A 115,343-nucleotide genomic window follows, 5' to 3' on the forward strand; every position below is an offset into this window, starting at 1 on the left:
CGCCCCGCGCCATGGATGGCGCGTGGCGGCGGCCCACGGATTCAAGCCTGCGTTCGGGCACACCGAGCCTGGGCGAGGTGCCGAGTGGTGGGGCGAGGACCTTTTGGTTACTTTTGGGTCCGTTCAAAAGTGACCCGCTGTAAGAGCGGAACCGCCAGCCGCCGTTACCGCAGGAATGGATATGTACTCGATCTGCCCCAGCATCCTGGTCGGCCCAGAGGTCGCCATCGGGAGCAAGCCCCCTCCCACATTATGACCGAGGAGGCCGGAAGGCCGTCACCGGAGCAGGTCCCTTTCCCCAACATCAGCGCGGCGGATAATTGGCGAGGATCTTCGCCACGGTGCTGCGGATGGCATTGCTGCGGTCCTGCGGGTTCGGCGAACTGGCCATGATCTGCTCATCACTGCCACGCCACACCAACTTGCCGTCCCTGCCATCGAGCAAATCAATCTGCAGCGTCGCCACCTTGTAAGAGATGCTGCGCGTTTCGTTGTACATCGGCGCGCCCCAGTAGCCATTCCACGGCCCGCCCCAGGCGCCGCCGTAATTGGTGGTGACCTGTTGCTGGCGGTCCTCGACGATCAGATAGGCCTGCACAGAAAGGTCGGCCTTACTGCCGGGCCCGGCGGGGCGCAGACCGCGCTGGTCAAGCTGCTCGCCCACAGCCTGACGAATGCGCTGCTCGGTGAGGTCGCTCTTGATACGCGGGTCATCCGGGCGGTATTGCAGCGCCGGCTCTTTCCAGGCCCAGTTACGGTAGGCGCCAAAGTCGCGGCTGGCGTCAAAGTCATGGTTGACCTGATTACTCTGGCAACCGCCCAGCAGCAGGACAACGGCAAGCGTAGCGATACGACGAAACATGAGGGTTCTCCGATGATCGGTCCGGCTTCAGTTGAGAATAGCGGTTAACGCGGAGGATACGCCGTCATTGCCTTCTGCACCGCCTGGCGCAACGCATCGGCGCGCTCGCTGAGGCTGCCCTGGCTGCCCGTTTCGGCACTGGCGCTCCACACCGGCTGGCCGCTGCGGGCGTCGAACAGATTGACTCGCACCACCACGACCTGCACTTCATAGGTACGCACCACCGGCACCGAGTTGTACATGCCGTAGCCATTGCCATAGCGGTTGTAGCCGCCATAACCGTAGCCATAATCGTCCTGGACCTGGCGCAGGCGCTTCTCCAGGCGCACGTCGGCGCTGACCAGCAGGTCCGGCGCACGCGTGTCATGCACGGGGCGCAGGCCACGCTGGTCCAGCGCCCCGCTCACGGCTTCGGCGACCTGGGCCGAATCCGCCCAGGCGGTCCCCGCCGGCAGCTGGCCATTGCGCCAGGCCCAATTGCGGTAGGCGCCATAGTCGCGCACCGGCGCCGGGTAAGCGCTGGCATCAAAGGTACTGGCCGCCTGGGCCGGGGCCGGCGGCATCGGCGCCGACGCGGCCACGTAAGGGTTAGGGCTGGAGCAAGCACTCAGCCCAAGAGACAACAGGATCAAACAGAGACGACGCATTTCGACCTCCGCAGACTGGGCCGCTTAGACCGGACGGCAAACCCAGTGCAAATAACGCCCAAGTCCGGCAAAGCTTGGGTGACGACGGTGAGCGAGCTCCATCTCCAACAGATCCTGCAGCTCGGCGCGCGCCTGGAATTCCACCGGCATATAGTCGTGGAACACGCGCACGCCACTTTGGCTTTCGACCTGCCACAGCCCTTCGAGTTGCGCCGCCAATTCCCGAGGGTCCAGCGGCTGTTGCGGCGTGAGGCTCTGTTTTTCGCCGGCCATATCGTTCTTGCGCATCTTGCGAAAGTGGCCCTTGAGCAGGTTGCGATAGATCAGCGCATCGCGGTTATAGAACGCCAGGGACAACCAACCGCCGGGCAGCGTCAATTGATGCAGTACCGGCAGGATCGCATGGGGTTCGGCCAGCCATTCCAGCACAGCGTGGCACAGCACCAGGTCGTAGGGCTCGGTGAGCTGGCCAAGCAAGTCTTGCCAGGGCGCATGGATGAACGTGGCGCTCTGCCCGGCGTCGGCGAACCGCTGGCGCGCGCCTTCGAGCATGGGCGCGGCGGGCTCGGCCAGGGTCACCTGATGGCCGCGTTCGGCCAGCCACAACGCCATATGCCCCAACCCCGCGCCGATATCCAGCACGCGCAACGGGCGATCCGGCAACGCCTCGGTGAGATCGGCCTGCAACACCGCCAGGCGAATCGCGCCCTTGGCGCCGCCGTAGATTTTCTCGGCGAAGCGCGTGGCCAACTGATCGAAATGCCGGTCACTCATGGGCAAACCGCCGTTCGCTGTCGGCCAGTTTGGCGCGCACCACCTCGTTCATGTCCAGGCCCAGCTCACTGCACAGCAATAGCAGGTACAGCACGATATCGCCGACTTCCTGGCCGGCATGCGCGAGTTTATCGGCCGGCAATTGGCGCGACTGGTCTTCGGTCAGCCATTGGAAAATCTCGACCAGTTCGGCCATTTCCACACTGGCGGCCATGGCCAGGTTTTTCGGGCTGTGGAACGGCTTCCAGTCGTTGGCATCGCGGATGCGGTGCAGGCGTTCGGTGAGGTGTTCGAGGTTCATTGGGGGCTCCTGAGTGTGTATAGCTTCAGGGGGATGGGGAGTGAAGGCAAGTGAATAGCGGTGTGGATCTTGAGGGCCTCATCGGGGGCAAGCCCCCTCCCACAATTTTGAGCTGTGAACACTGTTCAAATGTGGGAGGGGGCTTGCCCCCGATAAGGCCCTAATCAACGACGCTGAACTCAAGCCTGGCAGTCTGCCCGGCCTCATCCAACACACTGAGCTGATAGCGCCCCAAGCGCTCAAAGCTGGCATTGATGCTGTCCTGATTGGCGCTATCGCCCAACGGCGCACCATTGAGGAACCACCACCGCCGCCCGCTACCGCCCAGCGCGGAGATTTTCAGGCGCAGCGCTTGTTGGCTGGCAGCCGGCAAACGCAATTGGTCGCCCTCGCGCACCCCCACTATGGACAACGGCGAAGCGGCGGCCAGTGCCGGTGGCGGACAATCCGGGTCGGCGGCCGGGATGCGTGCTTCACGGCGCTCCACCCTGGGCAGCCAGGGCTCCAGCGGCGCCGGCCACAGGGCGATAGGCTTCGGTTCGGCGCCAGGGCAATGGGCGTCCACGCGCAAGCCCTTGGCGTTGATCCAGAGGTTTTCCATCAACCCCACGCTCAACGGCTGATCCAATGCCTGCAAAGTCGGCGGTGTGGTGTTGTCCAGTGTCCAGGCAAAACGCTGGCGACGACAATTGGGATCGCTGCGATTCATCGGCTGGCCCAGCGGCCAACAGATTGCCGCCACGCCCACATTGGCCGGCACGGCCTTGACGGGCGCGCTGATGCCGCGCTGGCTGTCGCGGTTGGTCAACACGTCATGCACCTGCAACATCAACGGCGCGGCCGACGCCAGGCCAAACTGCCCCGGCACCGGCGTGCCGTCCGGCCGGCCGATCCAGACGCCGATCAGATAACGCGGACCGACGCCAATCGCCCAGGCATCACGAAAGCCATAGCTGGTGCCGGTCTTCCAGGCCAGCGTCGGGCGTTGCACCAGCTCGGCCCGTGGGTCGCGATCGGGGCGCGCCTGGCCACTGAGGATGCGTCGCACGATCCAGGCTGCCCCTGGCGACAGTAATGGGCGCTCGCGCAGCGCGTCATCCGGCTGCAGGCGCAGGGTGGCACTCTTGCCGTCGCGGGCGAATGCACTGTAGCCGCTGACCAGCTCTTCCAGGCGGCTGCCCGCACCGCCCAGGATCAACGCCAGGTTCGGCTCGGCCAACGCCGGCAAGGCCAGCGGCATGCCGCCGATGCGCATCTGCGCGGCAAAGCGTTTCGGCCCGTAGGCTTCCAACAATTGCACCGCCGGCAGGTTCAGCGAGCTGGACAGCGCCGTACTCGCCGGCACCGCCCCGGTAAACCCCATGGAGAAATTGCCCGGCCGGTAATCGCCATAGCGTCGCGGCACGTCCTGCAGCAGGGACTCGGAATGAATCAGGCCGTCATCCAGGGCCATGCCATAGAGGAAGGGTTTCAAGGTGGACCCGGGCGAGCGCAGCGCGTTGATCATGTCCACATGGCCGAAGCGCTTGGCGTCATTGATATCCACAGAGCCTAGGTAGGCGCGTACGGCCATGGTTTCCTCCTCCACCACCAGGATCGCCGCCGAGGTGTGCTCAGGCAAACGCGCACGCCATCCCAGCAGCAGGTCTTCAAGGCGGCGTTGCAGGGTGGCGTCCACCGTGGTGCGGATCAATGGCGGGCTGTCCGGCCGGTTCAGGCGGCGCGCGAGCAAGGGGGCAAGGCTCGGTTCCAGGCGCGGCGCGAGCAGCAGCGGTTCTTCCAGGGCCTCATCGACCGCCGATTGCGGCCATACCTGGAACTCGGCAAGGCGCCGTAGCACTTTGTCCCGGGCCTGCTGGGCGCGTTGCGGGTGACGGTCCGGGCGCAAGCGACTCGGTGCCTGGGGCAGTACTGCGAGCAGCGCGGCTTCGGCGTGGGTCAGCTGCGCCGGGGATTTGCCCAGATAAGCCCAACTGGCCGCCGCCACGCCCTGCAACGTACCGCCGAATGGCGCACGGTTGAGGTACAGGTTGAGGATTTCGTCCTTGGACAGGTGCCACTCCAATTGCGCGGTACGCCAGAGTTGGCGCAACTTGCCATGCAGGGTGCGTGAATGCGGGTCGAGCAATCGCGCCACCTGCATCGACAAGGTGCTGCCGCCCGACACCACCCGTGCGCCGCTCAGGTTCTGCCACGTCGCCCGCACCAGCGCCAACGGATTTACCCCGGGGTGCCGATAGAACCAACGATCTTCGTAGGTCAGCAACGCGTCCAGGTAATACGGCGAGACCTCACTGGTGTGCACCGGATAGCGCCACACGCCGTTGGCATCGGCAAAGCGCCACAATGGCGTGCCATCCTCGGCCAGCACTACCCGGGCCAGGTCGTCCTGGGGCAGGGGCAACGGCCAGATACGGTCGGCCAGCCATAGCAGGGCGATGACCAACAACAGGCTCACCAGTGTCCAGCGGGCAACAAAACGCAAATTCAACCGGGCAAACCTCTATGCTTGTAGGGAACTCGCCCGTCGCAACAACGACCAAAGGCACAGTTACGCCCACCTTCTTATCAGGACACGCACATGCAGGTAGAAAGCTTTTTCGAGTGGTTGGGCCAGGCGCTCGGCTCCGTCATCCGCTTTATCGTCGACGGTCTGAGCGGCTTGTTCGGAGCCTTGACCCATGCTGGCGGCAACTTTATCGATGGCTTGTCGCGCACCCTGGGCATGGACACCTCGATCATCAGCATCATCACCCTGATCGTCGGGTTGCTCCTGCTGTACTCGGCGGTACGCGCCTTTATGCGGGCCTCGGTCATTATCGGGATCATCTGGCTGGTGCTGGGGCTGTGGTTGTTGAGCTGGGTCGTGCACTGATCCCACACACACCGCACAATCCCTGTGGGAGGGGGCAAGCCCCCTCCCACATTGATCCCCATTTCAACTTCAGCGATCAGCGGCCCTTGATCACCATATCCGCCGGAGTGTCACCCACCGCCTGCCAGTTCGGCCGATACATCGACTCCACCTGCGGCGGCGGCACGCGGTAGGTGCCCGGTGTCACGGCCCGTGCCAGGTACAGCAAGTGCGTCGTGCCGCCGTAACCGTCCAGGTTCATCGCCGCCACGTAGCGGTCATCACGAAACTCCTGATGCTTGAGCGACGCGTTCTGCATCGACTCGCGCCACTCCTTCACCTGGCTGCTGGCGTTCTCCAGGCTGGCCGCGCTTTGGGCCAGGTTCTGGTTTTCCAGTTCCAGGCCGGCGGGCAGCAGGTCGACCACCAGGGCATCCGGCACGCGTTGTTTGGCGCTGACCGCCAAATGCACCAGCACCAGATCCCCGCTGTTGAGGCTACGCAGGTTCAGCGGTTGGCCGTTCATGCCCAGGTACTCACGACGGATGCTCAGGTTCTCACCGCCCGCTGCCGGTGGCACTTGTGGATAACCGGAAATCGTCAGTTGCTGGTACACCGGCGTTTGCCCCTGATTGCTCAGGCTCAAGTCGCTGGTCAGCAGCTTGTCATCCAGTTGCAGCGTCGATTGCTGGTTGTTCAGTTCACGCACACCGCCACTGCCGGTCAGCGACACCTGCCAGTTCGCCTCTGGCTGGGCGAGCCCGAGCCGCCCGGCGAGGAACAGCGAATTACGCTCCTGGGTCGACAGATACGGGCTGGCCGCCAACTGGTCCGAGAGTGTGAACAGGCGTTCCTCGCGCTTGCCCTTGGCCAAGTCATTTTCTTCCAGCAACGCCAGGATCATCGCCTGATCGCGCAACGGGCTGCCGTAGTCGGCCAGCCATTCCTTGGCGCTGCGCTGCGCGGCCAGGCCGGCGAGCAACGCCTGGTCCGCACGCGGCTGGTCGCCCATTTTCTGCAGGGCGATGGCCAACTGCACCAAGGGCAAGCCGGAACGCGCATCGCTGCGTCGCTCGAAAATACTGCGCAAGGCCCCCAGCGGCGCCTGCTGACTGCGCGCCAGGACCATGCCGGCGTAGGCCTGCACGGCAAAACGGGTGTGTTCGGCGTTGTCGCTGTAGTCGACTTCGATCAGGTTGCGCTCCTGCACATAGCGCAGCAGACGCTCACTGGCTTTCTTCAGCGCCTCGGCCGGTACCGCAAAACCCTGGTCGCGGGCGCGCAGCAGGAAATCGGTGACATAGGCGGTCAGCCAATATTCTTCCTCGCCGTCGGCGCCCCACAAACCGAAGCTGCCGTTGTAGCGCTGCATGCCCAGCAGGCGTTCGATACCCAGCTCGATCTTGCGTTTACGCTCGGCATCCGGCTCGCCCTTGATGCTCAGGCGTTTAAGCAACGCGTCATCGGCATACAGCGATGGGTACAGGCCGCTGGCGGTTTGCTCAAGGCAGCCGTAGGGATAAGCCTTGAGCGCACTGATCTGCGCGCCGAGGTTCAACGGCGGTCGGCTGGACAGGCTCAACAACGCCTCGCTGCCAGCGCTGTCGAACTGCTCCAGCGTGCCCGCAGGCAAGCTCCACGGCTGGTCCTTGAGCACGGCGCGGTAATGCTTGAGCAACGCAGGGTAGGCAGGGCGCACACCCAGGGTCCATTCACGGCTGAACGGCGGCAGGTTTTCACCGGGTAGATCCAGGCCGTTGACCGTCACCTTGACCTTGCCGTTGCCCAGGCCGCCCCAGGCTTTTACCGGGATGCGCAGCGTGGTGCGCTGGCCTTGTTTCAACTCGACGCTGTGTGCGCCGCCGTTGACCAGCTCCAACTGCCCTTCGGCGCTCAGTTGCACCTCCAGCTTCTGCGCCTTGCCCGAGAGATTGGACAGGTCCAGCGCCAACGTCGTCTCGTCACCACCGGCCAGGAAGCGCGGTGCCGACAGCTCGGCAATCAGCGGCGCGGCGATCACTGTCTTGGCTTCGGCCATGCCGTAGCGGTCATCGCTCCAGGCCTGGGCCATCAGGCGCAGCTCGCCGTTGAAGTCCGGAATATTGACGCTGACTTCGCCCTCGCCCTGCTCGTTGAGCGTGACCGGCGCGCTTTGCAGGGCGACGATGGTCACGCTGGTGTCCGGGCGCTTGCCGCCCTTGGCCAGTGCCGCATCGCCCCCGAACGCCAGGCTGGCCAGACGGCCCTGTCCGGCTTCGATCAACTGGCCATAGATGTCGAACTGGTCCACGCCGTAGGCCTTGCGGCCGAACAGGCTGGAGTACGGATCGGGTGTCGGGTATTCGGTGATATTGAGAATGCCCACGTCCACCGCGGCCACCAGCACATGCACCTGTTTGGGCACGCTGCCGTCGGCGTTTTTGGCGGCGATTTTCACCGTCAACGGCTGTTTGGGGCGCATTTTTTCCGGCGCCGTCAGCGTCAGGCCGAGCTTGCGCTGGGTACGGTCCAGCGGCAGATGCAGCAGGCCCACCGCACGTTTGGGGGTGATATTGGCTTTGCGCTCGCCGGGACGGATCACCAGCGCACTCACGTACAGGTCATGCCGCGACCATTTCGGGTCAAGCTTCACGGCAAAGCTTTTGCCCTCGGCCGGCACGTCGATTTCCTGCCACCACAGCGGGCCCTCGGCGGACTCCACCAGCAGGTAGCCTTTACCGGCCGCCGGCGGCGTGACGGTGACGTTGGCGGTGTCGCCATCGGCATAGGCGGGTTTATCCAAGGCCAGCTTGACCTGATCGGGGCGCACGGCGCCGCCTTCGGTGTTGTCCTGGGCCTGGTAGCCGGCCCAGAAGCGCAGGCTGCTGATCAAACCGGTCTGCGGGTCTTCGACCTCGACGCGGTAAGGGCCCCACTCCACCTGGAAGCTGACCTTGGCGGTGTCGCCGGCCTTGATGTCGAGGGTTTGTTCGTCGAGGTTGAGGAATTTCTCGTTGTAGTGATAGCTCCAGCCATCATTGTCCGAGTAGTTCCAGTAATAGTCGCGGCGCTCACGCACCAGACGCACCTTGAGGTTCTGCGCGGCAAGTTTCTGACCGTCCTGGTTGGCCACCAGCACTTCGAATTCCGCCGGGCCGTCGCCGTTGGTTTCAGTGCCATCAAACAGCCCGCGCAGGCCCGGCAATTGCTCGGCCGGCCAGATCGGCTGTACCAGGCGCCGGGTGATCGGCCGCCCACCCGACTCTTGCAGGCTGGCTTGCACGATCAGTTGCAGCGGCGACTTGGCCTCGGCCCATTTGCTTTCCAGGGTCAGCGCTTCCTGGCCCTTGGCGTCCAGCGTGCTCTCGTCCAGTTCGAAATCCTGGCTCAGCTCTTCTTCGGTGACCGAGCCGAACTGGTAGCCCGGCAAGTTTTTTACCGCCTCGCGCAGCGGGCGCACATAGACCTGCCCGCTGACCCGATTGCCCGAGGCCGGCGCGCCGTACAGATAACGGCCATTGACCTGGATAACCGCGTCATCCGCCGGGCTCAGTGGCGTGTCACTGCCCTTGAGCTCCAGCGCCAGGCGCTCGGGCAGGAAGTCTTCGACGAGGAACTCATACAGCTGCGGCTTGCCGTCGCCCAGGTCGAATACCAGCTGCCAGCGCCCGGTCGGTGCTTCGCCGGCCAGTTGCAGCGGGTATTGATAGAGACCGGAGGCGTCGGCCTCCCACACGAATTTGCGGCTGACCTGTTCATCGGGGCGCCGTACTTCGACGCTGACCGGCTGCGGCTTGACGGCGTTGCCATCCTTGTCGCGCAACAGGGCATTGAGCAGCACGGTTTCACCGGGGCGATACAGGTCACGCGGGCCGAATACAAAGAATTGCAACGGATGGGACGGCTGGCCACCGATATCGAACTCGGCCAGATCCAGCGCGGCACTGTCCAGGCGCAACAAACTGGTTTGTTCACCCTGCTTGGCGAGCAACACCTGGGCTTTTTTCGGCAGCGGCAACTCGGCGTGGCCACCGTCTTCGGTCTTGCCCTGGCCGAGCACACGGCCTTCGGCATCGAGGATTTCCAGTTCGACGCCATTCAACGCCTTGCCGCCCTCCAGCGCCTGGGTAAACACATCCAGGCGATTGGCGTAGCGGTGCACCGACAGGCCGATATCACTCAAGGTAAACAGGGTGGCCGGTTGCGAATAGTTGTAGGTACCCGAAGCACGCATCACCGCCAAATATACGCCGGGCTGCTGCAGTTGCTTGAGGCCGGCGATCGGCAGCAACAGGGTTTCCCGGGTGTTGCGCGCCGGGTTCAGGTCGAAACGCCCGCCGTAGACCAGATCGGCCATGGGCAGCAATTCGCGGGATTCGTAACTCTGCAGACTGGTATTGCGCCCCCACTGCGCCAGGAATGCCGGCAGGGACTCGGCCTTGATGCGGAAGAACTCGACGTCGATCTTGTCGACGTTCAGCGCGATCACCGGCAGGCCCTCGGCCAGGCGCGTCGGCAACAGCGTGCCGCGGCTGGCAAAACCGACGGTGGCTTGCAGGTCGCGGGTTTCCAGGCGAGCGGTGTATTCGGCGGCGAGCGTGTTGGCGTTGACTGCCTTGACCCCGGCGTCCACCGTCAGCACCAACTTGCGCTGCGGCTCCAGGTGGCGCAGGCGCAACTCCATCAGGTTATCCGAGAGCTCCCAGGCGCCGTCGACCTTGCCCGACTTGCTGTCGACCAAATGGACTTTGTCGGCGAACTTCTGCTCCGGGTCCAGGGGAATGGAAAAACTCACCGACAAGGTGCTGGCCCCATCCAACTGCACCTCGGACACATCCACCACGCTTAACTCACGCCCGGCGTAACGCTGCTTCAACGCCGTCACATCCACCGCCGCCTTGGCCGGCTTGGGCGCCACGCTCGCCGCCGGGGCAGATGGCGCGGACGGTTTATCGGAAGAATCGCAGGCGCTCAGCAGGGCCAGCGCACAGGCCAGGAACAATCCTTTGTTAAGCATGGGGCACTCATAGTCAGAGGAAACCGAGGGTGAACTATATATCAGCGCCGACCAACCCGCTGTGGCGCCGATCACATTGACCGACGGAGGGTGGATTGGTTCTTGGAGGGACTCAAGCTCCAGCTAAATCCCACAGCCGCTGGAGACCAGAATGTGGGAGGGGGCTTGCCCCCGATAGCGGTACATCAGCAACAAATCAGTTGCCTGACGTATCTACCCAACTCTGTAGCACCACCGTAACCACGATGCGAAGCGAGCCGCTCTTGATCTTGATCTGCTTTTGATCTTGATCTCAGGCGCCCCGTTAAACCACGCTGGCCGAACGCAGGCTTGAATCCGTGGGTAACCCGGCAGGACGCCGGGTTAGCCGCACTGGGCCAGGGATGGCCCATTGCGGCGGCCCACGGATTCAAGCCCACATTTGGACCGGGATCGACACAACATCCTGGTCGGCCCAGAGGCCGCCATCAGGGGCAAGCCCCCTCCCACATTGGATCTGCGGTGTGGTTAATGGACGGTTACAATACCGCTCCACCAAGGAGCCTTCATGTCCACCCTGCTCGCCGACTGGCGCCACCGCCCCACCCATCGCCGTGTCTGGGCCCTGGCCGCGCCGATGATCCTGTCGAATATTTCCGTGCCGCTGGTGGCCCTGGTCGACAGCATGGTCATCGGTCATCTGCCCCACGCCCACCAACTGGGTGCCGTGGCCGTCGGCGCCAGCCTGTATACCTTCCTCGCCTGGGCCATGGGCTTCTTGCGCATGGGCTCCACCGGCTTTGCCGCCCAGGCTGCCGGGCGCAATGACGGCGCGGCTTTGCGCCAGGTGCTGTTGCAAGGGCTGCTGCTGGCGTTGGGGCTGGCGATGTTGCTGGGCACCGTGGGTATTCCGCTCAGCCATCTGGCGCTGGAGTGGATGCAGCCCTCGGCCGAACTGAACCAACTGACCCGGGAATTCTTCCATACGCGTCTGTTCGGACTGCCTGCCGCGCTTGCCAGCTACGCGCTGGTCGGCTGGTTCCTCGGCACCCAGAACGCCCGTGCGCCGTTGGCCATCCTGCTGACCACCAACCTGGTCAATATCGCGCTGAACCTGTGGTTCGTTCTGGGCCTGGATTGGGGCGTGGTCGGTTCGGCCCGCGCCTCGGTGATCGCGGAGTGGACCGGCGCCCTGCTCGGCCTGGCCCTTACGCAAAAAGCCCTGCGCGCCTATCCCGGGCATATCGCCTGGGCCGCACTGAAGCAATGGCAAAGCTGGCGCCCGCTGCTGGCGGTGAATCGCGATATCTTTATCCGCAGCCTGGCGTTGCAGTCGGTGTTTTTCATGATCACCGTACAAGGCGCGCGCCTGGGGGACGCCACAGTTGCAGCCAATGCCCTGTTACTCAATGGCCTGTTACTGACGGCACATGCCCTGGATGGCCTGGCCCACGCCGTCGAGGCCCTGTGCGGCCACGCCATTGGCGCACGTGACCGCCAGGCGTTAAGGCGATCATTGGTGGTTGCCTGTGGATGGTCGCTGATCGCCAGCGTCGGGTTCGCCCTGCTGTTCACCTTCGGCGGCCATCTGTTTATCGCCATGCAAACAGACATTCCCAGCGTGCGCGAAACCGCCGACATCTACCTGCCCTACCTCGCGGTATTGCCGTTGATCGCAGTGTGGAGTTATTTGCTCGATGGGCTGTTTATCGGCGCCACGCGGGCGCGGGAAATGCGCAATGGGATGTTGCTGACGGTGCTGCTGATGCTGCCAATTGCGTGGGCATTGCAGGGGTTGGGCAACCACGGGTTGTGGATCACCTTTCTGTTGTTCATGGCGGTGCGCAGTTTGACCCTGTGGGCAATTGCCTGGCGGCTGAATCGGCAAGGGCTGTGGCTGGGCGCCAACTGAACAAAGGCAATCCAAATGTGGGAGGGGGCAAGCCCCCTCCCACATGTTTTATGAGGACAGGTAGGAAGAACGGGTCAGGCCCAGGCGCAACGCGTCCAGGAACTGGGTGCGTTCCGACGCGGAGATCTTCGCGCTGGCACACTTGTCGCGGTAATGCGTCATCAATTCCTCCGGCGACAAGTGCACATAGCGCAGCATGTCTTCGATGGTGTCGTGAGTCTCGATCCCGGCGCTGTACACCGAACCGTCTTCACGCTGGTAGATGTTCACCGAATCGGTGTCGCCGAACAGGTTGTGCATATCGCCGAGGATTTCCTGATACGCGCCGACCAGGAAGATGCCCAGCAGGTAGTCTTCGCCCTCGTTCAAGGCATGGACCGGCAGGCTGGTCTCGATGCTCTGCTCGTCGACGTACTGCTTGATCTTGCCGTCGGAGTCACAGGTCAGGTCTTGCAGCACGGCGCGGCGCAGCGGCTCTTCGTCGAGGCGATGCAGCGGCAGAATAGGCAGTACCTGGCCGATGGCCCAGGTGTCCGGCAGGCTCTGGAACACCGAGAAGTTGCAGATGTACTTGTCGGCCAGCTTGTCGTTGAGTTCGTCCAGCACCTGGCGGTGCGAGCGCTGGCGGGCCTTGAGCGAGTTGTGCAGGCGACGGCACACCGCGAAGTAGCACTGCTCGGCCAGGGCTTTCTCGGCCAGGGTCAGCTTGCCGTCGGCATACTGGGTGGCCACGTCGCTCATGTAGTGAGTGGCGCGCCAGTAGGTTTCGGTGACCATCTCGATATCGGTCGGGCCGAGCAGGTCCACCAGCCACTGCACGGTTTCCGGCAGGCTTTCCTTGTTTTCGATGGTCGGGATTTCGTCGTTGTGTTTCTCGACGTCGGTCACCTGCACCACCAGCATGGCGTGGTGGGCCGTCAGGGAACGGCCACTCTCGGAGAAGATGTGCGGGTGCGGCAGGCTCTGCGCGTCGCAGAACTCCTTGAGCATGCCCACCACCACGCCGGCGTAGTCGTCCATGTCGTAGTTGATCGAGCTGGCGTTGCGCGAGTGGGTACCGTCGTAGTCCACGCCCAGGCCGCCGCCCACATCGATGTGGTCCACCGGCAGGCCGAGGTTGCGCAGTTCGCCGTAGTAACGAATGGCTTCCTTGAACCCGTGCTGGTAGTCGGCCAGGTTGGCGATCTGCGAGCCCATATGGAAGTGCAGCAGGCGGATGCCCTGGTCCAGGCCGGCCGCGCGAAAACGCTCGACCACCGACAGCAGCTGCGCCGCCGACAAACCGAACTTGGACTTCTCGCCACCGGTGTCCGCCCACTTGCTCGAGGCCAGGGACGACAGGCGCACACGCAAGCCCACCTGCGGCTTGACCTTGAGGCTGGCGGCCTCTTCGATCACCAGTTCAACTTCGGATTCTTTCTCGATCACGATGAACACGTTGTGGCCGAGCTTCTGGCCCATCAGCGCCAGGCGGATGAATTCACGGTCTTTGTAGCCGTTGCAGACAATGGTGCCGCCCTTCGGTGCCAGGGCCAGCACGGCCAGCAGCTCCGGCTTGGAGCCGGCTTCCAGGCCGATGGAGACGTTCTGGGTGGCGATGATGTTCTCGATCACCGCTTCCTGCTGGTTCACCTTGATCGGGTACAGCGCGGTGTACTGGCTCTGGTATTCCAGGCGCTCGATGTTCGAATCGAAGGCACCGGTGAGCTGGCGCACACGGTCTTGCAGGATATCGGGGAAGCGCACCAGCAGCGGCAACGACAGGCCGCTTTTGCGCAGCTCGTCGACTTGCTCGTACAGATCGACAGGCGTGCTGTTCGGACCGTTCGGACGGACTTCTACGCGACCGGCTTCATTGATCGCGAAATAACCGGCCCCCCAATGGCGAATCCCGTAAACACTGCGGCTGTCCGCAACTGTCCATTGGCTGCCATCGTCTTTGCGTGTGCGTCGTACGGACATCGAAGTCCCCTATAAATGAAGGCGAAGGCACCACCTCAAGCGGAGGCTGGCGCAGTCTAAAGAATGAAAATGACGATTTGCCTGTTAAGGGAGGTAGACCTCGCTCGCAGGACAGAGTTTAGACACAGGTTGGGAAGAGGCTTTCAGCCGCCGGACTTCTTGGCCTTGTAACCGAGCTTGATCAGCTCGGCCAACAGCAGTTCGACATGCTCGCCCTGGATCTCGATGACCCCGTCTTTCAACGCGCCACCGGTGCCGCAGCGCTTTTTCAGCGTGGTGGCAAGTTCCTTGAGCGCCTCTTCGGCCAGCGGCACGCCGGTGATGGTGGTCACCGTCTTGCCGCCACGGCCTTTGCTCTCGCGGCGTACGCGGGCAATGCCGTCGCCTTCGGGAATCAGGGTTTGTTTGCAGGTGCACGAATCCACGGGCTGACGGCAGTCCGGGCAGTGTCGACCTGCATCGGTGGAAAATACCAGGCCACCCAAGGCGGCGAAGGATGCGGCTTTCTTGGCCACCGGCAATCCTCTAGGGGATGAAAAGTGGCGCAGTGTAACGGCAAAAAGCCAAGTTGCTAAGGGCCAAATGGCGCCATTTCATGCAACTTTAGCGACGCAACGCCAGATAGCGCCGCAGGCCTTCTTGCGCGTCCGGGCAGTAAGGCTTGTGTTTGGCCTCGCTCAACACCGTTTCAATCGGCAGGAAGCGCGCTTCCATGACTTCTTCGGGCTGCAGGCACAGGGGCCCATCCCATACCGCCGAGTAGGAGGTGCACCAAAGCCTGCTGTCGCCGTCTTCGAAATAGAAATGGTCATGTTCGATCAATTCCACGCCGCTGACGCCAAGCTCTTCTGCAAGTTCACGGGCCGCCGAATCGGCATAGGTTTCCCCTGCCGCGACCATCCCGCCCGCTGCCGTGTCCCAGAAACCGGGATACAACGCTTTGCTCAGGGTGCGCCGATGCACACACAGCTCGCCCCTGGAGTTGAACAGGAAGATAAAGGTGCAACGGCCAATCAGCCCGCGCTGGCGCAGGTCGGACCTTACGAGGGTACCGAGCGGGTTGTCGTGTTCGTCAACCCACTGGATCAGTTCAGCATCGGAGGCTACCCGGTGGGCGGCCTCCTTTTGAGTAGCGTCCATCATCAACCCTGGTTGAGGAGCTGACGCAAATCGATCACTGCAGCGTTGGCCCGGGAAATGTAGTTGGCCATCACCAGCGAGTGGTTCGCCAGTACGCCGAAGCCACTGCCATTGAGAATCATGGGGCTCCACACCGGCTCCTGCGAGGCCTCCAGCTCACGAATGATCTGGCGCACGCTGACCGTGGCGTTTTTCTTGGCCAGCACGTCGGCAAAGTCGACCTCGATGGCGCGCAGCAGATGGGACAGCGCCCACGCCTGGCCACGGGCCTCATAGAACACGTTGTCGATCTGCATCCATGGGGTCTCGACCACTTCTTCATCGACCTGGGGCACTTCACCCGGCGCCAGCGCTTCGGTTTTCAGCGCGGTGTTCAGCTTGACCCGGCCCACGCTGGCCGACAGACGCTGCGACAGCGAACCCAGACGGGTGGCGACATCGCCCAGCCAGTTGTTCAGGTTGTCGGCGCGGGCATAGAACAGCGCCCCCTTCTGATTCGGGTCGGACAGGCGTGCTTCGTAGCGACTCAGGGAATTGATGCCTTCCTGGTATTCCGACTCGCTGGACGGCAGCACCCAGCTCTTGTTGTCAAAGTTGAAACGCGGCTCGGCCTTCGCCAGGTCAGCGTCTTCAGCCGACTGCGACTGGGAACGGGCGAAATCCTTGCGCAGGGCGCGGGTCAGGTCGCGTACCTGCACCAGCACGCCGTACTCCCAGCTCGGCATGTTGTCCATCCACAGGCCTGGCGGGAAGCGATCATTGGAAATGTAGCCACCGGGCTTGTCCAGCAAGGTACCCACTACGTTTTTCAGGGTTTCGACCGTGGTGTAGCCGATCACCATCTGCTTGCCTTCCTTCTCGGCGGCAAGCTGGGCGTTTTGCTGGACCGGAAACAACGCCGGCTCCTGGCTCCAATACCAACCCAGGCCACCGGTGACCAGAAGGTACAAGCAGATCACGCTGAGCAAGGCGCGGCTCATCAGCAGGTTGCGAACGTAGCTGCGGTTGGCCGACTTGGGCTCAGGGGCGGGGCCTTTGGCACTGCCTTCACGGTTTTTCCAGTCCAGCATGGCGATATCCTTTCAATCACTTGAGTTCATGCACATCAATTGTCCGGGTGCGGTCAAACACTCCGACCACAACCCTACCCCATCGTGCCCATCGGTGCGGCGCTTTTAAACCAAACTGGCGCATACCCGAGGGTGGACTATAAAGGATGCACGCCTTTTACACAGCGCGACCACAAGGTCAAAAAATGAATACCGCAGACGCGTACTTAATTGACGTATGACACTCATGCAATAGAAAAAGAGATGCTAGCATAGGGCCACTAGTCGACCTCAGCATGCACCTTCACAGTAGTCAGGATATGACCGAGTCAGAAGACCCCAGCCGCGAGCGTCTCAAGCAGCATTTTGCCCAGCGGGTAATTCATCAGGCACGTCAAATTCTTGAGATCTGGCAGCGCCTGCAGCGCAGCGAATGGTCGAACGCCGACTTCTCCGAGCTCAGCGAAGCCACTCTGCGCCTGCTGCGCTTTGCCGAGCGTTTCGAACAGCCCGAGCACCGCCAACTGGCCCAGCACATTGGCGAGTCCCTCAAGGCCGTGGACGAAAACCGTGGCCGCCTGAGCAGTCACCTGATCACCGAGCTCAACCGTTTGATGCAGCGCCTGTCGCGCACCGGGCTGCGTCAGGGCGATCAGCTTGAGCAAACCCAGCTGCCGCCGATGCGCAAGCCGATCTACGTGATGCTGGCCGACCACGACCGCGCCGAACGCCTGGCCAAGCAGCTGGAATTTTTTGGCATGAGCGCGCAGTCCCTGGACAGCGTCGCAGCGTTTCGCGCCTCCATGGCCGAGCGCCTGCCGTCGGCCATCGTGATGGACGTCGACTTCTGCGGCACCGGGCTGGGGCTAAAACTGGCCGCCGAAGCCCAGCAGGGCCTGGAGCAAAAGCTGCCGCTGCTGTTTTTCAGCCTGCATGAGACCGACACGCCGACGCGTCTGGCCGCCGTGCGCGCCGGTGGCGAAGAATTCCTCACTGGCACGCTGGAAGCCTCGAGCCTGCTGGAAAAGATCGAAGTGCTGACCTGCGTCGCTCAATATGAGCCGTATAAGGTGCTGATCATTGACGACTCCCGCGCCCAGGCGTTGCACACCGAGCGCCTGCTCAACAGCGCCGGCATCGTCACCCGCACCTTGATCGAGCCGATCCAGGCCATGGCCGAGCTGGCGGACTTCCAGCCCGACCTGATCATCCTCGACATGTACATGCCCGCCTGCACCGGCACCGAGCTGGCCAAGGTGATTCGCCACAACGACCGCTATGTCAGCGTGCCGATCATCTACCTGTCGGCCGAAGATGACCTGGACAAACAGCTTGATGCGATGAGCGAAGGCGGTGACGACTTCCTGACCAAGCCGATCAAGCCGCGCCATCTGATCACCACCGTGCGCAACCGCGCGGCGCGCGCGCGCAATTTGAAGGCGCGGATGGTGCGCGACAGCCTGACCGGGCTGTACAACCACACGCATATCCTGCAATTGCTCGAAGACTGCAGCTTCCGCGCCCGTCGCGAAAACAAGCCGCTGAGCTTCGCCATGCTGGATATCGATCACTTCAAGCGGGTCAATGACAGCCACGGTCACCCCATGGGCGATCGCGTCATCAAGAGCCTGGCCTTGTTCCTCAAGCAGCGCCTGCGCAAGACCGATTACATCGGCCGCTATGGCGGTGAGGAATTTGCCATCGTGATGCCCGACACCGACCTCGAATCGGCCTGCAAAGTACTGGACGACATTCGTGGGCGCTTTGCGGAAATCCACTACCCGGCCCAGCCACAGGACTTATGGTGCACCTTCAGTGCCGGGCTGGTGGAACTGTGCGACGGCTCCGACAGCCTGATGATGGCCGCCCAGGCCGACGAGGCGCTGTACCGTGCCAAGCATGCGGGACGCAACCGCGTGCAGGCGGCTCGCCCATCAAAGCAAAGTGCCATCTTTTCACCGGAATTCACTGATTCGGTCATAACGTTGTAATGGAAACGCAATAACTTCAGGCACCTATCTTTTGCTGTCGGTTGAAACCACGCATGCGCCTGAAGCTGCTGACCAATCTCAATACCCTTCTGCTGGTTGCCGTGTGCCTGGCACTTGGCGCGACGCTATGGTGGTCGCAACGGGCGCTGGAGCGCCCGTACCTGTTGATGGAGCGCTATCTGGGGCTGTCCCAGGTCTTTGAGAACCAGGCCGCACGCAATATCGACGACTACCTGGCCAGCGGCGATGCCCTGCGGTTGAGCAGCGCCGGCCAGAGCCTGGAAAGCCTGTTGCAGCAGCTCGACTCACTGCCGCCCGAGTTGGCGCAAAGCCTGCGCCCCAGCCTCGCGGACCTGGATGCCTTCAGCAAAACCGACCTGCTCGCCGCCGGTAAGCTGGCCGGGGACCCGCAAGCGCTGCTGCTGCAAGCCGAACGCGAACTGGGGGCGAACCTGGAGCAACTGAGCCAGTACGCCGGCACGGTCGATTCTGCGGAGGCAGCGCGCTACCTGCCGCCGCTGCTGGCCGCCTCGCAACACCTGGGCAAACTGTCACTGGCGCGCGACAAACTGGTCAGCAGCGGGCGCGCCGAGCTGGCCGATGACGTCGAGCGTGAAATCGCCAACATCCGCAGCCAGGCCGACCTGTTGGCCCAGCTGCCTTTACTGGGCGTAAAGGCCAGCGCCGAATCCAGCACCGACGATTTTTCCGCCTTGATGGGGCTGCAAAACACTGAAAAAACCGAAGCGCTGGACACCGGCGTTGACCTCAAGCGTGAACTCAACGGCCTGTTGACCCGCTACCCCGCCGAACTCAAGCGCACCCGCGAACAGATCCAACAACGCGCCGACCTTGCCACCGCCACACACACCAAGATCACCGGTGTGCGCCAGGCCATCGCCGGCCTGGAGCCGGTGGTGCGCGCGCAACACGCCAGGATCCAGGGCGAAGTGCGCCTGATACAAGGGCTGATGATTGGCCTGATCCTGCTGATCGCCCTGTTGATCGACACCTTGCAGCGTCGCCTGGCGCGGGTGCTGACCGCCCTTGCTCCGGCGCTGTCCACCTGGGCCGAAGGCAACTTCAGCCAGCCGATCGCCTTGGGCAGGACCAACCGCGAACTGCACGATATCCAAGCCTCGCTCAACCGCCTGCGCGCTTATCTGGTGGACCTCGTCGGCACGATTCGCGGCAACGCCGAAGAAGTCGCCGGCAGCAGCCGCGCCCTTGCCGAACTGAGCAACGGCCTGCACCACGGCGCCGAACGCCAGGCCGGGGATACGGCGCAGATCCGTGACTCCCTCGGCGAACTGGAAGCGACCATCCAGCAAGTGGCGGGCGATGCCAGCCAGGCCGCTGGCGCCAGTCGCAGTGCAGGCATCGCCGTGGAACAAGGCCAGCGGGTCATCGGCCTGAGCCTGACCGGGTTGCACGCCCTGGTGGGTGAAGTGCAGCAAAACGCGCAAATGATCGAGAAACTTGCCGAAGAGTCCGCCACCATCGGCGGCGTACTCACGGTGATCCGCTCGATCGCCGAGCAGACCAACCTGCTGGCGCTCAATGCAGCCATCGAAGCCGCCCGCGCCGGTGAGGCCGGCCGAGGGTTTGCCGTGGTCGCCGATGAAGTGCGCACCCTGGCCCAACGCACAGCCGGCGCCACTGCCGAAATCCAGGGTTTGATCAGCAGCCTGCAAACCGCCGCCCACCAATCGGTGCAAGGCATGCGTGCACAAGTCGAACACGCCGAAGCCACCGCCGAGCAAGCCCAGGCCGCCGATGGCGCGCTGGACGAAATCGTCGGGGCGATCCAGACCATTTCCCAAACGGCGGTGCGCATCGCTGATGTGACGGCGCAGCAAAGCGGGGCCGTCAGTGAAATTCGCGATAACAGCGAACGCATTCACCAGCTGGGTGAGGATAACCTGCTGCGTATCGGCCAAGGGCGCAGCCAGAGCGAACACCTGCTGGTGCTGGGTGGGCAGCTCAACACGGCGGTGCAAGCCTTCCGCGTCTGACCTCCCATCCGGTGAAGATCAAAAGGTGGGAGGGGGCTTGCCCCCCTCCCACATGGGATCTCCCGCGATTTCATGACTGTATTGCCCATGACCGGATCCCAAGTCACAGTCACAAATTTTGCGCTATCCTCGCTAATCGTGCTGGCTACTGCATAGAACTGGACAGTCACAAAGGCTTTGCGGCATAGTCGCCGGGTTCTGCAGCACCTCAATCAATAACAAGGAACAGCCGATGGCGACCTTACTGGTTCTTCACGGACCCAACCTGAACCTGCTCGGCACCCGTGAACCGGGCGTGTACGGGGCAGTGACGCTGGATCAGATCAACCTCGATCTGGAACAGAGGGCCCGTGTTGCCGGCCACCATTTGCTCTACCTGCAAAGCAATGCCGAGTATGAATTGATTGATCGCATCCATGCCGCGCGCGGCGAAGGCGTGGACTTTATTCTGATCAATCCCGCCGCTTTCACGCATACAAGCGTTGCATTACGTGACGCGCTGCTGGCGGTGAGCATCCCATTCATCGAAGTGCATTTATCGAACGTGCACAAACGCGAAGCTTTCCGCCATCACTCTTACTTCTCCGATGTAGCGGTAGGAGTGATCTGCGGCCTTGGCGCCAGCGGTTACCGACTGGCCCTGGAGGCCGCCCTGGAACACGTTGAAGAACAGGCTAAACGCCCCTGACCGACCCTTGGGAGTTGATGATTCATGGATATCCGTAAAGTTAAGAAACTGATCGAACTGCTGGAAGAATCCGGTATCGACGAGCTGGAAATCAAGGAAGGCGAAGAGTCCGTACGGATCAGCCGTCACAGCAAGACCCCGGCCCAACAGTTCTACGCACCCCAGATGCAAGCACCGGCGCCAGCCGCTGCCGCCCCTGCCGCCGCCGCTCCAGCCGCAGCGCCTGCGGCCCCGGCAGCCCCGGAGCTGAACGGTTTCGTGGTCAAGTCGCCAATGGTCGGTACCTTCTACCGCACCCCGGCACCGACCTCGCCGGCCTTTGTTGAAGTGGGCAAGACCGTGAAAGTGGGCGACACCATCTGCATCGTTGAAGCGATGAAGATGATGAACCACATCACCGCCGAAAAAGCCGGCGTCATTGAATCCATCCTGGTAGAAAACGGTCAGCCGGTTGAGTACGACCAGCCGCTGTTCACCATCGTTTGAACCGCGGAGCACCTTCGATGTTGAAACCTGCGAAGAAACTGCAAAAAGTCCTGATCGCCAACCGCGGCGAAATCGCGCTGCGGATCCTGCGCGCCTGTAAGGAAGAGGGCATCAAGACCGTCGCTGTTTACTCGACGGCCGATACCGAATTGATGCACGTGAAACTGGCGGACGAAAGCATCTGCATCGGCCCGCCACTGGCCACCAACTCTTACCTGAAAGTCTCGAACATCATCGCAGCCGCTGAAGTGACTGGCGCTGATGGCATCCACCCGGGCTACGGCTTCCTCGCGGAAAACGCCGACTTCGCCGAACAGGTGGAGAAATCCGGGTTTGCCTTCATCGGCCCGAAAGCCGAAACCATTCGCCTGATGGGCGACAAGGTCTCGGCCAAGGAAGCCATGATCGCAGCCGGCGTGCCTACCGTTCCCGGCTCCGACGGCCCACTGCCGGAAGACGAGGAGACCGCGCTGCGCATTGGTCGCGAAGTCGGCTACCCGGTGATCATCAAGGCCGCCGGTGGCGGTGGTGGTCGCGGCATGCGCGTGGTGCACAAGGAAGAAGACCTGATCGAGGCCGCCAAGCAGACCCGTTCCGAAGCGGGCGCCTGGTTCGGTAACCCGATGGTCTACCTGGAGAAGTACCTGACCAACCCACGTCACGTGGAAGTGCAGGTACTGTCCGACGGCCAGGGCCACGCGATCCACCTGGGTGACCGCGATTGCTCGCTGCAACGTCGCCACCAGAAGGTACTCGAAGAAGCGCCGGCACCGGGTCTGGACGAAAAGGCCCGCCAGGAAGTCCTGGCTCGCTGCGTCAAGGCGTGCATCGACATCAACTACCGTGGCGCCGGCACCTTCGAGTTCCTCTACGAGAACGGCCGCTTCTACTTCATCGAGATGAACACTCGCGTGCAGGTAGAACACCCGGTATCGGAAATGGTCACCGGTATCGACATCGTCAAGGAGATGCTCAGCATCGCCGCCGGCAACGTGCTGTCCTTCACCCAGGACGACGTGAAGATGCACGGCCACTCCCTGGAGTGCCGGATCAACGCCGAAGACCCGAAAACCTTTATCCCAAGCCCTGGCCTGGTCAAGCATTTCCACGCGCCCGGCGGCAACGGCGTACGTGTGGATTCGCACCTGTACAGCGGCTACAAGGTTCCGTCCAACTACGACTCGCTGATCGGCAAGCTGATCACCTGGGGCGCGACCCGCGACGAGGCCATGGCCCGCATGCGCAACGCCCTGGACGAAATCGTGGTCGACGGCATCAAGACCAACATCCCGCTGCATCGGGACCTGGTTCGCGATGAAGGCTTCTGCGAAGGTGGTGTGAACATTCACTACCTGGAACACAAGCTGGCCAACCAGTAAGTGCTCCACCCACCAAAGCCGCCTTCGGGCGGTTTTGTTGTTTCTGGGCCCGTATTTTTTTGAATGTACACAGTCCAACTGTGGGAGGGGGCTTGCCCCCGATCGCGGTATGTCAGTCTCAATATCCGTAACTGATCCACCGCCATCGGGGGCAAGCCCCCTCCCACCTGGTCCTGTGTACATTCTGAGCACTGCAACTCGTCAGTACTGTCGTCTTCTGCCGTTCGCTCGCGTAAACTTGCGCGCTTTCGCGGCCTACTCGCTGCACACTCATTTTTTTCAAAGGTGCCCGCCATGCCTTGGCTGCAAGTCCGTCTCGCCATCAGCCCGGAACAAGCCGAAACCTACGAAGACGCCTTCCTTGAAGTCGGCGCCGTGTCGGTGACCTTCATGGACGCTGAAGACCAGCCGATCTTCGAACCGGAACTCAACACCACCCCGCTGTGGTCCCACACCCATCTGCTGGCCCTGTTCGAAGACGGTACCGAGGCCGCCAGCGTCCTGGCCCACCTGGAACTGCTGACCGGCGGCCCGCTGCCCGAGCATCACAGCGAAGTGATCGAAGACCAGGATTGGGAGCGCAGCTGGATGGATAACTTCCAGCCCATGCGCTTCGGCCAGCGCCTGTGGATCGTGCCGAGCTGGCACGCCGCCCCCGAGCCCGATGCCGTCAATCTGCTGCTGGACCCGGGCCTGGCGTTCGGCACCGGCACTCACCCCACCACCGCGCTGTGCCTGGAATGGCTGGACGGCCAGGACCTGACCGACTGCAACGTGCTCGATTTCGGCTGCGGCTCGGGGATCCTCGCCATTGCCGCCCTGCTGCTGGGCGCCAGGGAAGCCGTGGGCACCGATATCGATGTGCAAGCGCTGGAAGCGTCTCGCGATAACGCCGGGCGCAACCACATTCCTGAAGCCAAGTTCCCACTCTATCTGCCTGAAGACCTGCCCCAGGTGCAGGCCGATGTGCTGGTTGCCAATATTCTCGCCGGGCCGCTGGTTTCACTGGCGCCGCAGTTGTCGGGCCTGGTCCGGCCGGGCGGGCGCCTGGCGCTGTCGGGCATCCTCGCCGAGCAGGGCGAAGAGGTCGCTGCCGCCTACGCCAGGGATTTCGAGCTGGACCCCATCGCCAACCGTGACGGTTGGGTACGCATCAGTGGGCGTCGGCGCTAGAATGAGCGCTTGTCTGAATCGGATGGCCGCATGACCGACAGTTTCGTCACCCAGTGCCCGCATTGCCAGTCGCGCTTTCGCGTCAACCACGCTCAGTTGAGCGTGGCCCGCGGCGTGGTGCGCTGCGGCTCGTGCCTGCAAGTGTTCAACGCCGCTCGCCAGTTGCTGGAGCAACGGGCGCAAACGCAACCTGACCACGCCCCTGCACTTGAGCCTGCCACCGAGGCACCCCGCGCCATCAGCCAAAAGCAGTGGAGCGCCGAAGAACTGGACCTGGACAACCTGGACCTGGACGAAGAACTGGCCAAACTCGAGCGCCGCGAGATTCAGCACACCCAGCCCGTCGGCGCCGAACGCCGCCAGCCGGGGGCCGACCGTCGACACAAGGACGACGCCCTCAGCGCCAGCCGCGATACGGTCAAGGCCGAGGAAGAAAAATGGGCCGCCAGTTTATTCAGTGAGCCGCTGCAAGCGCGCGACCCGTCCGCTGAAGCAGAACCGAGCGCCCGCACCGAACCGTCCATGTCCTTTCACCCGGACGATATCGACGACGAGCCGCCACTGCGCGAGGCCCCGCACGAGGACGATGATTCAGACCCACCGTTCACGCCCCTGACCCCATCGGCAGACGCAACCGATGACCGTGCGCAATCGCGGCGCAAGCGAGCCCGCGCCGAGTCCGGCGCCCACGACGACCTGTTCCAGGACCTGGAAGACGACCCGCTGCACCTGTATGCGCAGAAGCGCCCTTCCGGCTGGGGCCGCCGCCTGATCTGGATCGTGCTGGTGGTGCTCGCTGCCGCCGGCCTGGCAGGCCAGTACATCGCCTACCAATTCGACGAACTGGCCCGCCAGGACGCCTACCGCCCGTGGTTCCAGCAACTGTGCCCGACCCTGGGCTGCACCGTGCCATCGCGGGTCGACATCGCCCATATCAAGAGCAGCAACCTGGTGGTGCGCAGCCACCCGGAGTTCGCCGGGGCCCTGGTGGTGGATGCGATCATCTACAATCGCGCAACCTTCTCCCAGCCCTTCCCGCTGCTGGAACTGCGCTTTGCCGACCTGAACGGCGGCCTGATCGCCAGTCGACGCTTCAAGCCCGCCGAATACCTCAGCGGCGAATTGGCCGGCGTCAGCGAAATGCCGTCGCAGGTACCGATCCACATCTCCCTGGACATCCTCGACCCAGGCAACAAAGCCGTGAATTACAGCCTGAGCTTCCATTCGCCCGAATGAAGCCACGCCGCAGCCGTGGTTTGAAGGCGGATTATTGACTGCACCGACGTCAACCAAACCGATGGCGATAAAAAAATAACTGTTCAGATTTTATCCAATTCAGCCTTTATCCAGTCATCGAGAGCGGGTATCATGCCAACCCTTTTTCGAACTCTAATGATCCGGCCCCACAACAGGGAAGTCCTATGTCGGCGGTACGCATCGGCCCATATACATTGCACAACGGCTTGATCCTCGCCCCGATGGCGGGGGTCACTGACCAGCCCTTTCGTCAGCTCTGCAAACGTTTGGGCGCGGGTCTAGTAGTCTCTGAAATGGTCACCAGCGACATGAGTTTGTGGAACACCCGCAAGTCGCGGTTGCGCATGATCCACGAAGGTGATCCCGAGCCACGCTCGGTGCAGATCGCCGGGGGTGATGCGCAGATGCTGGCGGATGCGGCCAGGGCCAATGTGGAGCTGGGCGCGCAGATCATTGATATCAACATGGGCTGCCCGGCCAAGAAAGTTTGCAACAAGGCCGCGGGTTCCGCCTTGTTGAAAGATGAGCAGTTGGTTGCCGAGATCCTGCAGGCCGTTGTCGCCGCAGTCGATGTGCCGGTGACCCTGAAGATTCGTACCGGTTGGGACCGGGACAACAAGAATGGCCTGACGGTGGCGAAGATCGCCGAACAGGCGGGTATTGCAGCGCTGGCGGTGCATGGCCGCACCCGCGCCGACCTTTATACCGGGGAAGCCGAGTACGACACTGTTGCCGCGATCAAGCAGGCGGTGTCGATGCCGGTGTTTGCCAATGGCGATATCGATTCAGCCGAGAAAGCCCGGCGCGTGCTGCACGCAACCGGTGCCGATGGCTTGTTGATCGGCCGGGCCGCCCAGGGGCGGCCATGGATTTTCCGTGAAATCGAGCATTTCCTGCGTACCGGCGACGTGTTGCCGGCACCGGGACTGACCGAGGTGGAACATATTCTGCTGGAGCATCTGGCCGCCCTGCACGCCTTCTATGGGGATGTGATGGGCGTACGTATTGCTCGCAAGCATGTCGGCTGGTACCTCGCCACCTTGCCGGGCGCCAAGGAATTGCGCGCTCAGTTCAATCGTTTGGATGAAACGCAGGCACAGGTCGCCACCGTTCGTGAATTCTTCGCCGAACGTGACAAGAGCCTGGAAACAGGGGATGGAGAGGGGGTGGCCGCATGACCATGATGACCGAGACTTTAGTGAGTGGAACAGCACCCGTGAGCGACAACGTCAATTTGAAACAGCACCTCAACACGCCGAGCGAAGAAGGCCAGACCCTTCGCGGGAGTGTCGAGAAGGCGCTGCACAATTATTTCGCCCACCTCGAGGGTGCTTCCGTCACGGACGTGTACAACCTGGTGCTCTCCGAAGTCGAGGCGCCCTTGCTCGAAAGCGTGATGAACTACGTCAAGGGCAACCAGACCAAAGCCAGTGAGCTGCTGGGCCTCAATCGTGGCACCTTGCGCAAAAAGCTCAAGCAGTACGATTTGCTGTAAGCATTCAATCAAACCAGAAAGGCGCCCGCGTAAAACCGGTCGCCTTTTTTGCTGACTCCTTTGCTTTTGATGGAAATTGAGATGACCGACCAGACTACCCGCCTGCCGATCCGCCGCGCCTTGATCAGTGTTTCCGACAAGACCGGGATCCTCGAATTTGCCCGGGAGCTGGAAGCCCTGGGCGTGGAAATCCTCTCCACGGGCGGGACCTTCAAACTGCTGCAGGACAACGGCGTGGCCGCAGTAGAAGTCGCGGACTACACCGGTTTCGCGGAAATGATGGACGGTCGGGTCAAAACCCTGCACCCGAAAATTCACGGCGGCATTCTCGGCCGTCGCGGCATCGACGACGCCATCATGACCGAGCACGGCATCAAGCCGATCGACCTGGTGGCCGTCAACCTCTACCCGTTCGAAGCCACCATCAACAAGCCGGGCTGCGACCTGCCGACCGCTATCGAAAACATCGATATCGGCGGCCCGACCATGGTGCGCTCGGCGGCCAAGAACCACAAAGACGTGGCCATCGTGGTGAACGCCAGCGATTACGCCAACGTGCTCGAAAGCCTGAAAGCCGGTGGCCTGACCTACGCCCAGCGTTTCGACCTGATGCTCAAGGCGTTCGAACACACCGCCGCCTACGACGGCATGATCGCCAACTACATGGGCACCGTGAACCAAGCGGCCCAAACCTTGAGCACAGAAGGCCGCAGCCAGTTCCCGCGCACCTTCAACAGCCAGTTCATCAAGGCCCAGGAAATGCGCTACGGCGAGAACCCGCACCAGAGCGCGGCGTTCTACGTGGAGGCAAACCCGGCCGAAGTCGGCATTGCCACCGCGACCCAGCTGCAAGGCAAAGAGCTGTCCTACAACAACGTGGCCGACACCGACGCCGCGCTGGAATGCGTGAAGAGCTTCGTCAAACCGGCCTGCGTCATCGTCAAGCACGCCAACCCGTGCGGCGTGGCCGTGAGCCCGGACGCTGAAGGCGGGATCCGCCAGGCCTACGAACTGGCCTACGCCACCGACACCGAATCGGCGTTCGGCGGCATCATTGCCTTCAACCGTGAATTGGATGCCGAGACCGCCAAGGCGATTGTCGAGCGCCAGTTCGTCGAAGTGATCATCGCGCCAAGCGTCAGCGAAGAGGCACGCGCCATCGTCGCGGCCAAAGCCAACGTGCGCCTGCTGGCCTGCGGTGAATGGTCGGCTGACCGCGCCGCTGCCTGGGACTACAAGCGCGTCAATGGCGGCCTGCTGGTACAGAGCCGTGACATCGGCATGATCGGCAGCCAGGACCTGAAAGTCGTGACCAAGCGCGCACCGACCGAGCAAGAGATCAACGACCTGATCTTCGCCTGGAAAGTGGCCAAGTACGTCAAATCCAACGCCATCGTCTACGCCAAGAACCGCCAGACCATCGGTGTCGGCGCCGGCCAGATGAGCCGTGTGAACTCGGCGCGTATCGCCGCGATCAAGGCTGAACACGCCGGCTTGCAGGTGGTGGGTTCGGTGATGGCTTCCGATGCGTTCTTCCCGTTCCGTGATGGCCTGGACAATGCCGCGAAAGCCGGCGTGACCGCCGTGATCCAACCGGGTGGTTCGATGCGTGATGCTGAAGTCATCGCCGCCGCTGATGAAGCCGGTATTGCGATGGTGTTCACCGGCATGCGCCACTTCCGCCACTGATCCAAATGTGGGAGGGGGCTTGCCCCCGATGACAGTGTGTCAGGCAACTGATCCTTAGCTGACACACCGCAATCGGGGGCAAGCCCCCTCCCACATAAAGCGTTCCTGCGACGCCTACAGAATTTGAGGTTTTTGAAATGAATGTTTTGATCATTGGCAGCGGTGGCCGCGAACACGCCCTGGCCTGGAAAGTTGCCCAGGACCCACGTGTCCAGAAAGTCTTCGTTGCGCCCGGCAACGCCGGTACCGCCACTGAAGCCAAGTGCGAAAACGTCGCCATCGACGTGCTGGCGCTCGAGCAACTGGCGGACTTTGCCGAAAAGAACGTCTCCCTGACCATCGTCGGCCCGGAAGTGCCGCTGGTGGCTGGCGTCGTCGACCTGTTCCGCAGCCGTGGCCTGGATTGCTTTGGCCCGACCGCCGGCGCCGCTCAACTGGAAGGCTCGAAAGCCTTCACAAAGGACTTCCTGGCGCGCCACAAGATCCCGACCGCCGACTACCAGAACTTCACCGAGATCGAGCCGGCCCTGGCTTACCTGCGTGAAAAAGGTGCGCCGATCGTGATCAAGGCCGACGGCCTGGCTGCCGGTAAAGGCGTGATCGTCGCCATGACCCTGCAGGAAGCCGAGGACGCCGTGCGCGACATGCTCGCCGGCAACGCCTTTGGGGATGCCGGTTCGCGCGTGGTCATCGAGGAATTCCTCGACGGCGAAGAAGCCAGCTTCATCGTGATGGTCGACGGCAAGAACGTACTGCCGATGGCCACCAGTCAGGACCACAAGCGCGTCGGCAACGGCGACAGCGGCCCGAACACCGGCGGCATGGGCGCTTACTCCCCGGCGCCGGTGGTCACCCCCGAGGTGCACCAGCGCGTCATGGACCTGGTGATCTGGCCGACCGTGCGTGGCATGGCCGACGAAGGCAACGTCTACACCGGCTTCCTCTATGCCGGCCTGATGATCGACAAAGCCGGCAACCCGAAAGTCATCGAGTTCAACTGCCGCTTTGGCGACCCGGAAACCCAACCGGTGATGCTGCGCCTGCAATCAAGCCTGGTGCTGCTGGTGGAGGCCGCGCTGGCCCAGGCCCTGGACAAGGTCGAAGCACAGTGGGACCCACGCCCGAGCGTCGGCATCGTGCTCGCGGCCGGCGGTTACCCGGCCGATTACGCCAAGGGCGATGTGATTGAGGGCCTGGACGCGGCCGCTGCGCTGGAAGGCAAGGTGTTTCATGCTGGCACTGCGTTGAAGGACGGCAAGGTCGTCACCGCCGGCGGCCGCGTACTGTGCGCCACCGCGATGGGCGCCAGCGTCGACGCCGCGCAGCAGCAAGCGTACACGCTGGCTGCGAAAATCGACTGGAAAGGCTGCTTCTACCGCACCGATATCGGTTACCGCGCCATTGCCCGTGAACGCGGCGAGAACAACTGAGTAGCTATCCGTTCGGGTAGGTAAGGGCCTCTGGCCCTTGCCGTACTCATGCCGCCCCGCGCATAGTTAACCCGTGCATTCACCTACGAAGGGACTTCGCCGTGCGCTGGCTCAGGATCGCCTTAGCTTTTACAGTCAGTCTGCTGACCCTGCTCTGCCTGGTCCCGGCTCAAGCCGCGGCGCAAGGCAGTGGTTGGGCAGTATTGCTCGATGATCAGGCCGACCTGCAACTGAGCGACATCCGCTCCTCACGCTATACCAATCAATTCAGCCCCATCGAACTCGACCGGATTACCGCCGCGCAGCCGGACGGTGCGTTGTGGGTGCGCTTCAAGCTGCAACCGGGCAAGCATGAACAGGTGCTGCGGGTGTTCGCCCCGGACTTGTCGAGTCTGAGCCTGTATGTGCTGGACGGCGACACCCTGGTGGAACAGCAAACCACCGGCACGCGCCAACCCCAGGCCGAGCGCCCGCTGCCCAGCAGTGACTTCATGCTGCCGATGCCACAGAGCCAGCGCCCGCTCGAGGTTTACCTGCGCCTGGTGTCGGAGCACGAGCTACGCCCCTATATCACCCTGGAGCCCGCCGTACTCGCCGCCGCCAACCAGAACCAGACGCTGGTCTACGGCTTGCTGTTCGGCGTCCTGCTGATGCTGATCCTGCATAACCTCACGCGGTTCGCCTACCACCGCTCGCGCAGCAGCCTGTGGCTGGCCGCGTGTGAATGCCTGCTGATGCTCAGCCTGGCGCTGTTGCTCAACGTGGTGGGGCCATGGCTGCCCAACTGGCACGCGATCCAGACCCCCGGCGCCTACCTCGCCCTGCTGCTGACCGCGCCGTGCGGGCTGATGTTTGCCTATCGCTTCTTCATGCCCCTGGGCCCGCACCCGCTGAACAAACTGTTGATGGCCGACATACTGTTGATTGTGCTGTGTGGCCTGCTGCTGTTGTTCGTCAACACCCTGCCGCTGAACATCATCACTTATGCCCTGGTGGCGCTGGCCGGCCTGAGCATGCTGTTTGTCTCGGCCTATCACTGGCAACAGGGCTATCGTCCGGCGCGCCTGTTCGTGGCGGGGATGGTGGTGTTCAACATCGGCACGCTGATCATTCTTCCCGCCCTGCTCGGCCTCACGCTGGTGGCACCGCAAGGCCTGATCATCACCCTGCTGAGTTTCATTTGCATCAGCGGGCTGCTGATGAGCCTGGCCCTCGGCGAACGCCAGCGCGCCATTGTTGAAACCCGCTTCAGCCTCAGCCGCGACCTGGCCGCGAGCAACGCCGAAATCGCGGCCAAGGCCGAGTTCCTGGCGAAGATCAGCCACGAAATCCGCACGCCCATGAACGGCGTGCTGGGCATGACCGAGTTGCTGCTGGGCACGCCGTTGTCGGTGAAACAACGCGACTACGTGCAGACCATCCACAGCGCCGGCAACGAGTTGCTCACCCTGATCAACGAAATCCTCGACATCTCCAAGCTCGAATCGGGGCAGATCGAACTCGATGATGTGCAGTTCGACCTCAACGCGCTGATCGACGACTGCTTGAGCATCTTCCGCGCCAAGGCCGAGCAGCAGAATGTCGAGCTGATCAGCTTTATCCAGCCCCAGGTGCCGCGCGTGATCAGCGGTGACCCGACACGCCTGCGCCAGGCGCTGCTGAGCCTGCTGGAAAACGCCCTGCATAAGACCGACGAGGGCGAAGTGCTGATCGTCGTTGCCCTCGACGAGCGCAGCAGCAAGCCGCGCCTGCGCATTGCAGTGCAAGACAGCGGCGTGCCCATGGAAGCCGCCGAGCGCGACGCCCTGTTGCACAGCGAACTGCACAGCAAGAACTTCCTCTCGGCGACACGCTTGAGCGGCCACCTGGGCCTGGTGATCGCACGCCAGCTGGTCCTGTTGATGAACGGCGAATTCGGCGTCAAGAGCGGCAGTCACCAGGGCAGCACCCTGTGGCTGACACTGCCCCTTGACCCGGAACGCCTCGAGCACCCGACCTCCGATCTCGACGGCCCGCTCAAGGACGCGCGCGTACTGGTGGTGGACGACAACGACACCTGCCGCAAGGTGCTGCTGCAGCAATGCTCGGCCTGGGGCCTGAACGTCAGCGCCGTGGCTTCGGGCAAAGAGGCCCTGGCCCTGCTGCGCACCAAGGCGCACCTGCGCGATTACTTCGACGTGGTGTTGCTGGACCAGAACATGCCCGGCATGACCGGCATGCAACTGGCGGCCAAGATCAAGGAAGACCCGAGCCTGAACCACGATATCCTGCTGATCATGCTCACCGGCATCAGCAACGCGCCGAGCAAGATCATCGCGCGTAACTGCGGGATCAAGCGCATCCTCGCCAAACCGGTGGCCGGTTATACGCTCAAGACCACCCTGGCCGACGAACTGACCCAGCGCAGCAAAGGCGCAGCCCTCCCTCGCCCCGCTCCCGCCGCGCCGGCAGCCATTACCGTGCCCAGCGACTTCCGCATCCTGGTGGCCGAGGACAACAGTATTTCCACCAAAGTGATACGCGGCATGCTCGGCAAGCTCAACCTCAACCCGGATACCGCCAGCAACGGCGAAGAAGCGTTGGAGGCAATGAAAGCCCAGCGCTATGACCTGGTGCTGATGGACTGTGAAATGCCGATCCTCGACGGGTTCTCCGCCACCCAGCAGCTACGCGCGTGGGAAGTCAGCCACCAGCGTGTCCGCACGCCGGTGGTTGCGCTCACGGCGCATATTCTCTCGGAACATAAAGAACGCGCGCGCCAGGCCGGGATGGACGGGCATATGGCCAAGCCGGTGGAGCTGTCACAGTTGCGCGAGCTGGTGGACTATTGGGTTGTACAGCGCCAGCAACGCCCGGAACACGCTCCGTCCTAATTGCAATGCACTCAAATGTGGGAGGGGGCGAGCCCCCGATTGCGGTGTGTCAGTTACAAATAAGCTGACTGTCACACTGCTATCGGGGGCAAGCCCCCTCCCACATTTGATTCGCGTCGCCTGATAGACTCACTGCACTTCCACCGCCCGCGAGTCCCCCCATGCTCCACGTGTTATTCAGCGTTTACCTGAAGATGCTGGTGCTCTACAGCCCGTTCTTCGTCCTGTCCTGCTTTATCAGCCTGACTCGCGGCTATTCCAGCAAGGAGCGGCGGCGCCTGGCGTGGAAAGTCGCGTTGGCGACGCTGGTGTCGAGCGTGCTGCTGTACCTGTTCGGCCGGGTTATTTTCAGTGTGTTCGGCATCACCGTGGACGCGTTCCGCATCGGCGCCGGCAGCGTGCTGTTTATCTCCGCCCTGGGCATGGCCCAGGGCAAATCGGCGGTGCAAACCGATAACGTGCAGCAGGACGTGACCATCGTACCGCTGACCATCCCGCTCACGGTCGGCCCCGGCACCATCGGTGCGTTGCTGGTAATGGGGGTGAGCCAGCCCCATTGGGACGACAAGCTCACCGCCATCCTCAGCATCGCCCTGGCCAGTCTCACGGTGGGTGTGGTGCTGTACCTGTCCAATCGGATCGAACGCATTCTTGGCGACCAGGGCTTGCAGATTGTCAGTCGGTTGATGGGCTTGTTCGTGTGCGCCCTGGCCGCGCAAATTATCTTTACCGGGGTCCGTGGCTATCTGGTGACCTAGATCCGGTATTTGGCAATGGCCGACTGCACGTTGTCACCGGCACTGTCGCGCATCAGCTGGATAGTCTTTTCGTTGACCACCGAGGTATTGAGCACCAGGCAGGTCTGCCCGCTGAAGGCCTCGAACGATGAGCTGTCCCATTCAAGGAACGGCAACCCCACCTGTTTGCTCACGCCGTGGCTGCTGTAGGTCACCAATACCATCATCACTTGGCCATTGGTTTCAGCACAGGACGCCACGCCGAAGTCACCGCCTTCGTGCACGCTGCTGTTGCGCTTGAACAAATCGAAAGAGGCCGACTGTTGCTTCATGGCCTCCAGCGCATCGGCGGCCAGTTTCGGCAGCAGGCTGAGCAGCGGCCCCGACAGCGACATCGAGGCGAGCATCGCGCCGATGATATTCAGCGCCGCCAGTTGCACCGTCAGTCCTTTGCCGGCGCGTGAAACGCGCTCGAAGCTTCTGCGCAACGGCAGCCAGCCGAGGCTGACCATGACGTTGATAAATTCGTCGTACCACGCCTCAGTGCCGCGCTGCACCTTCAATACATCGCTCACGTAACGGCTGGCCAGCAGGTAGCTTTTACGGATGTACTCGCGGTTAAGCCCGGACAGCCCCTCGGCAAAAGAAATCACCCCGTTGTTGACCACCGCCGCATTGCAGTCATCTTCGGTGTCCAGCGGTAAAGTCGCGGGCGTGCCCGGCGCACCCGGCAATTTGTAAGCGGCAATCAGCTTGCGCCGTTTTGTACTGTTGATCCTTCTGTGGTGTCGCTCCATTTCCAATTCTCCACGTACACCCCGACTCGGGGCTTGTAACCACACTAGTCCAGTCACCGACAGGCTTTCCAGGCGACAAACATCCCTTGGCGCGGCCCGGCAAAACGCGCCGGCCAGCTATAACGCGGCATGAAGGATGAGCCTCGTTGTTTCGTCGTGAAAAAAAGAAAAAGCCCCGAACGACAACAGGAAAATCCCTGTGTCATTCGGAGCTTTCGGGCCGCCGCCGAGCTGTTTTCAGCAGGCGGGTTTATCGCCGTACCAGCGCGGGGTGTACACCCACTCGCCGCCACCGGCACGCGCAAAGGTGCAGGTGGTGGACGAGCCGATCAGCACCATGGTGCGCATGTCCACCTGGTCCGGGGCCAGTTGACCCAACGTGGTGACGCGCAGCGTCTGGCCCGGGCGACCGATGTCACGGCCCAGCACCACCGGCGTTTCAGGGGTGCGGTGCTGTGCGACGATCTCCAGCGCACGCCCCAATTGCCACGGCCGCGCACGGGAAATCGGGTTGTAGAATGCCAGGGCCAGGTCAGCCTGGGACGCGAGGTCCAGACGCTTTTCGATGATCGACCACGGCTTGAGGTTATCCGACAGCGACATCACACAGAAGTCATGCCCCAGCGGCGCCCCGGCCTGGGCAGCGGTGGCCAGGGAAGCTGAGACGCCCGGCAGGATTTGCAGGTCGACCTGGTGCCAGGCCGGGTCGCTGGACTCATGCAACGCCTCGATCACCGCAGCGGCCATGGCGAACACACCCGGGTCGCCGGACGACACCACCACCACCGAGCGTCCTTGGGCGGCCAGTTCGAAGGCGTGACGGGCGCGCTGCATTTCTTCACGGTTGTCCGTGCAGTGCTGCACCTGATCATCACGGAACGGCCCGGCCATGCGCACGTACGTTTCGTAGCCCAGCACATCGGTGCAGCGCGCCAACTCGGTCTTGACGGCCGGCACCATCAATTCAGCGGCCCCGGGGCCAAGCCCGATCACGGCAAGGCGCCCGCGTGGGCGGCCGACCTGTGACACGTCCAACGGCTGTTCGGCCACGCTGAGGCTGATGTCCGCCTGCGGCTCGACCTTGGCAAACCGCAGCGGTACGCCCAGTTCCAACGCGGCCTCATGCAGCGACGCTTCGGCCATCTGCAGATCGCTGGCGAGCAGGCACGCCAGCGATTGCACGGCAACGCCTGCCTCATGCAAGGCCGTGCGCACACGTGCGGCCAGGTGCACGCCTGGCTTGCAGGTGGCGCAGACGGTTTTCGGATAAATCACCAATTCGTTGGCGGCGGGCACGCGCTCGGCACTGCCCACATGGATCGCCAGGCGCGCCTGCGGGGACTGCGGCAAGTTGGCCTGCGCAAGCCAGGGCGCCGCGCCTTCAATGCGCACGCTTTCACCAGCGAGCAGGTCGGAGACAAAGCGCTTGCCCAGTTCCAGGTCCGCCAACTCATAGCCCTTGGGCGGGTTGAGCAGGCAGGTGCCGAACCGCAACTCGCCGCTGGTGGTGATCGCCGCCGTCACTCCCAACGCGGCGGCGATCTCCCGCGCCATCACATTTACACCGCCCAGCCCCCCCAGCAGTGGCACCACGGCGCTGCCGTCTTCGGCAACGGCCAGCACGGCGGGCTCCTCACCTTTTTCAAGCAGCAGCGGCGCGAGGGTACGGATGACGATGCCGGCGGCGCACAGCGCAATCAGCGGCGTCCCCTGCTGGTAGAGCTGGCGCAGTGTGGCGCCGAATTCAGGGTAGCTCTGGTCCGCGCCGTCGACCCGGCCGGTCAGGCCGTGGATCAATGCCGTCGGGTAACGCTGCTGGATCTTGCGCGCAGTCGCCAGGCTACCCTGGCCCAGAATGACAATCGCCGGGCTCATCAACCTTGCCACCGTTCACCGGGCACGATGATCAACGAAAAATACGGTGACGACATCGGCTCCACCTGGTCCAGCGGCACGATTTTCTGATTGGCCATGGTGGCGCGCTCCACGTACAGCGCGCGCCCGGCCAGACCGAGTTCTTCCAGTACCTGGCGCACCTTGTGGAAGTTGCGCCCCAACTTCATGATCACCGCCGCGTCGGCATCCGCCAGCCGGCGCTTGAGGTCGTCGTGCGGCAACACGCCCGACAGCACCGACAGGCTCTGGTTGCGATACACCAGCGGCGCGCCCAATACCGAAGCACCGCCCAGCATCGAACACACGCCCGGGATGACGTGCGCTTCATAGCGCTCGGCGAGGCGGTCATGCAGGTACATATAAGAGCCGTAGAAGAACGGGTCGCCTTCACAGATCACTGCCACATCGCGGCCCGCATCCAGGTGCGCGGCCACGTCGACGCTGGCGGTATCGTAGAAGTCGCTGATCACTTGCTCATAGGACAGCTGCGCCGGCAGCGCCTCGGTGGTCACCGGGTACACCAGGGGCATCAGGGTTTGTTGCGGCACCAGATGGTCCTCGATGATGCCGAACGCGTTGCCCTTCTTGCCCTTGGCCACGAAGTACGCCACCACGGGCGACTCGCGCAGCAGGCGCAGGGCCTTGAGGGTGATCAGCTCCGGGTCGCCGGGCCCTACGCCCAGGCCGATCAGACGTCCGCGTGGCTGCATTATTCGACCTCCGTGGCGAGCGCATTGACGGCGGCGGCGGCCATGGCACTGCCGCCCAGGCGGCCCTGCATAATCACGAACGGCACGCCACGGCTGTCGGCGGCGAGCATCGCCTTGGATTCGGCGGCACCGACAAAGCCCACCGGGAAACCGAGGATCAACGCCGGTTTCGGCGCACCGGCGTCGAGCATTTCCAGCAGGTAGAACAAGGCGGTCGGCGCGTTGCCGATCACCACCACGCTGCCTGCCAGGTGCGGGCGCCACAATTCCAGCGCAGCGGCGGAGCGGGTGTTGCCCAACTCCCGCGCCAGCTCGGGCACGCTGTCGTCACGCAGGGTGCAGATCACCGCGTTATTGGCCGGCAGGCGCGTACGGGTCACGCCTTCGGAGACCATCCGCGCATCGCATAAAATCGGAGCACCCGCCGCGAGCGCATCACGCCCGGCCTTGCCCGCGCCTTCGGAGAATTGCAGGCCGTCGATCGCCTCGACCATGCCGCAGGCATGAATCACCCGCACCGCGAGTTTTTCCAGATCGGCCGGGATGCGGTCCAGGTTGGCTTCCGCGCGAATAATGGCGAAGGAGTTGCGATAGATCTCCTGACCGTCGCGGATGTAATCAATCATCGGTGTTGCTCCGTGGGCGAGCGCGTAACAGGGCGCCCGCCGCTTCAATGGAAAGAGTGCGCGCGTGCAGCCGGCCAAAACCTGAATGGGCGGCGTCGCGAAAATAGAGGTCGTAGTGGCCGGGGCTCACCGCCAGCAAGGTGACCGGCGCGGTGTGCGCGGCGGCGCAGGAGCGCGGGCAACCGGACAGGTGCACCTCGACACCGGGCTGCAAGGCGGCCAGTTGCACCGCATCGGCCTTGGTATCGGCCAGGCCCTTGCCGCAACCGCTGGAACCGGTGCAGGCGATCATGCGGGCCAAGGGCTGGTCGATTGAACAGAGAAAGCCCAGTTGCCCCAAGCGTTCGGTGACGGCGCCAGGGCGCTCAATGTTAGGCAGCAGCACACCCTGCCAGGGCGTGAAGCGCAACGTGCCATCGCCGTACTCGCTGGCCAGCTGCGCGGCGCCCTGAAGCATCAGCGGATCCAGGCGACCCAGTGGCGCGACTGCCGCAACGTAGAACTGATTCTTCTGGGGCTGGGGATAACTTCCGATGTGCAGCAACGCACCACCGGCCGGGCGTTTGAAGCCCCGGGCCGACAGCAGCGGCAGGCTCAGGCGGCTCAATAACTTATCCACAGCCAGATGACGCATGCGCGTTTGCTCGGGCGTCGCCAGGTCGAGAAAAGCCTCCAGCACCGCCACCACCAGTGCATGGCCCTGGTTCAATGGCACGGCCGCCACGGGCGCATTCAGGCCGGGGCAGCCGGCCAGGCCGAACGCCAGCAGCGTCTGCCCCTCGCGCACAAACGCCGACAGCCACAGGTCATGATGATGCTCGAGCATCGCCAGGGCTTCACCGCCGTCCAGCTGCACGGCGAACTTGGCCGACAATTGTTGAAAGCGCGGATGGTTTTCCAACGTGGCGAGGATCTGCGCGGCCATCGGGCGGGTGTCGAACAGCATCTGTGAATCGATGCCGGCGCTGGGGCTGAGCATCAGGTTGCGCACGTCATCACCGGCCGCATTGCTCGGGCCGAGGCCGGCCGCCAGCAGCGTTGCGATCAAGGCGTCCTGCTCGGCGCCGATCCCGCGAATCTGCAGGTTGGCCCGATTGGTCGCTTCGATCACCCCGCCCGCGTAAGCCTGGGCGGCGTCCGCCACGGCGTTGGCCTGGGCCGCGGTAATCGAACCACCGGCCAGTTTGACCCGGCAAATGCCACCGTCCAACGCCTGGACAATACGCAGCAACCCCGGACAAGCCGAGGGGCGCAAGGTATTCACAGTGGGCGTTGAGTTCACGGGGCTACCGGTTGACGGGTAAAGGCGCGGTATTATGCCTGCTTTGTCCGACGGCATGAAAAGCCTGCCCGTCGGATGTCGTTCAAGGAATTGCTATGTCGCCCTGGCTGACGGTTGTAGGCATCGGTGAAGACGGCTTCAAGGGCCTGGGCAGAAATGCCCGGCACGCCCTGTTGCACGCCACGCGGATTATAGGCGGCCAACGCCAGTTGGACCTGTTGCCGGTGTGTATTCGCGGCGAGCGCCAGCTGTGGCCGAGTCCGTTTTCCCTGGAGCCGGTGCTGGCACAGCGCGGCGAACCGGTGTGTGTGCTGGCCAGCGGAGATCCGATGTTTTATGGCGTGGGCGCCAGTTTGGCGCGCCAGATTGCGGCGGATGAGTTGCTGATTTTACCGGCGCCGTCGTCGGTGTCCCTGGCAGCGGCGCGGTTGGGCTGGCCGTTGCAGGACGTGGTGACGGTATCCGTGGTGGCCCGCCCCTTCGCGGCAATCAACGCGCACCTGGCCAGCGGTGTGCGCTTGTTAGTACTGAGCAATGATGGTGGCAGCCCGGCGTTGATTGCTGCGTTATTGACGGAGGCCGGGTTTGGGCCCAGCCAATTGACGGTGTTTGAACACTTGGGCGGCGCGAACGAGCGGCGCGTCGACGGCCTGGCCGCAGACTGGCAACACCCCAGTACTGCCGATCTGAACCTGGTCGCCATCGATTGCCTGGCCTCCAGCGACACGCCACCTCTGTCGCGCCTGGCAGGCCTGCCGGACTCGGCGTTCCAGCACGACGGCCAACTGACCAAACGCGATGTGCGCGCCATGACCCTCGCCCGCCTCGCGCCGATGCCCGGCGAACTGCTGTGGGATGTGGGTGCGGGCAGCGGTTCCATCGGCATCGAATGGATGCGTACGCATCCCAGCTGCCGTGCGCTGGCGATTGAGGCCGACACTGGCCGCCAAGGCCTGATCGAACACAATCGCGACGCCCTCGGCGTGCCCGGCCTGCACCTGATTCGCGGCAAAGCCCCGGACGCGTTGCACGGCCTGCCGGTACCCGACGCCATCTTCATCGGCGGCGGCCTCACCCGCGACGGCGTGCTCGATACCTGCTGGCAACAATTGCGGCCCGGTGGCCGGTTGGTCGCCAATGCGGTGACCCTGCAAAGTGAAATGACCTTGATGAACTGGCGCGCCGAGCATGGCGGCGAACTGACCCGCATCCACGTGGCCCAGGCGCAGCCATTGGGCGAGTTCGATACCTGGCGCCAGGCGTTGCCGATCACGCTGCTGGAAGTGATCAAGCCGCTATGAAAAGGATTCTGCTGCTGGGCGGCGTGACGGAAGCGCTGGCCATTGCTCGCACCTTGGGGCCGGCGCATATCTACAGCCTGGCCGGTGTGGGCCGTGTGCCGACCGACCTGACCTGCCAGGTTCGCGTCGGGGGCTATGGAGGCGCTGAGGGGCTGGCGCAGTTTGTTCGTGATGAACGTATCAGCCTGATCCTCGATGCCACCCATCCGTATGCGGCGCAGATCAGCCACAATGCGGCCCGGGCTGCACAGTTGTGCGCTGTGCCGTGCTGGGCATTGCGACGTCCGGCGTGGCAACCGCAGGCGGGGGATGATTGGCGCGAGGTGTCTGACTGGGCTGAGCTGATCGAAGCGTTGAAGCCCTTCAAGCGCCCGCTGTTCACCTTGGGCCGCGAACCGTTGCAGCATCTCGACGAAATCCCTGCCGACCAGTTCTGGACGCTGCGAGCGCTGGATGTGTACCCGGGCAATGAGCGGTGTGAAGTGATCGGCGCGCGCGGGCCGTTTCTCATCGAGGATGAGCGGGCGTTATTCGAACGACGCCGAATTGACGTGCTGATCAGCAAGAACAGCGGCAGCACCGCCACCGAGCCGAAGCTGGAAGTGGCGCGGGAGCGCGGGGTGCCGGTGTTGGTGTTGAAGCGGCCGGTGTTGGCGGCGGTGGATCAAGAGTTCACCACCGTAACGGCGGTGCTACAGGCCATACACCCCCGCTAAGCAACACCGACCTGATGTGGGAGGGGGCTTGCCCCCTCCCACACTTGACCTGCGCAGCCTTGAAGTTCGGCACCCACTCAATTCCCCGTCTATCCTCAAACCCGGCACTGCGACACCAAACCACACCACGCGTTTTTACTTATCCCCCCCGATCAGGCTAAATACCCGCCTGATCGTTTAACCCTACGGATTATCCGCCATGGCCCGTCAACGCTTTGCAATTGCCTGGATCGCCTGCCTTGCAGTGCTGTTCAATGCGTTTGCCATGCCGCTGGCCAGTGCGATGCAGCAGACCGATGACCCGGTCAAGCGCCTGATGTGGGGCGGGTTCTGTTCATCCAATGGCGCCAGCCTGCAGGCCGTTGCCCTGGGCAAGCTGGAACTCCCGGCACCGGCGGACGATCACTCCGCCATGCAGCATTGCTGGTGTTGCTCGGGCTCGGCGCCGTGGGTGGCGCTGCCGGGGCATGGGCCGCAGGTGTATGTGACGCGGTTCGATACGGTCCACAGCCTGGCGCCGCGATCCTTGCAAACTCCCACCCCGCGCCAGCAATGGCCGAGCCTCAACCCCCGCGCCTCTCCAACGGTCTGATCGTCTTCGCAAGTGAACTGCGTTTAGAACCGTTCCGGAGAACTGCCATGCTTAAATCTTCCCTGCTTCTGGCGGCCTTGCTGCTGCCGGTGTTCAGTGCTGCCAATGCCGAGGATTACAAGGCCGGTGACCTGTTGGTCAGCGACCCCTGGTCCCAGGAGTTGCCACCGAATGCGCCCACCGTCGCGGCGTACTTTGTGATTCATAACACCGGGGCTACCCCGGATCGCCTGCTCAGCGTTGAAACCAGCGTCGCCGAGAAAGCCGAACTGCACGAGCATGTGATGCAAGGCGACCTGATGAAGATGCAGCAAGTACCCAGCGTTGCCGTACCGGCCAAGGGTGAACTGACTTTCGCGCCGATGGCCTATCACGTGATGCTGCTGGGCCTCAAGGACCGCAGCCTGTTGGCCGATGGCAAGCAGTTCCCACTGACCCTGACCTTCGAAAAAGCCGGCAAGGTCCAAGTGCAAGTGTCGGTGCAGAAAGCGCCGCCGATGGCCGGCCATGGGCCTGTGCACGCCCAGTAAGCCCATCCGATGGGCGCCCGCAGCGCCAGGTTATCTCCACACCGCCGCCTGATGCGCGGCAGTTGGATCAGCCTGTTCGCCATGCTGATGATTTTTATCGGTCCGCTGATTTCCCAAGCGATGCCGATGGATCATCACGCCGGTATGTCCATGGACATGCCCGCGTGCCACGGCGAGCCCAAGCCGAGCAAAGCCCCCGACGAACATCATGTTCTCTGGGAAAAATGCGGCTATTGCAGCTTGCTGTTCAGTTGCCCGGCCCTGCCCGGCAGCGTCTCCTACGTCACGCTCGGCACCCCGCCGCCAGCCAACGCGCTGATTCCCACGCCGCGCCTGGGCCATGCCGGGCAGAGCATCTTCCCCGGCGCCCGCAGTCGTGCGCCGCCCATCGCGTCGTAAGCCCTTCACCGCGCTACTTCACCCCGGCCGACTTCAAACAGACAGCCGCAGGCTGCTGGCCGTGTTGTTTACGATTGATTGATGGAATTTGTCATGTCCAGGTTTTCTGCTGACACCCGTTTGGGCGCTGCCCCGGTTTTCGCCGCTCTGTGCGGCGCACTGCTTGCGCCCTACGCCCATGCTGACGAACACGAGCTGAGCCCCACGGTCATCACCGCGATCGCCCCCAGCTCGCCACTCACCGTTGTCACCAACCCCAAGGACCCGCGCCAACCGGTGCCCGCCAGCGACGGCGGCGATTACCTCAAGACCATCCCGGGCTTTGCCCTGGTGCGTAACGGCGGCACCAATGGTGACCCGGTACTGCGCGGCATGTTCGGCTCGCGCCTGAATATCCTCACCAACGGCGGCATGATGCTCGGCGCCTGTCCGGGCCGCATGGATGCGCCCACCTCGTACATCTCGCCGGAAACCTACGACAGGCTGACCGTGATCAAAGGCCCGCAAACCGTGCTCTGGGGCCCCGGCGCGTCAGCCGGCACCATTCTGTTCGACCGCGAGCCGGAGCAGTTCGGCGAGCTGGGCACGCGGGTCAATGCCAGTGTGCTGGCCGGATCCAACGGGCGCTTCGACAAGGTCGTCGACGCCGCTGCCGGTGGGCCATTGGGCTACGTACGGGTGATCGGCAACCAGGCCCATGCCGACGACTACAAGGACGGCAACAACGACACCGTCGCTTCGCGTTATGACAAGTGGAATGGCGATGTAGCAGTGGGTTTCACCCCCGACGCCGACACCCTGCTGGAACTCACCGCCGGCCGTGGCGATGGGCAAGCGCGCTATGCCGGGCGCGGGATGGACGGCTCGCAGTTCCTGCGCGAAAGCCTCGGGCTGCGCTTCGAAAAATCCAATATCGGCGAGGTGCTGGACAAGGTCGAGGCCCAGGTCTACTACAACTACGCCGACCACGTCATGGACAACTACAGCCTGCGCATACCGTCCGGCACGGGAATGATGGCCGGGCCCATGGCCTCCAACGTCGACCGTCGCACCCTCGGTGGGCGGATCAAAGCGACCTGGCGCTGGGCCGACGTGCAACTGATCGGCGGCCTGGACGCGCAGACCAATGAACACCGCGCGCGCAGCAGCATGGGCATCGACACCTACAAGGACCTGCCGCGCAGCAAGGACGCCAACTTTCACAACTACGGTGTGTTTGGCGAATTGACCTGGTACGCCGCCGACAACGACCGCCTGATCACCGGTGCGCGCCTGGATCGCGCCTCGGCCAGGGATTTTCGTCAACGTACCGGCTCGGGCATGATGAGCCGTCCCAACCCCACCGCCGACGCCACCCGCGCAGACACCTTGCCCTCCGGCTTCGTGCGCTACGAGCACGACCTGGCGGACATGCCCACTACCGTCTACGCGGGGCTGGGTCATGCTGAACGCTTCCCGGACTACTGGGAACTGTTCTCCCCCAACACCGGGGCGGCCGGCTCGGTGAATGCCTTCGACGGCGTCAAGCCCGAGAAGACTACCCAGCTGGATGTTGGCGCGCAGTACAAAACCGCCAACCTTGAAGCCTGGGCCTCGGCTTATGTCGGCCAGGTGCGCGACTTCATCCTGTTCGACTACCGGCCCGGCATGATGGGCACCACCTCCCAGGCACGCAATGTCGACGCGCGCATCATGGGCGGTGAACTGGGCGCGGCGTACAAGCTGACCACTCACTGGAAGGCCGACGCGAGCCTGGCCTACGCCTGGGGCAAGAACAGCAGCGACGGCAAAGCCCTGCCGCAGATGCCGCCGCTGGATGCGCGCCTGGGCCTGACCTACAGCCAGGACGATTGGAGTGCCGGCGCGTTGTGGCGCGTGGTCGCGGCGCAACACCGCATCGACCCGGACAAGGGCAACGTGGTCGGCAAGGACTACGACAAGAGTGGTGGTTTTGGCGTGTTCTCGCTGAACGCGGCGTACCGCATCAATAAGCACTTCAAGGTCAGCAGCGGGGTCGACAATCTGTTCGGCAAGGCTTATGCCGAGCATTTGAACCTGGCGGGGAATGCCGGGTTCGGTTACCCGGCAAGCGACCCGCAGGCCATCAAGGAACCGGGGCGTACGCTCTGGACCAAGGTGGATATGAGCTTCTAACAGCATCGGGGGCAAGCCCCCTCCCACACTTGACCGGGTTCCCAAATCCAACTATGTGAACTCAATCCAATGTGGGAGGGGGCTTGCCCCCGATAGCGGTGTAACTGACACAAAAAATCAAAAGCCTTGCGGAGCCCTGATGAGCACTCAACAAAAAGTTTCCTTCTACAACCTGGCCTGGCGCTGGCACTTCTACGCCGGCCTTTTCGTCGCCCCTTTCATGGTGCTGCTGGCCCTGACCGGCATCATCTACCTGTTCAAACCCCAGCTCGACCCGCTGATGTACGGCCACCTGCTCACCGTCCCCGCCGCCGAACACGCACTGAGCGCCGACGAGCAGTTGCAACGCGCCAGAGCCGCCTACCCCCAGGCGGTGATCAGCAAGTACCTGCCGCCCGCCGATGCCACCGGCAGCGCACAGTTCGTGATGCAACACGCAGGCCGCGAAGTGACGGTATTCGTCGACCCCTATCGCGGTACCGTCCTGGGTGAGCAGGACGCCAACTACAACCTGCAAGCCATCGCCCGCGCCCTGCACGGCGAACTGATGATCGGCACCGTCGGTGATCGCCTGATCGAACTCGCCGCCGGCTGGGGCGTGATGCTGGTGGTGTCCGGCCTGTACCTGTGGTGGCCACGCGGCAAGTCATCGGCTGGCGTGTTGTGGCCCCGACTCAACAGCCGTGGCCGCTTGTTCTGGCGTGACCTGCACGCCGTCGCCGGTTTCTGGGGCGCAGGGTTTTTGCTGGTGATGCTGCTCAGCGGCATGACCTGGACGGGCTTCTGGGGCAAGCAATACGCCGCCCTGTGGAACACCTTCCCGGCGGCGATGTGGAACAACGTGCCGCAATCCGACCAGCAGGCACGCGCGCTCAACACCGCCACCCAACAGACCGTGCCCTGGGCCATGGAAAACACGCCGATGCCAATGTCCGGTGACCATGCCGAACACATGAACCATGGCGCCATGCACGCGGGCCCTGCCGCGCCGACCGTGCGCCTGCAACAGGTGGTCGACCTGGCCAACGCACGCAAGGTCGAGCCCGGCTACAGCATCACCTTCCCCACCACCGCCACCGGCGTGTTCACTGTTGCCGTGTTCGCCAACGACCCGCGCAATGACGCCACCCTGCATGTGGACCAGTACACCGGCAAGGTCCTGGCCGATGTGCGTTGGGAACATTACAACCTGGTCGCACGCGCCACCGAGACCGGCGTGATGTTGCACGAAGGCAAGATGTTCGGCTGGGTCAACCAACTGATCGTGCTGCTGATCTGCCTGATGATCCTGCTCAGTGCGGTGAGTGGCGTGGTGATCTGGTGGAAGCGTCGGCCACAGGGCGGGCTGGGCGTGCCGCCGCTGCGTCATGACGTGCCGAAGTGGAAAACCGCGATGGTGATCATGCTCGGGCTGGCGATCATTTTCCCGTTGGTGGGCGCATCGTTGATCCTGGTGTGGGCGCTGGATCGCCTGGTGCTGTCACGCTTTTTTGCCCAAGGTGAATCTGCCTCAGGTTAAGCATGAAACAGGCGAGATGCCCGACGCTACGGGCTTGTGTAGCCTTGCGCGACTGTTGTCGCGCAGCCAATAAGTGTTAACTTATAACACTTTCTGCGTTATCGTTGCTCGCCGCGCCCTGCGGCGAGCCCCCCTTCAAGAAGCGATTGAATCGACCGATGAACAACTCCCTAGCGTGCGGCCTGTGCCTGCTCGCCCTGCATACCAACGTCCAGGCCATGACCCTGCCCGAGAGCGCCATCACGGCACCGGCAGTCGATAACGAACGCGTCGAGCTCAAAACGCCGACTACCGCCGGTTCGCGCCTGAACCTGACGGCGCTGCAAACCCCCGGCAGCGTAGAAAGCCAGACCGGCGCGCAGATCCGAGAACGTGGCGACGCCAGCGTGCAGGACGCCATCTCCCGCGCCACCGGCATCACCCGCACCGGCACCCCGGGCGACGGTGGCACCTCGCTGCAAGCCCGTGGCTTTACCGGCCAAAGCTCGGTGATGCAACTGTACGACGGTAACCGCATGTACACCGGCATGGGCACCTCGACCTTCCCGGTGGACACCTGGGCGGTGGAACGGGTGGACGTGCTGCGTGGCCCGGCCTCTGTGCTGTACGGCGAAGGCGCTACCGGCGCGGTGGTCAATACGGTCCCAAAAAGGCCTTTCACGGGCGCGATCGAAAACCACATCCGCCTCGGCTACGGTTCCTACGACCGCCAGCAACAAGCCCTGGACAGTGGCGGCTCACTGACCGATACCCTGAGCTACCGCCTGAACCTCAACCGCCTGCGCAGCAACGGTTTCATCGACCGTGGGGACGCCAGCAGCGACTTCATCAGCGGCGCCCTGCGCTGGCAGGCGGCCGACAACCTGAGTTTCACCCTGGCCAGTGACTACGGCGACCAGCGCCCACAAAACTACTTCGGCACGCCCCTGATCAACGGCCAGTTGCACAAGGGCCTGCGCGACAAGAACTACAACGTCAGCAACGACACTCAGCACTACAACGACCAGTGGACACGCCTGACCAGCGAGTGGCAGTTGAGCGATAACGTCAGCGCCACCAACGAGCTGTACTACCTGAAAAACCAGCGTCGCTGGCAGAACGCCGAGAACTACAATTTCACCAACGGCCAACTGACCCGCAGCGGCAACTTCGGGATCAAGCACGATCAGGAACAGGTGGGCGACCGCCAGACCTTCACCTTCAAGCACACCCTGTTCGGCCTCGACAGCCAGACCGTGGCGGGCCTGGAATACAACCGCATCCGCTTCCGCCTGGCGAGCAACACGCCGTTTAATGACGTGGCGCAAACCGGCCAACCCGTCGACCTGTATCACCCGGCGCCTGCGCCATTTGCCAGCCAGGACCCGTTCAACCCGGTGTTCGCCACCACCACCAGGACGGTGGCCGGCTTTGCGGAAAACCGCCTGCAACTCACGGATAAACTCGCGCTGGTCACCGGCATCCGCCGCGACTACGCGCACATCGACCGCGACGATCTGCGCACCGGTGGCCAATCCGATAAAACCCTCACCGGCAATAACTGGAAAGCCGGCCTGGTCTACGCGATCACCCCGCAGACTTCGGTCTACGGCCAGTACGCCACCAGCACCGACGGCGTCGGCGGGCTGATTTCCCTGAGCCCGAGCCAGCAGCAGTTCGACCTGTCCACTGCCAGGCAGACCGAGGTTGGTATCAAGCAAGCATTCTGGGACGCACGGGGTGAATGGACCCTGGCGGCCTACCACATCGTCAAGAAGAAGCTGCTGACGGACGTGCCGGGCGCCCCGGATTTCAAGCAGCAAGTCGGCCAACAATCCTCCAACGGCCTGGAGGCCAGCCTCGACCTGCAACTGCCTCACGCCTGGCAGTTGCAAGCCAACGCCGCCATCGTGCGAGCGCAGTATGACGACTTCAAACAGGACGTCGGCGGCGTGCAGGTGTCGCGCGACGGCAACCGCCCAGTGGACGTGCCGCGCCGCACCGCCAACCTGTGGCTGAGCAAGGCCGTGACCGACAACGTGCGTGCCGGTGCCGGTGTGCGTTATGTCGATGCACGGTATGCCGACATGGCCAACCAGAACGAGTTGCCGAGCTACACCGTGGTCGATGCGACGCTGTCGTGGAACGCCATGCGCAACACCACACTGGGCCTGCAACTCAACAACCTGTTCGATCGCACTTATGCAGTCAGCCAGTACAACGATGGGCAGCAGTGGATTCTGGGTGTACCTCGTTCCATGTTCATTACTGCCGACTACACCTTTTAATGACCTCGCTCACCCTCACCGACCTGGCTTGGACTCCACCCGGCCACGACCACTGCCTTCACCAGTTCCAACTGCGTGACGCCGGCCTGCAGGTCGCTGCCGGAGAGTTTGTCGGCCTGATCGGGCCTAACGGCAGCGGCAAGACCAGCCTGCTGCGCTGTGCCTATCGATTCACCCGGCCGGAGCGCGGCGACGTGATGCTTGAGCACCAGAACGTCTGGAAGCAAAGCGCCAAGTGGTGTGCGCAACGCATCGCGGTGGTGCTGCAGGAATTCCCCGACGCGTTCGGCTTGCGCGTGGATGAAGTGGTCGCCATGGGCCGCACACCCCACAAGGGGTTGTTCGACAGCGACACCCAGCACGACCAGCAACTGATCCGCAACGCACTGCAGTCGGTGGGGATGCAGGGTTTCGCAGACCACGCCTTCGCCACCCTCTCGGGCGGTGAAAAACAGCGCGTCATCCTGGCTCGTGCCCTGGCCCAGCAACCGCAACTGTTGATCCTCGATGAGCCGACCAACCACCTCGACCCGCGCTATCAGCTGGAGCTGTTAAGGCTGGTCAAGCAGTTGAAAATCGGCACCCTGGCGAGCATCCACGACCTGAACCTGGCCGCCGCGTTCTGTGATCGCCTGTACGTGATCCATCACGGGCGCATCGTCGCCAGCGGCACGCCCCATGAAGTGCTGACCGCCGCGTTGCTGCGCGACGTGTTTGGCGTCCAAGCCCTGATCGACACCCATCCCTTGTCCGGCTACCCCCGAATCACCTGGATAACCCAACCATGATCCTGCGCGCCCTGCTGTCTCTCGCACTGTTGCTCGGTACTGCCCAAGCGTTCGCCGAAGCCACCCATTACCCGCTGACCATCAAGAGCTGCAACCGCGACGTGACCTTCCAGCAAGCCCCGCAACACGCGGTCAGCCACGACATCAACATGACCCAGATGATGCTCGCCCTGGGCCTCAAGCCACACATGGCCGGCTACAGCGGCGTGACGGGCTGGAAGTCAGTGCCGCCGGACATGGCCGCGATCCTCGACGGCCTGCCGGAGCTGGCGAGCAAATACCCGTCGGTGGAAACCTTGCTCAATGCCAACGTGGATTTCCTCTTCGCCGGCTGGGACTACGGCATGCGCGTGGGCGGCGACCTCACGCCGCACACCCTGCAACCCTTGGGTATCAACGTGTATGAGCTGACCGAGTCGTGCGCGTTCGTGATGAAGCGCCCCGCTGCCACACTGGAAGACACCTATAACGACCTGCGCAACCTGGGCAAGATTTTTGACGTGCAAGACCGTGCCAACGCGCTGATCGCCCAGATGCAGGCGCAGGTGGCCGAGGTACAAAAAGACCTGCCCGCCGACAAGCCACGGGTGTTTCTTTACGACAGCGGCGAAGACCGCGCCATGACGTCAGGACGCCTGGGCATGCCACACGCGTTAATCGACGCCGCTGGCGGGCGCAATATCCTCGACGACGTCGACGCCAGCTGGACCCGGGTCAACTGGGAAACCGTGGTGGAGCGCAACCCGCAGGTGATCGTGATCGTCGACTACAGCGAAATCACGGCCAAACAGAAAGAGCAATTTCTGCTCGATAACCCGGCCCTGCAATCGGTGGACGCCATCAGGAATCAGCGCTTTATCGTGATCCCGTACGTGCAGGCCACGCCGGGTATCGACAACGTGCTGGCGGTGCAAGCCCTGGCCAAGGGGTTCCACGGCGAATGATCGACCGTCGCTACGCCTTGCTGCTGAGTGCCCTGGGCGCGTTTTTGCTGATCTCCTGCGTGATCTCGCTGGGGTTCGGTTCGGCGCGGGTACCCGTGGACGTGGTGTGGCGGATCCTGCTGCACAAGACGTGCGGCATCGGTGAAGTGGATTGGAGTGCGGGCCAGGAACATATCGTCTGGCTGATCCGCGTGCCGCGCATGCTGCTCGGCGCCTTGGTGGGCGCCGGGCTGGCGTTGATCGGCGCGGTGTTGCAGGCCGTGACGCGCAACCCGTTGGCCGACCCACATTTGCTCGGTGTGACATCCGGCGCCACCCTCGGCGCGGTGATCGTGGTGCTGTATGTGGGCGAAGTCATCGGCCTGCTGACCCTGCCCATTGCGGCCTTCATCGGCGCGCTGCTGAGCATGCTGGTGGTGCTGGCCGTGGCCAGTCGCAATGGCCGCCTGGAAAGTGATCGCCTGCTGCTCTGCGGCGTGGCGGTGTCATTCGTGATGATGGCGGTGGCCAACCTGCTGCTGTTCATGGGCGACCACCGCGCCGCCTCAGCGGTGATGTTCTGGATGCTCGGCGGCCTGGGCCTGGCGCGTTGGGAGCTGCTGGCGATTCCCGCCGCCACGGTGGTGCTAGGGTTGGCCCTGCTGTCGGGCATGGCGCGCCCGCTCAATGCCCTGATGGCCGGCGAACAGACCGCCGTGACCCTGGGCCTGAACGCACGCAACGTGCGCCTCAAGGTGTTTTTGATCGCGTCGTTGATGACCGGCGTGCTGGTGTCGATCAGCGGCTCCATCGGTTTTGTCGGCCTGATGGTGCCGCACATCGCCCGGCGCCTGGTAGGCGCCGAGCACCGGCGCTTATTGCCGGTGTGCGTGCTGCTGGGCAGCGTGTTCCTGGTATGGGTCGACGTCGCGGCACGCACGCTGATCGCCCCTGAAGACCTGCCGATTGGCGTGGCGACGGCAGCGATTGGCGGGCTGTTTTTTATCGGCTTGATGCGCAGGCGCTGAGCGCGCCCCGTTGTAGCGCATTGCCACGCACCGACACTTGCGCCTGCCATTTCCTGGTGCGTCACGCCTGCAAAAGCGCGGGCAAACCAGGCATTTCATGGGGTTTGGCGACTCGGCACAGCGCTTGCAATCCCCTGCTCAACTTGTCCCTCACACCCTTGTTGAGTTCACGGAGATCGCACTATGAAGCGTCGCAGTTTGATCAAGGCATTCACCTTGTCGGCATCCATTGCGGCCATGGGCTTGACCTGGACCGTCCAGGCCGCCGAGACCATCAAGGTCGGCATCCTGCACTCGTTGTCCGGGACCATGGCGATCTCCGAAACTTCGCTTAAAGACATGGCGCTGATGACCATCGACGAGATCAACGCCAAGGGCGGTGTGAACGGCAAGATGCTCGAACCGGTGGTGGTGGACCCGGCGTCCAACTGGCCGCTGTTCGCGGAAAAAGGCCGGCAGTTGCTGACCCAGGACAAGGTCGCCGTGGTGTTCGGCTGCTGGACCTCGGTGTCGCGTAAATCCGTACTGCCGGTGTTCGAAGAACTCAATGGCCTGCTGTTCTACCCGGTGCAGTACGAAGGCGAGGAAATGTCGCCGAACGTGTTCTATACCGGTGCGGCGCCGAACCAGCAGGCGATCCCGGCGGTGGAATACCTGATGAGCGAAGAAGGCGGCAGCGCCAAGCGTTTCTTCCTGCTCGGCACCGACTACGTGTACCCGCGCACCACCAACAAGATCCTGCGCGCCTTCCTGCATGCCAAAGGCGTGGCGGATAAGGATATCGAAGAGGTCTACACCCCGTTCGGCCACAGCGACTACCAGACCATCGTCGCCAACATCAAGAAGTTCTCCGCCGGCGGCAAGACCGCAGTGATTTCCACCGTGAATGGCGACTCCAATGTGCCGTTCTACAAGGAACTGGCCAACCAGGGCCTGAAGGCGACCGATGTACCGGTGGTGGCATTCTCCGTGGGTGAAGAAGAACTGCGCGGCATCGACACCAAGCCGCTGGTGGGCAACCTGGCGGCGTGGAACTATTTCCAGTCGGTGGAGAATCCGGTGAACCAGAAATTCGTCGCCGACTGGAAAGCCTACGCCAAGAAACACAACCTGCCGGGCGCGGATAAAGCCGTGACCAATGACCCGATGGAAGCCACCTACGTAGGCATCCATATGTGGGCGCAGGCGGCGGAGAAAGCCAAGTCCACCGACGTCGACAAAGTGCGTGAAGCCCTGGCCGGCCAGACCTTCGCCGCGCCGTCTGGCTTCACCCTGACCATGGACAAGACCAACCACCACCTGCACAAGCCGGTGATGATCGGCGAAATCCAGGCCGACGGGCAGTTCTCGGTGGTGTGGCAGACCGAAGCGCCGATTCGGGCGCAGCCGTGGAGCCCGTACATTCCGGGCAATGACAAGAAGCCGGACTATGCGGTGAAGAGCAACTGAAGCCCACCACAGGCTAAAAATGTGGGAGGGGGCTTGCCCCCGATAGCGCAGTGTCAGACATATATTCATCAACTGACACACTGCAATCGGGGGCAAGCCCCCTCCCACACTGTCCCCGCATGATCAGGACATTGTGTATGCCCACTGCCCTCCACCGTTTCATCCTCGCCGTGCTGCTGTTGCTGCCTTTGGCCGCACACGCAGGCGACGCCGAAGACTTCCTTGCCGCCAACCCGGTGCAGCAAGCCAAACTCCTCCAGGATTGGGCCGCCAACCCCGACCCTGCGCGCATCGAGCTGGTGGACGCGCTGCAACAAGGCCGGCTCACGCTCAACGGCGAAACCAAAACCCTGCGCCTGAACAACCGCCTGCGCGGCCTGATCGACAACGTTCAAGCCAGCCAGCAATTGCTCGCCGCCGACCCCAAGGTGCGCCTCAATGCCGCCCGCACCCTGCAAAAAAGCGCGGTGCCTGCGCAACTGAAATTCCTCGACCAGCAGGTCGCCGCCGAGACCGATGAGGATGTGCACAGCGCCCTCAGCCTGGCCCTGGCCAACCTGCAACTGGTCGACACCGATCCAGTGGTGCGCCTGGCCGCGGTGCGTTTGCTCGGCAGCACCGGCGACCCGCTCGCCCGCACGCGCCTCGAAGCCTTGCTTGCGCCCGGCGTCGAAACCGATGCCAGCGTGCACACCGCCGCCGAAACCAGCCTGGCCCAGGTCAAACGCAAGTTGATGTTCGGTGAAATCCTCGGCCAAGCCTTCAGCGGAATGTCGCTGGGATCGATTCTATTGCTCGCAGCCCTGGGCCTGGCGATCACCTTCGGCCTGCTCGGCGTGATCAATATGGCCCACGGCGAAATGCTGATGCTCGGCGCCTATTCCACCTACGTGGTGCAGTTGCTGATGCAGCGCTACGTGCCCCAGGCCATCGAGTTCTACCCACTGATCGCACTGCCGGTGGCGTTCTTCGTCACCGCCGCCATCGGCATGGCGCTGGAGCGCACGGTGATTCGCCATCTCTACGGCCGGCCACTGGAAACCCTGCTCGCCACCTGGGGCATCAGCCTGATGCTGATTCAGTTGGTGCGCCTGGTGTTCGGTGCGCAGAACGTTGAAGTGTCCAACCCGCAATGGCTGTCCGGCGGCATTCAAGTGCTGCCCAACCTGGTGCTGCCGTACAACCGCCTGGTGATCATTGCGTTCGCGCTGTTCGTGGTGGTGTTGACCTGGCTGCTGCTGAACAAGACGCGCCTGGGCCTGAACGTGCGCGCTGTCACCCAGAACCGCAACATGTCCGCCTGCTGCGGCGTGCCCACCGGGCGGGTGGACATGCTTGCCTTCGGCCTCGGCTCCGGCATCGCGGGCCTGGGCGGCGTGGCGCTGAGCCAGGTCGGCAACGTCGGCCCGGACCTGGGCCAGAGTTACATCATCGACTCGTTCCTGGTGGTGGTGCTCGGCGGTGTCGGTCAGTTGGCCGGCAGCGTGACGGCGGCCTTTGGCCTGGGGATCGCCAACAAGATTCTGGAACCGCAGATCGGCGCCGTACTCGGCAAGATCCTGATCCTCGCGCTGATCATTCTGTTTATCCAGAAACGCCCGCAAGGACTCTTCGCACTGAAAGGACGGGTGATCGACTGATGAATCAGCCACTGATGCTAACGGCCACGCAAAAGGCCGGCCCCAAGGTGACCATTGCAGTGGGCGTGGTGATCCTGTTCCTGCTGCTGGCACTGCCCTTGTGTTCGCTGCTGTCGCCGGAAAACCCGCTGCATGTGTCGGCCTATACCCTGACGCTGGTCGGCAAGATTCTTTGCTATGCCATCGTCGCACTGGCGCTGGACCTGGTGTGGGGTTACGCCGGCATGTTGTCCCTCGGCCACGGCCTGTTCTTCGCCCTCGGTGGTTATGCCATGGGCATGTACCTGATGCGCCAGGCATCGGGCGATGAGTTGCCGGCATTCATGACCTTTTTGTCGTGGACCGAATTGCCCTGGTACTGGGTGGGCACTCAACACTTCTGGTGGGCGCTGTGCCTGGTGGTCTTGGCGCCAGGCCTGCTGGCCCTGGTGTTCGGCTTCTTCGCCTTCCGCTCGCGGATCAAGGGTGTGTATTTCTCGATCATGACCCAGGCCCTGACGTTTGCCGGAATGCTGTTGTTCTTTCGCAATGAGACAGGGTTTGGCGGCAATAACGGCTTTACCAATTTCCGCAGCATCCTCGGCTTTGGCATCACTGAACCTGGCACGCGGGCGGTGTTGTTCGTGGCCACGGTGCTGTTGCTGGTGGCGAGCCTGTACATCGGCTGGCGCCTGGCCCGCAGCAAATTCGGCCGCGTACTCACTGCACTGCGTGACGCGGAAAACCGCCTGATGTTCTGCGGCTACGACCCGCGTGGCTTCAAGCTGTTCGTGTGGGTGTTGAGCGCCGTGCTGTGCGGTTTGGCGGGTGCGTTGTATGTGCCGCAGGTGGGCATCATCAACCCCGGCGAAATGTCGCCGACCAACTCCATCGAAGCCGCCGTGTGGGTGGCCCTGGGCGGGCGTGGCACGCTGATCGGCCCACTGCTCGGCGCCGGGGTGGTCAACGGCATGAAGAGCTGGTTCACCGTAGCATTCCCGGAATACTGGCTGTTCTTCCTCGGAGCGCTGTTCATTATCGTCACCCTGTACCTGCCCAAGGGCGTCATCGGCCTGCTGAAGAAATGAGGAACGTCATGCTTGAACCTATTTTCGATGCGGGCAGCGGCCGCGATGCGATCGGTATCGGCCAGGCCGCAGGCTCTGGGCTCAACACCCGCCACGGCACCATCCTGACCCTGGAAGATATCAGCGTCAGCTTCGACGGCTTCAAGGCGCTCAACGACCTCAACCTCTACATCGGCGTCGGTGAACTGCGCTGCATCATCGGGCCCAACGGCGCGGGCAAGACCACGCTGATGGACGTGATCACCGGCAAGACCCGGCCCAGCCACGGCAACGCCTGGTTCGGCGAAACCCTCGATTTGACCAGCATGAGCGAAGTGCAGATCGCCCAGGCCGGTATCGGCCGCAAGTTCCAGAAACCCACGGTATTCGAAGCCCTCAGCGTGTTCGAAAACCTGGAGCTGGCGCAGAAAACCGACAAGTCGGTGTGGGCCAGCCTGCGCGCACGCCTGAGCGGCGAACAGAAAGACCGCATCGATCAAGTGCTCGACACCATCCGCCTCAGCGCCTCGGTGCATCGGCCCGCCGGTTTGCTGTCCCACGGCCAGAAGCAGTTCCTGGAAATCGGCATGCTGCTGATGCAGGACCCGCAACTGCTGCTGCTGGATGAACCGGTGGCGGGCATGACCGACGCCGAAACCGAATTCACCGCCGAGCTGTTCAAAGGCCTGGCCGGCAAGCACTCGTTGATGGTGGTGGAGCATGACATGGGCTTTGTCGGCTCGATTGCCGACCACGTCACCGTGTTGCACCAGGGCAGCGTGTTGGCCGAAGGGTCGCTGGAACAGGTGCAGGAAAACGAGCGGGTGATCGAGGTTTACCTCGGTCGCTAAGGTGGTTTTCCTGTAGGAGCGAGCTTGCTCGCGAAGATCGTCAACGATAGCGCGGGCATTCTGAATGCACGCGGTGCCCTCAGGTTTTTCGCGAGCAAGCTCGCTCCTACAGGGATTGAGGAGGTTTTTGGAATGCTGCAAGTCGACAAGCTGCACCAGTATTACGGCGGTAGCCACATCCTGCGCGGGCTGTCCTTCGATGTGAAGATCGGCGAAGTCACCTGCCTGCTCGGGCGTAACGGCGTGGGCAAGACCACCCTGCTCAAATGTTTGATGGGCCTGCTGCCGGCCAAGGAAGGCGCAGTGAACTGGGAAGGCAAAACCATCACCGGCTTCAAGCCGCACCAGCGCGTGCATGCCGGCATCGCCTACGTGCCCCAGGGCCGCGAGATTTTCGGCCGGTTGACGGTGGAAGAAAACCTGTTGATGGGCCTGTCGCGTTTCCCTGGTTCAGAGGCCAAGGAAGTGCCCGCCTTCATCTACGAACTGTTTCCGGTACTGTTGCAAATGAAGCATCGGCGCGGCGGCGACTTGTCCGGTGGCCAGCAGCAACAGTTGGCGATCGGCCGCGCCCTGGCCAGCCGTCCGCGCCTGTTGATCCTCGATGAACCCACCGAAGGCATCCAGCCGTCAGTGATCAAGGAAATCGGCGCAGTCATCAAGAAACTCGCCGCCCGTGGTGATATGGCGATCCTGCTGGTGGAGCAGTTCTATGATTTTGCCGCCGAACTGGCCGACCAGTACCTGGTGATGTCACGCGGCGAAATCGTGCAGCAGGGCCGTGGTGAAAATATGGAAAGCGAGGGTGTGCGCGGTCTTGTAACCATCTAATCTGTGGCCTCCTGACGATAAGCACTCTGCCATGAACCTGCCCGTTTCCCCTGCCCTGTTCACCCCCAGCTGGCACGCCGAGCTGGAACTGGGCTATGCGCGTTTCGGCGACACCACGCGCCCGGTCATGCGCCGTCACCTTGGCCCGCTGCGGGTGCAAAAGCACCTGTATGCCGAAGGCCCCGAGGTGTGCCAGCACATCATCGTGCACCCGCCCGGCGGGATTGCCGGTGGCGATCGCCTGGACATCAGCGCCCACGTCGGCGCCGGTGCCTGGGCGCAGTTGACCAGCCCCGGCGCAGCCAAGTGGTACCGCGCCAGTGGCCCGGCATTTCAGCACGTCGCGTTGACCGTCGAGGCCGGCGCGACGCTGGAATGGCTGCCGCAGGAAACCATCGTGTTCAGCGCCGCCCAGGCCGAGCTCACCACGCGCATTGAGCTGCAAGGCGATGCGCGGTTGTTCTACTGGGATGTGGTCGCTCTCGGGCGCCCGGCCAGCGGCGAGCGGTTTGATCTCGGCCACTTTCAAGCGCACCTGGATATTCGCCGCGACGGCCAGTTGCTCTGGCATGAGCGCCAGCGCATCGTGGGCGGCGACGGGTTGCTGGATTCGCCCATCGGGTTGGACGGCCAGCCGGTGTTTGCCACGTTGCTGGTGACCGGTGAGGTCGATCCCCAATTGCTCGAACAATGCCGCTCACTGCCACACGCGGTGCGCGGCGACTTGACCCAATTGCCCGGGTTGCTGGTGGCGCGCTGCCTGGCCAGTGAAGCGCTGCTGGCGCGGGGGTGGTTGATTGATTTATGGCGGTTGTTACGCCCGGCGCTGCTGGGCCGCGAAGCAGTCGCACCACGAATCTGGAGCACATGAAGATCAACATGTGGGAGGGGGCAAGCCCCCTCCTACACTTGACCTGCATTGTATTTAAGAATGTATTCAAAGGACCTTGAACCATGGACCTGACCCCACGGGAAAAAGACAAGCTGCTGATCTTCACCGCAGGCCTGGTCGCCGAACGGCGCCTGGCGCGCGGTGTGAAGCTCAATTACCCGGAAACCATCGCCTACATCTCCGCCGCGCTGATGGAAGGCGCCCGCGACGGCCGTACCGTGGCCGACCTGATGCACTACGGCACCACCCTGCTCAGCCGCGAACAGGTGATGGAAGGCATCCCGGAAATGATCCCGGATATCCAGGTGGAGGCCACCTTCCCCGACGGCACCAAGCTGGTCACCGTTCATCAACCCATTGCATGAGACGCTGTGATGATTCGTGAAGCAACCGAACACGACCTGCCGGCGATCCGCGCTATCTACAACGACGCGGTGCTCAACACCACAGCGATCTGGAACGAGCAACCAGTGGACCTGGCCAACCGCCAGGCCTGGTTCAGCGCACGCCAGGCGCAGCAGTACCCGATCCTGGTGGCGGTGGAAAACGATGAAGTTACCGGCTACGCCTCATTCGGCGACTGGCGCCCCTTCGAGGGCTTTCGCTACAGCGTCGAACACTCGGTGTACGTGCGCAATGACCAGCGCGGCAAAGGCCTAGGCCCACGCCTGATGCAGGCCCTGATCGAGCGCGCCCGCAGTTGCGGCAAGCACGTCATGGTCGCGGCCATTGAAAGTGGCAACCTGGCGTCCGTCCGCCTGCATGAACGCCTGGGCTTCATCACTACCGGGCAGATGCCCCAGGTAGGCATCAAGTTCGGCCGCTGGCTGGACCTGACCTTTATGCAACTGACGTTGAATCCGGGCTGTGAGCCGCCCAAGGAGTGAGATCGATGAGCGCTGCACACCTGCGTCGAGTCAATGCGGAAAGTTTTGCCCATTACCGCCTGGGCTTGATCGAACTGTTGCTGGACGCGGTGCAGCATGGCGCCTCGGTGGGCTTTATGGCCGACTTCGATGAGACCCAGGCCCGCGAGTATCTGACCGGCGTACAAGCCGGTATCGAAGACGCCAGCCTGCTATTGTGGGTAGTCGTGCGGGAAGAACGGGTGGTCGCCAGCGTGCAATTGGCGCTGTGCCAGAAAGCCAACGGCCTCAACCGCGCCGAAGTGCAAAAGCTGCTGGTGCACAGCAGCGCCCGCCGTCACGGCCTGGGCCAGCAATTGATGAACACCCTGGAACTCGCCGCACGCCAGCACAAGCGCGGCTTGCTCTATCTGGACACCGAGGCCGGTTCCGGTGCCGAAGCCTTCTACCAGTCGCTGCACTACACCAAGATCGGTGAACTGCCCGACTACTGCCAAAGCCCGGACGGGCGCTACAGCCCGACCGCCATTTACTTCAAGACTCTGGGGCAACCTGCATGATTCCTGGTGAGTATCAGATCCAGCCTGGCGACATCGAACTGAATGTCGGCCGTCGCACCATCACCCTCGGCGTGGCCAACAGCGGCGACCGGCCGATTCAGGTGGGTTCGCATTACCATTTTTTCGAGACCAATGACGCGTTGGAGTTTGACCGCTCCGCCAGTCGCGGCATGCGCCTGAATATTCCGGCGGGAACAGCGGTGCGGTTTGAACCGGGGCAGAGTCGTGAAGTCGAGCTGGTGGATTTAAGCGGCGGGCGGCGAGTATTCGGGTTTGCCGGGCGGATCATGGGCGACCTTTAGGGCCTCATCGGGGGCAAGCCCCCTCCCACCGTTGAAGGTATTCACAGCTCCAAATGTGGGAGGGGGCTTGCCCCCGATAGCGATTTCCCATTCAACACATCTTTATCAGGGCTTACACACATGAAAATCACCCGCCAAGCCTACGCCGACATGTACGGCCCCACCGTCGGTGACAAAGTCCGCCTGGCCGACACCGAACTGTTCGTCGAAGTCGAACAGGACTTCACCGTCTACGGCGAAGAAGTGAAATTCGGCGGCGGCAAGGTCATCCGCGACGGCCAGGGCCAGAGCCAACTGCTCGCCCATGAAGTGGTGGACACCCTGATCACCAACGCGCTGATCATCGACCACTGGGGCATCGTCAAGGCCGACGTCGGCTTGAAGAATGGCCGCATCCATGCGATCGGCAAAGCCGGCAACCCGGATATCCAGCCCGGCGTGACCATGGCCATCGGCGCCAGCACTGAAGTGATCGCCGGCGAAGGCATGATCCTCACGGCAGGCGGCATCGACTCCCACGTGCATTTCATCTGCCCGCAGCAGATCGAAGAAGCGCTGACCAGCGGCGTCACCACCATGATCGGCGGCGGCACGGGACCTGCCACCGGTACCAACGCCACCACTTGCACATCCGGCCCATGGCATCTGGCGCGCATGCTCCAGGCCAGCGACTCGTTCCCGATGAACATCGGTTTTACCGGCAAGGGCAACGCCAGTTTGCCGGAGCCGTTGATCGAGCAAGTCAAGGCCGGCGCCATCGGTTTGAAGCTGCATGAAGACTGGGGCACCACGCCCGCGAGCATTGATAACTGCCTCAGCGTGGCCGATCAATACGACGTGCAGGTCGCGATCCACAGCGACACGCTCAACGAGTCCGGCTTCGTCGAAACCACCCTCGCCGCCCTCAAGGGCCGCACCATCCACACCTACCACACCGAAGGCGCCGGTGGCGGCCACGCGCCGGACATCATCAAGGCCTGCGGTTTCCCCAACGTGCTGCCCAGCTCCACCAACCCGACCCGGCCGTTCACCCGTAACACCATCGATGAGCACCTGGACATGCTGATGGTCTGCCATCACCTGGACCCGAGCATTGCTGAAGACGTGGCCTTCGCCGAAAGCCGCATCCGCCGCGAGACCATCGCCGCCGAAGACATCCTGCACGACCTCGGCGCGTTCTCGATGATCAGCTCCGACAGCCAGGCCATGGGCCGCGTCGGTGAAGTGATCACGCGCACCTGGCAGACCGCCGACAAGATGAAAAAACAACGTGGCGCCCTGCCCGGCGACGGCCCGGGCAATGACAACTTCCGCGCCAAACGCTATATCGCCAAGTACACCATCAACCCGGCGATCACTCACGGCGTGAGTCATATTGTCGGCTCCATCGAAGTGGGCAAGTGGGCCGACCTGGTGCTATGGCGCCCGGCGTTCTTCGGCATCAAACCGAGCCTGATCCTCAAGGGCGGCGCGATTGCCTCCAGCCTGATGGGCGACGCGAATGCTTCCATCCCCACGCCTCAGCCCGTGCATTACCGCCCGATGTTCGCCAGCTTCGGCAGTTCGCTGCACGCCACCAGCCTGACCTTTATCAGCCAGGCCGCCCAGGACGCCGGCTTGCCCGAGTCCCTGGGGTTGAAGAAGCAGATCGCCGTGGTCAAGGGTTGCCGCAACGTGCAGAAAACCGACCTGATCCACAACGATTACCTGCCGGACATCGAAGTGGACCCACAAACCTACCAAGTCAAGGCCGACGGTGTGTTGCTATGGTGCGAACCTGCGGATGTGCTGCCGATGACCCAGCGTTACTTCCTGTTTTGAAAGGCCGCTGACCAGGTAGCCGGCGGCGCGGTGGCGCTTGCACGATGCGCACACACGCCCCGACATCGGATTTACACGAACACTTTTTTCACCATGGCTTCGGTGTACTCATAGTCCATTCGCAGCTCGGCACCGGCCGGAATATCTTCGGTTGCAAAGACCACCGACAGCACATAGTTCTTTCTTTTAGTGGTGGCCCCAGGCCCCACGCCCAGCCACATATCCGCCTCAACATTGAACGGCACGACTTCGACGTTGTACCCCGACGCGGCCTGGCGCACCGGTTTTCCATCCGCGTCATACTCAAGGGTGGTGTTGATTCTGGAGAGGATGTTGTCGCCTGACAGGTACACCGGCTCCGAACCCAGTCGGCCCCCGTCAAGGGTTGCGCGACTGCCGACAGAGATGACGTAGGTTTGACCTGATGAACCAAAGACGCCAGCAGGGAGTACGGTCCCACCGTAAACACCGACTGATTCCCCTTTGGCGATTTGCCTGTTGGCCACCACCATGGACTGCCCTACCAGGGACTGCTCTTCGGGGACCTTCATGTCCTGCGCGGTGAATGTACGTAGCTGCAGTTTCTCTTCGTAACGTGCGCCGACTTTCTCATACCCTTCAAACTGGATGTAAGGCTTGACTTGCTCTGACGTGTAGCGGATGCCGGACTTCTCCTGCCTGACGGCACTTTGCAACTTGCGAATACGTATCGGCCTGCCCTGATAGTCCCTGAGGGGGTACTTACCGTTGTTCGCACGGTTGTAACTGCCGGGCGTATTGGGCAGGGTTGAGGCGTGAATTTCGCGCCGCATGAAATCCGACTCCTGCGTCGTGTAGAGCGCCGTCGGCAGGGACCCGGATGCGCCTTCAAGCTCATCGCCCGAAACACCCGGTACCATCCCACCCGCCGTGCGTGGACGTTTCCACACCCCATCGACATCGGGCTTGGCGAGAATCGAACTGCTGACCAACGCAAACGGGTTGTCCGGTGCCTGCACCCACAAGAGGTAATGCTCGCCATCCCCGTCGGGCAGACTGGCAACAAAGTACTGTTTCCCATTGAACTCGATGGCTCGTGCCTGTGAGAGCTGTAACTCACGCGCTGTGCGCTTGCCAGGATCGACCAGCACTTCAAGTTCGTCCTTTGGCAGCAGGATTTCAGCGATTTCCTGACGGCTGAGCGTATGGATCAATTCGCTTTCCTTAATCGCCATCTGAGCCTGCAAGTCATCGACCTGCGCCTTATAGGCAGGTTGGGCCAATTCCCCGGCGGCGCGCGTGGCCTGCAATTCGGACAGCTGCCGCTGATAAGGCTCGCTCTGCGCATCAAATTGGGCGCGGTATCTGTGAGTCACATACTCCTGCCAGAATTCACGGGACAACAGGGCCTGAAACTCCTCAACGGAGTTGTCCATGGCGATGATTTTTTCGTAGGCGGCATCCAGCATGGCCGGGGTGACAGCGCCCATCTGGGTGAAGCTGACCTGTTGCGGTTGCCCCGGCAACTGCAGACGGTCCTTGAGGCCGAAGCGATACGCCAGCCTGATCTCCACCTCTTCCAACAGGCGTTGGGTATGCGGCAACTTGTCTGCCATCGACACCGCAGAGTCGTTGACGATGGCTTCGCTGCGCTGAATGTCCGCGGAGGCGAACGTGTCGACCGCGTGCAAACGGAACAACCCTTTGGACAGACTCGATAGCTGCACGCCTTCTGCCTGCCCCGCCGCCTGCGCCCGCGCCCTGAAGACCAGCGTCCTGACCTCCAGGTTGCTGAAGGAAAACGCGGCGCGATCACAACAACCGGGCTCGCCAGCCAAGTCGAACAGTTCCTTGCGGTGTGTTTCAGATTCCGCAGTGTTTTCGCTGATGCTGTCGATCACTTCCCAAACGCGACGCTGCAGGTCAGCCTGGCCGGGGCCTGCTGGCTGTAGACGATCAAGGATGTCAAAGAACGGGCCGGCGCGCTCCTCACCCCGTAGCGCGTGCCACTGGGCACTCCTGGCGCTCACCTGGTCTGCAGGAAGGTTTCGCGCCCAGCGCTCGAACGCCTGCCGCATAGCCGCACCGGGCACCACAGCGGCACGGATGTTCAGTGCGGTGGTCACCAAGCGGTTCGGGTTTTGCGCTGACGCCAACCCCGCCTGTTCAAGACGCAGGTTGTATTGCCGAACCTGTTGCAAGGTGTCCGCAGTCAAGGGGTTGCCGGATACGGACGTCAGGTTATTGACCCGCGCCGTCTGCGCCAACTGTTCCTCAGGCGGTGCAATGACGGAAGCCGGAATGGTTGTGATGGTGTTGTTACTCAACTCTATCTGGTCCAACAACGGCTGCTCAACCAAACCGATTGGCCAGGTATCGATGCCAGCGTTATTCAGGCTGAGGGAGCGCATGTCGGTTATCAGGCTGAAGTCCGGCGTGATGCCCAGCACGTTATTGTGCAGCCATAGCGCACGCAAGGTCACACGCTGCGACAGGATTTGCGCCGTTGCGGGGCTCAGGCGAATGAGATTGTTATTCAGGAACAAACGGGTCAGACCGTGCATTTCGCCCAGGGCCGGCGGCAATTCGTGCAGCAGGTTGTTTGCCAGGTCCAGCCAACGCACATGTGTGTAGCGTGAGAGGAAGCCTTCGGGCGAGGTCCTCAGGCCCATGTTGTTCAACTTGAGTGAGCCGACATGGCTGAAATCGGCCTCCAGGTCCGGCAAGCTCGGCAGTGTCAGGCGACTCAAGTCCAGCTCCAGGCCAATCGGCTGCCCGTCGTTGCTGAGCAATTGCGGGGTTTCCCGGCGCCAGCAGGCGAGAATGCGCTCCTTGGCGCGGTAACGGTCATCCAGCCTTCCTGCGTTAGCTTGCCGTTCATTAGTTCGTACATAGCGTTGACGTTCACCCGCGCCCGAAAGCGTCCAGGCGCTCAACTGCCGCTCCAGGGTATTGAATTCCAATTCCAGCCGGGTCAGCTGCGCCTCGGCACCGGCGCCCAGGTTCCAGATCCACTCCCTGGCCTCTTGCATACGCTTGTTCGGGTACAGGCGGCGCACTTTTTCAAGCACAGGGTTGCCGTTGTCAAACGCCCTGTCGCGCGCACTTTTCACCAGATCCGGCCGGACCTGATTCAGGCGTTGCCAGTAGTTGTCGAATTGCTGCCAGTAATCGGCAGGAAATGGGTTGCCCTCAAGCAAGGTGACGGCATTGAGCCGCGCACTCGCTTCGAGCTGCTCAGGCGCTGGGTTGAGGTTGCGCTGGGGCACCTCGCGCAGAAGGTTATGGCTCAAGTCAACGGATTCCAGCCCCGTGTGCGCCTCCAGCCCCCTTGGCCATTGGCCCAGCTGCGTATTCCTTAAGTTCAGGTTTCTCAGCCGGGGCATAGCGCTGAAGTCCGGCATTATGCCCAGCGGGTTATTGGTGAGGTAAAGCACTTCAAGGTTGCCAAGGGCGTTCAGCAGTCCGGCGCTTTGGGAGGTCAACCGAATGCCGTTGGAGGCCAAGTCCAACGACGTCAGGTTGTTCATTTCACCGACCACGACGGGCAGCGTGGTGAGCCCACTGCTTGTCACCGTCAACCCTCGCAGGTGAGTGAAGTTTTCAAGGAAAGCGTCCGCGTTCGCAGTCCACCTGACATTGTGCAGTTCAAGCGTGTTGACATGACTGAAGTCGGCGCTCAATGCCGGCAGTTCCAATCCCCTCCCTAGCAAGTGCATTGAGCCCGTCACTTCACGACGCCAGTGACTCATGAGGATATCGCTGATGTACTGCGCGGAAGAAAAGTGGCGCGCCTGTCCGGCAGTGGGTTGCGGTGAGTTGGCTTTGACCCAGTCACCCAATGCCTTCGTCAACGTCTTCAGCTCGGCTTCCCGGCGGCTGAGCCCACCTTCGATATCCTCACCCAATGACTCGATAAATGCAGTGACGTCGTCCTCAGCCATGGAGGGGTACAAATCACGTACCCGTTTCAGTCGCCGCTCTTTTACCGTCGCCTCTGAAGGCCCAAAAATCCTCGCCGCCAGCTTACGAAAGCCACGACCACCGCCCAGCAGTCGCAGTGTCGGATCGACACTTGGCTTGAGCAGCGGGTGCTCCAGCAACACCGTACGCAGCGGCGCACGCGGCAGGGGCGTTTGCTGGAGGGCGGCTTTCATTTGCAACGCATCGGTAAAGCCCAGCGCCTGGCGCTCGGTGGCGGATAACAGGTCCCAGGCCGCCGCGTAGAAATCCCTGGGCGGGGACGCCTCGAACAGACCGTTGTCCTTTTGCACCAACGTCCTGGCAGTGACGTCCGGGGAACCGATTGCATCCAGTAGAGGCCCTTGCGCTGAATACTGGCGCAGCTCCACCCGTGTGCCCCGCGGCCACCCTGGCAAAGTCTCCAGGGTGCGCAACGCCAGGCGCTGGCTGTCTATGTCTGCCAGGGTGTCCAGGTGCAGCCCCTCATAAGCGCGGGAGACCCGTGTTTCCTGTTCACACCATCGCGCTTGCTCGGCAAGGTCTTCAGGCAACAGCCCGGTGCGGCGCAAGGTTTGCAGTTGCTCGGCACTCAGGCGTGTGACCAGGTGTTCGGCCACCGCCGTCGGTAATTTGGGATAGCTTGCCAGGATCCAGTGCACGTCGGGGTCCTGCGAGGCGGTCAGTGCCTTGTAGCGCTCCTCCACCAGCGGACCCTTGAAAATCTGCACCGAGTCGCCCAGGTACTGACGCAACTTGGCGGCCCGCACAGTGAGTGAATCTTCGGCGGTACCCGGGATTTCCTTGAGGGTGGGGTCAACGTCTCGCAAGCTGATCAACACTTCTTTGAGCAACTCACCGCGCGCTATCTGGCTTGGCGCGACCCCTACGACGAGCGGGGAAGCAGCCACCGAGGCTTCCTCTTCCCAGAGCACTCTGTTGTCGCTCATGACCCGAAGCGGCCTGTCAACGGGCAACATCCCGCGTCGCCGCATCATCTGCAATTGCAGCACCGGGTCAGCCTGGGCGTACACCGCCGGGTCGGCGCTGTGCATTTGCTCGACAAAGGTCGTCAGTTCTTGATGGACCTTGAAGTGCTGGATCGTGTCTTCGAGCAACAAGGGCACCGGTTCATGCTCGACAAAGGTCTGGCGCAACACGTCTTCTTCGATGCCGCTGGCGGCACGCGCCTGCTCCAGCGTTTCGGTGTCCAGCCCACGCTGCTCCAGCCCCAGGCGCCGCATCAGGGTCGGCTGGTCCCAGGTCAACGGCTCTTCGACTTCATGACTCCAGGCGCCGGCGTGGTTGTGTTCCAGCAGCGGTTCATACGCGCCGGGACGACTGGGGTGCTGGATGCGGTACTCGCCGGTGTCGGGTGCCTGCCGGACTTGATAGTGGTCGCCTTCATGGGGCAACACCTTCTGCCCGTTGTGCGCGTAGAGCCCCAAGGCGTCTGGCTTGGCATCCGCAGGCAGTTCGAGTGGCACCTTGTAGGGCGTCATGTCAGGGTTCCACAACACCTGCTTGCCAGTTGCCAGGGTGACGGGCCTGAGGTTATCAACCATGCTCACCAGTTTGACCTCGGGCAATACCTTGGCCCCGGTCGCCAGCATCGCCGCATTCAGCGCGACGCTGGAAAAGTGTGCCCACATCGTCTTCAGGTCGCCCTGCTCGTAGGCCTCAATGCCTTCATACACTTCAGTACACATCTGCGCTGCGCCCACCGCCAGCATGACCGGCCCGAGCCCGGGCACCACAAATGCCAGGAGGTTGAACACGCTGACGACCGCACTCGTGTAGCTTTCCAGGCGGTCAATGCGCGCCTGGTAGTCTTCGTCCTCGGTGGGCACGGCCACAGCGCGGGCGTCGGCCAGAATCTTGCGCACCTGGGCCGCGCGCAGTTGCTCCCACAGGTTGCCGGTAATGCTCAACTCATCCAGGGGCAATTTCACCGGGTTTGACGCCAGCGGGTAATCGCCTGCAGCCCCATTGCCGTTGGCGGGTTTGTACAGCGCATTGAAATGCCGGAAAAAAATACCCTGCTCGCGTTGAGCCACAAAACGGCTGAAAAAACGTCGGTACGACGCGCTGTGCAAACGCGTGCGCAGGTCGGCCATAAAATCGCCGCGGGAGGCATACTCCTTGAGCGGTTGCTGGGGGTCATTGGGGATATACACCACCAGCCGCTCGACCCTGTCGCTGTTATTACGGTCCGGCCCGATCAGCAACGGGCCCACCAACTGGGCGCCAAATACCTTGAGCCCGACAAACGTCACCGGCTTGCCATCGAGCCTGGCGCTACCGGGGTCAGCGATGACCTGTTGGATCATGCGGTAGGCATCGGGCTTGATCCCCCACTCAGGCCTGCGAACCGCCACCTCGGCACTCAGCGCCAGCAGTTGACGCTGGTGTTCTTGCAGCTGCTGCTCCAGCACCGTGCGTGCGGTTGCGTCATCTGGCTTGACGATGGCGGTGATGTGCTGCTGATACAAAGTCCCCAGGTCCAGGGTGCGGCACAGCTGGGCGAACTCATGGGCAGGGATGGGCAGAGCGTGCGAAGTCAACACACTTGAGGTCGGGATGACCTCACCGCCAGACGAAGCGCTCACGGTCGTGATGATCTGGCAATCGGCGCACGGACTCGCTTGTTCTTCCTGCGGGGTAAAATTGGCCAGGGCGGCTTCAAGTAACGAAACAGTGCGGTATTCATACCGCAGCGCCGGGTCGCTGACTTGGTCGAAGACAAACACCCCGAACAGGTCGTCACGGTCCTTGAACCCATACTTGCGCGCAAAGTAGACGTGGTTGACGTCCAGCTCCAGGTTGAAGCGTTTCTTGATCGCGTCTTTAAGCGGTTGCTCGGCAAAGGCCAGCACATCCTGGACAGTGCCCAGGCTTCTCTCCACCTTATTCAAGGTCTCGCGGTAGCGGGTGTGGCTGTCAGCCAGTGCGGTTTTTTCCTGCGCCGTGGCACTCAGGTACCAACTGGGCAGTTCCATTTCGTGGTTGGCGAGTTCCTCCTGGCGCTGGACGGTGCCTTGGTTGAACCAGGCAGGCACGCGCTCTTTGAGGAAGTCGTAGTGAACGCCCCGAAGGTCAACATTGAAAGTGCCTTCGGGGGCAGTGGTAGCGGGTTGTTCTGACATAGTAGGGCCATCCATGACGGGCTGGGAAAAAAACCAACCTATCCGATCGCCCGGCGTGCAAAGCCCTAGCTATTTATCGCCGCTCAGAAATGCTCGCGCGGGTTGAACGCCGCTTTCTGCGCCAGCTCCTGCCACAAGGCCTTGACCTCCTCGTCGCTGCTTTTAGGCATCACGGCCTTGAGCTGCACGAACAGGTAACCGCGCTGCCCGGCCTTGTTCAGCAACCCATGCCCCTTGGCACGCATGCGCTGGCCATTCTGGCTACTGGCGGGCACCTTGAGGTTGATCTTGCCGGTGAGGGTCGGCACGGCCACTTCCGCGCCCAGTGCCAATTCCCATGGCGCCAGGGGCAGGTTGATGATCAGGTTTTCGCCGTCCACTTCAAACTTGGGGTGTGGCGCAAACTTGATGATCAGGTACAGGTCGCCATTGGCGCCACCACCGATGCCCGGTGCGCCCTGCCCTTTGAGGCGGATGCGCTCGCCGTCGGCCACGCCGGCGGGGATCTTCACGTTCAGGCTCTTGGTGGTGTTGCTGACGTGCCGGCCCGAGGCGTCGTATTGCGGCACCTGGAAGTTGATCTGCTTGGACTCGGTGGACAGCGTCTCTTCGAGGTGCACCGTCAGTTGCATCTCCACGTCCTGGCCCTTGCGCCCGGCAGGACGGCGTTGGCCGCCACCGAAGGCATCGCCGCGCCCACCAAAGATCGAGCTGAAAAAATCGGAGAAGTCCTCAGTGCCCGCGCCGCCACCGCCGTAGCCGCCACGGCTCTGCCAGCCCGGCGGGCCCTGGAACGGCTGGCCGTGCTGGCCGTATTTGCGCAGTTCGTCGTACTCGGCTCGCTTGTCGGCGCTTTTAAGCGCCTCATAGGCTTCGGACGCGTCCTTGAACTTGGCTTCGGCGTCTTTTTCCTTGCTTACATCGGGGTGATATTTGCGTGCGAGCTTGCGATAGGCAGCCTTGATTTCCTTGTCATCGGCCGTCGGCTCGACACCCAGAATCTTGTAGTAATCTTTGAAATCCATCGGCGGTTCACCATCCTTTATCGAGATCGCACTGCCCGGGGCACAACGTGCGCTGGTTTGCACCTGTTGAGGGTTGTGGCTCGGGGGTACGTCAAAGTGTTATCGGCATCAGCCGTATGCATCAGATGTGGGGGCAAATCCCGTACTTTCAAGCGCGATTTAACGGATGGTCGGCCTACGCAAGCGCCTGCGACTGGCATACACTGCGCGGCCGTTTTTCAACCGGAACCCGATAGACATGAAAAACCCATCCCCAGCCCGTGCCTGCGGCATCGACTTCGGCACGTCCAACTCCACCGTCGGCTGGATCCGCCCCGGCGAGGAGACGCTCATCGCGCTGGAGGACGACAAGATTACCTTGCCGTCGGTGGTGTTCTTCAACTTCGAGGAGCGTCGCCCGGTGTACGGCCGCCTGGCCCTGCATGAATACCTGGAAAACTACGAAGGCCGGCTGATGCGCTCGCTCAAGAGCCTGCTGGGCTCCAAGCTGATCAAACACGACACCAGCGTGCTCGGCACCGCGATGCCGTTCACCGACTTGCTGGCGCTGTTTATCGGCCAGCTCAAGAGCCGCGCCGAAGCCAACGCCGGCCGCGAGTTCGAAGAAGTGGTACTGGGCCGCCCGGTGTTTTTCGTCGATGACGACCCGATGGCCGACCAGGAAGCCGAGAACACCCTGGTGGACGTGGCGCGCAAGATCGGCTTCAAGGACATCTCGTTCCAGTACGAACCGATTGCGGCGGCGTTCGACTACGAGTCCACCATTGAAAAAGAAGAGCTGGTGCTGATTGTCGACATCGGCGGCGGTACGTCCGACTTTTCGCTGGTGCGTCTGTCGCCGGATCGCCGCCACAACGACAACCGCCAGAGCGACATCCTTGCCACCGGCGGCGTGCACATCGGCGGCACCGACTTCGACAAACAGCTCTCGCTGGCCGGCATGATGCCGCTGTTCGGCTATGGCAGCCGCATGAAGAGCGGCGCCTACATGCCTACCAGCCACCACATGAACCTGGCCACCTGGCACACCATCAACTCGGTGTACTCGCAAAAGTCCCAACTGGCCCTGGGCAGCATGCGCTACGACATCGAAGACACCGGCGGCATCGACCGCCTGTTCAAGCTGATCGAACAGCGCGCCGGACACTGGCTGGCCATGGAAGTGGAAGAGACCAAGATCCAGCTGACCCAGGCCGACAGCCGCCATGTACCACTGGACCGTATCGAAGCGGGCCTGAGCGTGGACCTGAGCCGGGCACTGTTCGAATCATCCATCGACAACCTGCTGGAACGGGTGCGCGGCAGCGTCACGCAGTTGCTCAATGACGCCTCGGTGAGCGTGGCCCAGGTGGACACGGTGTTCTTTACCGGCGGCTCCAGCGGCATCCCGGCGCTGCGCCACAGCATTTCGGCGATGCTGCCGAATGCGCGGCACGTGGAAGGCAATATCTTCGGCAGTATTGGGAGTGGCTTGGCGATTGAGGCGAGCAAGCGATACGGGGTTTAAGCGGCAAGTTTTCAGCTTCAAGCTGCAAGTAGAAGCAAGCCCGCTCTCACTTGCAGCTTGCAGCTTGAAGCTTGAAGCTTGAAGCTTGAAGCTTGCAGCTGCTTTCAAACCATCCCCCCCAGCTTCAACTCACTCTTGAGATACGCATAGTAAATCGGCCCCGCCACCACCCCCGGCAAACCGAATGCGGCCTCGAACACCAGCATCGCCAGCAGCAATTCCCACGATTTGGCACTGATCTGCCCGCCCACGATGCGCGCGTTGAGGAAGTACTCGACCTTGTGGATCACGATCAGATACCCCAGCGCCGCCACCGCCACCCAGATCGACAACGACAGGGCCACGATGGTGATCAGGGTGTTGGACATCAAGTTGCCGATCACCGGCAGCAGGCCGAGCAGGAACGTCAATACGATCAGGGTTTTGGTCAGCGGCAGGTGAATACCGCACAGCGGCAGGACCACGGCAAGGAACACAGCGGTGAAAGCGGTGTTGAGCGCGGCGATCTTGATCTGGGCGAAGACGATATTGCGAAACGCCTGGACCAGCAGGTGCAGGCGGTCGAACAACGCCGCGGCCAGGGGTTTGCGCTTGGTCAGGTCGGGCACGCGCTGCAGGGCGATGATCGCGCCCAGCACCATGCCGATCAGCAAGGTCACGAACATGTGCGCGGCGTCCTTGCCGACCAGTTGCAGTTCGCTCAGGTGCTTGCTCAGCCATTGGCCGATGGCCACGCGAAACTCGGCGGCGCTGGCCGGCAGGTAGGCGTCCAGGAACGGCGGCAACTGGCCGCGCGCACGGTCAACCACACCCATGAACTTGTCGAGCGAAGCGCCGGGGTTTTCCGCTTCATGGAGCAGAAAGCTGATGGCGCCGGCGAAGATCAGCGCAAGTACGCTGACGATCAAGGTGCCGAGCAGGGCCACCGCCAGCCAGCGCGCACGCCGCCCTTCGATCAGCCGTTGCAGTTGGGGGGTGAGCATGTTGACCAGTTCATAGACCAACAGGCCGGCCAGCAGACTGGGCAGCAATTTCAGCGGCAGCACCAGCAGCAGTCCGCCGAAAATGATGATGTAGCTGGCCAGCAACAACACATGACGCTGAGAAAACGTTGGCATACAGCCTCAAAACGAACGGCGTTAAAGGATGTGTAGGAGCGAGCTTGCTCGCGAAGGCCGCCAACGATAACGCGTTTATTCTGAATAAACGCGGGGTAATTGAGTTCTTCGCGAGCAAGCTCGCTCCTACAGGGGGGCTGTGTGCAAGTGTCTCAGCCTCTATGGCCTGGGGCTATCAATTCTTCAGGCAGGTGCTCATGAAGGTCTTGCGCACATCGCCCGCCAGGGCTTTGGTCTTGGCCTCGGCATTGCAGTCTTTCATCTTTTGCTGCTGCGGGGTCAGGGTCTTGGCGTCGTTGGCGGCCGGGGTCGACAGGCAGGTCTTCATGAAAGCCTTGCGCTCATCGCCCTTGAGGGTCTTGGTGGTGGCCTCGGCGTTACAGGTGGTCATTTTGTTTTGCTGGGCGGTGGCGGCAAAACCCTGGGAACACAGCAGCACGCCCATCATCAACAGCGCAATACGCAGCATCTTCATGGAATTTTCTCCCTGTTACCGCGCCGAAGGGCGCGGCCTACAGCGCAGTGTAGTCAAAGCCTGTTACAACTTCACCGGCCGCGAATATTCGCCCGACGGTATTGCTCCGGCGTGCAGCCGGCATGGCGCTGGAACATCGCGATAAAGGCCGAGGCGCTGCTGTAGCCCAGGTCAAATGCCACCTGCTGCACGCTGCGCTCGCTGTCCAGCGCTTCAATGGCCGCCAGGAAGCGCAGGCGCTGGCGCCACTCACCAAAGCTCATGCCCAGTTCGCGCACAAACCGGCGCGCCAGGGTGCGTTCGCTGACATGCACCTGCTCGGCCCATTGCGCCAGCGGGCGGTTGTCGCCCGGTTGCGCCTGCATGCCTTCCAGCACCCCCAGCAGGCCGGGATGGCGCGCGTAAGGCAGGAAGCAATCGTGGATCGGCGCCTGCTTGAGTTGGTCCACGAGCACCTGGGCCAGGCGGATATCGGCGTCGGTCTGCGGCCGATTGACGTCGCGCAGGGCGAAATCCTTGAGAATCGCCTTGAGGATGTCACTGATCGCCAGGGTGCAGGGCTGCCTGGGCAATTGCTCGCACAGGGCCGGCGCCAGGCCCACCGAGTGGTAGACGATCGCCTCGGCATTGTAGGAACTGTGCTCGGTATGCGGCGGTACCCACACCGCGTACTGCGGCGGCGACATAAAACGGCTGCCGGCCACTTCCATGCGCATCACCCCGCTGGCCGAGTAGTCCAGCGAGCCCCAGGCGTGCTGGTGCGGGGTGCATTCGGTGTCCGGGGCAAAGTCGCAATAGCGGAAGTACACCGGGCTCGGCAAGCGGACGAAATCGGGCAGGCGTACGGTGTGTCTGGACATATTGTCTGGATTCGAGGGCGGGTTGTCTGGATCGCAGTATAGGCTGCGATCCAGACAAGGGATAATCCCGCCTCTTCAACACACTGGGTGTGCTTTCGATGCAATACGCGTATCCCCTGCTGGCCATTCTGATCTGGGCCGGCAACACCGTGGTCAACAAACTGGCGGTGGGTTCGATCTTCCCGGCTGAAATCGGCTTTTATCGCTGGCTGTTCGCGGCGCTGCTGTTCACTCCGTTCATGCTCAAGCCGGTGATCGCCCACTGGGCACTGATTCGCCCAAACCTGGGCAAGATCTTCATTCTCGGCGTGCTGGGCATGGCCGTGTATCAAAGCCTGGCCTATTACGCAGCCACGCTGACCAGCGCCACCAACATGGGCATCATCCTCTCGCTGATGCCGCTGATGGCCCTGACTGCCGCCATCATCAGCCTGGGCCAGCGCTTGACCTATGGCGCGCTGACTGGCGCGGTGCTGTCGTTCGCGGGGGTTGTGGTGGTGGTGTCATCCGGCAGCCTGGGCGCGTTGCTGCAACACGGGATCAACCTCGGTGACGGCATGATGCTGGTCGCCACCCTGGCCTACGCGGTCTACAGCACCTTGCTGAAAAAATGGCACCTGCGCCTGCCGCCGTTGGTGCTGTTGTATTTGCAAGTGCTGGTGGCGGTGGTGGTGCTGTTACCGCTGTTCCTGTGCTCGGCCAAGGCAGGCCTGGGCTGGGCGAATATCCCGCTGGTGCTGTATGCGTGCCTGCTGGCTTCGATGCTGGCGCCGCTGGCGTGGATGCACTCGGTCAGAACCCTGGGGCCCAGCCGTACCACCTTGTTTTTCAACTTGCTGCCGTTGATTACCGCCTTGATTGCGGCGGTGGTGCTGAAGGAAGAGCTGGCGCTTTATCACCTGGTGGGAGGGTTGCTGACCTTGGGTGGGGTGGTCCTGTCGGAGCGCTGGACGACACCCGTCAGACCCAGTCGTGACACATCCTGTTAAATCCGATAAAACTTTTCGCCTCTCTCGCCACTCACAACTGGGAGCGATCACGCCGGCAGAGCGTGGCGTAAAACCGGATTAGCCCCAGGAGATTGAGATGACTGAAGCACAATTGACTGACGTTGCGACCCTGCGCAGCCGCGCCCGCCAGAACGTCGAAAACGGTGCCGTGACCGAAGGCTATGACGCCGACCGCGAAGAGATTATCCGCTTGCTCAACGCATCGCTGGCCACCGAGCTGGTCTGCGTGTTGCGCTACAAGCGTCACTACTTCATGGCCAGCGGCCTGAAAGCCAGCGTCGCCGCCGATGAATTCCTGGAACACGCCACCCAGGAAGCCGAGCACGCCGACAAACTCGCCGAACGTATCGTGCAACTGGGCGGCGAGCCGGAGTTCAACCCCGACCTGTTGTCGAAGAACTCCCACGCGCAATACGTGGCGGGCAATTCGCTGAAAGAAATGGTCTACGAAGACCTGGTGGCCGAGCGGATCGCGGTAGACAGCTATCGCGAGATCATCCAGTACATCGGCGACAAGGACCCGACAACTCGTCGCATCTTCGAAGACATCCTCGCCCAGGAAGAAGAACACGCCGATGACATGGCGGATATTCTAGAAGGCCTGTAATCAGCCGCACAGCACTACCCATGTGGGAGGGGGCTTGCCCCCGATAGCAGTGGTTCAGTCAACGATGTATTGGCTGATCTGCCGCTATCGGGGGCAAGCCCCCTCCCACATTTGCTTTCAGGTGCAGTCCGTTACTTCACAGTCTTGGGCGCCTTGCCTTCTTTCATCTGTTGCAGCAACGGTGCGCAGGCATTGGGCTCGCCGCCGCTTGGGGCAACCAGTGCAAGCAACCCGGCCGCCGGGCCGGCGATCACACCCAGCGCGACCATGCCCGCGCCACGCAGCGCCAGGGGAATGGCCTTGACCCCCGCATTGGGCTTGATGAACGGCCCGTTCACATACAACGGTGAGCGCAGGGAGAACAAACGGAAGCCCTTGGACTCCGGGGTAATGGTCAGGTCCAACTGTTCGGTCGCCATATTCGCCGTACCATCGACGTAGATGATCGCGTTCTCGGTATCGAACACAAACAACCGGGTGGTCGCCAGGCCAGTCTTGATGCCGAAGTCTGCCGCGGCGCAGTTGATCTTCACTTCCTTGTCGCCAAACAGGCGCCCCACCACGTAATTGCCCACGTTGAGGCCGGCGATTTCCATCAGGCCACGGCTGATCGCACCGTCGTTGATCAGCATCTTCAGGTCACCGTTGGCGGTGCCCAGCAGCGCTGCCACGGAGTTGCCGCGCCCGGCAATATCGGCGTCGCCGTTGAGTTCGCCAAAGCTGGTTTTCATCGGTTCAAAGCTTGGGAACAACTGCTTGAGCTTGAAGTTACGCGCCGTGAGCTTCGCCCGGCCTTCCATCGGCGCGGTACGGCCGTTCAAGCGGATCTGCGCATCGAGCTTGCCGCCGGCCACGCCGAAGCGCAGGGGCTCCAGGCTCAGCTCACCATTGTCGAGTACCAGGTGCGTATAGAGGTCGGTGAACGGCAGCTCGGCGCTGTGCACGATGCGTTTGCCGGTGAATTCCACGTCGGCATCCATCTCGCGCCAGCGCTCGGTGCGGAACTCTTCGACCGGCAGCACCTTGGTCGCCGGTTGCTTGCTTTCACCGCCACGGGCTTTCTGCTTGGCATTGGAATCGGCGCCGATCAGGGGCGCCAGGTCGTCCATCAGCAGCTGATTGGACACCAGCGCGCCGCTGAGCTTGGGCCGTGGCTGGCTGGCCACGTAGGCCAGGTCGCCGTGAATATCGCTGTTGCCGATCTTGCCGTTGAAGTTTTCATAGCGGAACGACGCGCCGCTGGCTTCATGCAGCTTGGCGATCAAATGACCGTCGGTTGAATACGCCGGCGAATCGGGCAACGTCACGCCGGTCAGCGGGTAGAGATTGCCCAGGCTGGCACCGGCGAGCTTCAGGCGCAGGTCCAGGGCGCCGAGGTTCAGCGGGTCGGTCAGGGTGCCGGCCAGGGCGATGCGGGTGTCGGCGATCTTGACCTGGGCCTGCAGCGGGAACGGCTTGGCCGCGTCCTGCAGGGCGAGCAGGCCGCCGATCTTGCCGGTGCCGGCGAGCGCCTGGCCATGGTACTGACCCTTGACCTTGAGGGCGAACGCGTAGTCCTGGGGCGCCGAGCCTTTTTCCAGGGCCTTTTTGGCATCCGCGTCTCCGACGATTTCACCGAAGGGAATCGGTTTGCCCAGCGGGTCGATGATCACATCGAGCCGGGTCTTGAGGGTCTGGTCGTCGAGGGTGACGTGGCCCTTGTCGAAGCCGATGGCGCCGATATCCACCACCCAGCTGGAAGGCTCGGCGTCGGGATCCTTGGGGTCGAACTTGAAGGTCCAGTTGGCGCGGCCGTCAGCCAGGCGCTGCAGGTCGGCGCTCGGTTCGGTGAGGTCGATACGCGGGATCACCACGCGTTGTGCCAACAACGCCAATGGCGAAATACGCAACTCGACCTTCTTGAGCGTGACCATCTGCGGTTGCTTGGACCAATCGGGATTGCCCAGGCTCAGGTCTTCGGCAATCACATGGGGCCAGGGCACCCAGGCCCGCCAGCCACCCTCGTCGGGCTCACGCTGCCACACCACCGCCAGGTTGCCGTTGATGGCGAATGGGCGGTGCAACTCTTCGGAGACCTTGGCATTGAGGGGTGGTTTGATGCGGTTCCAGTCAAAAAACACCAGGACCAATACCGCGATGGCAATTAACAGAACGACGCTGGCGCAGCACCAGGCGACGATTTTTCGAGTGCGCGTCATTGCACAGAACTCCTGAATACGACTGGCTGGGCAACAGCCTTTTACACAGCTTATAGGACTACGACTGGCAAAGTGCCCGGGGGTTTAACGCAACGGCGGATTTAGCCGAAAAAAGCGATTTTCCTGATCGATCAGACCGTTTCTGATCATCCGCCACGCACCATTGTTACCCAGGTTCGTGTCGAAAATACCCACTGCGGTGCAAAACCGCGTGCTTGAGAGGCGCGATCTAGAGCGTCCCCGGCGAACAATCAATTCTGTTGATTATTACCATTGTGTTTATGAACTTTTATATCGACTTATCAAGAGTAGCATTAGCCCTGTACCCACTTTATCGCCCTCCCAAGGAGCAACCCTCATGAAACGCCAAGTACTTGCTACCGTCCTGTTATCCGTCCTGGCTTCCAGTGCCTTTGCCCTGCCAGCCGCCGAACAGGCCACCCCACAGAACCAGGCCCAGGCCGTGCAGTCGAGCCAGACCCTGGCCCGCAGCGGTTCGCAGGAAGATGAAAACCGTGACTACGCTAAAGGCGCTGTCGCTGAAAACGGTTCGGAGCAGGCCAACAAACGCGCCTACACCGAAGGCCTGACTGAAGGTGGCAACGACCGCCTGCAAGAAAAAGGTCTGGTAGAAGGCGGCGCTGAACAAGCCAATGACCGCGCCTACACCCAAGGTATCGCGGAAGGTGGTGCCGACCGTCTGCAAGAACTGCATCAAGCACAGAGCTAAGCCCGTGGTGGCCCAGAAAAAAGCCCGATCTGCCGATCGGGCTTTCGCTTTTATATAGACCGCGTCACGTCTGCCCCCCGCCAAGTTCGACGCCGGCAAAGCGGTTTTGCTAGAGTGCGTCGCTGTACTCGCCGACAAAGCCCATCCGCTCATGCTGCCCCGCGCCGAACAGAAGCAACAGACTCGCCTCGCCCTGATGGACGCTGCCCGCCATCTGATGGAGTGTGGCCGTGGGTTTGGCAGCTTGAGCCTGCGCGAAGTGGCCAAGACAGCGGGTATCGTGCCCACCGGGTTCTATCGCCATTTTGCCGACATGGACCAGCTTGGGCTCGTATTGGTCAGTGAAGTCGGCCAGACATTCCGCGCCACGATTCGCCTGGTGCGCCACAACGAATTCGTCATGGGCGGGATCATCGATGCGTCCGTGCGGATCTTTCTCGATGTGGTCTCGGCCAACCGTTCCCAATTCCTGTTCCTGGCCCGCGAACAATACGGCGGTTGCCTGGCCGTGCGCCAAGCCATCGGCGCGCTGCGCGAAGACATCACTCGCGACCTGGCAGCCGACCTTACGCTGATGCCCAAGCTGCAACACCTGGATGCCGACGGCTTGCACGTAATGGCTGACCTGATCGTCAAGAGCGTGTTCGCCACCCTGCCCGATATCATCGACCCGCCCGCCCAGGCCTTGCCTGCCCACCTCACGCCCCAGGCGAAAATCACCCAGCAATTGCGCTTTATCTTTATCGGCCTCAAGCATTGGCAAGGCCTGGGCAGCACCGAGTAATACGCTCAGCCGGCCTTATGAAAGCGCTTGGCGGTGGTGTAGTTCCTGTTCCAGTAGCTATTGCTCAACGAATCGATACGTACGTTCTTGCCGGTACGCGGTGAATGGATGAATTTGCCCTCGCCGATATACAGCCCGACGTGACTCACTCGCCCCTGCCCATTGCCTTTGAAAAAGACCGCGTCGCCCGGCTTCAACGCCGTGCGCTTGATGGTCGCGGCCGTTGAACGGTGCATCGCAGTCGTGGTGCGCGGGAGCTGGATATTGGCTTGGGTCTTGAACAGATAGACCAGGAAGCTGCTGCAATCGAACCCTTGATCGGTAGACGTACCGCCCAACTTGTAGGGTGCGCCGAGCAGTTGATGGGCGCGGTCGATCACATTTTCGACGGAAGACGATGCATGGGCGGAAACAAACATCGGTGGCTGTTGAAGAGTGGCCGAGGCTGAGGAGATAAGACAAGACAGGCTGACGACGACAGAACAGATAAGTGACTTGAACATGATGAACATCGCGGCGGATTAAACACGGCGCGAATCTTAAAGAACCACCACGTAAACTCACGAAGGCCTATTCCCGGGCTCTTGTAGGATAATTCCTTAAAACCAAATGAAGAATTGGATGAAAGAAATTTCATGCAATACGCCAGCGTACTCCACGCAAAATGCCCCTTCCCGGTGCTTCAGCTCGCTGCAACGCACCAACTTGCATCACAGGCGCATTCAGTGAGTGCCCTGACGTGTGGCATTCGTGCCCTGCTGACAGGAATTTCCTACGTGCCTGCGGGGTTGGCAAGCCCCTTGCTCTAGCACCCTTATCGTTCATAGCTGGAAACCCTCCGATGCTGGTGATCCACCGCCGAATCGCCCCGCAAGCCCTCTGGGCCGCCGAGCTGCTGCTGAACTTCGAAGCTCGCAGCAAAAGCCGCCTGCGCTGTTTCAGTGCCGACGGTGAAGACGTCGGCCTGTTTTTGGAGCGTGGGCAACCGCCGCTGCACGATGGCGAATTCCTGCAAGCCGAAGACGGACGCGTCGTACGTGTCTGCGCACGCCCTGAGCAACTGCTGCACGTCACCTGCCGCAACGCCTTTGAACTGACCCGCGCGGCCTATCACCTGGGCAATCGCCATGTGGCCCTGCAGGTCGGCGATGGCTGGCTGCGCCTGCTTGATGACTATGTGCTCAAGGCCATGCTTGAACAGTTGGGCGCCGATGCGCACGCCATCGAGGCGCCTTTCCAACCCGAACACGGGGCCTATGGCGGCGGTCATCATCACTCGCGCCATGGCGACGAAGACTTCAATTACGCGCCTAAACTGCATCAGTTCGGCGTGCGTCCATGAACCCGGCCTGGGCGCTGTTGCGCCTGGCCAGTCCGCAGTTGCCGATTGGCGGCTACAGCTACTCCCAGGGCCTGGAAATGGCGGTGGAGAACGGCCGCGTCAACGATGCCGCCAGCGCGCGGCGCTGGATCAGCGATCAATTGTTGCTCAATCTCGCGCGTTTCGAAGCGCCGTTGCTGCTCGCCCATTGCCGCGCCGCCGCTGAACAGGCCTGGCCGCGCCTGGCGCAGTTGTGTGAAGAACACCGTGCCAGCCGCGAAACCCGCGAGCTGTATCAGGAGAGTCGGCAGATGGGCTACTCCCTGCAACAATTGCTCTGTGGCCTGCCGGAGTTAGACGCGGACGCCCGTGATTTCCTTGACCAACAGCCTGAACCCCATCTGGCCCTTGGCTGGGCGTTGGCCGCACGGGCCTGGGCCATCCGCCCCGATGACGCCCTCGCGGCCTGGCTCTGGAGCTGGCTGGAAAACCAGTTGGCGGTGCTGATGAAGACCCTGCCCCTGGGCCAGCAAGCCGCGCAGCGCCTGACCAGCGAACTGCTGCCACTGTTGCAGCAGGCCCAGCAGACGGCTGGCCGCGTCGAACCCGATCACCTTGGCAGCGCCGCGTTTGGCCTGTCTTTGGCGTGCATGGCCCACGAGCGCCAGTACAGCCGCCTGTTCCGTTCCTGAGGCTTTTTTGGAGAACCCACCATGAACACACAACCCCTGCGCGTCGGCATCGGCGGCCCGGTCGGCTCCGGCAAGACCGCCCTGACCCTGGCCCTGTGCCTGGCGCTGCGCGAGCGCTATAACCTGGCGGTGGTTACCAACGACATCTACACCCGCGAAGACGCAGATTTTTTGGTGCGCAACCAGGCCCTGGCGCCGGAACGCATCATCGGCGTGGAAACCGGCGGCTGCCCGCACACGGCGATCCGCGAAGATGCCTCGATCAACCTGGAGGCGGTGGACCAGCTCAACCGCCGGTTTCCGGGCCTGGACCTGATTCTGGTGGAGTCCGGCGGCGACAACCTGTCGGCGACGTTCAGCCCCGAGCTGTCGGACCTCACCATCTACGTGATCGATGTGTCCGCCGGCGACAAGCTGCCGCGCAAGGGCGGGCCCGGTATTTGCAAATCCGACCTGCTGGTGATCAACAAGATCGACCTCGCGCCACTGGTGGGTGCCTCGCTGGAATTGATGAACAGCGACACCCAACGCATGCGCAATGGCAAACCCTTTGTGTTCAGCAATCAGAAAACCGGCGTCGGCCTGGATGAAATCGTCGCTTTCATCGAACGTCAAGGCCTGCTGACCGCTGCCTGATCCCCCTACGGAGCCTGTATATGAACCTCAAGAAACTGTTCGCCGCCGCCGCGCTGCTGCTGACCCCCGCCCTCGCCTTCGCGCACCCGGGCCACGGCGACAATGGCCTGATCGCCGGCATCAGCCACCCACTGGGCGGGCTCGACCACCTGCTGGCCATGGTTGCGGTCGGCCTGTGGGCGGCGCAGCAAAAAGGCAACGCACGTTGGGCGCTGCCTTGTGCCTTTGTCGGCACTATGTTGATCGGTGGCATGCTCGGTTTTGAAGGCCTGCAACTGCCGGCGCTGGAAAGCGGGATCGCCGCATCGGTGCTGGCGCTGGGCCTGGCGGTAGCGCTGGCCGTGCGGCCACCGCTGTTCGTGGCGGTGGGGGCAACGGCATTGTTTGCGTTGTTCCATGGCGTGGCCCATGGCCTGGAGCTGCCGGACATGTCCAGCCCCTGGGCGTACGCGGCAGGGTTTGTCGGCGCGACGGCTGCGTTGCATGCGGCGGGTTATGCGGTGGTGCGTTTCCTGCCTGCGGCGGCAGCGCCGTTGGTGCGGGTGGCGGGGGCGGCTTCGGCGGCGACTGGGGCCTGGTTGTTGGCGGGCTGATCTTCAGCGCTGCTGAAGGCCTCATCGGGGGCAAGCCCCCTCCCACAGTTAACCGCGTTCCAACGTTGAAATGCGGTCGAATGTGGGAGGGGGCTTGCCCCCGATAGCGGCGCCACAGACACCACAGTTCCCAAGCCTGATAACATGCGCGCCACACCCCTGCCGTGACGACGCCAGCCAATGCCCATCGCTTCTGTGCCCGCTTTGAATTCCGTGCTCACGCACTTCCATGACCTGATCGTGCCGCTGTGGCAAGGCCCGGGCTGGAATGCCGAGCTGGCGCTGCCCTTCGAGGCGCTGGACGCCAATCATCAGCCACTGCCCCCGCAACGCTACCGCGCCATGGCCTGCGCCCGCCAGTTGTACCTGTTTGCCAGCCTGATCGGTGAGCCCGGCACGGCCTTCGCGCAAGCGCGCGCGGCAGAGTTGTTCCGTTCCCTGCAACGGCACTTCCACGACGCCGAACACGGCGGCTGGTTCTACAGCATCGACCCGGCCGGGCAGCCACTGGATAAACGCAAAGACCTCTACACCCACGCCTTTATCATCTTTGCTTGCGCGCAATACTGGGCCAAGGTGCGTGAACCCTTGGTGGAGTCGGTGCTCAATGCCGCGCTCGAAGTGGTCGCCCAACGTTTCGCAACCGGTGACGGCCTGTACGAAGCGGTGCTGGACCGCAACTGGGCCTCGCTCAAGTCGGGCCCGTTGCAAAACCCGTTGATGCACCTGGCCGAAGGCTTCCTCGCCACCCTCGCAGTGCGTGACGACGCCGAGGTACAAGCGGCCCTGCTGGCATTGGCGGCGGCCATGCAGCAACGCTTCATTGATCGCCAGCATGGCGTGATGTTGGAGAAACCGCTGGGTGCTGTGGATAACTGGTTTGAGCCAGGGCACCAGTTCGAGTGGTTCTTTTTGCTGGAATCCTCAGAAGTATTGCGCGGCACACCGCTGCATGCGTCGCTGACACGGGCGTTCGCCTATGCCGAACAGACCGGTGTGGATAAGTTGAGCGGTGCGGTCAGCGGCATGCTGTCCGTGGATGGCACGGTGCGCGACGGCACCCAGCGTATCTGGGCCCAGGCCGAGTACCTGCGGGCATTGACCTTGCGCCCCGGCAGCGAGGCCGTGCTGCAGCGTCAATTGCTGGCGCTGCAAAAGCATTTCCTGCATGCGAAGGGCTGGCATGAATGCCTGGATGCCGAGGGTCAGGTGAGCCGAAGGGATATGCCTTCTACCACGCCTTATCATTTGGCGACTTGCTATCAGGGTCTGATCCGGCATTTGGGCTGACCTTCAGGGCCTCATCGGGGGCAAGCCCCCTCCCACACTTGACTGCTGTGAACCCGGTCCAATGTGGGAGGAGGCTTGCCCCCGATAGCCTCACCTCGGTCTAACAGCCCTCACGCAATCCACTTGCGATCCCCAGTAAAACTGATCGTCAACCAGCGCGCCGCATCCGGCGTGCCCAGCGCTGTGGATATCTCTTCGCGCAACCCGTCGAGGGTCGCGACCTTATCCACTGGGTAATCGGCCGGCAACACCACATGAATTTCAATGAATCGTGCCCGCCCGTGCTTCTGCACGTAGGACACGTAGTCGTCGAAGCCATGCCTGGCCTGCGCCGCGTCCATCACTTCGCGCACGGTGTCGTCCAAGTGATCCGGGGCAATGCCCAGCACCTCACGCAAGGCCGGGCGCAGGATCTTGAACGCCGGCGCCAGCATGCTCAGGGCCAGTAGAATCAGGATCAGCGGGTCGACGTACACCGCCCACTCGCCATACCCCCGGGACTTGAGCAACAGTGCCGCCAGAAAGCTGATCAGCAAGCCCACCGACAGCATTGCGTCCACCAGCCAACTGATGTTGTCGAACTGGATCAGCGAGGATTTCAACCTGCGGTTGCGGTAGCGCACATAGAAAAAGTAGGCGAACTCCACGACGGTAAACACCGCCGCATACACGGTCACCAGCCCCAACTCGATTTCGCGACCGCCATTGATAATGCCGAACACACCGTTGAGAAACGCGTAGATGGCGATCAGCAGCAGGAAGCTGCCTTCGATCAACAGCACCATCGGCTCCAGGTGCCAATAGCCGAACTGGAAACGCTCGTTGCTTTTCTTGGCGATCAGCTTGGCCGTGATCAGCATCAGCACCTTGATGGCGGTGGCGATCAGCGAGAAAAAGCCGTCGAACAGAATGGATTGGGCGCCGGACATCACACCCGTGACAATCCCGGCGATCGCGACTGCGAACATCAGGATGGTCGATTGTTTGAGCAGTGCCTGCTCACCTCGGTTACTCACATTTCCTCCCGTCAAAACCTTTAAACCGCAGGGTGCGGTGGGGTTTTCAAAGGTGGAGTGTACCTTATGGCCTGTTTTTGGCCGATTTGACGCCATCGGGGGCAAGCCCCCTCCCACATTTGGAACGCATTTCAACCTGTGGGAGGGGGCTTGCCCCCGATGGCAGCGACTCGGTCTAAAGCCTTACTTGGCCCCACGCTCAATCGCAAACCCAGCCCAGGTCTGGCTCACCGGCATCAGTTCCAGCCGGTTGATATTCACGTGCGCCGGCGTGTTCAGCACCCAGAAGATTGTGTCGGCAATATCCTGCGGCTGGATCGGCTCGGCGCCGGCATAGGTCGCGTCATAGCGCGCCTGATCACCACCGAAACGCACCAGGGAAAACTCGCTCTCGCACAAGCCCGGCTCGATGTTGGTCACCCGCACGCCGGTGCCTTGCAGATCGCAGCGCAGGTTCAGCGAGAATTGCTTTACAAACGCCTTGGAGCCGCCGTACACGTGGCTGCCCGGGTAGGGGTAACTGCCGGCGATGGAACCCAGGTTGATGATCCCGGCGCCACGGCCATGGGCGATCAGGCGCGGCAGCAGCAGGTGGGTGGTGGTCAACAGGCCCTTGATATTGGTGTCGACCATGGTTTCCCAATCGTCGAGGTTGCACTTGGGCGCAGGGTCAGTGCCCACGGCCAGGCCGGCGTTGTTGATCAGCCCGCGCAGCTTGGCGAACGCTGGCGGCAGGTTGGCGATGGCTTCTTCCATGCCTTGGCGATCACGCACGTCCACCACCAGACCATGCACTTCGGTCTGCCTGGAGAGTTCTTCGACCAGCGCATTCAAACGCTCGGCACGCCGGCCAGTGAGCACCAGTTTCCAGCCGGCCTCGGCAAAACGGCGGGCACAGGCTTCTCCGAAACCTGAAGTGGCGCCAGTAATAAACAGCGTGTCGGACATGGTGTTCTCCTTGCGGGCAACGAAAAAAGTTGCCAGCAGAATGCCCTTACGCCGCCGTTGCGGCAACCGCTATGCGCACACCCTCATGCCGGACTGATCATTTTTTAACCACCCCTGGCAGAGCTATATGAATCGCGGCCTGCAGCCATGTACGCGCAGGTTATCCACAACTGCGCCCACAGTCTTTGGGGGCAAGTGCACATCGCCTCGGGCCACGGTATACAAGGCTTGCAGGTGTTTGCGCAAAGTTTTTTGCTTGACCAGGATGCAGGGCGTATGCAGGCAATTTCACTCGATGAGATGCGAACGATGGCTACAGGCCAGTCATTCCGGCCTCTGCGGCGGTCTTTCCAGAGTTTAGTCACAGACTTATCCACAGGCTGAACTGACCTATTTCGGTCATATACCTGTGTCTTTAAACAGGTTGACAAAACCCTCGGACGGCCGTGAAAAAGCCACTGATCAAAAAACAACCACAAGCCTGCAGGCCACGTATTCAAAGGCTTTCAGCCATGTACCACCACGTTACCCACAGCCGGTTCCACAGTGGATGGGGACAAGTCAAAACTGTGACAAAACAGGTATTTGCGGCGGCTATATGTCGCGCTTTGGAGGGGGGCTGGAATTGTTTTCCACAATTTCAAAAGCCACTCGAAATCAAATGTGGGAGGGGGCTTGCCCCCTCCCACAGGGGATTGCGCAGTCAGTGACCGCCGAGGTAGGCGTTGCGCACTTCCTCGTTCACCAGCAACTCCTTGCCGCTCCCCGTCAGGCGAATCTCGCCGTTGACCATCACATAGGCCCGGTCCGAGAGGCGCAGGGCGTGGTTGGCGTTCTGCTCCACCAGAAAGATAGTCATCCCGGTGGATGCCAGCTCGCGCAGGGTGGAAAAGATCTGTTTCACCACAATCGGCGCCAGGCCCAGGCTCGGCTCATCGAGCAGCAACAGCTTGGGCCGGCTCATCAGCGCACGCGCGATGGCGAGCATTTGCTGCTCGCCGCCGGACATGGTCATCGCCCGCTGGTTGCGCCGCTCCTTGAGCCGTGGGAACAGCTCGAACATGCGCTGCATATCCTCACCGGCGAACTTGTCGCCAATGGGGATGGTGCCCATCAGCAGGTTTTCCTCGACGGTCATGTCAGGGAATACCCGCCGTCCTTCCGGCGACTGCGCGATGCCGTTGGAGGCAATGTAGTGGGACGACTTGTGGGTGATGTCCACGCCGTTATAGAGAATCTGCCCCGACTCGGCCCGTGGCTGTCCGAAGATCGACATCAGCAGCGTGGATTTGCCCGCGCCGTTGGAGCCGATCAGGCTGACGGTTTCGCCCTCGTTGATATGCAGCGAGACTTTTTTCAGGGCCTGGATCGGGCCGTAGAACACGTCCAGGTCCTTCATTTCGAGGATAGGCCCGCTCATACCAGCTCCTCTTCGTCCGCGCCCAGGTAGGCGGCAATCACTTTCGGGTCGTTGCGGATCGCGTCCGGCCCGCCTTCGGCGATCACGTTGCCGTGGTCCAGCACCACGATGTGGTCGGAAATACTCATCACCATGCCCATGTCGTGTTCGATCAGCACCACCGTGAGGTCGTGTTCGTCGCGCAGCAGGCGAATCATCGCGCTGAGGGCTTCGGTTTCCTGAGGGTTGAGGCCCGCTGCCGGTTCGTCCAGGCAGATGATCTGCGGCCGCGTGCACATGGCGCGAGCGATTTCCAGACGGCGCTGCTGGCCGTAGGAAAGCTCGCCGGCCAGGCGGTTGGCGCAGTCCACCAGGTCGACCACTTCCAGCCAGTAAAAAGCGTGGTCGAGGGCGTCGCTTTCAGCCTTGCGGTAGCCCTTGGTGTTGAGGATGCCCGCGAGCATATTGCGGTTGACCCACATGTGCTGGGCCACCAGCAGGTTTTCCAGCACCGACATTTCCTTGAACAGGCGAATGTTCTGGAAGGTCCGCGCCAAGCCGGCGCGGTTCACCAGGTGGGTGCCGCCGAACATCTTGTAGTACACACGGCTGAAAAAGCTTTTCGGCGACACGAAGTCGGTGGCCTCAAAGCGCTCACCCAGCAACTGGATGACGTTGGTTCGCTTGCCCCGCACGTTGAGTTCGATCTTGCCACCGCTGGCCTTGTAGAAGCCGGTGAGGCAGTTGAACACCGTGGTCTTGCCGGCGCCGTTGGGGCCGATCAGGGCAAAGATCGAATTGCGCTTGACCTGCAGGCTCACATCACTGAGGGCCTTGATGCCCCCGAAGTGCATCATCAGGTGTTCGACGGACAGCACGACTTCCTTGCTCATGGTGCTACCCCCTTGCGTGGCGCCACGCCGGTACGGCTGATGCGAATCAAGCCGCGCGGCCTCCAGATCATCATCACCACCATCAACACGCCGAACAGCAGTACGCGGTATTCAGAGAAGCTGCGCAGCAATTCAGGCGCCACGGTCAGTACGAACGCGGCGATCACCACACCCACCGTCGAGCCCATGCCGCCCAACACCACGATGGCCAGGATCAACGCCGACTCGAAGAAGGTAAACGACGACGGGTTGACGAAGCCCTGGTAGCTGGCAAAGAACACCCCCGCCAACCCGGCGGTGGACGCGCCAATGGTGAATGCCGATAGCTTGACCAGCACATGGTTCAGGCCCATGGAGCGACAGGCGATTTCATCTTCGCGCAAGGCCTCCCACGCGCGGCCGACCGGCATGCGGGTCAGGCGGTGCTTGATGTAAAGCACCGCCAGCACGACGAGGAACAGCACGATGTAGATAAACATGAACTTGATGTTGGGGTTGTAATCGAGCCCGAAGAACTCGTGGAACGGAATCCCGCCATCCTTCGCGCGCTTGCCGAACTCAAGGCCCAGGAACGTCGGCGAAGGCACCGGCATACCGTTTGGCCCGCCGGTAAACGACAGCCAGTTGTTCAGCACCAGGCGGATGATTTCACCAAAGCCCAACGTCACGATGGCCAGGTAGTCGCCGTGCATTCGCAGCACCGGGAACCCGAGTATGCACCCCGCCAACGCCGCCGCGATCGCCGCCAGTGGCAGCACGCTCCAGAAGCCCAGGCCGAGGTATTGGTAACCCAGCGCCAGGCCGTAGGCACCGATGGCGTAGAACGCCACGTAACCCAGGTCGAGCAGACCGGCCAGGCCCACCACGATGTTCAGCCCCAGGCCGAGCAACACGTAGATCAACCCGAGGATCACCACGGTCAGCAGGTACTTGTTGGCGAAAATCGGGAACACGATGGCGATCACGATCAGTGCTGGAATGATCCAGCGCAGCCGCGATTTGTAGTCCGGCGGCAACACGTGCACGCCCGAGCCGCTGCTTTCGAAACCCTGCAGGATCTTCACGCCCTTGGGGGTTTGCAGGAACAGGCTCAAGGCAAAACGCCCGGCCATCACAATGGCGACCAACGTGGCAACGCGCGCAGGCTCCAGGTTGAAGCTGTAGCCGTCGAGCACCACGCCAACAATCGGGCCGAACACGATCAGCGAAATCAGCCCGGCGAGGACCGTGTCGACCACACTTTTCTTGATATCAATGGATTTGGCAGCAGACATGTTTACACCTTCGCCACAAGTGGGCGACCAAGCAGGCCCTGGGGACGGAAAATCAGAATCACCACCAGCAGGGAGAAACTGAACACGTCTTTGTAGTCAGAGTTGATCAACCCCGAGAACAACGACTCGGAGATACCGAGGATGATCCCGCCCAGCATCGCCCCAGGCAGGGAGCCGATGCCGCCGAGTACCGCTGCGGTAAACGCCTTGATGCCGATAATGAAGCCGGCGTAGAAGTCGAAGGTGCCGTAATTGAGGGTGATCAGCACGCCGGCCAGGGCAGCCATGGCGGCGCCGATGACGAACACGTAGGAGATCACGCGGTCGGTGTTGATGCCCAGGATCGAGGCCATCTTGCGGTCTTGCTGGGTGGCCCGGCACATGCGGCCAAGCTTGGTGTATTTGATGATGTAGGTGAGCAACGCCATGCCGGCGAATGCCGCCACGAGGATGAACACTTTGGTGTAGGTCAGTTGCACGAAGCCGGTGCCGATGTCGACGCGCCAGGCGCCGGCCAGCAGGGTGGGAATGCCTTGTTGCTTGGCGCCCTGGGCAATCTGCGCGTAGTTCTGCAGGATCAGGGAAATGCCGATGGCGCTGATCAGCGGTGCCAGTCGGGTGGAGTTGCGCAGCGGTTTGTAGGCGACACGTTCGATGACCCAACCGTACACGCCGGTAACGACCACGGTGAAGATCAGGGTGCCGAGAATGAGCAGCGGGAAGGATTCGATGCCGAAGTAAGCCAGCAGTGCCAGACTGATCGCCGCGAGGTAAGCGGAAATCATATAAACCTCGCCGTGGGCGAAGTTGATCATGCCGATGATGCCATAGACCATTGTGTAGCCGATGGCGATCAGGCCATAGACCGACCCGAGGGTCAGGCCGTTGACCAGTTGCTGCAGGAAAATACCATCCATAACGCAATCTCACGCGGTGAGCACCTGCACACCGATGGGTGTGCGGCGCTTCTGGAGGAAAAAACAGCGACCAATAACCACACTGTTCCAAGGTGGGAGGGGCTTGGCCCCCGATGCGGTGTATCAGTCAACAAATGTGCAGCTGACCCACCACAATCGGGGGCAAGCCCCCTCCCACATGGATTACTTCTGTTTTTCCAGCTGGTGGTATTTGCCGTCTTTATCCCACTGGTAAACCACGTAGTCGGAGATTTTCAGGTCGCCCTTGGCATCCCAGGCCTTTTCGCCCATGACGGTTTTAACCGGGTTAGCCTTGAGCCACTTGGCCGCGTTTTCGCCCTTGTTGGACTTGGCACCATTGAAGCCGGCGGCCAGGGCCTGGATCGAGGCGTAGGCGTACAGGGTGTAGCCTTCCGGCTCGTACCCGCTTTTACGGAAGGCATCCACCACCGCCATGCTGTCTGGCAACAGACGCGGGTCAGCACCGAAGGTCATGTAGACGCCATCCACGTACTGGTTGCCACCGGCGGTTTTTGCCAGTTCATCGGTCACTACGCCGTCATCGGACATAAACGCGGCCTTGAGGCCCGCCTCGCGAATCTGGCGAACCAGGGGACCTGCTTCGGGATGCAGACCGCCGAAGTACACGACGTCGGCACCCAGGGAACGGATCTTGGTCACCAGGGCGCTGAAGTCTTTTTCGCCACGGGTCAAGCCTTCTTCCAGCACCGGTTTGACGCCGCGCTTGGTCAACTGCGCAGCGGTGGCGTCGGCCAGGCCTTTGCCGTAGGTGTCCTTGTCGTTGATCACCGCGACTTTCTTGCCCTTGAGCACGTCGACGATGTAGTCGCCGGCGACGATGCCCTGCTGGTCATCGCGCCCGCACATGCGGAACATGGCGCCCAGGCCGCGCTCGGTGACCTGTGGGTTGGTGGAGCCGGGAGTGATCGCGATGATGCCTGCTTCGTCGTAGACCTCAGACGCCGGGATGGTGTTGGACGAGCAGAAGTGCCCGACCACGCCGATCACTTTGTCCTGGTCCGCCAGGCGGTTGGCCACGGCCACCGCCTGTTTTGGCTCGCAGGCGTCATCGCCGGCCACCAGCACGATCTGCTCGCCGTTGATGCCACCGGCCTTGTTGATAACATCGGCTGCCGCCTGGGCACCCTTCATGTACTGCTCACCGAAAGCGGCGTTGGCGCCCGTCATCGGGCCTGCCACACCAATTTTCACATCAGCTTGAACAAACGTAGAAACACCCAGCGCCGCAGCAACGGCGAGGGCCAGAAAACCTTTCTTGTAAAACGTCTGGGACATGAGTGGTGCTCCGGTATTTTTGATTTTTGGCACGACAACTTGCATTCAAACCTTTCACCGAAAGCTCAGAGCAAGCCGCGTGCCATTACTTTTTTATTCTTCAAAAAGACACCGTGTCATTGTTATTGCAGGCGTTTCACGTCCTCCCGCCAGGACGTGCAACCGTCTAGCCTCGACAGGTGCAACCTGCAAGCCAAAAAAGTACAACCTTGAACGGTGAGACCTGCAACCGAAGGGATAAACGGCAGCTCCAGGCGCTGTAACCCTGCGCGTAACGGAACTGCACATTTACAGTGCGTGATTGCTACGACTTGCACCAATACAGATGGGTAGCCGGCTAAGGAAATGCCCGCTACCGGGTCAGACCACGATTCGCAGGCACTGCCCCGCGTGGTACAGCGAGAAACCTGCCTCATAGAGGCAACTGCGCAGGCCCGCGCCTGCCAGGGGGTGCATCGGTGCGAAGGGAATCGGCAGCGCCTGGGGATTGTGGTGACATAAATAGTCGGCAAACGCCTTGCCGACCACGCTGCCGGTGGTCACGCCGCGCCCGTTGTATCCGGTGACCGCCACCAGCCCGGGCGCCGGCTCGAACAAACGCATCAGGTGATCGGGCGTAAACGCGATGCATCCGGTCCAGGTGTATTCCCACTGCACCGATTTGAGATAGGGGAAGTAGTGCTGCTGCACCCGATCGGCCCACGCCTTGAGGAACCAGGCCGGCTTCTGGTTACCGTTGCCCAGGCTACCGAGCAACAGACGGCCATCGGCGTCGCGGCGAATGCTGCTCAGCACCTGGCGCGTGTCCCATGAACCCTGGCCGCCAGGCAGGATACGCCCGGCGGCGGCATCGGTGAGCGGCGCCGATGCCACCTGATAGTAGTAACCGGGGAAGAAATTACGCCGCAGCTCGGTCCATTCACCTTCGGTATAGGCATTGGAGGCGATCACCACCTGGGCGGCCTGCACCGCGCCCTGGGTGGTCTGCACAGACCAGCCAGCGCCCTGGCGCTCAAGCTGGGTGACGGGGGAATGATCGAACAACTGCCCGCCCAACCCGACGGCCGCATTCGCCAGACCGCTGGTGTAGGCCATCGGGTTCAAGGTGCCGGCGCGTCGGTCCAGCAACGCGGCGGCGATTTTCGTAGTGCCGGTGGCTTGCTCGCAAGCCAGCCCGGTCAGCAACTCGACCGGCGCGCCACGGCGCTTCCATTGTTCTTCACGACTGCGCAGATCAGCCTCGCCACGGGCATTATGCGCCATATGCAGGGTGCCCTCGCGACGCACCTGGCAATCGATGTTGTACCTGTCGATCAGGCCGAATACCAGCGACGGTGCCGCGCCCAGCATGCGGTTGAGCTGGCTGCCCACGGCTTCGCCGAAACCGGCTTCGATCTCGTCCGGCGGGATCCACATACCGGCGTTGACCAGCCCGACGTTGCGCCCCGAACCACCGTGGCCGGTGCGGTGGGCCTCCAGCACGGCAACGCTTTTACCCTGTTCCAGCAAATGGATGGCGGCTGACAAACCGGTGATGCCGGCGCCGATCACGCACACATCCACCTTGACCTCACCCTTGAGCGCGGCACGATCCGGCCGGTTGGGGGTGAGGTGTTCCCATAAACATGCTTCGCGTAAAGGCATTGCCAGACTCCGTAGAGGACCTAACAAACGGCTATTTTCAGTTGTGAACCCGATCAAATGTGGGAGGGGGCAAGCCCCCTCCTACATGGACTCAGTCGAACGTGATGCCCTGCGCCAACGGCAACTCCAGCGAATAGTTCACGGTATTGGTCTGGCGACGCATATACCCGCGCCACGCATCCGAGCCCGACTCACGCCCGCCGCCGGTCTCCTTCTCACCGCCAAACGCGCCGCCGATCTCCGCGCCGCTCGGGCCGATATTGACGTTGGCAATGCCGCAGTCACTGCCCACCGCCGACATGAACTGCTCGGCTTCCCGCACATCGGTGGTGAAGATGCACGACGACAAGCCTTGTGGCACCGCGTTGTTCAGGCGCAACGCTTGGGCAAAGTCGCTGTAGCCGATCACGTACAGAATCGGCGCGAAGGTTTCGGTGCACACCACGTCACTCTGCTCGGGCATTTCCACAATCGCCGGCGACACGTAGTAAGCATTGGGGAACTGGTCTTGCAGCTGGCGCTTGCCGCCAAACACCTTGCCGCCCTCGCTCAGGGCTTGCTCCAGGGCGTCCTGCATATTGTCGAAGCCGTGCTTGTCGATCAGCGGGCCGATCAGGTTGCCTTCCAGCGGGTGGCCGATGCGCACCTTGGCGTAGGCGGCCTTGAGGCGAGTGACGATTTCTGCCTTGACCGACTCATGGGCGATCAGCCGGCGCAGGGTGGTGCAACGCTGGCCGGCGGTGCCGACGGCGCTGAACAGGATTGCGCGCACGGCCATGTCCAGATCGGCGCTCGGGCCGAGGATCATCGCATTGTTGCCGCCCAGCTCGAGGATGCTGCGGGCAAAGCGCGCAGCGACTTTGGGCGCCACTTCGCGGCCCATGCGGGTGCTGCCGGTGGCGCTGATCAGCGCCACACGCGGGTCATCCACCAACGCGGCGCCGGCCTCGCGGCCACCGATGATCACTTGGCTGAGGTACTGCGGCGCCTCCTTGAAATTCTTCAACACGCGCTCGAACAGGGCCTGGCACGCCAGCGCGGTGAGTGGGGTCTTTTCCGACGGTTTCCAGATCACCGCATTGCCGCACACCAGCGCCAGGGTGGTGTTCCACGCCCACACCGCGACCGGGAAGTTGAACGCGCTGATCACGCCGACCACGCCCAGCGGATGCCAGGTTTCACGCATATGGTGACCGGGACGCTCGGAGGCGATGGTCAAGCCGTACAACTGGCGCGACAAGCCGACGGCGAAGTCGCAGATGTCGATCATTTCCTGGACTTCCCCCAGACCTTCCTGGGTGATCTTGCCGGCTTCCCAGGAGACCAGCTCGCCAAGGTCGGCCTTGTACTCGCGCAACACGTCGCCGAACTGGCGCACCAGCTCGCCGCGACGCGGGGCCGGTACTTTGCGCCAGGCGTCGAATGCATGCTCGGCGCGACTGACCTGCTGCTCCACCTCGGCGGCACCTTCCCAGTTCACGACGCCGATGCGGCTGCCATCGATCGGCGAATGCACGGGCTGTGTCCCCGCCTGGTACAGCGCCGGGTTTACGCCTAGACGGTCAAGCAATGCGGCAACCATGGGGTACTCCTTCAAATCTGCAAAGACAAAATTGCGCCGCCCAAGACACGGCGATCCAGGCCTCATTTGTAGCTGGCCCAAGACTTGCCAACAAACGACGATTAGGCGAGATATCATTCCGTTTATTCATGCAAAGAATAAAAAGAGGCATGCCGTGCTGAACAAAAGACATTTGCCCTCGATCACCGCCCTGCAGTGTTTCGAAGCCGCCACGCGCCACCTGAGCTTTACGCGCGCCGCCGAGGAATTGAACCTCACGCAAAGCGCGGTGAGCAAACAGGTGGCGCAGTTGGAAGAGTTGCTGCAGCACCTGCTGTTTCGCCGCGTGCGGCGCCGCTTGCAGATGACGCCGGCGGGCGACCTGTACCTGGTGGAAGTGCGCAAGATCCTCTCCCAGGTGGAGATGTCCACCCACTACCTGCGCTCCTACGGCGGCGAAACCGAAGTGCTGCGCGTGTCCACGCCCTACACCTTCGGTGCGCGCTGGCTGGTGCCGCGCCTCAAGGGCTGGCGCCTGCGCCACCCACAGATCCATCTGGACCTGTGCAACGAACAGGAACCGGATGAGCTGCTGCAGGGCAAGGCCGACATGGCGTTCTATTTCGGCCAGGGTTCACGCCCCGGCACCGAGAGCTTGAAGTTGTTCAGCGAAGAGCTTGTACCTGTGTGTTCGCCCGAGAGCGTGCCGGCAGAGCCGTTCACCGATCCCACCCAACTGAGCGAACTGGTGCTGCTGCAAAATGCCTCGCGGCCACAGGGCTGGCATGACTGGTTCGCCAGCCAGGGTTTGCACACCGAGCACAGTTATCACGGGCCGCGCTTTGACACCTTTTATATGTGCATTCGCGCGGCGCAGGTCGGCTGTGGCGTGGCACTGCTGCCGCGGTTTCTGGTGGAAGAGGAACTGGCCGACGGCAAGCTGGTGATTGCCTGGCAGCATGGGATGCCGAGCCAGGATGCGTATTACCTGGCTTATCCGGAGCATGCGGCGGAGGTGCCTAAAGTGAGGGAGTTTGTGAAGTGGATGCTTGAGCAGGTTATTTAGTGCCTGGAATATAGCCATCGGGGGCAAGCCCCCTCCCACACTTGGAATGCATTTCAAATGTGGGAGGGGGCTTGCCCCCGATGGCGCCAGTGGCGCCGGCAAAAAAATCACTGGCAAACCAACCCAGGTCTATGCGCCACTAGCCCCCTTTCCTCAATTGTGCGTAAAGGCCGGCGCCCAGCGTCGACCCGTCTGGAGATTCCCGTTATGAGCGAGAGTGTGTTTGCCGATCGCATCGTGCAGAACCTGCTCGACACCGACTTCTACAAGCTGACCATGATGCAGGCGGTGCTGCACAACTACCCGAATGTGGAAGTTGAATGGGAGTTCCGTTGCCGCAACAGCGAAGACCTGCGCCCGTACCTGGCGGAGATCCGCTACCAGATCGAGCGTCTCGCCGAGTTGAGCCTGAGCCCGGACCAATTGGGCTTCCTGGAACGTATCAGCTTCATGAAGCCGGACTTTTTGCGCTTCCTCGGGCTGTTCCGCTTCAACCTGCGCTACGTGCAGACCGGCATCGAGAACGGCGAGCTGTTTATCCGCCTGCGCGGGCCGTGGCTGCATGTGATCCTGTTTGAAGTGCCGATGCTGGCCATCGTCAGCGAAGTGCGTAACCGCTACCGCTACCAGACCGTGATCCTGGAACAGGCCCGCGAGCAGTTGTACCGCAAGTTCGACTGGCTGACGGCGAATGCCGCCAGCGATGAACTGTCGGAGCTGCAGGTGGCCGACTTCGGCACGCGCCGGCGCTTCTCGTACCGGGTGCAGGAAGAAGTGGTCAGCGTACTCAAGCATGACTTCCCCGGGCGGTTTGTCGGTACCAGTAACGTGCACCTGGCCCGCGAATTCGACATGAAACCATTGGGCACCATGGCCCATGAATGGATCATGGCCCACCAGCAACTCGGCCCGCGCCTGATCGACAGCCAGATCGCCGCCCTTGACTGCTGGGTCCGCGAATACCGTGGCCTGCTGGGCATCGCCCTGACCGACTGCATCACCACCGATGCGTTCCTGGGCGACTTCGACTTGTACTTCGCCAAGCTGTTCGACGGGCTGCGCCACGACTCCGGCGACCCGGTGCAATGGGCGGAAAAAGCCATCGCCCATTACCACAAGCTGGGTATCGAGCCGATGAGCAAGACCCTGGTGTTCTCCGACAGCCTGACGTTGCCCAAGGCCCTGGAGATTTTCCGCGCCCTGCGTGGTCGCATCAATGTGAGCTTTGGCATCGGCACCAACCTGACCTGCGATATTCCAGGGGTGGAACCGATGAGCATCGTGCTTAAAATGACCGCCTGCAATGGCCAGCCCGTCGCCAAGATTTCCGATGAAGCGGGCAAGACCCACTGCACCGACCCGAATTTTGTCGCCTATTTGCGTCACGTGTTCAAAGTACCTGCCCTATCCAGCAAGGAGTGAAGCATGCAAGCCGTACAGCGTGAGATTGCGCAGCAGCTCAAGGTGCAAGCGCCGTTCAAAGACCAGGCCGCCCTGGAGGCAGAAGTCGCCAGGCGCGTGGCCTTTATCCAGGACTGCCTGCGCAATTCCGGGCTCAAGTCGCTGGTACTGGGCATCAGTGGAGGTGTCGATTCCCTGACCGCAGGCCTCCTGGCCCAACGTGCCGTGCAGGAACTGCGCGCCAGCAGCGGTGACGCGGCCTATCGTTTCATCGCCGTGCGCCTGCCCTACGAAACCCAGTTCGACGAACACGAAGCCCAGGCTTCGGTGGACTTCATCGAGCCGGACGAGCGCCACACCGTCAACATCGGCCCGGCGGTCAAGGCCCTGGCCAATCAGGTTGCGGCGTTCGATGACAAACCGGCGGCATCCCGCGATTTCGTGCTGGGCAACACCAAGGCGCGCATGCGCATGGTCGCGCAGTACACCATCGCCGGTGCGGCCGGTGGGCTGGTGATCGGTACCGACCATGCGGCGGAAGCGGTGATGGGCTTTTTCACCAAGTTCGGGGATGGCGCCTGTGACCTGGCGCCGCTGAGCGGGCTGGTGAAAAACCAGGTGCGTGCGATTGCGCGGCACTTCGGCGCGCCGGAGTCGTTGGTGGAGAAAGTCCCGACCGCCGACCTGGAGGACCTGTCGCCGGGCAAGCCGGACGAAGCGTCACATGGCGTGACCTATGCCGAAATCGATGCGTTCCTGCACGGTGAACCCGTGCGTGAAGAGGCATTCAGGATTATCTGCGAGACGTACCGCAAGACGGAGCACAAGCGGGTGATGCCGTTTGCGCCTTGAGGTGAGGCAGATAGTTTTGCGTTGACTGCCAGAATGCCATCGGGGGCAAGCCCCCTCCCACACTTGATGTGAATACAGTCAAATGTGGGAGGGGGCTTGCCCCCGATGAACGATAACGCGGTGTTACTTGACGGTCACAGTGCCTTTCATCATCGAGATATGGCCTGGGAACGAGCAGAAGAACATGTAATCCGTGCCCGCCGTCAGCTTCGACACGTCGAACGTCACCGAGTCTTTTTCGCCGGCGCCAATAAGCTTGGTGTGGGCGATGATGCGGTCGTCGCCTTCCTTGAGGTAGTTTTTGTCCACCCCGGCGGCCATGCCGTCGCTGGCAACGGGCTGCATGTTGGCGGCGCTGGTCAACACCCAGTTATGCCCCATGACGTTTTTCGGCAGGTTGCCGGAGTGCGTCAGCTCGACGGTGAACTGCTTGCAGCTCTTGTCGATGGTGATTTCTTTGGTGTTGAACGACATCTGGTCGGTGGAGTCGACAGTGACCTTGCACTCTGCAGCAAGCAACTGGCCGCTGGCCAGAGTCAGCAGGGAAACAGCAACGAGTTTGGCGAACATGTGAATCTCCAGGGCAGGGTTAGAAAACGCGTATTGCGACAAGGGTGCCTCAAGCAGGCTTAATTTCTTATGATCTGCATCAACAGATTGTATACAACTTTAGGCTATCAGGCTGATCAACACAATCTACCATCGGCCCTCGCGGCAACCCGCTATGATCGGCCCATCCCTCATTGGAGCCTGCGCCATGCACCTCAATCAACTGTTCAAAGGCCTGTTCGCCGCTTACGCCAGCGGTAAGTGAAGGCCAAGCGCGCTGCGAAGCTGCTACCATAGTGACCCAAGGCAGCCGCGCGCCGCCCACCCTCACCTTCGACCCTAGAGGATCGCCCATGGCCAAACCTAATTACTCCTTCGCCAAACGTCAGAGAGACTTGGCCAAGGAACAGAAGAAAGAGGAAAAGCTGCAACGCAAGAAAGCCGCTGCAGATGAAGAAGCGGGCGCACTGAACCCGGACGTCGATGCTGAAGAAACCAGCGACGACACTGAAACACCAAAAGATCCGGCTGAATAATTTCCTTTGCGGTGAGCAGGCCCGCCTTGCTCACCGCAATCTGCTACGCCAGCGGCATTACCGTCACCCGCACTTCCGGGTCATGGTTCCCTCCCCCCAATATCACCCCTCGCAACGGCGACACATCGGAAAAATCCCGGCCCCACGCCAGGGTGATGTGCTCCAGCGCCGGCTGCACATTATTCGTCGGATCGAAATCCACCCAACCCGACACCGGACAAAACACCGACACCCAGGCATGAGACGCATCGGCACCGATCAGCCGTGGCTGGCCGGGCGGCGGCTGGGTGAGCAGGTAACCGCTGATATAACGTGCCGCCAGGCCCCGCGAGCGCAGGCAGGCGAGCATCAGGTGCGCAAAGTCCTGGCACACGCCGCGACGTCGCTCCAGTACTTCCACCAGCGGCGTGGCGACCTGGGTGGCTTCGGCATCGAAGGTGAATTCGCTGAAGATCTTTTGCATCAGCGCTTGCACGCCGAGCAGCAACGGCTCGCCGGCCGGGAAGCAGCTTTCGGAGAACTCGACGAAGGTTCTTTTCAAATGCACGTAAGGCGATTCGAAGCGATAACGGCAGGCTTCGATGATCTCCAGTGACAGCGCTTGGCTGCTGTAGGTAAAGCTGTCACGGGTGCGGTCCCAGGCCGGCGATTGCCGTAAGTCCAATGCCGGTCGCGCCAGCACTTCCACGGTCAGGCCGGCATTGATCAGCAATTCGTCATGGGGCCGCTCGAACGCCAGGCGGGTGATCGGGTTGCCGAACACGTCCAGCTCGTCGCGGCGTGAAGAGGGCTGCGGGCTGATATCCAGGGTCTGCCAGGTGCACCGTTGCCACGCACAGGGCCGCGGCCATAGATGCGCCAGCTGCTGGGCCAGGGACACCGCGCTGTCGTAGTGATAATGGGTGTCATGGAAAATCTGATAGCGCGCACTCATCACACCGACACCGTTTGCTGGCTGACATCATCCACATGGGCAAAGTGGCGCAGGGCCAGGCGATCCGACACTTGCCCGCTTTCATCGGCGACCGCTTGCAGCAGGTCGGCCAGGCCATCCAACGCGGCGCGCACGCCGGATTCACCGAACAGCGGGTTCTCCAGGCAACCGAGGTCGAAACGCGCCAACTGCTCCACCAACGCTGCCAGGCCGGTTTCCCGCGGCACGCCGAAATCATCGTTCAAGCGACGCAAGGTGCGGCTCACCAGCTTGAGCTGGAACAGCACCGCATGGGGGTTCTGTTCGTCGAGCAACAGCAGGTCGAGCACCGGAATCAGTTGCGGCACCGCCAGGTACCGCGAACGGTAGGTGATGCTGCTGTTGCCCAGCTCCAGCAACCATTCCAGCCCGGCCTGATCGAAGACCGCCACACCGCGCAGGAACGCGGCAAGGCTGCTGCTCAGAAACTGCAGGCGCTCGATACGCCGGCCCATCATCAAGAAGCGCCAGCCCTCGTCGCGGGTCATATCGTCCAGGGCGAACCCGGACAGCGCCGCCAGGGACATCACCAGGCGGTTGAGGAAGTCCAGCAACTCGCCGAAGTCCGGGGTTTCACGCTCCAATTCCATGGCTTCGCGTTGCAGCTCCACCAGGGCCTGCCAGTTTTCCCGGGACAACTTGCCGCGCACCTGGGACGCCGCCCACTGCAAGCGCTGCAAATTGGCGCGCAGGCTCGAGGGCCAGTCATCGCCGAGCAAGGCGGCCAGCAAGCGGTCGGGCAGCTCGCCCTCTTCCGGCAACAGCCGCAGGCTTTCTCCCAGTTCGACCGCCGCCTGCAAGGCCAACGGATCGTCGCCGTCGACATAGCGCGCCAGCACGATACGCAGCCAGCGCGCACTGTCATCGCAGCGCTCGCAATAACGGCCAAACCAGAACAGGTTTTCCACCACGCGTGACGGCAGATACGGATCGCGGCGCACCAGGTCGTGCGCACCAATCACGCGCTGGGCGCGCCATTGCTCGCCACCGGGCGCACGTTCGCCGAGTACCCAAGTGTCCTTGCTCGCTCCGCCGCGTTGCATCGATACCACTTCGGCATCGGCCTCGGCGGCTACGCGGGTCAGGCCGCCGGGCAGTACACGGTAGCCGTCGTCACTGGCCACGGCATACACGCGCATGCCGATGGCGCGGTGTTGCAAATGGTCTTCCACGGTGTGCCACACCGGTGCCTGGGACAATTGCGCCAGCTCCTGGGCAACATAAGCGTAAGGCCGCGCACGCATGCGCCCGGCCAGGGCCTGGCGCTGTTCGGCGTTCAGGTCGCGACCGAACACCGGGGCGAAACTCTGCGATGGGAACGCCGGTTTGATCAACAACTGCGGCAGCTTCTCCAACGCTTCGGCCAGCACCGGCGCCTCGCCGCACCACCAGGTGGCGATGGACGGCAGGATCAGTGCTTCGCCAAATAAAAACTCGTTGATGCCGGGCAGGAAACCGAGCAGCCCCGGCGACTCCAGCACGCCGCTGCCCAAGGCGTTGGCCACCAATACATTGCCTTGGCGTACGGCATCGAGCAGGCCCGGGACGCCGAGGGCCGAATCCGTGCGCAGCTCCAGGGGGTCGCAGAAGTCGTCGTCCAGGCGACGCATGATTGCGTGAACGCGGCGCAGGCCACTGAGGGTCTTGAGAAATACGGTGCTGTCGCGCACGGTGAGGTCGCCGCCTTCCACCAGTGGGTAGCCGAGCTGACGCGCGAGGTAGAGGTGTTCGAAATAGCTTTCGTTGAAGCGCCCCGGCGTCAGCAGCACGATCAGCGGTGGCTGGTCATCGCCGGGCGCCTGGCGGGCCAGGGTTTCCTGGAGTGTGCGAAAGAAACCGGTGAGGTGTTGCACCTGCAAGTCACGGTAAAGATCCGGGAAGGCGCGCGACACAATGGTACGGTTTTCCAGGGCATAGCCGGCGCCCGACGGTGCCTGGGTACGGTCGGCCGTTACCCACCAGCGTCCATCCGGCGTGCGTGCCAGGTCCACCGCATACAGGTGCAGGAAGGCACCATCCGGTGGCTGGATACCCTGGCACGGCCACAGGAAGTTGTTGTGGCCAAATACCAGCTCGGCGGGCAGCAGGCCTTCCTTGATCAGGCGCTGCGGCCCATAGAGGTCGGCGAGCACGGCATTGAGCAGGCGCGCCCGCTGGGCAATGCCGGCCGACAGGTGCTGCCACTCGTCAGCGGCCAGCACGTGGGGCAACAGGTCCAGTTCCCATGGGCGATCGGCGCCCTTGGGGTCGGCGTAGACGTTGTAGGTCACGCCGTTTTCCTGGATCTGCCGCGTCAGCAATGCCTGGCGCTGGGCCAGTTGGGCCGGCGTGCTGCGTTGCAGGTGGTCGAGCAGGCGCTGCCAGTGGGCACGCACTGCGCCGCTGTCATCCAGCAGTTCATGATAGGTGCCCGGGGTCAGCGGGTAACGGTCGAGCAAGTCGGACATGGAACGCTCGGCAGAGGCAAGGGGGCTCAGGTTAACTTAAATTCACTACGATCCAATGTGGGAGGGGGCTTGCCCCCGATTGCGGTGCATCAGTAACAGAAATTCTGACTGACAGACCGCTATCGGGGGCAAGCCCCCTCCCACATTTGGATTGTGATTCAGTCATTTTTATTGGGGAAGCGGCGCAAATCCAGAGTCATTGGCAATTCATCGTTCACCACCACAGTCGGCACAGAGAGCTTGCCCGGGCTATGCCCCAAACGGAAAAACCGCGCCATCCGCCGGCTCTCGGCTTCGTTGGCATTCACCGGCAAGCTGTCGTAATTGCGCCCGCCCGGATGGGCCACATGGTACTGGCAGCCGCCCAGCGAGCGCTGCATCCAGGTGTCCAGCAGGTCGAACACCAGCGGCGCGTGCACCGCGATGGTCGGCTGCAGGCAGTTGGCCGGTTGCCAGGCGCGGTAACGTACCCCGGCAACAAACTCGCCGACGCGGCCGGTCGGCTGCAGCGGCACCGGAATGCCATTGCAGGTCAGCACATAACGTTGCGGCGCCAAGCCGCTCAACTTCACTTGCAGGCGCTCCAGGGATGAGTCCACATAGCGCACCGTACCGCCTACTGCGCCCTCCTCGCCCAGTACATGCCAGGGTTCCAGGGCCTGGCGCAGTTCCAGCTCGATACCGCTGACGGCATAGTCGCCGACCTTGGGGAAACGAAATTCCAGGTGCGCGGCAAACCACTCGGCCCGCAGCGGATAACCGGCGGCATTGAGCTCGACGATCACATCGGCGAAATCCTGCTCGATAAAGTGCGGCAACAGGAAGCGATCATGCAGTTCAGTCCCCCAGCGCGCCAACTTCGGTGGCGCGTAAGGTTCACGCCAGAACCGCGCGACCAGCGCCCGCAACAGCAACTGCTGGGTGAGGCTCATGCGCGCATGGGGCGGCATTTCAAAGGCGCGCAGCTCCAGCAGGCCCAGACGGCCGGTGGCGCCATCGGGGGAATAGAGCTTGTCGATGCAGAACTCGGCGCGATGGGTATTGCCCGTGACGTCGATCAGCAGGTTGCGCAGCAAACGGTCGACCAACCAGGGCGGGCATTCTTCGCCCGGCGCGGGCATCTGCGCAAAGGCGATTTCCAGCTCATACAGCGCATCGTTGCGCGCTTCATCCACTCTCGGCGCCTGGGACGTCGGGCCGATAAACAGGCCGGAGAACAGATAGGACAGCGAGGGATGATTGTGCCAATAGCTGATCAAGCTGCGCAGCAGGTCGGGCCGGCGCAGGAACGGTGAGTCCTTGGGTGTGGCGCCGCCCAGCACGAAATGGTTGCCGCCGCCGGTGCCGGTGTGGCGACCGTCGATCATGAATTTTTCCGTGGTCAGGCGGGTTTGCCGCGCCTCTTCGTAGAGGAATTCGGTGCGCTCCACCAACTCGTCCCAGGTGGCGGACGGCTGCACGTTGACCTCGATCACGCCGGGGTCCGGCGTCACCCGGAAATGGCTCAGGCGTGTATCCATCGGCGGCTCGTAGCCTTCCAGCAGCACCGGGCAATGCAGTTCTTCGGCGGTCGCCTCGATGGCCGTCACCAGCTCCAGATAGTCCTCGACACGTTCCAGGGGCGGCATGAACAGGTACACGCGCCCTTCCCGCGCTTCGGCGCACAGCGCAGTGCGGGTCAGCCAGTCGGCGGACTCATCGACCTGCGGCACGCGCTCATCGCTCGGGGCCGGCTCGCCATGGCTGTGCAGGTGTGCGGTGGTCGGCAGCGACGGTTGCTCCTGATTCGGGTCGGTCGGATGCACAAACGGATATTCGGCAGCCGTCACCCAGGGCTGCGAGGCCAACGGCAATCGATACCCCAACGGCGAGTCGCCCGGCACCAGGCGGCAGTGGTTGTCGCGCAGGTACCAGCGCCCGCTCTGCCAGCGATCGTTGGCGGCGGTGCGCGCCAGTGGCAGCACTTGGCCGATGACTTTATCCAGGCCCTGGCTGAAGACTTTGCGCAGGCGCGCACGCTCCAGGTCATCGCTCAGGCGCGGGTCCTGGGCGGTGACGTTTTGCGGTAGCGCGCCCTCGCGCCACAGGTAGTAGAAACTGTCTTCAAACGCCGGGAACACGAAACGCGCCGGCAGTTTGAGACGCTCGGCGACGCTGGCCAGAAAGCGCCCGGCCACTACGCTATCCGCGCCATAGTCGGCTTGTTCATCGGCGATCAACGCGCTGTTGTGCCAGATCGGCACGCCGTCGCGGCGCCAGTAGCAGTTCAGGGACCAGCGCGGCAACTGCTCGCCGGGGTACCACTTGCCCTGGCCGAAATGCACCAGGCCCTGCGGCGCGTAGTGCCTGCGCAGGCGCAGGAACAGTTCAGCGGACAGGCGGCGCTTGTCCGGGCCCAGGGCGGCGGTATTCCATTCGGCGCCGTCGGGGTCGTCGATAGACACGAACGTCGGTTCGCCGCCCATGGTCAGGCGCACATCGTCCCTGTGCAGGTCAGCATCGATCTGCCGGCCCAGAGCCTGGATCGCCAGCCATTGCTCTTCGGTGTAGGGCTTGGTCACCCGTGGCGCTTCCCAGAGGCGCTCCACCGACATCTCATGGCTGAACTCGCACTCGCATGGCTCAACCAAGCCACTGATCGGAGCAGCGGACGACGGATCGGGACTGCAGGCCAACGGGATATGGCCTTCACCGGCGAACAAGCCCGAGGTGGCGTCCAGGCCGATCCAGCCGGCGCCGGGCAGATACACCTCGCACCAGGCGTGCAGGTCGGTGAAATCCACGTCGGTGCCGGAGGGGCCATCCAGGGCTTTGACATCGGCGGTGAGCTGAATCAGATAGCCGGAGACAAACCGCGCCGCCAGCCCGAGGTTGCGCAGCAGCTGCACCAGCAGCCAGGCCGAATCGCGGCATGAGCCCGAGGCATTTTCCAGGGTGAACTCCGGGGTTTGCACGCCCGGCTCCATGCGGATCAGGTAGCCGATATCGGCGGCCAGGCGCTGGTTGAGTCCGACCAGAAAATCCACGGCCGGCAGCGGCGTGCGGTCGATACCGGCCAGGTAGGCGGCAAACTTCGGCGTCAGCGGCAACGTTTCCAGGTAGGGCGCCAGTTCGCGCTGCTCATCGGCGGCATAGCTGAAGGGGATGTTTTCGGCGTAGGGTTCGAGGAAAAAATCGAATGGGTTGAATACCGCCATCTCGGCGACCAGATCGACCTCAACGCGCAGCTCGTCAGTCTTTTGCGGGAATACCAGGCGCGCCAGATAATTACCCTGGGGGTCCTGTTGCCAGTTGATGAAGTGCTGCTCGGGCAGCACCTTCAGCGCGTAGGACAGTATCCGCGTGCGGCTATGGGCCGCCGGGCGCAATCGCACAATTTGCGGGCCAAGTTCGACAGCACGGTCGTAGCGGTAATGCGTAACGTGGTGCAACGCGACATGAATCGACACGGCGGCCTCCTGCGAGCCAGAGCATGGGCACAACGCGCGCAAGACTTATGCCAGAGCGGCAGTCATTGCGCTTTATCGTGGGAACCGCCGCAGTACAGCACCAAAACGACGCCAACGGTGGCGTCATGGTGCGAGGGCTGCACATATTTGTGGCGAACGCCTGAAGGGAGGTGGTGAATCTACCCAGTCATGGGGTCTTGTGCCTGGCGCCGAGGGCCTGACGCAGGTGGCGAATTTCCACCCATTTGGCCCGCATCTCGCGCTGCCCCTTGCTGTTGAGTATCAGCAGCCCGAACAGTGGAAAAACCAGCGCCAACCCATAAAGAACACGATGAGGGGCGTATTGGAACATCGGCAACACAAACAGCAGGCAGGCCACGTAGATACCGACCATCAACCATGCCCAGGAGGGTTTGCCGCGCAAGATCATAAAGTTGCTATGCACCGTCAGCAGTGTGAGCACTGCCCCGGCCAGCATGATTTTGCGCCCGACTTGCGCAAGGGGCGCATCATCGAAATAGGTGACGAACGCCAGCGCCATGGCCAACGCCAATGAAAAATACGCCGCAAATACGCCGCCCAGAAATGTCAGAAAGTAATGCGTGAAAAAGTCCCGGAGCGTCATCAGTTCGCCCATTCTTTTACTTCCTCATACAGCCCGATCGCGATGGTATTGACGTTTCCGGAGTAGGCGCTGCCGCCGAACCCTACGACTGCGCTCAGGGCGTCCTTGATCTGGGTCGTTGTGCCGTGCTTGAGCTGCGTAGGGGTGAAACGCTTGGTGAGTTCGCCCGACGCGGCAGGTTGATCTGGCTTTCAATACGCTGGCGCGCCATGAACTGGGAGCGGTTGGAGTCCATGCCGATGCTGAGCAGGGGGTTGCTCATGGAGGTGCTCTTCCTTGGAGGGGGTGACTGAACTGCCGCTATCGGGGGCTTGCCCGCGATAGCCATCCAATGGGCGCCACCCTATCAAACAGGCTCAGCACCTACCACAAAGCGAAACGCCAACCCGAGACTGGCGTTTTACAGGCCTGCGCGGCCGCCTGGTTTAGCGCGAGATCTTAACGCGGGCCAGACCTCCCGGTGAAGGTGCGAACACAGGTGGTGAGTCTACCCAATCAACGGGCTCTACGCTGGGCAACGACGGCCTGTCGCAAGCTCCGTATTTCATGTAGCCGCTGACGCATTTCGCGGTGGCGCTTGCTGTTGAGCAACAATAAGCCCAGCAGTGGGAACAAAACCGCCGAGCCGTACACCAGGCGGTTGAGGTCGTACTGAATCATCGGCAAGACGAACAACAGGCACGCGCCGAGGTATCCCGCCACCAGCCTGGCCGCCCAGGGATAGCCACGCGCGATCATCACGTTGCCAAACACCAGCACCACCACCAGCAGCAGAATCGCAGCCCCCGAATAGCTGGACTTGAGCGCTGGCTCTACCCCACGCAAATAGGTCACGCCCGCAGTGGAAACTGCGACTGAGCCGGAGAAGATCGCCATAAAGACGGTGCCCATGAACACCGGAAAATAACGCGCGAGAAAACTGCGCATATCGGGGAAGCCGCTCATTCGGTCAAATCCTCGTACAAGCCGATCGCAATGGTGCTGGCCGTACCGACATGGCCGGTTCGATAGCTACCGGCGATGCCCAATACGCCGCCCAGCGCATCTTTCAATTGGGTCAGCGTGGCGTGGCGGATTTCGGTGGAGCTGTAGCTCTTGGTCAGCTTGCCGGCGCGCTGCTGCAGCTTGAGCAACTTGGGCGTCAGGCTCGGATCGCGCAGGCTGAGCAACTCCTTGGTCAATTTCTTGCGTTCCTGACGGCTCAGACCCTTGAGCAGCTCATACCAACTCTTACCCAACGCGGCGGCCTTGTTGGCTTTGAGCAGCCTGACCGTGGTCAAGGCCCCCGTGCCGATCCCCACCAGCGAGGCCGCATCGAGGATGGGTGAAACCGCGCCATACCATTCGGCGTCGTCCATGCGGTCGTTCGCATCGGGATCAAGTATTTCGTTATAGGTACGTGCCACGCCAAATCCGCATTGGGCGCTGCTCGCCAGCGCCGCAGTGACGCCGATACCCACCACAAATGCACTGGCACCCGCAGTGAACGGCACAGCGACGCTGCCGCTGAATACAACGATCCAGCCGATCACCGCTGCGCCACATGAAAGGCCCATATCAAACGCCTCTTTCCTCAGACGTCCTTCGCGGGGGTCGGTCTTCACCTGCTCTACAAACTGTGCGGGCGAGATGTATTTCTGCGCCTCGCGCAAGATGATGCGCTTGGGCCTGATACTGCAGATGGGCTTGAATTCGCGCAGGGTAATGACGTTGAAGTCGGCATCGATGTAGACGACGCCTGCGCCAACGATGCCGGGGTCAGCATCGATAGCTGCAAACAGGCGCGGCAGGTTGATCTGACTTTCAATACGCTGGCGCGCCATGAACTGGGAGCGGTTGGAGTCCATGCCGATGCTGAGCAGGGGGTTGCTCATGGGGGTGCTCTTCCTTGAAGGGGGGTGACGGAACTGACGCTATCGGGGGCAAGCCCCCTCCCACATTTTGAATGTATTCACACATCAAAGTGTGGGAGGGGGCTTGCCCCCGATAGCAATCTGATAGGCGCCACCTTACCAAACAGGCTCACCACCGACTAGAAAGCAAAACGCCAGCACGAGGCTGGCGTTTTGCATGTCAGGCTGCGATCAACGCGGCACCACCGGCTTGCGCGCAGGCTTGCCGCCTTTGCCCTTGGCCGCATCGGTACGTTCCTTCGCCGCCTGTTTGTTACGCGCCTGAGCCGCCGCCTTGGCTTGCTCGCGCTTGTCCCACGGGTTGCTGCCGTCGCTGCCACGCGGTGGCAGGCCGGTGTGCTGGGTGAGAATTTTGGTGGTGGTTTCCCTGGCGACCTTGTGGCTGCCGACCGGCGTCGAGTTCTTGCGACGCGCGCTCTGGTAGCTGTCGGTGCTCGGCTGATGCAGCGGGATCAACTGGTCCTTGCCCGGCCCGATCAGGTCGGCACGGCCCATGCGGGTCAGCGCTTCACGCAGCATCGGCCAGCCCTTGGGGTCGTGGTAACGCAGGAACGCCTTGTGCAGACGGCGCTGCTCTTCGCTCTTGACGATGGTCACCGCGTCGCTCTTGTAGGTGACCTTGCGCAGCGGGTTCTTGCCCGAGTGGTACATCGCGGTGGCGGTGGCCATCGGCGACGGGTAGAACGCCTGCACCTGGTCGGCGCGGAAACCGTTGCCCTTGAGCCACAGAGCCAGGTTCATCATGTCTTCATCGGTGGTGCCGGGGTGGGCGGCGATGAAGTACGGGATCAGGTACTGCTCCTTGCCCGCTTCCTTGGTGTACTTCTCGAACATGCGCTTGAACTTGTCATAGCTGCCAATGCCCGGCTTCATCATCTGGTTGAGCGGACCTTCCTCGGTGTGTTCCGGGGCGATCTTGAGGTAGCCACCGACGTGGTGGGTGACCAGCTCCTTGACGTACTCCGGCGACTCGACGGCGAGGTCGTAGCGCAAGCCGGAGGCAATCAAAATCTTCTTCACACCCGGCAACGCACGGGCGCTGCGGTACAGCTGGATCAGCGACGAGTGATCGGTGTTCAGGTTCGGGCAGATGCCAGGGAACACGCACGACGGCTTGCGGCACGCGGATTCGATTTCCGGGCTCTTGCAGGCGATGCGGTACATGTTCGCGGTCGGGCCGCCGAGGTCGGAGATCACCCCGGTGAAGCCCGGGACCTTGTCGCGGATCTCTTCGATCTCGCGAATGATCGACTCTTCGGAACGGTTCTGGATGATGCGGCCTTCGTGCTCGGTGATCGAGCAGAAGGTGCAGCCGCCAAAGCAGCCACGCATGATGTTCACCGAGAAGCGGATCATGTCGTAGGCCGGAATCTTTTCCTTGCCGTACACCGGATGCGGGACACGGGCGTAAGGCATGCCAAACACGTAGTCCATTTCTTCGGTGGTCATGGGAATGGGCGGCGGGTTGAACCACACATCCACTTCACCATGTTTTTGCACCAGAGCGCGGGCGTTGCCTGGGTTGGTTTCCAGGTGCAACACGCGGTTGGCGTGAGCGTAGAGCACTGCGTCGCCACGGACTTTTTCCACCGACGGCAGGCGGATTACGGTTTTGTCGCGGGTCATGCGCGGGCTGGCCAGGATCTGCACGACCTTGGCTTCGTCCGGATCATCAACCGGCCCCTTCTCTTGCTCAATGGCGCAAGCCTGGGTGTCCTGGGTGTTCACGTACGGGTTGATGATCTTATCGATCTTGCCCGGACGGTCGATACGCGTGGAGTCCACTTCGTACCAGCCTGCCGGCGTGTCACGGCGAATGAACGCAGTGCCGCGCACGTCAGTGATGTCTTCAATCTTGTGGCCCCACGACAGGCGCTGGGCAACTTCGACAATTGCGCGCTCGGCGTTGCCGTACAACAGGATGTCGGCGGTGGCGTCGATCAGGATCGAGTTACGCACGCGGTCCTGCCAGTAGTCGTAGTGGGCGATGCGGCGCAGGGAGGCCTCGATGCCGCCCAGCACGATCGGCACGTTCTTGTAGGCTTCCTTGCACCGCTGGCTGTACACCAGGCTGGCGCGGTCCGGGCGTTTGCCGGCCATGCCGCCAGGGGTGTAGGCGTCGTCGGAACGGATTTTCTTGTCGGCGGTGTAGCGGTTGATCATCGAGTCCATGTTGCCGGCCGCGACGCCGAAGAACAGGTTCGGCTCGCCGAGCTTCATGAAGTCGTCTTTGGACTGCCAGTTCGGCTGGGCAATGATCCCGACGCGAAAGCCCTGGGACTCCAGCAGCCGGCCGATGATCGCCATGCCGAACGACGGATGGTCAACGTAGGCATCACCGGTGACGATGATGATGTCGCAGGAATCCCAGCCAAGCTGATCCATCTCCTCCCTGCTCATGGGCAGGAATGGCGCAGGACCGAAACATTCGGCCCAGTACTTGGGATAGTCAAATAACGGCTTGGCTGTTTGCATGACGGTGACCGGTGTTGAGATGAAAAATCGCGGGCGCGGAATATAGCACAAATTTTGACCAATTCCGACGGTAATGGTCGGAATTGAGCAAACGGCTTACTCGTCGTCGTCGAAGTTGTAGCTGCCCGGCGCGAGGTTTTCGAAGCGCGTGTACTTGCCGATGAACGCCAGGCGGATAAAGCCGATAGGCCCGTTCCGCTGCTTGCCGATGATGATCTCGGCAATGCCTTTGTGTTCCGTTTCGGGGTGATACACCTCGTCGCGGTACACGAACATGATCACGTCGGCGTCCTGCTCGATCGCTCCGGATTCACGCAAGTCGGAGTTCACCGGGCGCTTGTTGGGGCGTTGTTCCAGGGAACGGTTGAGCTGGGACAGCGCCACCACCGGGCAGTTGAATTCCTTGGCCAGGGCTTTCAGGGAGCGGGAGATTTCGGAAATCTCGTTGGTGCGGTTGTCGCCGCTGGAACCCGGGATCTGCATCAACTGCAGGTAGTCGATCATGATCAGGGCGATGTCGCCGTGTTCACGCACCAGGCGGCGGGTACGCGCACGCATCTCTGAAGGGCTGATACCGGCGGTGTCATCGATGAACAGCTTGCGGTCGTTAAGCAGGTTGACCGCCGAGGTCAGGCGTGGCCAATCGTCGTCTTCCAATTGGCCGGAACGCACCTTGGTCTGGTCGATACGACCCAGGGACGAGAGCATACGCATGATCAGCGATTCACCTGGCATCTCGAGGGAGTACACCAGCACCGCCTTGTCGCTGCGCAGTACGGCGTTCTCCACCAGGTTCATGGCGAAGGTGGTCTTACCCATCGAAGGACGGCCGGCGACGATGATCAGGTCGGACGGCTGCAGGCCGCTGGTCTTCTCATCGAGGTCGGTATAGCCGGTGGAAATACCGGTGATCGCGGCATCGGTATTGAACAAGGTGTCGATGCGGTCGATGGCCTTGGTCAGCAGGTCGTTGACGCTGACGGGGCCGCCGGTCTTGGGCCGTGCTTCGGCGATCTGGAAGATCTGGCGCTCGGCTTCGTCGAGGATCTCGGCGGCGGTGCGACCTTCGGGGTTGAAGGCGCTGTCGGCGATCTCGGTGCTGATGCCGATCAACTGGCGCAGGGTGGCGCGCTCGCGGACGATCTGCGCATACGCCTTGATGTTGGCGACAGACGGCGTGTTTTTCGCCAGCTCACCGAGGTAACCGAGGCCGCCCACTTGGGAGGTCTGGCCCTCCTTGTCCAACTGCTCAGCCAGGGTCACCACGTCGATCGGTGAGTTCTGGTCGGCCAGCTTGGCGATGGCGCGGAAGATCAGGCGGTGGTCATGGCGATAGAAGTCACCGTCCGAGACTTGATCCAGCACGCGTTCCCAGGCGTTGTTGTCCAGCATCAAGCCACCGAGCACAGCCTGTTCGGCCTCGATGGAATGCGGCGGCACCTTCAGGGCAGCGGTTTGCAGGTCATATTGCTCAGGAGCGGAGATTTCGTTCATGGCCACTTGGAATTTAAGGGTGTGTAGAAAAACAAAAGGCACGACCTGTAAACAGGATCGTGCCCGATGTTAACCGGCTGGCACACGAGGTGCCAGTCAGTTAGGTGCGACTTAAGCTGCTACCACGACAACGCGTACGGTGGCTTCAACTTCGGCGTGCAGGTGCACGGCTACGTCGAATTCGCCTACGTTGCGGATGGTGCCGTTCGGCAGACGAACTTCGCTCTTCTGCACTTCAACGCCGGAGGCGGTCAGTGCATCAGCGATGTCGTGGGTGCCGATCGAACCGAACAGCTTGCCTTCGTCACCGGCGGTGGCAGTGATAGTCACTTCCAGCTCAGCCAGTTGGGCAGCGCGAGTTTCGGCCGAAGCTTTTTTGTCTGCTGCGGCTTTTTCCAGCTCGGCACGACGCTCTTCAAACGCAGCCAGGTTGGCAGCGGTTGCAGCGGTGGCTTTGCCGTATGGCAGCAGGTAGTTACGACCGTAGCCGGCCTTAACGTTCACTTTGTCGCCCAGGTTGCCCAGGTTGGCGACTTTTTCCAGAAGGATCAGTTGCATGTGAAAATCCTCTAACTTTTAACCTTCACCGTTCGCGCTATCGGCGTCTTTCGACGCCAGACGTCCGCGAAAATCAATCAGGCCGTCGACAATGGCCAGGACCACGAGTAACGGATAGATCAGCTGCATGAACAGCAACAGCGTCACGTACAACCCCACCAGCCAGAACCTGGCCAGGCGCTTTCGCGCAACCAGCCCGTGAATCAGGGCCAGCCCGGCAAACACCAGCGGTACGCTGCAAATCGGCGCCAGCAAGGCCATCTGTGGACCGAAGTTCGGTCCGACAACCATGCACGCCAGCAGCAACATCGCCGGTCCCGCGGGAATCCTGATACTGCGAAACTCGCGACCAAAACCACCCGGGTTATACAACAACGCCTGCCAATAACGCCCAAGAATCAGGCTCAGCACGCTGACAACCTGCAACAAAGCCGCAATCAGGCCGGTCAGGACCGGGGCAATCAGTGACGCAAACCGCGCTCGCTCATCTACCGACAATTGCTGGTAGAGATCCCCGAGGGCCAGCGGCAGGATCTTGACGATCTCCTGCGCCAGCGCCTCGATTTGCGGGCGGAAAGCCGCGCCAAGCATCACTGAGTACACCAACCCCACTGCCACGCTGACCAGCAGCGTACGGACCCAGGACTCACTTGCGCGTAAAACCAACGCAAGGCTCGATGACCCCAGCAGTACCAGAAGTACCCGTGGATCACCCATTTGCAGCCACCAGATCAAGGCCGGCAACAAACCCAGGGCAAGAACGCCCAGGGCGTCCTTCAAACCGCGCCGCAGGAGCACAAGGCAACCTGCGGCAGCACCCAACCAATAAAGCAACGGCAATGCCGCACAGCCAGCCACTACCAGAGTGGCCTGCACACGACCGCGCATGATGAACTCAGCTAAGGCGCGCATGCATTCAATCCCTTACTACTTGTCGACTGCCCGGTCTCAGCGGCCGTGGCTGTCGGTGTAGGCCAGCAGGGCCAGGAAGCGGGCGCGCTTGATAGCGGTGGCCAGCTGACGCTGATAACGTGCTTTGGTACCGGTGATACGGCTTGGAACGATTTTGCCGGTCTCGGATACGTAGGCTTTCAGAGTGTTGAGATCTTTGTAATCGATCTCTTTCACGTCTTCAGCGGTGAAGCGGCAGAATTTACGACGACGGAAGAAACGTGCCATTTGATAGGCTCCTTAAAAGGTCCGTGGATTACTCGTCAGCGTTATCGCTGTTGTCGCTGTCATCACTGTCAGCGCTATCAGCGCCTTCGTGCTCAGGACGGTCGCGACGCTCACGGCGCTCACTGCGGTTTTCTTCAGCCTTGAGCATCTCGGATTGGCCGGTAACGGCTTCTTCGCGACGGATGACCAGGTTACGGATCACTGCATCGTTGTAGCGGAAGTTGTCTTCCAGCTCGGCCAGGGCCTTGCCGGTGCATTCAACGTTCAGCATCACGTAGTGAGCCTTGTGAACATTGTTGATTGCGTAGGCCAGTTGACGACGGCCCCAATCTTCCAGACGGTGGATTTTGCCGCCGTCTTCTTCGATCAGCTTGGTGTAACGCTCAACCATGCCGCCGACTTGCTCGCTTTGATCCGGGTGGACCAAAAAGATGATTTCGTAATGACGCATGAATGCTCCTTACGGGTTGTAGCCTGCCGCTCAAAAACGGTCAGACAAGGAGTGAATGACACTTATGGATCTTGCCGCAGGAGAGGCACATGCGTGCCTGCCAGGTGGGCAAGGGGCGCAATAGTAGAGGAGCAGGGGGGAAGCTGCAAGCTACAAGCTACAAGTGGTCGACCACCTAGCTTTTAACTTGCAGCTTGAGGCTTACGACTTGCGCGAAGCGACTGCCTTTTTGGCACCGCGCTGACGCCGGGCTTCGAACAGGCACACGCCCGTCGCCACCGACACGTTCAGGCTGCTGACGCTGCCGGCCATCGGCAAGTGCACCAGGTAATCGCAATGCTCGCGGGTCAGGCGACGCATGCCCTTGCCTTCGGCGCCCATGATCAGGATGGTCGGGCCGGTGAGGTCCTGGTCGTAGATGCTGACTTCGGCCTCGCCTGCCGTGCCGACAATCCACAAGCCGCGCTGCTGAAGCTTCTCCAGGGTGCGCGCCAGGTTGGTCACGGCCACCAGCGGAATCACTTCCGCCGCGCCGCAGGCCACTTTACGCACAACCGGCGTGAGGGTGGCCGACTTGTCTTTAGGTACGATCACTGCCAGCGCGCCGGCCGCATCCGCCGAACGCAGGCAGGCGCCGAGGTTGTGCGGGTCAGTCACGCCGTCCAGCACCAGCAGCAACGGCGCGCCTTCTGTACGGTCGAGCAGCTCGTCGAGCATGGCTTCGCCCCACACCTGGCTCGGGCTGACGTCGGCCACCACGCCCTGGTGAACGCCTTCTACCCACACGTCCATTTCACGGCGCTCGGCCTGGCCGATGGCAACCTTGTTCTGGGTGGCCAGCTCGACCAGCGCTTGCACGCGTGGCTCGCTGCGACCTTCCGCCAGCCACACCTGCTTGACGCGCTTGGGGTGGTGACGCAGCAGTGCTTCTACGGCGTGCACGCCGTAGATTTTTTCCAGACTCATGACTTGGCCTTAGGTTTGCGCGACCCGCCGCTTT

The 115,343-nt window shown here is 62.2% G+C and carries 97 protein-coding genes and 2 pseudogenes (1 of these 99 cut by a window edge); 51 read left to right on the forward strand and 48 right to left on the reverse strand.

Translation table 11 applies throughout. From position 1 onward, the window contains the following. Window positions 1–304: 304 nt before the first annotated feature. From BFQ04_RS14570 to pbpC, 5 genes are all read right to left on the reverse strand, one after another. Window positions 305–862, reverse strand: a complete 558-nt coding sequence (locus BFQ04_RS14570; protein ID WP_065951430.1) for a DUF4136 domain-containing protein — start codon at window positions 860–862, stop codon at window positions 305–307. Between the two features lie 44 nt (window positions 863–906). Then, window positions 907–1,509: a DUF4136 domain-containing protein gene (locus BFQ04_RS14575; RefSeq protein ID WP_065951431.1), complete on the reverse strand. Its 603-nt coding sequence runs from the start codon at window positions 1,507–1,509 to the stop codon at window positions 907–909. Between the two features lie 24 nt (window positions 1,510–1,533). After that, on the reverse strand, window positions 1,534–2,283 hold the full coding sequence (locus BFQ04_RS14580; RefSeq protein WP_065951432.1) for a methyltransferase: 750 nt from the start codon (window positions 2,281–2,283) through the stop codon (window positions 1,534–1,536). Then, the gene (locus BFQ04_RS14585) at window positions 2,276–2,584 is read right to left on the reverse strand and encodes a MazG-like family protein (protein ID WP_065951433.1); all 309 of its coding nucleotides are present in this window, start codon (window positions 2,582–2,584) and stop codon (window positions 2,276–2,278) included. The genes BFQ04_RS14580 and BFQ04_RS14585 overlap by 8 nt, the downstream gene beginning before the upstream one ends. Window positions 2,585–2,744: 160 nt before the next feature. Then, on the reverse strand, window positions 2,745–5,075 hold the full coding sequence (gene pbpC, locus BFQ04_RS14590) for a peptidoglycan glycosyltransferase PbpC (RefSeq protein WP_065951434.1): 2,331 nt from the start codon (window positions 5,073–5,075) through the stop codon (window positions 2,745–2,747). A gap of 90 nt (window positions 5,076–5,165) precedes the next feature. On the opposite strand from pbpC, the gene BFQ04_RS14595 reads away from it, so the two are divergent. Continuing rightward, window positions 5,166–5,459, forward strand: coding sequence for a hypothetical protein (locus BFQ04_RS14595; protein ID WP_065951435.1), 294 nt, complete (start codon window positions 5,166–5,168; stop codon window positions 5,457–5,459). Between the two features lie 76 nt (window positions 5,460–5,535). Here BFQ04_RS14595 and BFQ04_RS14600 read toward each other — a convergent pair whose 3' ends face one another. After that, entirely contained in the window at window positions 5,536–10,434 is a 4,899-nt protein-coding gene (locus BFQ04_RS14600) for an alpha-2-macroglobulin family protein (RefSeq protein WP_065951436.1), read from the reverse strand. Window positions 10,435–10,981: 547 nt separating this feature from the next. Here BFQ04_RS14600 and BFQ04_RS14605 point away from each other — a divergent pair. After that, window positions 10,982–12,325 carry an MATE family efflux transporter gene (locus tag BFQ04_RS14605; RefSeq protein WP_065951437.1) on the forward strand — a complete coding sequence of 448 codons (1,344 nt, stop codon included), beginning with the start codon at window positions 10,982–10,984 and terminating at the stop codon, window positions 12,323–12,325. Window positions 12,326–12,373: 48 nt separating this feature from the next. Here BFQ04_RS14605 and speA read toward each other — a convergent pair whose 3' ends face one another. From speA to BFQ04_RS14625, 4 genes are all read right to left on the reverse strand, one after another. Beyond that, window positions 12,374–14,287: an arginine decarboxylase gene (speA, locus tag BFQ04_RS14610; RefSeq protein WP_065883466.1), complete on the reverse strand. Its 1,914-nt coding sequence runs from the start codon at window positions 14,285–14,287 to the stop codon at window positions 12,374–12,376. A gap of 143 nt (window positions 14,288–14,430) precedes the next feature. Next, window positions 14,431–14,802 (reverse strand): translation initiation factor Sui1, encoded by a 372-nt coding sequence (locus BFQ04_RS14615; protein WP_057724111.1) that lies wholly within the window; start codon window positions 14,800–14,802, stop codon window positions 14,431–14,433. Between the two features lie 88 nt (window positions 14,803–14,890). Beyond that, a complete protein-coding gene (locus tag BFQ04_RS14620) occupies window positions 14,891–15,427 on the reverse strand; it encodes an NUDIX hydrolase (RefSeq protein WP_065951438.1) in 537 nt (178 codons plus the stop codon). 2 nt (window positions 15,428–15,429) lie between these two features. Then, on the reverse strand, window positions 15,430–16,497 hold the full coding sequence (locus BFQ04_RS14625; protein ID WP_065951439.1) for a DUF2333 family protein: 1,068 nt from the start codon (window positions 16,495–16,497) through the stop codon (window positions 15,430–15,432). A 299-nt stretch (window positions 16,498–16,796) separates the two neighbouring features. Here BFQ04_RS14625 and BFQ04_RS14630 point away from each other — a divergent pair, with 299 nt between their 5' ends. The 13 genes from BFQ04_RS14630 (at window position 16,797) to BFQ04_RS14690 (ending at window position 33,710) form a co-directional block, all read left to right on the forward strand. Continuing rightward, entirely contained in the window at window positions 16,797–18,467 is a 1,671-nt protein-coding gene (locus BFQ04_RS14630) for a response regulator (RefSeq protein ID WP_065951440.1), read from the forward strand. A 53-nt stretch (window positions 18,468–18,520) separates the two neighbouring features. After that, window positions 18,521–20,482, forward strand: a complete 1,962-nt coding sequence (locus BFQ04_RS14635; protein WP_065951441.1) for a methyl-accepting chemotaxis protein — start codon at window positions 18,521–18,523, stop codon at window positions 20,480–20,482. Window positions 20,483–20,714: 232 nt separating this feature from the next. Further along, window positions 20,715–21,170: a type II 3-dehydroquinate dehydratase gene (gene aroQ / locus BFQ04_RS14640; protein WP_065951442.1), complete on the forward strand. Its 456-nt coding sequence runs from the start codon at window positions 20,715–20,717 to the stop codon at window positions 21,168–21,170. 24 nt (window positions 21,171–21,194) lie between these two features. Further along, window positions 21,195–21,656: an acetyl-CoA carboxylase biotin carboxyl carrier protein gene (gene accB / locus BFQ04_RS14645; protein ID WP_065894602.1), complete on the forward strand. Its 462-nt coding sequence runs from the start codon at window positions 21,195–21,197 to the stop codon at window positions 21,654–21,656. Window positions 21,657–21,673: 17 nt separating this feature from the next. Continuing rightward, window positions 21,674–23,035 (forward strand): acetyl-CoA carboxylase biotin carboxylase subunit, encoded by a 1,362-nt coding sequence (accC, locus tag BFQ04_RS14650; RefSeq protein ID WP_065951443.1) that lies wholly within the window; start codon window positions 21,674–21,676, stop codon window positions 23,033–23,035. A 294-nt stretch (window positions 23,036–23,329) separates the two neighbouring features. After that, complete coding sequence (prmA, locus tag BFQ04_RS14655) at window positions 23,330–24,208, forward strand: 50S ribosomal protein L11 methyltransferase (protein WP_065951444.1); 879 nt, start codon at window positions 23,330–23,332, stop codon at window positions 24,206–24,208. 30 nt (window positions 24,209–24,238) lie between these two features. Next, entirely contained in the window at window positions 24,239–25,444 is a 1,206-nt protein-coding gene (locus BFQ04_RS14660) for a DUF3426 domain-containing protein (protein ID WP_065951445.1), read from the forward strand. A 185-nt stretch (window positions 25,445–25,629) separates the two neighbouring features. Continuing rightward, window positions 25,630–26,643 (forward strand): tRNA dihydrouridine synthase DusB, encoded by a 1,014-nt coding sequence (gene dusB, locus BFQ04_RS14665; protein ID WP_065951446.1) that lies wholly within the window; start codon window positions 25,630–25,632, stop codon window positions 26,641–26,643. Then, window positions 26,640–26,960, forward strand: a complete 321-nt coding sequence (gene fis, locus BFQ04_RS14670; RefSeq protein WP_003221275.1) for a DNA-binding transcriptional regulator Fis — start codon at window positions 26,640–26,642, stop codon at window positions 26,958–26,960. The genes dusB and fis overlap by 4 nt, the downstream gene beginning before the upstream one ends. Window positions 26,961–27,041: 81 nt before the next feature. Next, window positions 27,042–28,649 carry a bifunctional phosphoribosylaminoimidazolecarboxamide formyltransferase/IMP cyclohydrolase gene (gene purH / locus BFQ04_RS14675; RefSeq protein ID WP_065951447.1) on the forward strand — a complete coding sequence of 536 codons (1,608 nt, stop codon included), beginning with the start codon at window positions 27,042–27,044 and terminating at the stop codon, window positions 28,647–28,649. Between the two features lie 137 nt (window positions 28,650–28,786). Then, window positions 28,787–30,079 carry a phosphoribosylamine--glycine ligase gene (purD, locus tag BFQ04_RS14680; RefSeq protein WP_065951448.1) on the forward strand — a complete coding sequence of 431 codons (1,293 nt, stop codon included), beginning with the start codon at window positions 28,787–28,789 and terminating at the stop codon, window positions 30,077–30,079. A 101-nt stretch (window positions 30,080–30,180) separates the two neighbouring features. Continuing rightward, window positions 30,181–32,952, forward strand: a complete 2,772-nt coding sequence (locus tag BFQ04_RS14685) for a hybrid sensor histidine kinase/response regulator (protein ID WP_065951449.1) — start codon at window positions 30,181–30,183, stop codon at window positions 32,950–32,952. A 161-nt stretch (window positions 32,953–33,113) separates the two neighbouring features. Then, on the forward strand, window positions 33,114–33,710 hold the full coding sequence (locus tag BFQ04_RS14690; protein ID WP_065883442.1) for a MarC family protein: 597 nt from the start codon (window positions 33,114–33,116) through the stop codon (window positions 33,708–33,710). Here BFQ04_RS14690 and BFQ04_RS14695 read toward each other — a convergent pair. The 5 genes from BFQ04_RS14695 to cobG form a co-directional block, all read right to left on the reverse strand. Continuing rightward, a complete protein-coding gene (locus BFQ04_RS14695; protein ID WP_065951450.1) occupies window positions 33,707–34,486 on the reverse strand; it encodes a hypothetical protein in 780 nt (259 codons plus the stop codon). The two genes, BFQ04_RS14690 and BFQ04_RS14695, sit on opposite strands and share 4 nt — an antisense overlap. A 237-nt stretch (window positions 34,487–34,723) precedes the next feature. Beyond that, window positions 34,724–36,361 (reverse strand): precorrin-3B C(17)-methyltransferase, encoded by a 1,638-nt coding sequence (cobJ, locus tag BFQ04_RS14700; RefSeq protein WP_065951451.1) that lies wholly within the window; start codon window positions 36,359–36,361, stop codon window positions 34,724–34,726. Beyond that, a complete protein-coding gene (locus BFQ04_RS14705; RefSeq protein WP_065951452.1) occupies window positions 36,361–37,092 on the reverse strand; it encodes a precorrin-2 C(20)-methyltransferase in 732 nt (243 codons plus the stop codon). Before BFQ04_RS14705 ends, cobJ begins: the two co-directional genes overlap by 1 nt. Continuing rightward, window positions 37,092–37,718 (reverse strand): precorrin-8X methylmutase, encoded by a 627-nt coding sequence (locus tag BFQ04_RS14710; protein ID WP_065951453.1) that lies wholly within the window; start codon window positions 37,716–37,718, stop codon window positions 37,092–37,094. Before BFQ04_RS14710 ends, BFQ04_RS14705 begins: the two co-directional genes overlap by 1 nt. Then, window positions 37,711–39,057 (reverse strand): precorrin-3B synthase, encoded by a 1,347-nt coding sequence (gene cobG / locus BFQ04_RS14715; protein ID WP_065951454.1) that lies wholly within the window; start codon window positions 39,055–39,057, stop codon window positions 37,711–37,713. Before cobG ends, BFQ04_RS14710 begins: the two co-directional genes overlap by 8 nt. 38 nt (window positions 39,058–39,095) lie before the next feature. Here cobG and BFQ04_RS14720 point away from each other — a divergent pair, with 38 nt between their 5' ends. The 22 genes from BFQ04_RS14720 (at window position 39,096) to ureC (ending at window position 61,475) form a co-directional block, all read left to right on the forward strand. Then, window positions 39,096–40,301, forward strand: coding sequence for a bifunctional cobalt-precorrin-7 (C(5))-methyltransferase/cobalt-precorrin-6B (C(15))-methyltransferase (locus BFQ04_RS14720; protein WP_065951455.1), 1,206 nt, complete (start codon window positions 39,096–39,098; stop codon window positions 40,299–40,301). Then, on the forward strand, window positions 40,298–41,017 hold the full coding sequence (locus BFQ04_RS14725; protein ID WP_065951456.1) for a cobalt-precorrin-6A reductase: 720 nt from the start codon (window positions 40,298–40,300) through the stop codon (window positions 41,015–41,017). Before BFQ04_RS14720 ends, BFQ04_RS14725 begins: the two co-directional genes overlap by 4 nt. 199 nt (window positions 41,018–41,216) lie before the next feature. After that, window positions 41,217–41,609, forward strand: coding sequence for a DUF2946 domain-containing protein (locus BFQ04_RS14730; protein WP_065951457.1), 393 nt, complete (start codon window positions 41,217–41,219; stop codon window positions 41,607–41,609). A 47-nt stretch (window positions 41,610–41,656) separates the two neighbouring features. Continuing rightward, window positions 41,657–42,139 carry a copper chaperone PCu(A)C gene (locus BFQ04_RS14735; protein WP_065951458.1) on the forward strand — a complete coding sequence of 161 codons (483 nt, stop codon included), beginning with the start codon at window positions 41,657–41,659 and terminating at the stop codon, window positions 42,137–42,139. 9 nt (window positions 42,140–42,148) lie between these two features. Then, window positions 42,149–42,538 carry a DUF2946 domain-containing protein gene (locus BFQ04_RS14740; RefSeq protein ID WP_065951459.1) on the forward strand — a complete coding sequence of 130 codons (390 nt, stop codon included), beginning with the start codon at window positions 42,149–42,151 and terminating at the stop codon, window positions 42,536–42,538. A 93-nt stretch (window positions 42,539–42,631) separates the two neighbouring features. After that, window positions 42,632–44,692, forward strand: a complete 2,061-nt coding sequence (locus BFQ04_RS14745) for a TonB-dependent copper receptor (protein ID WP_065951460.1) — start codon at window positions 42,632–42,634, stop codon at window positions 44,690–44,692. A gap of 139 nt (window positions 44,693–44,831) precedes the next feature. Further along, window positions 44,832–46,211: a PepSY-associated TM helix domain-containing protein gene (locus tag BFQ04_RS14750; protein WP_065951461.1), complete on the forward strand. Its 1,380-nt coding sequence runs from the start codon at window positions 44,832–44,834 to the stop codon at window positions 46,209–46,211. A gap of 158 nt (window positions 46,212–46,369) precedes the next feature. Then, on the forward strand, window positions 46,370–48,478 hold the full coding sequence (locus tag BFQ04_RS14755) for a TonB-dependent receptor (protein ID WP_065951462.1): 2,109 nt from the start codon (window positions 46,370–46,372) through the stop codon (window positions 48,476–48,478). Next, window positions 48,478–49,266, forward strand: coding sequence for an ABC transporter ATP-binding protein (locus BFQ04_RS14760; protein WP_065951463.1), 789 nt, complete (start codon window positions 48,478–48,480; stop codon window positions 49,264–49,266). Before BFQ04_RS14755 ends, BFQ04_RS14760 begins: the two co-directional genes overlap by 1 nt. Further along, on the forward strand, window positions 49,263–50,210 hold the full coding sequence (locus BFQ04_RS14765) for an ABC transporter substrate-binding protein (RefSeq protein ID WP_065951464.1): 948 nt from the start codon (window positions 49,263–49,265) through the stop codon (window positions 50,208–50,210). The genes BFQ04_RS14760 and BFQ04_RS14765 overlap by 4 nt, the downstream gene beginning before the upstream one ends. Beyond that, entirely contained in the window at window positions 50,207–51,217 is a 1,011-nt protein-coding gene (locus tag BFQ04_RS14770) for a FecCD family ABC transporter permease (RefSeq protein ID WP_065951465.1), read from the forward strand. Before BFQ04_RS14765 ends, BFQ04_RS14770 begins: the two co-directional genes overlap by 4 nt. Window positions 51,218–51,400: 183 nt before the next feature. Then, on the forward strand, window positions 51,401–52,666 hold the full coding sequence (urtA, locus tag BFQ04_RS14775) for an urea ABC transporter substrate-binding protein (RefSeq protein ID WP_065951466.1): 1,266 nt from the start codon (window positions 51,401–51,403) through the stop codon (window positions 52,664–52,666). 137 nt (window positions 52,667–52,803) lie between these two features. Then, complete coding sequence (urtB, locus tag BFQ04_RS14780; protein WP_065951467.1) at window positions 52,804–54,306, forward strand: urea ABC transporter permease subunit UrtB; 1,503 nt, start codon at window positions 52,804–52,806, stop codon at window positions 54,304–54,306. Further along, on the forward strand, window positions 54,306–55,373 hold the full coding sequence (gene urtC, locus BFQ04_RS14785) for an urea ABC transporter permease subunit UrtC (protein WP_065951468.1): 1,068 nt from the start codon (window positions 54,306–54,308) through the stop codon (window positions 55,371–55,373). The genes urtB and urtC overlap by 1 nt, the downstream gene beginning before the upstream one ends. Further along, window positions 55,370–56,203 (forward strand): urea ABC transporter ATP-binding protein UrtD, encoded by an 834-nt coding sequence (gene urtD, locus BFQ04_RS14790; protein WP_162515419.1) that lies wholly within the window; start codon window positions 55,370–55,372, stop codon window positions 56,201–56,203. Before urtC ends, urtD begins: the two co-directional genes overlap by 4 nt. 132 nt (window positions 56,204–56,335) lie before the next feature. Beyond that, complete coding sequence (gene urtE, locus BFQ04_RS14795; RefSeq protein WP_065951470.1) at window positions 56,336–57,034, forward strand: urea ABC transporter ATP-binding subunit UrtE; 699 nt, start codon at window positions 56,336–56,338, stop codon at window positions 57,032–57,034. Window positions 57,035–57,065: 31 nt separating this feature from the next. Further along, window positions 57,066–57,905 (forward strand): urease accessory protein UreD, encoded by an 840-nt coding sequence (locus BFQ04_RS14800; protein ID WP_065951471.1) that lies wholly within the window; start codon window positions 57,066–57,068, stop codon window positions 57,903–57,905. Between the two features lie 83 nt (window positions 57,906–57,988). Continuing rightward, the gene (ureA, locus tag BFQ04_RS14805) at window positions 57,989–58,291 is read left to right on the forward strand and encodes an urease subunit gamma (protein ID WP_003171437.1); all 303 of its coding nucleotides are present in this window, start codon (window positions 57,989–57,991) and stop codon (window positions 58,289–58,291) included. A 9-nt stretch (window positions 58,292–58,300) separates the two neighbouring features. Next, a complete protein-coding gene (locus BFQ04_RS14810) occupies window positions 58,301–58,813 on the forward strand; it encodes a GNAT family N-acetyltransferase (protein ID WP_065951472.1) in 513 nt (170 codons plus the stop codon). 5 nt (window positions 58,814–58,818) lie between these two features. Further along, window positions 58,819–59,352, forward strand: a complete 534-nt coding sequence (locus tag BFQ04_RS14815; protein WP_065951473.1) for a GNAT family N-acetyltransferase — start codon at window positions 58,819–58,821, stop codon at window positions 59,350–59,352. Further along, window positions 59,349–59,654: an urease subunit beta gene (locus BFQ04_RS14820; RefSeq protein WP_065951474.1), complete on the forward strand. Its 306-nt coding sequence runs from the start codon at window positions 59,349–59,351 to the stop codon at window positions 59,652–59,654. Before BFQ04_RS14815 ends, BFQ04_RS14820 begins: the two co-directional genes overlap by 4 nt. Window positions 59,655–59,774: 120 nt before the next feature. Beyond that, window positions 59,775–61,475 carry an urease subunit alpha gene (gene ureC, locus BFQ04_RS14825; protein WP_065951475.1) on the forward strand — a complete coding sequence of 567 codons (1,701 nt, stop codon included), beginning with the start codon at window positions 59,775–59,777 and terminating at the stop codon, window positions 61,473–61,475. 71 nt (window positions 61,476–61,546) lie between these two features. Here ureC and BFQ04_RS14830 read toward each other — a convergent pair whose 3' ends face one another. Next, entirely contained in the window at window positions 61,547–68,560 is a 7,014-nt protein-coding gene (locus BFQ04_RS14830; RefSeq protein ID WP_065951476.1) for a dermonecrotic toxin domain-containing protein, read from the reverse strand. 83 nt (window positions 68,561–68,643) lie between these two features. Further along, window positions 68,644–69,585, reverse strand: a complete 942-nt coding sequence (locus tag BFQ04_RS14835) for a DnaJ C-terminal domain-containing protein (protein ID WP_065951477.1) — start codon at window positions 69,583–69,585, stop codon at window positions 68,644–68,646. A gap of 238 nt (window positions 69,586–69,823) precedes the next feature. Here BFQ04_RS14835 and BFQ04_RS14840 point away from each other — a divergent pair, with 238 nt between their 5' ends. After that, complete coding sequence (locus BFQ04_RS14840) at window positions 69,824–71,092, forward strand: Hsp70 family protein (protein WP_065951478.1); 1,269 nt, start codon at window positions 69,824–69,826, stop codon at window positions 71,090–71,092. A gap of 104 nt (window positions 71,093–71,196) precedes the next feature. Here the strand turns inward: BFQ04_RS14840 and BFQ04_RS14845 are convergent, their stop codons facing one another. The 3 genes from BFQ04_RS14845 to BFQ04_RS14855 form a co-directional block, all read right to left on the reverse strand. Continuing rightward, on the reverse strand, window positions 71,197–72,210 hold the full coding sequence (locus BFQ04_RS14845) for an AI-2E family transporter (RefSeq protein ID WP_065883382.1): 1,014 nt from the start codon (window positions 72,208–72,210) through the stop codon (window positions 71,197–71,199). A gap of 175 nt (window positions 72,211–72,385) precedes the next feature. Then, complete coding sequence (locus tag BFQ04_RS14850) at window positions 72,386–72,685, reverse strand: PsiF family protein (RefSeq protein WP_065951479.1); 300 nt, start codon at window positions 72,683–72,685, stop codon at window positions 72,386–72,388. Window positions 72,686–72,756: 71 nt separating this feature from the next. After that, window positions 72,757–73,545, reverse strand: a complete 789-nt coding sequence (locus BFQ04_RS14855) for an AraC family transcriptional regulator (RefSeq protein WP_065951480.1) — start codon at window positions 73,543–73,545, stop codon at window positions 72,757–72,759. A gap of 98 nt (window positions 73,546–73,643) precedes the next feature. Here BFQ04_RS14855 and BFQ04_RS14860 point away from each other — a divergent pair, with 98 nt between their 5' ends. Together BFQ04_RS14860 and BFQ04_RS14865 are read left to right on the forward strand one after the other, a co-directional pair. After that, the gene (locus BFQ04_RS14860) at window positions 73,644–74,534 is read left to right on the forward strand and encodes a DMT family transporter (RefSeq protein ID WP_065951481.1); all 891 of its coding nucleotides are present in this window, start codon (window positions 73,644–73,646) and stop codon (window positions 74,532–74,534) included. 97 nt (window positions 74,535–74,631) lie between these two features. Further along, window positions 74,632–75,162, forward strand: coding sequence for a ferritin-like domain-containing protein (locus BFQ04_RS14865; protein WP_065951482.1), 531 nt, complete (start codon window positions 74,632–74,634; stop codon window positions 75,160–75,162). Between the two features lie 131 nt (window positions 75,163–75,293). On the opposite strand, the gene BFQ04_RS14870 is transcribed toward BFQ04_RS14865, so the two are convergent. Continuing rightward, window positions 75,294–77,360 (reverse strand): AsmA family protein, encoded by a 2,067-nt coding sequence (locus BFQ04_RS14870; RefSeq protein WP_065951483.1) that lies wholly within the window; start codon window positions 77,358–77,360, stop codon window positions 75,294–75,296. Between the two features lie 358 nt (window positions 77,361–77,718). Here BFQ04_RS14870 and BFQ04_RS14875 point away from each other — a divergent pair, with 358 nt between their 5' ends. Both BFQ04_RS14875 and BFQ04_RS14880 read left to right on the forward strand, forming a co-directional pair. Further along, on the forward strand, window positions 77,719–78,090 hold the full coding sequence (locus tag BFQ04_RS14875) for a hypothetical protein (protein WP_065951484.1): 372 nt from the start codon (window positions 77,719–77,721) through the stop codon (window positions 78,088–78,090). A 151-nt stretch (window positions 78,091–78,241) separates the two neighbouring features. Next, window positions 78,242–78,874 (forward strand): TetR family transcriptional regulator, encoded by a 633-nt coding sequence (locus BFQ04_RS14880; protein ID WP_017526383.1) that lies wholly within the window; start codon window positions 78,242–78,244, stop codon window positions 78,872–78,874. A gap of 5 nt (window positions 78,875–78,879) precedes the next feature. Here BFQ04_RS14880 and BFQ04_RS14885 read toward each other — a convergent pair whose 3' ends face one another. Continuing rightward, window positions 78,880–79,377 carry a C40 family peptidase gene (locus BFQ04_RS14885; protein WP_065951568.1) on the reverse strand — a complete coding sequence of 166 codons (498 nt, stop codon included), beginning with the start codon at window positions 79,375–79,377 and terminating at the stop codon, window positions 78,880–78,882. Window positions 79,378–79,715: 338 nt separating this feature from the next. Here BFQ04_RS14885 and ureE point away from each other — a divergent pair, with 338 nt between their 5' ends. From ureE to BFQ04_RS14910, 5 genes are all read left to right on the forward strand, one after another. Next, window positions 79,716–80,216, forward strand: a complete 501-nt coding sequence (gene ureE, locus BFQ04_RS14890; RefSeq protein ID WP_065951485.1) for an urease accessory protein UreE — start codon at window positions 79,716–79,718, stop codon at window positions 80,214–80,216. Beyond that, window positions 80,213–80,887: an urease accessory protein UreF gene (locus BFQ04_RS14895; RefSeq protein WP_065951486.1), complete on the forward strand. Its 675-nt coding sequence runs from the start codon at window positions 80,213–80,215 to the stop codon at window positions 80,885–80,887. The genes ureE and BFQ04_RS14895 overlap by 4 nt, the downstream gene beginning before the upstream one ends. A gap of 21 nt (window positions 80,888–80,908) precedes the next feature. Next, entirely contained in the window at window positions 80,909–81,523 is a 615-nt protein-coding gene (gene ureG, locus BFQ04_RS14900; RefSeq protein ID WP_057724209.1) for an urease accessory protein UreG, read from the forward strand. A gap of 20 nt (window positions 81,524–81,543) precedes the next feature. Further along, window positions 81,544–82,116: a HupE/UreJ family protein gene (locus BFQ04_RS14905; protein WP_065951487.1), complete on the forward strand. Its 573-nt coding sequence runs from the start codon at window positions 81,544–81,546 to the stop codon at window positions 82,114–82,116. Window positions 82,117–82,296: 180 nt separating this feature from the next. Beyond that, window positions 82,297–83,406 (forward strand): AGE family epimerase/isomerase, encoded by a 1,110-nt coding sequence (locus BFQ04_RS14910; RefSeq protein ID WP_065951488.1) that lies wholly within the window; start codon window positions 82,297–82,299, stop codon window positions 83,404–83,406. A gap of 110 nt (window positions 83,407–83,516) precedes the next feature. On the opposite strand, the gene BFQ04_RS14915 is transcribed toward BFQ04_RS14910, so the two are convergent. From BFQ04_RS14915 to BFQ04_RS14960, 9 genes are all read right to left on the reverse strand, one after another. Next, entirely contained in the window at window positions 83,517–84,422 is a 906-nt protein-coding gene (locus tag BFQ04_RS14915) for a cation diffusion facilitator family transporter (RefSeq protein ID WP_065951489.1), read from the reverse strand. A gap of 183 nt (window positions 84,423–84,605) precedes the next feature. Beyond that, complete coding sequence (locus tag BFQ04_RS14920; RefSeq protein ID WP_065951490.1) at window positions 84,606–85,370, reverse strand: SDR family oxidoreductase; 765 nt, start codon at window positions 85,368–85,370, stop codon at window positions 84,606–84,608. A gap of 703 nt (window positions 85,371–86,073) precedes the next feature. After that, window positions 86,074–86,790: an ABC transporter ATP-binding protein gene (locus BFQ04_RS14930; RefSeq protein ID WP_065951492.1), complete on the reverse strand. Its 717-nt coding sequence runs from the start codon at window positions 86,788–86,790 to the stop codon at window positions 86,074–86,076. Further along, entirely contained in the window at window positions 86,787–87,662 is an 876-nt protein-coding gene (locus tag BFQ04_RS14935; RefSeq protein WP_065951493.1) for an ABC transporter ATP-binding protein, read from the reverse strand. The genes BFQ04_RS14930 and BFQ04_RS14935 overlap by 4 nt, the downstream gene beginning before the upstream one ends. Beyond that, window positions 87,659–88,936: a high-affinity branched-chain amino acid ABC transporter permease LivM gene (gene livM / locus BFQ04_RS14940; protein ID WP_065951494.1), complete on the reverse strand. Its 1,278-nt coding sequence runs from the start codon at window positions 88,934–88,936 to the stop codon at window positions 87,659–87,661. Before livM ends, BFQ04_RS14935 begins: the two co-directional genes overlap by 4 nt. A gap of 2 nt (window positions 88,937–88,938) precedes the next feature. After that, on the reverse strand, window positions 88,939–89,853 hold the full coding sequence (locus tag BFQ04_RS14945; RefSeq protein WP_003188099.1) for an ABC transporter permease subunit: 915 nt from the start codon (window positions 89,851–89,853) through the stop codon (window positions 88,939–88,941). Between the two features lie 183 nt (window positions 89,854–90,036). After that, entirely contained in the window at window positions 90,037–91,170 is a 1,134-nt protein-coding gene (locus BFQ04_RS14950; RefSeq protein WP_065951495.1) for a branched-chain amino acid ABC transporter substrate-binding protein, read from the reverse strand. Window positions 91,171–91,530: 360 nt separating this feature from the next. Further along, window positions 91,531–92,814 (reverse strand): L-pipecolate oxidase, encoded by a 1,284-nt coding sequence (locus tag BFQ04_RS14955; protein WP_065951496.1) that lies wholly within the window; start codon window positions 92,812–92,814, stop codon window positions 91,531–91,533. 91 nt (window positions 92,815–92,905) lie between these two features. After that, window positions 92,906–94,396: an L-piperidine-6-carboxylate dehydrogenase gene (locus BFQ04_RS14960; protein WP_065951497.1), complete on the reverse strand. Its 1,491-nt coding sequence runs from the start codon at window positions 94,394–94,396 to the stop codon at window positions 92,906–92,908. 154 nt (window positions 94,397–94,550) lie between these two features. On the opposite strand from BFQ04_RS14960, the gene BFQ04_RS14965 reads away from it, so the two are divergent. From BFQ04_RS14965 to nadE, 3 genes are all read left to right on the forward strand, one after another. After that, the gene (locus BFQ04_RS14965) at window positions 94,551–95,441 is read left to right on the forward strand and encodes a LysR family transcriptional regulator (protein WP_065951498.1); all 891 of its coding nucleotides are present in this window, start codon (window positions 94,551–94,553) and stop codon (window positions 95,439–95,441) included. A gap of 207 nt (window positions 95,442–95,648) precedes the next feature. Further along, on the forward strand, window positions 95,649–96,863 hold the full coding sequence (pncB, locus tag BFQ04_RS14970; protein WP_065883346.1) for a nicotinate phosphoribosyltransferase: 1,215 nt from the start codon (window positions 95,649–95,651) through the stop codon (window positions 96,861–96,863). 3 nt (window positions 96,864–96,866) lie between these two features. Next, window positions 96,867–97,694, forward strand: a complete 828-nt coding sequence (gene nadE / locus BFQ04_RS14975) for an ammonia-dependent NAD(+) synthetase (RefSeq protein ID WP_065951499.1) — start codon at window positions 96,867–96,869, stop codon at window positions 97,692–97,694. A gap of 123 nt (window positions 97,695–97,817) precedes the next feature. On the opposite strand, the gene azu is transcribed toward nadE, so the two are convergent. Next, window positions 97,818–98,264: an azurin gene (azu, locus tag BFQ04_RS14980; RefSeq protein ID WP_065883471.1), complete on the reverse strand. Its 447-nt coding sequence runs from the start codon at window positions 98,262–98,264 to the stop codon at window positions 97,818–97,820. 332 nt (window positions 98,265–98,596) lie between these two features. Here azu and BFQ04_RS14985 point away from each other — a divergent pair, with 332 nt between their 5' ends. Continuing rightward, window positions 98,597–98,779: a hypothetical protein gene (locus tag BFQ04_RS14985; RefSeq protein WP_065951500.1), complete on the forward strand. Its 183-nt coding sequence runs from the start codon at window positions 98,597–98,599 to the stop codon at window positions 98,777–98,779. Window positions 98,780–98,822: 43 nt separating this feature from the next. On the opposite strand, the gene BFQ04_RS14990 is transcribed toward BFQ04_RS14985, so the two are convergent. The 16 genes and pseudogenes from BFQ04_RS14990 to rnr all read right to left on the reverse strand — a co-directional run. After that, the gene (locus tag BFQ04_RS14990) at window positions 98,823–99,713 is read right to left on the reverse strand and encodes a transglutaminase family protein (RefSeq protein WP_065951501.1); all 891 of its coding nucleotides are present in this window, start codon (window positions 99,711–99,713) and stop codon (window positions 98,823–98,825) included. Next, window positions 99,713–102,199 (reverse strand): circularly permuted type 2 ATP-grasp protein, encoded by a 2,487-nt coding sequence (locus BFQ04_RS14995; RefSeq protein ID WP_065951502.1) that lies wholly within the window; start codon window positions 102,197–102,199, stop codon window positions 99,713–99,715. The genes BFQ04_RS14990 and BFQ04_RS14995 overlap by 1 nt, the downstream gene beginning before the upstream one ends. A 158-nt stretch (window positions 102,200–102,357) precedes the next feature. Continuing rightward, window positions 102,358–105,648 (reverse strand): transglutaminase family protein, encoded by a 3,291-nt coding sequence (locus BFQ04_RS15000; RefSeq protein ID WP_065951503.1) that lies wholly within the window; start codon window positions 105,646–105,648, stop codon window positions 102,358–102,360. 187 nt (window positions 105,649–105,835) lie between these two features. Next, the gene (locus BFQ04_RS15005) at window positions 105,836–106,285 is read right to left on the reverse strand and encodes a hypothetical protein (protein ID WP_065951504.1); all 450 of its coding nucleotides are present in this window, start codon (window positions 106,283–106,285) and stop codon (window positions 105,836–105,838) included. Then, a pseudogene (locus BFQ04_RS30020) lies at window positions 106,273–106,443 on the reverse strand (NAD synthetase); the annotation flags it as partial. The pseudogene BFQ04_RS30020 and the gene BFQ04_RS15005, both read right to left, overlap by 13 nt. Further along, a pseudogene (locus BFQ04_RS30455) lies at window positions 106,443–106,535 on the reverse strand (NAD synthetase); the annotation flags it as partial. The pseudogenes BFQ04_RS30020 and BFQ04_RS30455, both read right to left, overlap by 1 nt. Window positions 106,536–106,768: 233 nt before the next feature. Then, window positions 106,769–107,218 carry a hypothetical protein gene (locus BFQ04_RS15010; protein WP_065951505.1) on the reverse strand — a complete coding sequence of 150 codons (450 nt, stop codon included), beginning with the start codon at window positions 107,216–107,218 and terminating at the stop codon, window positions 106,769–106,771. Beyond that, entirely contained in the window at window positions 107,215–108,147 is a 933-nt protein-coding gene (locus BFQ04_RS15015) for an NAD synthetase (protein ID WP_065951506.1), read from the reverse strand. Before BFQ04_RS15015 ends, BFQ04_RS15010 begins: the two co-directional genes overlap by 4 nt. Window positions 108,148–108,357: 210 nt before the next feature. Next, window positions 108,358–110,661 (reverse strand): YgiQ family radical SAM protein, encoded by a 2,304-nt coding sequence (locus tag BFQ04_RS15020; protein ID WP_065951507.1) that lies wholly within the window; start codon window positions 110,659–110,661, stop codon window positions 108,358–108,360. Window positions 110,662–110,757: 96 nt separating this feature from the next. Further along, on the reverse strand, window positions 110,758–112,155 hold the full coding sequence (dnaB, locus tag BFQ04_RS15025; RefSeq protein ID WP_003188079.1) for a replicative DNA helicase: 1,398 nt from the start codon (window positions 112,153–112,155) through the stop codon (window positions 110,758–110,760). A gap of 111 nt (window positions 112,156–112,266) precedes the next feature. Continuing rightward, entirely contained in the window at window positions 112,267–112,713 is a 447-nt protein-coding gene (gene rplI / locus BFQ04_RS15030) for a 50S ribosomal protein L9 (protein WP_003171376.1), read from the reverse strand. Window positions 112,714–112,731: 18 nt separating this feature from the next. Then, the gene (locus BFQ04_RS15035) at window positions 112,732–113,625 is read right to left on the reverse strand and encodes a hypothetical protein (RefSeq protein WP_065894510.1); all 894 of its coding nucleotides are present in this window, start codon (window positions 113,623–113,625) and stop codon (window positions 112,732–112,734) included. A 36-nt stretch (window positions 113,626–113,661) separates the two neighbouring features. Further along, complete coding sequence (gene rpsR / locus BFQ04_RS15040; RefSeq protein WP_002551829.1) at window positions 113,662–113,892, reverse strand: 30S ribosomal protein S18; 231 nt, start codon at window positions 113,890–113,892, stop codon at window positions 113,662–113,664. Between the two features lie 28 nt (window positions 113,893–113,920). Continuing rightward, window positions 113,921–114,343: a 30S ribosomal protein S6 gene (rpsF, locus tag BFQ04_RS15045; RefSeq protein ID WP_003236224.1), complete on the reverse strand. Its 423-nt coding sequence runs from the start codon at window positions 114,341–114,343 to the stop codon at window positions 113,921–113,923. Window positions 114,344–114,544: 201 nt separating this feature from the next. Then, entirely contained in the window at window positions 114,545–115,309 is a 765-nt protein-coding gene (gene rlmB, locus BFQ04_RS15050; RefSeq protein WP_065951508.1) for a 23S rRNA (guanosine(2251)-2'-O)-methyltransferase RlmB, read from the reverse strand. Next, window positions 115,306–115,343: the end of a ribonuclease R gene (rnr, locus tag BFQ04_RS15055; RefSeq protein WP_065951509.1), read on the reverse strand. The gene runs 2,593 nt beyond the window's last position; only the last 38 of its 2,631 coding nucleotides appear in the window; the start codon falls outside the window, past its right edge — the gene reads right to left on this strand; the stop codon is at window positions 115,306–115,308. The genes rlmB and rnr overlap by 4 nt, the downstream gene beginning before the upstream one ends.

It is taken from the genome of Pseudomonas sp. 37 R 15 (assembly GCF_900004865.1).
Lineage (GTDB): Bacteria > Pseudomonadota > Gammaproteobacteria > Pseudomonadales > Pseudomonadaceae > Aquipseudomonas > Aquipseudomonas fluorescens_AM.

What these genes read in the sequence shown, in the direction of transcription:
- BFQ04_RS14570 (WP_065951430.1), bottom strand. Translation starts at nt 862, where the DNA reads ATGTTTCGTCGTATCGCTACGCTTGCCGTTGTCCTGCTGCTGGGCGGT.
- BFQ04_RS14575 (WP_065951431.1), bottom strand. Translation starts at nt 1,509, where the DNA reads ATGCGTCGTCTCTGTTTGATCCTGTTGTCTCTTGGGCTGAGTGCTTGC.
- BFQ04_RS14580 (WP_065951432.1), bottom strand. Translation starts at nt 2,283, where the DNA reads ATGAGTGACCGGCATTTCGATCAGTTGGCCACGCGCTTCGCCGAGAAA.
- BFQ04_RS14585 (WP_065951433.1), bottom strand. Translation starts at nt 2,584, where the DNA reads ATGAACCTCGAACACCTCACCGAACGCCTGCACCGCATCCGCGATGCC.
- BFQ04_RS14595 (WP_065951435.1), top strand. Translation starts at nt 5,166, where the DNA reads ATGCAGGTAGAAAGCTTTTTCGAGTGGTTGGGCCAGGCGCTCGGCTCC.
- BFQ04_RS14600 (WP_065951436.1), bottom strand. Translation starts at nt 10,434, where the DNA reads ATGCTTAACAAAGGATTGTTCCTGGCCTGTGCGCTGGCCCTGCTGAGC.
- BFQ04_RS14605 (WP_065951437.1), top strand. Translation starts at nt 10,982, where the DNA reads ATGTCCACCCTGCTCGCCGACTGGCGCCACCGCCCCACCCATCGCCGT.
- speA (WP_065883466.1), bottom strand. Translation starts at nt 14,287, where the DNA reads ATGTCCGTACGACGCACACGCAAAGACGATGGCAGCCAATGGACAGTT.
- BFQ04_RS14620 (WP_065951438.1), bottom strand. Translation starts at nt 15,427, where the DNA reads ATGGACGCTACTCAAAAGGAGGCCGCCCACCGGGTAGCCTCCGATGCT.
- BFQ04_RS14625 (WP_065951439.1), bottom strand. Translation starts at nt 16,497, where the DNA reads ATGCTGGACTGGAAAAACCGTGAAGGCAGTGCCAAAGGCCCCGCCCCT.
- BFQ04_RS14630 (WP_065951440.1), top strand. Translation starts at nt 16,797, where the DNA reads ATGACCGAGTCAGAAGACCCCAGCCGCGAGCGTCTCAAGCAGCATTTT.
- BFQ04_RS14635 (WP_065951441.1), top strand. Translation starts at nt 18,521, where the DNA reads ATGCGCCTGAAGCTGCTGACCAATCTCAATACCCTTCTGCTGGTTGCC.
- aroQ (WP_065951442.1), top strand. Translation starts at nt 20,715, where the DNA reads ATGGCGACCTTACTGGTTCTTCACGGACCCAACCTGAACCTGCTCGGC.
- accB (WP_065894602.1), top strand. Translation starts at nt 21,195, where the DNA reads ATGGATATCCGTAAAGTTAAGAAACTGATCGAACTGCTGGAAGAATCC.
- accC (WP_065951443.1), top strand. Translation starts at nt 21,674, where the DNA reads ATGTTGAAACCTGCGAAGAAACTGCAAAAAGTCCTGATCGCCAACCGC.
- prmA (WP_065951444.1), top strand. Translation starts at nt 23,330, where the DNA reads ATGCCTTGGCTGCAAGTCCGTCTCGCCATCAGCCCGGAACAAGCCGAA.
- BFQ04_RS14660 (WP_065951445.1), top strand. Translation starts at nt 24,239, where the DNA reads ATGACCGACAGTTTCGTCACCCAGTGCCCGCATTGCCAGTCGCGCTTT.
- dusB (WP_065951446.1), top strand. Translation starts at nt 25,630, where the DNA reads ATGTCGGCGGTACGCATCGGCCCATATACATTGCACAACGGCTTGATC.
- fis (WP_003221275.1), top strand. Translation starts at nt 26,640, where the DNA reads ATGACCATGATGACCGAGACTTTAGTGAGTGGAACAGCACCCGTGAGC.
- purH (WP_065951447.1), top strand. Translation starts at nt 27,042, where the DNA reads ATGACCGACCAGACTACCCGCCTGCCGATCCGCCGCGCCTTGATCAGT.
- purD (WP_065951448.1), top strand. Translation starts at nt 28,787, where the DNA reads ATGAATGTTTTGATCATTGGCAGCGGTGGCCGCGAACACGCCCTGGCC.
- BFQ04_RS14690 (WP_065883442.1), top strand. Translation starts at nt 33,114, where the DNA reads ATGCTCCACGTGTTATTCAGCGTTTACCTGAAGATGCTGGTGCTCTAC.
- BFQ04_RS14695 (WP_065951450.1), bottom strand. Translation starts at nt 34,486, where the DNA reads ATGGAGCGACACCACAGAAGGATCAACAGTACAAAACGGCGCAAGCTG.
- cobJ (WP_065951451.1), bottom strand. Translation starts at nt 36,361, where the DNA reads ATGAGCCCGGCGATTGTCATTCTGGGCCAGGGTAGCCTGGCGACTGCG.
- BFQ04_RS14705 (WP_065951452.1), bottom strand. Translation starts at nt 37,092, where the DNA reads ATGCAGCCACGCGGACGTCTGATCGGCCTGGGCGTAGGGCCCGGCGAC.
- BFQ04_RS14710 (WP_065951453.1), bottom strand. Translation starts at nt 37,718, where the DNA reads ATGATTGATTACATCCGCGACGGTCAGGAGATCTATCGCAACTCCTTC.
- cobG (WP_065951454.1), bottom strand. Translation starts at nt 39,057, where the DNA reads ATGCCGTCGGACAAAGCAGGCATAATACCGCGCCTTTACCCGTCAACC.
- BFQ04_RS14720 (WP_065951455.1), top strand. Translation starts at nt 39,096, where the DNA reads ATGTCGCCCTGGCTGACGGTTGTAGGCATCGGTGAAGACGGCTTCAAG.
- BFQ04_RS14725 (WP_065951456.1), top strand. Translation starts at nt 40,298, where the DNA reads ATGAAAAGGATTCTGCTGCTGGGCGGCGTGACGGAAGCGCTGGCCATT.
- BFQ04_RS14730 (WP_065951457.1), top strand. Translation starts at nt 41,217, where the DNA reads ATGGCCCGTCAACGCTTTGCAATTGCCTGGATCGCCTGCCTTGCAGTG.
- BFQ04_RS14735 (WP_065951458.1), top strand. Translation starts at nt 41,657, where the DNA reads ATGCTTAAATCTTCCCTGCTTCTGGCGGCCTTGCTGCTGCCGGTGTTC.
- BFQ04_RS14740 (WP_065951459.1), top strand. Translation starts at nt 42,149, where the DNA reads ATGGGCGCCCGCAGCGCCAGGTTATCTCCACACCGCCGCCTGATGCGC.
- BFQ04_RS14745 (WP_065951460.1), top strand. Translation starts at nt 42,632, where the DNA reads ATGTCCAGGTTTTCTGCTGACACCCGTTTGGGCGCTGCCCCGGTTTTC.
- BFQ04_RS14750 (WP_065951461.1), top strand. Translation starts at nt 44,832, where the DNA reads ATGAGCACTCAACAAAAAGTTTCCTTCTACAACCTGGCCTGGCGCTGG.
- BFQ04_RS14755 (WP_065951462.1), top strand. Translation starts at nt 46,370, where the DNA reads ATGAACAACTCCCTAGCGTGCGGCCTGTGCCTGCTCGCCCTGCATACC.
- BFQ04_RS14760 (WP_065951463.1), top strand. Translation starts at nt 48,478, where the DNA reads ATGACCTCGCTCACCCTCACCGACCTGGCTTGGACTCCACCCGGCCAC.
- BFQ04_RS14765 (WP_065951464.1), top strand. Translation starts at nt 49,263, where the DNA reads ATGATCCTGCGCGCCCTGCTGTCTCTCGCACTGTTGCTCGGTACTGCC.
- BFQ04_RS14770 (WP_065951465.1), top strand. Translation starts at nt 50,207, where the DNA reads ATGATCGACCGTCGCTACGCCTTGCTGCTGAGTGCCCTGGGCGCGTTT.
- urtA (WP_065951466.1), top strand. Translation starts at nt 51,401, where the DNA reads ATGAAGCGTCGCAGTTTGATCAAGGCATTCACCTTGTCGGCATCCATT.
- urtB (WP_065951467.1), top strand. Translation starts at nt 52,804, where the DNA reads ATGCCCACTGCCCTCCACCGTTTCATCCTCGCCGTGCTGCTGTTGCTG.
- urtC (WP_065951468.1), top strand. Translation starts at nt 54,306, where the DNA reads ATGAATCAGCCACTGATGCTAACGGCCACGCAAAAGGCCGGCCCCAAG.
- urtD (WP_162515419.1), top strand. Translation starts at nt 55,370, where the DNA reads ATGAGGAACGTCATGCTTGAACCTATTTTCGATGCGGGCAGCGGCCGC.
- urtE (WP_065951470.1), top strand. Translation starts at nt 56,336, where the DNA reads ATGCTGCAAGTCGACAAGCTGCACCAGTATTACGGCGGTAGCCACATC.
- BFQ04_RS14800 (WP_065951471.1), top strand. Translation starts at nt 57,066, where the DNA reads ATGAACCTGCCCGTTTCCCCTGCCCTGTTCACCCCCAGCTGGCACGCC.
- ureA (WP_003171437.1), top strand. Translation starts at nt 57,989, where the DNA reads ATGGACCTGACCCCACGGGAAAAAGACAAGCTGCTGATCTTCACCGCA.
- BFQ04_RS14810 (WP_065951472.1), top strand. Translation starts at nt 58,301, where the DNA reads ATGATTCGTGAAGCAACCGAACACGACCTGCCGGCGATCCGCGCTATC.
- BFQ04_RS14815 (WP_065951473.1), top strand. Translation starts at nt 58,819, where the DNA reads ATGAGCGCTGCACACCTGCGTCGAGTCAATGCGGAAAGTTTTGCCCAT.
- BFQ04_RS14820 (WP_065951474.1), top strand. Translation starts at nt 59,349, where the DNA reads ATGATTCCTGGTGAGTATCAGATCCAGCCTGGCGACATCGAACTGAAT.
- ureC (WP_065951475.1), top strand. Translation starts at nt 59,775, where the DNA reads ATGAAAATCACCCGCCAAGCCTACGCCGACATGTACGGCCCCACCGTC.
- BFQ04_RS14830 (WP_065951476.1), bottom strand. Translation starts at nt 68,560, where the DNA reads ATGTCAGAACAACCCGCTACCACTGCCCCCGAAGGCACTTTCAATGTT.
- BFQ04_RS14835 (WP_065951477.1), bottom strand. Translation starts at nt 69,585, where the DNA reads ATGGATTTCAAAGATTACTACAAGATTCTGGGTGTCGAGCCGACGGCC.
- BFQ04_RS14840 (WP_065951478.1), top strand. Translation starts at nt 69,824, where the DNA reads ATGAAAAACCCATCCCCAGCCCGTGCCTGCGGCATCGACTTCGGCACG.
- BFQ04_RS14845 (WP_065883382.1), bottom strand. Translation starts at nt 72,210, where the DNA reads ATGCCAACGTTTTCTCAGCGTCATGTGTTGTTGCTGGCCAGCTACATC.
- BFQ04_RS14850 (WP_065951479.1), bottom strand. Translation starts at nt 72,685, where the DNA reads ATGAAGATGCTGCGTATTGCGCTGTTGATGATGGGCGTGCTGCTGTGT.
- BFQ04_RS14855 (WP_065951480.1), bottom strand. Translation starts at nt 73,545, where the DNA reads ATGTCCAGACACACCGTACGCCTGCCCGATTTCGTCCGCTTGCCGAGC.
- BFQ04_RS14860 (WP_065951481.1), top strand. Translation starts at nt 73,644, where the DNA reads ATGCAATACGCGTATCCCCTGCTGGCCATTCTGATCTGGGCCGGCAAC.
- BFQ04_RS14865 (WP_065951482.1), top strand. Translation starts at nt 74,632, where the DNA reads ATGACTGAAGCACAATTGACTGACGTTGCGACCCTGCGCAGCCGCGCC.
- BFQ04_RS14870 (WP_065951483.1), bottom strand. Translation starts at nt 77,360, where the DNA reads ATGACGCGCACTCGAAAAATCGTCGCCTGGTGCTGCGCCAGCGTCGTT.
- BFQ04_RS14875 (WP_065951484.1), top strand. Translation starts at nt 77,719, where the DNA reads ATGAAACGCCAAGTACTTGCTACCGTCCTGTTATCCGTCCTGGCTTCC.
- BFQ04_RS14880 (WP_017526383.1), top strand. Translation starts at nt 78,242, where the DNA reads ATGCTGCCCCGCGCCGAACAGAAGCAACAGACTCGCCTCGCCCTGATG.
- BFQ04_RS14885 (WP_065951568.1), bottom strand. Translation starts at nt 79,377, where the DNA reads ATGTTCAAGTCACTTATCTGTTCTGTCGTCGTCAGCCTGTCTTGTCTT.
- ureE (WP_065951485.1), top strand. Translation starts at nt 79,716, where the DNA reads ATGCTGGTGATCCACCGCCGAATCGCCCCGCAAGCCCTCTGGGCCGCC.
- BFQ04_RS14895 (WP_065951486.1), top strand. Translation starts at nt 80,213, where the DNA reads ATGAACCCGGCCTGGGCGCTGTTGCGCCTGGCCAGTCCGCAGTTGCCG.
- ureG (WP_057724209.1), top strand. Translation starts at nt 80,909, where the DNA reads ATGAACACACAACCCCTGCGCGTCGGCATCGGCGGCCCGGTCGGCTCC.
- BFQ04_RS14905 (WP_065951487.1), top strand. Translation starts at nt 81,544, where the DNA reads ATGAACCTCAAGAAACTGTTCGCCGCCGCCGCGCTGCTGCTGACCCCC.
- BFQ04_RS14910 (WP_065951488.1), top strand. Translation starts at nt 82,297, where the DNA reads ATGCCCATCGCTTCTGTGCCCGCTTTGAATTCCGTGCTCACGCACTTC.
- BFQ04_RS14920 (WP_065951490.1), bottom strand. Translation starts at nt 85,370, where the DNA reads ATGTCCGACACGCTGTTTATTACTGGCGCCACTTCAGGTTTCGGAGAA.
- BFQ04_RS14930 (WP_065951492.1), bottom strand. Translation starts at nt 86,790, where the DNA reads ATGAGCGGGCCTATCCTCGAAATGAAGGACCTGGACGTGTTCTACGGC.
- BFQ04_RS14935 (WP_065951493.1), bottom strand. Translation starts at nt 87,662, where the DNA reads ATGAGCAAGGAAGTCGTGCTGTCCGTCGAACACCTGATGATGCACTTC.
- livM (WP_065951494.1), bottom strand. Translation starts at nt 88,936, where the DNA reads ATGTCTGCTGCCAAATCCATTGATATCAAGAAAAGTGTGGTCGACACG.
- BFQ04_RS14945 (WP_003188099.1), bottom strand. Translation starts at nt 89,853, where the DNA reads ATGGATGGTATTTTCCTGCAGCAACTGGTCAACGGCCTGACCCTCGGG.
- BFQ04_RS14950 (WP_065951495.1), bottom strand. Translation starts at nt 91,170, where the DNA reads ATGTCCCAGACGTTTTACAAGAAAGGTTTTCTGGCCCTCGCCGTTGCT.
- BFQ04_RS14955 (WP_065951496.1), bottom strand. Translation starts at nt 92,814, where the DNA reads ATGCCTTTACGCGAAGCATGTTTATGGGAACACCTCACCCCCAACCGG.
- BFQ04_RS14960 (WP_065951497.1), bottom strand. Translation starts at nt 94,396, where the DNA reads ATGGTTGCCGCATTGCTTGACCGTCTAGGCGTAAACCCGGCGCTGTAC.
- pncB (WP_065883346.1), top strand. Translation starts at nt 95,649, where the DNA reads ATGAGCGAGAGTGTGTTTGCCGATCGCATCGTGCAGAACCTGCTCGAC.
- nadE (WP_065951499.1), top strand. Translation starts at nt 96,867, where the DNA reads ATGCAAGCCGTACAGCGTGAGATTGCGCAGCAGCTCAAGGTGCAAGCG.
- azu (WP_065883471.1), bottom strand. Translation starts at nt 98,264, where the DNA reads ATGTTCGCCAAACTCGTTGCTGTTTCCCTGCTGACTCTGGCCAGCGGC.
- BFQ04_RS14985 (WP_065951500.1), top strand. Translation starts at nt 98,597, where the DNA reads ATGGCCAAACCTAATTACTCCTTCGCCAAACGTCAGAGAGACTTGGCC.
- BFQ04_RS14990 (WP_065951501.1), bottom strand. Translation starts at nt 99,713, where the DNA reads ATGAGTGCGCGCTATCAGATTTTCCATGACACCCATTATCACTACGAC.
- BFQ04_RS14995 (WP_065951502.1), bottom strand. Translation starts at nt 102,199, where the DNA reads ATGTCCGACTTGCTCGACCGTTACCCGCTGACCCCGGGCACCTATCAT.
- BFQ04_RS15005 (WP_065951504.1), bottom strand. Translation starts at nt 106,285, where the DNA reads ATGGGCGAACTGATGACGCTCCGGGACTTTTTCACGCATTACTTTCTG.
- BFQ04_RS15010 (WP_065951505.1), bottom strand. Translation starts at nt 107,218, where the DNA reads ATGAGCGGCTTCCCCGATATGCGCAGTTTTCTCGCGCGTTATTTTCCG.
- BFQ04_RS15015 (WP_065951506.1), bottom strand. Translation starts at nt 108,147, where the DNA reads ATGAGCAACCCCCTGCTCAGCATCGGCATGGACTCCAACCGCTCCCAG.
- BFQ04_RS15020 (WP_065951507.1), bottom strand. Translation starts at nt 110,661, where the DNA reads ATGCAAACAGCCAAGCCGTTATTTGACTATCCCAAGTACTGGGCCGAA.
- dnaB (WP_003188079.1), bottom strand. Translation starts at nt 112,155, where the DNA reads ATGAACGAAATCTCCGCTCCTGAGCAATATGACCTGCAAACCGCTGCC.
- rplI (WP_003171376.1), bottom strand. Translation starts at nt 112,713, where the DNA reads ATGCAACTGATCCTTCTGGAAAAAGTCGCCAACCTGGGCAACCTGGGC.
- BFQ04_RS15035 (WP_065894510.1), bottom strand. Translation starts at nt 113,625, where the DNA reads ATGCGCGCCTTAGCTGAGTTCATCATGCGCGGTCGTGTGCAGGCCACT.
- rpsR (WP_002551829.1), bottom strand. Translation starts at nt 113,892, where the DNA reads ATGGCACGTTTCTTCCGTCGTCGTAAATTCTGCCGCTTCACCGCTGAA.
- rpsF (WP_003236224.1), bottom strand. Translation starts at nt 114,343, where the DNA reads ATGCGTCATTACGAAATCATCTTTTTGGTCCACCCGGATCAAAGCGAG.
- rlmB (WP_065951508.1), bottom strand. Translation starts at nt 115,309, where the DNA reads ATGAGTCTGGAAAAAATCTACGGCGTGCACGCCGTAGAAGCACTGCTG.